Here is a 115343-nt window from a genome sequence, read left to right on the forward strand (position 1 = left end):
CTGCTCGCGATAGCGGAGTGTCAGTCTGAATGTCACTCCGCTATCGCGAGCAGGCTCGCTCCCACAGTTGATCTCTGTTGAATGGGGGGAAATTACTACTTTAGTACTGGTTTCCCTGTCTATCGTCGCATTCCCAATGCACCGAGACTGGCATGTAATGGGTGCATAACGATAAGGATTGAACCCCATGCCGCGTGCCCAACGTCGTCTGTTGCGCCCTTCTCTTGCTGCGCTGTCGCTGAGTCTGTTGCTGAGCGCCGCGCACGCCGACACACCGTTGTTTTCCGCCGACGGCTATCGCATCAGCCTCTACCGCAGTCCAACGCCGACCCAGCTTCAAGGCGCGGCCATCATCGACACCGCCGCCCTGCAAACCCTGCTCACCCAGACACCGCACCCGGTGCTGATTGACGTCTACCGCCGCCAATGGCTGCAAGGACAATTCATCGAAGATCAGCCCCACGAAAACCTGCCCGGCAGCCATTGGCTGGCCAATACCGGCGACGGCGACCTGACAGCTGAGTGGCAGGGCTATTTTGCGCGTAACCTGAACACATTGACCGCCGGAGACCTCGCGCAACCGCTGGTTTTCTACTGCCGCTCCGACTGCTGGTTGAGCTGGAATGCCGTCAAACGCGCCGCCGCCATGGGCTATAAGACACTGTATTGGTATCGCGACGGCCTGGACGCCTGGCAGGCAGCCAATCTGCCCGTGACGCCCGCCCAGCCCGAGCCCTTCCCCTGACCTTTACGCGTGCGTGTTGTTGCCACACCATAATCAAAATAATGAGGTGAAAGGCTATGTACAAAATTCTGATTGCCGACGATCACCCGCTGTTTCGCGAAGCCATCCACAACGTCATCAGCGACGGATTCCCGGGCAGCGAAGTGATGGAAACCGCCGACCTCGACAGCGCCCTGCTGCTGACTCAGGAACATGACGACCTGGACCTGATCCTGCTCGACCTGAACATGCCCGGCATGCACGGCCTCAATGGCCTGATCAACCTGCGCAACGAGGCGCCGACCATTCCGGTGGTGATCGTGTCGGCCGAGCAGGACAAACAGATCGTGCTGCAAGCCATCACCTATGGCGCGGTGGGTTTCATCACCAAATCCTCGCCACGGGTGCAGATGACCGAGGCCATCCAGCAAATTCTCAATGGCAATGTTTACTTGCCGCCAGACATCATCCGTACGCAAAAATGCGGCACCCATCGACGCATGAATGACAACCCGAGCTTCCCGCCGGAACTGCTCCAGGCCTTGACCCGCAAGCAGTTGCTGGTGCTCGAACGCATGACCAAGGGTGAATCGAACAAGCAGATCGCCTACACTCTGGAAATCGCCGAAACCACGGTCAAGGCGCATGTCTCGGCGATCCTGCGCAAACTCAACGTGCACAATCGGGTGCAGGCGATCTTGAGTGCCGGGGATATTGATTTCGGCTCTTACTTACGGCGTTGAGACCGCGTCGCCCCCATCGCGAGCAGGCTCGCTCCCACAGTGGACCTGCGTCGTACCCAAAATTTTTGCTCAATGCAGATCAATGTGGGAGCGAGCCTGCTCGCGATGGGGCCAGCACTGACGCCGGAGAAATCAAGGCCTGCCAAGCAAATGACTCATCGCTGTCTTCAGCTTCATCGGCCTTACCGGCTTGTGCATCAGGGTATGCCCCAGCTCACGAATCTGCTGCTTGAGCTCGTTGCTGTAGTTGGCGGTAATCATCATCGCCGGGATCGCTGAACCGCGCCGGGCGTTGATTCGGGCCACGGCATCGACGCCGTTCTGATCGTCATCCAGGTGATAGTCGGCGATCAGCAAGTCGGCTTCGGCATGATAGTTGTCCACCTGCCGCGCCAGGTCTTGTTCCGACAGCGCCGTGACCACCCGACACCCCCACCCTTCAAGCAGCGTACGCATGCCGGCGCAAATCGCCGCGTCGTTATCCAGCACCCACACCCGCGCGCCGCGCAGACGTTCCAGCATCGGCTCACTCATCAGCAGCGCCGGTTGGGCCTTGGGGGCGGTAGCGCTCAACGGCACTTCGACGGAAAACATCGAGCCCTTGCCCGGCCACGAACGCACGTGAATCCGGTGGCCGAGAATCCCGGCAATTTTCTCGACAATCGCCAGCCCCAGACCCAACCCGCGATCCTGATCCGGACGCTGCACATCGCCGCGCTTGAACTCCTGAAAAATCTCTTCCAGGCGATTTTCGGCAATGCCCATTCCGCTGTCCCAGACCTCGATCGTCAACCGCTGGTGATGACGCCGGCACCCGAGCACCACACGACCGCTGTAGGTATAGCGAATGGCGTTGCTCAACAGATTGCGCAGGATCCGCGCCAGCAACTGAATGTCGCTGCGCACCAGTGCCGAACACGGGATGAAATGCAGCTCAAGCCTTTCACTGAGGGCTACCTGGGTGTACTCGGCGGCGAGGTTTTCCAGCAGTTCGCTCAGGGCGAACGGCGCAATGTCGGCCTTGATCACCCCGGCATCCAGCTTGGAAATATCCACCAGCGTGCCCAGCAGGTTTTCCACGTCTTCCAGCGAATTGCTGACATTGCGTACCAGAATCGCATTGGCCACCGGCTCGCGGCGTTCCAGCAAAGCGCTGGTAAACAGTCGCGCGGCGTTGAGCGGTTGCAGCAGATCGTGACTCACAGCGGCAAGAAACTTGGTCTTCGACAGGTTGGCCTGCTCGGCCTCAAGCTTGGCCTCGCGCAAGCGCGATTCAACGCGCCGACGCTCGTCGATTTCCCGCAGCAATTGGTCATTGAGGGTGGTCAGTTCGGTGGTGCGTTCGCGCACCCGCAACTCGAGATTCTGATAAGCCTGGTGCAGCGCCTCGGCGGTGCGGCGGCGTTCGGTGATGTCGCGGATCAACACGAAAATCCCCACCACTTCGCCAGTGGCGAGGCGGTTGGGTACGTAGGAACGCAGCATGTAGCGTTCCTGGTTGTTGATGTTGGTTTCGGCGAACTCGAACGTCACGCTCTCACCGGCCAACGCGCGGGCCACATAGGCTTCGAGGCGTTGGTAATGCTGCTCGCTGTGGACTTCGCGCAGACTCTGCCCGAGCATCACGCCGCGCGGCCAGCAGTACCATTCTTCGTAGACCTTGTTGGTGAACTCGTAGACCAGATCGGCATTGAGGTAGGCGATCAGCGCCGGTACATGGTCGGTGATCAGGCGAATCCAGCGCTCGCTTTCGCTCAGTGCTTCGGCATGCTGATAACGTTCGGTGATGTCGGTGAAGGTGTTGACGAAGCCACCGGTAGGCAACGGATGGGTGCGAATTTCCAGCACCCGGCCATCGTAGAGGCGTTGCTCTAATTCCTGCACGTGCCGCCCGTTGGCATCGCGACTGGCCGGGGTGAGCAGGTTCAACTCGCTGTCAGCGATCACTTCGGCAAACGGCCGGTGGGCCGCCACCGGGGCCAGCCCGCTGAGTTCCAGGAAACGGCGGTTCCACAGTTCCAGGATGCCTTCGGCATTGACCATGGCCACGCCTTGGGACAGGTTGTCGACCGCCCGTTGCAGCAAGTGCGATTTCTGCGCCACCGCCTGCTCCCGGCGCACGGTTTCGCTGAGTTTGACGTCGGTAATGTCGGTGAACAGGATCACCCGCCCGCCTTCCTGGGTCGGCCGTTCGCTGACCTGCAACCAGCGGCCGTTCTGCAGGCGATAGATCAGGTTTTCGTCAGCATGCCCGCGCGGTTCTTCAGTGAACAAACCGGTGGAACTCATCAGGCGCTTGACCTCGGCCAGGCGCATGCCGGCGTTGATCCGCACCCGGCTGTTACCCCAGAACGCCTTGAAACGGCTGTTGAACAAGACGATGCGCTGGTCGGCATCGAACAGCACGAAGGCGTCGGAGATGCTCTCGATCGCATCGATCAAATGCTGGTGGGCGGTTTCCGCACGCAGGCGCGCTTCGCTGAGCAAGTGATTGCCCGATTTGAGTTCGGCCATGGCCTGGTTCAAGGCATCGGTACGTTCACGCACCTGTTCGGCCAGCACCACGGAATGCTGAAAGGCCGCGTACGGGTCGTTGCCGCGAGTAATGCCGGATTCGATCCGCTCGATCAGCGCGCCATTGATGCGCTGCAGTTTTTGATTGTCGTGGCGCAGGCTGGCGAGCTGCGCCTGGAGTTCAACGATGTCCAGGGGACCGGTCTCGGGCAATGGCAACCCCGGTGAAGGTCTGGTTGATGTGCATGCCATTGAACTGTTCTCCGTAGGTGTTGAAACCCATCACCCGCTGGTCGCGCAAAAACGTTCCGATCTGCTCCAGGCTGCCGCCGTCTTCCAGTTCCATACGCCTGAGAAAACAGTCGCAGCCGATGGTCAGCAGCAGGTCGCCAAGACGTTCCTGCAAACCTTCAAACAAGGTTTGCAGATTCGGCAACATCGGGCCGGGGGTCATGACGGTGAGGACGATGCCGTTCTCCACGGCGCAGTAAAAACTCAGGCTCAGGTCAGGATGCACCTGCTGGATTGCCCGCACGTAGTACTGATCGTTGATCCTCACCGCCAGCGGGTGCGCGGCGAAGACCCGGTGATCGAGTTCGGCCACCGGCACGCCGATGTGGCGGGCGTACTCCTCGGCAGCCGGCTCGGCATTCAGTTCAAAGACCCGCCGCGAGGTGCTGTCGGCCCCGGTGACCACCAGTTTCTCGGCCCTCGGCAAAATGTGATGGGTGGTGAACACCTCGAAATCCAGCCAGGTATTGACCAGCACCACCACTGCCGCGCCGCTGTGGAATTCGCCGCCGAAATAGACGTGGGTGTGGGTCAGGTAGTTGTCGTCGCCGGCCGAACCGCCGAAATGCGGGATGTCGCCTAACGCTGCGCTCAAGGCGGCGAGAACCATTTCTTCACGGCTGGACAAGCCATCGAGCAAGGTCAGGGCAAAGCTGTTGCCCTTGATCGGCGCCAGGGTGTTGCTGCGACAGCCACTGACCAGGCGTTCGACCATTTGCTGGGCATCGATCAGGCTGAAGCGCTCCATCTCGCAGATCAGTTCGGCGTCGATGGAGAAATGCCGATGGTCGAATCCCACCGCCGTCACGCAGTTGCGACCGTAGCCCAACGGGGTGATTTCCCCGGCGCTGGTGCAACCCACCAGGCGAATCCCGCCAAAGCTCTGCTGCAAGGCCTGGCCCAGCGCCTGCAAGTCGTACTCGGCGGAACAGAAGAACAGCACGAAGCCCAGGTGCGGATGCAATAACTGCCGCGCCAGCTCCTGAGCGACTTGTTGGGCATCGGTCGCCTGGGACATTGCACTGACGACACCTTCACTCTGGACCTGCTGCATGGTCGCCCCCCGCAGGTGCGCGTGTATGAGGCTCGAGTGTACGAAGCTTGCGGGCTGCGACGTATGCTACTTGGGTAGCGGGTAGCCGCTTCGATGGGATGAGAGTCGACGGTTCGGGCGCTTGATGGCTGACACTTTTGTGGCGAGGGAGCTTGCTCCCGCTGGACTGCGCAGCAGTCTCCCAACCGGCCGATGCGCGACCAGAATCGGGACCGCTACGCGCTCCAGCGGGAGCAAGCTCCCTCGCCACAGGGGTAGGGTTCACAGATTAACTTTGTTACCAGTTCAACACCGCCCCCACCGCAAAGGTGTCGGTGTCTTCGTTCTGCGCGCTGGTGTCGTGGCCGTTGATTTCGAACTGGTTGTACTCGGCCACGAGCTTGAGGTTGTCGTTGACGTCATGGAACAACGCAATCCCGCGCGTTTCATAATCCGCCCCGCTACCCACCACGCCGTTACCGTCATCGTTGGTCTTGCCATAGGACAAGGCCAGGCGATTCTTGCCCAGTTTGTACGAGCCCTGCAGCAAGTAGCCGTCGCTGTCGACGTTGCGCAGGGTCGGTTCGCCGGCGTTGTTGGTGAAGAACGGATTGATGCCCTTGGCCTGGAAACCGGAACCGGTCAGTGACAACCCGCCCATCTTCGCCTGCACACCGTAGCCGACGCCTTTGGAAGTGACGGATTGCACAGTGGAGTCGGTATTGTCCGAGGTCTGGTAGCTGCCGTTGACCCAGCTGTAAATCTTCGCGCCGGCGACGTCGAACTGATAGGTGACCTCACTCTCGGTACGCGGATTCTCCTGATACGCCTTGCCCAAGGGGCTGCTGTCGTTGGTATCGACCGGGTCGAGAATCCCCACCGCCACGCGCAACCCCTCCATCACCGGGGTGCGATAGGTGATCTGCGAGGTCGGGAACGGGTACGGATATCCCGTGCCGATATTGCCGAACGACACCCCGCCACCGTCCACCAACCCCAGGGTATCGCTGACCTGGCCGTAACCGGCGAGCATTTCATCGAGCAAGATGTTGGAGCGGGCGAACAGGCCGAAGTCCTTGCCGATCAGCACCTCGCCCCACTCCGGATTGGCCACGGTGCCGTAGAACTGCCGCACGTCGATGGCGGTGTCGGTGCCGTTAGTCTGGCTGTCGTTGATGGTCACCCAGAACGACGCCCGCGCACCGAGCTTCAGGTCATCGATCTGCTTGCCCATATTGAACCCCAGGTAATTGGGCAGATAGCCCATTTTCACCCGCGCCTGTTTCCGGTCGTACTGGTCGCCGGCACGGTCCACATCGCTGTTCACGTAGAAGGCGTTGATGTAGCCGTCGGTAGAGAACGTGGTCTGGTCCTTGTCGTACAGCACGATCTCGGCTTCGGCCATCGAGCTCAAACCGAGGGTCGACAGGCTGGCGATGAAGGCAGGCAAGTAACGATGCTTGAAGTTCTTATTGTTGGGCATGACGCGCTCCGCAGCGGGGGACTGGATGTCGGAGGCGATTATCGAAAGGTGACCGGCGGCGGCATACGCTGCCTTGGGGGCGGTTTTGAAGTGCTTTGGGTTAGCAGGTGACGCGCGGCGAATTCGGTGTAAGACCGGGCCGCGCCAAGACCCGGACTTAGGATGTACGCCTGTCTGGCAGACTGGCGGCCACAGGAACCGGTACTCCCTAGAAACCCGCTTTCAACAGCATGTAAGCGGCGACCACGACACAGATGCTGGCGAAGCCGATTTGCAGGGCACGGGCCGGAACTCGTGCGCACAGTTGTCGGCCAACGATCATGCCGACAATGCTGGCAACAATGAACGCCACGCCCAATGCGTCAATCCTGACCCCGGCATGAAACGCGCCGACCACCCCGATGGCCGAGATCAGGCTGATCACCATCAACGAAGTGGCGATGATGCCGCGCATCTGCACATCAGTCAGTTGCTTGAATGCAGGCACGATCAGGAAGCCACCGCCGACGCCGAGCAAGCCCGACACCACGCCGGTCACCGCACCCAGTGCCGCGAGGGTCGCGGTGCATTTGGCAGTCCAGGAAAAACGCCCGGTCTGCTGATCGAGCATGCAGTTTTTCTGGCCCCAGTTGGCGTGGCCATGGTCGCTCGGTCCTTCTTCCTGGCGCTCGCGACGCAGCATCCGCCAGGCCACCATGACCATCAGCAGGCTGAACAGGATCATCAGAATTTTTTCCGGCAACTGATGGGCAAAGTAGATGCCAACCGGCGAAAAAATCGCCCCCAGCAGCGCGATCAGCAACGCAGCGCGATAGCGCACCAGACCATGGCGCAAACCATCAATGGCCCCGACCGCCGCCGCACTGCCCACCGCAAACAACGCGACCGGCGCGGCCTGGGTCATGGTCAAACCCAGCCCCAACACCAGGGCCGGCACCGCAAGAATGCCGCCACCTGCCCCGGTCAATCCAAGGACCAGGCCCATCACCACACCAAAGAAACTTGCCAACAGCATAAAACGCTCATGATCCGCGAAAAAAAGCCGGGAACGCCCGGTATCGATGAGTGACAGGATAGAGCCCGTGCGGATTTTTTCCTTCATGAATTAACGCGGGGCTGGTCAGCGCAGGGAAAATGAAACTACCCTCATGGCTTGTCCTGAAAGAAAACGGCCACCATGCCTGCCTTGATTGAAGCTTTTCTAGACCCTGCCTCGTCGACCTACAGCTACGTGATCTACGAAGGAAATGGCGGTCAATGCGCCATCGTCGACCCGGTGCTCGACTACGACCCCGCCGCCGGGCGCACCGCCACCACGCAAGCCGACAAGATCATCGCCTTCGTTCGCGATCATCAACTGCAGGTGCAATGGCTGCTGGAAACCCACGCCCATGCCGATCACCTGTCTGCCGCTCCGTATCTGCGTCGGGAACTGGGTGGCAAAATCGCCATCGGCCAGTCGATCAGCAAGGTCCAGGATGTGTTCAAGACCCTGTTCAACCTTGAGCCGGAGTTTCGCAGCGACGGTTCGCAATTCGACCATCTGTTCGCGCCGGACGAGTCGTTCATGATCGGCAACCTCAAGGCCACGGCCCTGCATGTGCCCGGCCACACGCCGGCGGACATGGCTTATCTGATCGACGGCGATGTGCTTCTAGCGGGCGATACCTTGTTCATGCCGGACGTAGGCACCGCTCGTTGTGATTTCCCCGGTGGCAACGCTAACCAGATGTTCGCCTCGATCCACAAACTGCTGGCCTTCCCTGCCAGCGTTCGGCTTTATGTCTGCCACGACTACCCGCCCGAAGGCCGCGAATCCCGCTGCATGACCACGGTGGGCGAGCAGCGTAAAAGCAACATCCACATCCATGACGGCATCGATGAAGCGGCCTTCGTCGCCATGCGCACCCAGCGTGATGCCGGGTTGGGCATGCCAACGCTATTGCTGCCGGCGATCCAGGTGAATGTGCGGGCGGGGAATTTGCCGCCGGCCGAGGACAATGGTGTGACCTACCTGAAAATCCCCATTAACCAACTCTAAACCGACCCGCAACCCCTGTAGCAGCTGTCGTTGTGGCGAGGGGATTTATCCCCGTTGGGTGGCGAAGCCGCCCCTTGCAATCTGTCAGACAAACCCTGTTGTCCGGACTTGCGACTGCTTCGCAGCCGAACGGGGCGGTGCGACGTTTCGCTAAATCCCCTCGCCACAACGACAGCTGCTACAGGGGATTTGTGTTTAGTTGTTGAGGGTCAGGCCGTTGGCCGGCAATGGCAGTGCGGTTTTGTAGCGCACCTGTTTAAGCGCAAAGCTTGAGCGGATGTTGGCCACGCCGGGGACTTTGGTCAGGAAGTCCATCATGAAACGCTCCAGCGACTGAATGGTCGGCACCAGCACCCGGATCAGATAGTCCGGGTCGCCCGCCATCAAGTAGCACTCCATCACTTCCGGGCGATCCGAGATCGCTTCCTCGAAATGCTGCAACGCCTCTTCCACCTGTTTCTCCAGGCTGACGTGAATAAACACATTCACATGCAGCCCCAGCAAGTCAGCATCCAGCAGCGTCACTTGCTCGCGAATCAGACCCAATTCCTCCATCGCCTTGACCCGGTTAAAGCACGGCGTCGGCGACAGGTTGACCGAGCGTGCGAGGTCGGCGTTGGTGATGCGGGCGTTCTCCTGAAGGCTGTTCAAAATGCCGATATCGGTACGGTCCAGTTTGCGCATGAGACAAAACCACCTGTTTTTCATGTTTATGCAGATTTTTTATCTGCAAATGATCCTAAGCGCAACGAAACAGAGAGAAATATTCTTCCGGGCCCGGCCTATGATTGTTGTAGGACAAGATTTCTTCCACAGAGGAATGACGGTCAGCTCACTACAAGAATTTCACAAGATCGAGCATACAAGCCATGAACCAAGCGTACGAACCGCTGCAACTGCACGTTCCCGAACCTTCGGGCCGTCCTGGCTGCAAAACCGACTTCTCCTACCTGCGTCTGACCGACGCCGGCACGGTGCGCAAACCCCCAATCGACGTTGAACCGGCCGACACCGCTGATCTGGCCAAGGGCCTGATTCGCGTGCTCGACGACCAGGGCAATGCCCTCGGTCCATGGGCTGAAGACGTACCTTCCGAGATCCTGCGTAAAGGCATGCGCGCCATGCTCAAGACGCGGATTTACGACAACCGCATGGTGGTCGCCCAGCGTCAGAAGAAAATGTCGTTCTACATGCAGAGCCTTGGCGAAGAAGCCATCGGCAGCGGCCAGGCCCTGGCGCTGAATGTCGATGACATGTGCTTCCCGACGTACCGCCAGCAAAGCATTCTGATGGCGCGAGACGTGCCGCTGGTGGACCTGATCTGCCAGCTGCTGTCCAACGAGCGCGATCCGCTCAAGGGCCGTCAGCTGCCGATCATGTACTCGGTCAAAGACTTCGGCTTCTTCACTATTTCCGGCAACCTCGCCACCCAATTCGTACAGGGTGTGGGCTGGGGCATGGCCTCGGCGATCAAGGGCGACACCAAAATCGCCTCGGCCTGGATCGGCGATGGTGCCACCGCTGAATCCGACTTCCACACCGCCCTCACCTTCGCCCACGTTTATCGTGCGCCCGTGATCCTCAACGTGGTCAACAACCAGTGGGCGATCTCGACGTTCCAGGCCATTGCCGGTGGTGAAGCCACCACGTTCGCCGGTCGCGGCGTCGGTTGCGGCATTGCCTCCCTGCGGGTCGACGGCAACGATTTCGTCGCGGTCTACGCCGCCTCTGCCTGGGCCGCCGAACGCGCCCGCCGCAACCTTGGCCCGACCATGATCGAATGGGTCACCTACCGCGCCGGCCCGCACTCCACGTCTGATGATCCGTCCAAATACCGTCCGGCCGACGACTGGAGCTATTTCCCGTTGGGCGACCCGATTGCGCGCCTGAAGCAGCACCTGATCAAGATCGGTCAGTGGTCCGAAGAGGAACACGTCGCCGTCAGCGCCGAACTGGAAGCCGAAGTGATCGCCGCGCAAAAAGAAGCCGAGCAGTACGGCACCCTCGCCGGTGGCCAGATTCCGAGCGCCGCGACCATGTTCGAAGACGTCTATAAAGAGATGCCGGAGCACTTGAAGCGCCAGCGTCAAGAGTTGGGGATCTGACATGAACGATCACAACAACAATATTCAGCCGGAAACCGCCATGACCACGACCACCATGACCATGATCCAGGCCCTGCGCTCGGCCATGGATGTGATGCTTGAGCGTGATGACAACGTCGTGGTCTTCGGCCAGGACGTGGGCTACTTCGGCGGCGTGTTCCGCTGCACCGAAGGCCTGCAGAACAAGTACGGCACCTCCCGGGTGTTCGATGCGCCGATCTCCGAAAGCGGCATTGTCGGCGTTGCCGTGGGCATGGGTGCCTATGGTTTGCGCCCGGTGGCCGAGATCCAGTTCGCCGATTACGTTTACCCGGCGTCGGACCAGATCATTTCCGAAGCCGCGCGTCTGCGTTATCGCTCGGCCGGCGAGTTCACCGCACCGATGACCCTGCGCATGCCTTGCGGCGGCGGCATCTACGGCGGTCAGACCCACAGCCAAAGTATCGAAGCGATGTTCACCCAGGTTTGCGGCTTGCGCACGGTCATGCCGTCCAACCCTTACGACGCCAAAGGCTTGCTGATCGCCTCCATCGAAAACGATGACCCGGTGATCTTCCTGGAGCCAAAACGCCTGTACAACGGTCCGTTCGACGGCCATCACGACCGCCCGGTAACCCCGTGGTCGAAACACCCGGCCGCACAAGTCCCGGACGGTTACTACACCGTGCCGCTGGACGTTGCCGCCATCGCCCGTCCAGGCAAAGAAGTGACCATCCTGACCTACGGCACCACTGTTTACGTCTCGCAAGTCGCTGCGGAAGAAACCGGGATCGACGCTGAAGTCATCGACCTGCGCAGCCTGTGGCCGCTGGACCTGGACACCATCGTCAAGTCGGTGAAAAAAACCGGCCGCTGCGTGATCGTTCACGAAGCGACCCGTACTTGCGGCTTCGGCGCCGAACTGGTCGCCCTGGTACAAGAGCATTGCTTCCACCACCTGGAAGCGCCGATCGAACGCGTCACCGGTTGGGACACCCCCTACCCGCACGCGCAAGAGTGGGCGTATTTCCCTGGTCCGTCCCGAGTGGGCGCGGCTTTGAAACGGGTCATGGAGGTCTGAATGGGCACGCACGTTATTAAAATGCCGGACATTGGTGAAGGCATTGCAGAAGTTGAACTGTCGGTGTGGCACGTCAAGGTCGGCGACATGGTCGTCGAAGATCAGGTGCTGGCCGATGTCATGACCGACAAGGCGATGGTCGACATCCCTTCGCCGGTGCATGGCAAGGTGATTGCGCTGGGCGGACAGCCGGGCGAAGTCATGGCGGTTGGCAGCATCCTGATCAGCATTGAAGTCGAAGGCGCTGGCAACGTTAAAGAGTCGGCTCAGCCTGTACCTGTTAAAGAAGCACCGGTTGCGGCGCCGAAAGCTGAAGCCGTGGTGGCTAGCAAGCCGGTCGCTGCTGCAGCGCCAAAACCCGCCGTTTGCCAAGGCTCGATGGTCGCTCGCGAAGCCGACGAACGCCCGCTGGCCTCCCCGGCTGTGCGTAAGCATGCGCTGGACCTCGGTATCCAGTTGCGTCTGGTCCGTGGCACCGGCCCAGCCGGTCGCGTGCTGCACGAAGACCTCGACGCTTATCTGGCCCAGGGTCAGTCGAATGCATCGAGCGTCGGCAATGCTTACACCCAGCGTAACGACGAAGAACAGATCCCGGTGATCGGCATGCGCCGCAAGATCGCCCAGCGCATGCAGGACGCCACGCAACGTGCCGCTCACTTCAGTTATGTCGAAGAAATCGACGTCACAGCCGTCGAAGAACTGCGCGCGCACCTGAACGAAAAACACGGCGCGACCCGTGGCAAGCTGACCTTGCTGCCATTTTTGGTCCGCGCGCTGGTCGTCGCCCTGCGCGACTTCCCGCAGATCAACGCCCGTTACGACGACGAAGCCCAGGTCATCACCCGCCTCGGCGCCGTACACGTGGGCATCGCCACGCAAGCCGACATCGGTTTGATGGTGCCGGTGGTGCGTCACGCCGAAGCCCGCAGCCTGTGGGACAACGCTCAGGAAATCTCCCGTTTGGCCACTGCCGCGCGTAATGGCAAGGCCGCCCGCGATGAACTGTCCGGCTCGAGCATTACGCTGACCAGCCTCGGCGCGTTGGGCGGCATCGTCAGCACGCCAGTGTTGAACCTGCCGGAAGTGGCGATCGTCGGCGTCAACAAAATCGTCGAACGCCCGATGGTCGTCAAAGGCCAGATCGTGATTCGCAAGATGATGAACCTCTCCAGCTCCTTCGATCACCGCGTGGTCGATGGCATGGACGCGGCGCAATTCATCCAGGCCGTTCGTGGCCTGCTCGAACAACCCGCCACCCTGTTTGTGGAGTAAGAGATGCAAACTTTGAACACCACGCTGCTGATCATCGGCGGCGGCCCTGGCGGTTATGTGACGGCGATTCGTGCCGGCCAACTGGGCATCTCGACCATTCTGGTGGAAGGCGAATCACTGGGCGGTACCTGCCTGAACATTGGCTGCATTCCATCGAAGGCGTTGATTCACGTCGCTGAACAGTTTCACCAGACGCAGCATCACAGCCAGCACTCGGCCCTGGGCATCAGCGTGTCCGCACCAACCCTCGACATCAGCAAGAGCGTCGAGTGGAAGGACGGCATCGTTGACCGCCTGACCACCGGCGTCGCAGCCTTGCTGAAAAAGAACAAAGTCCAGGTCATTCAAGGCTGGGCCAAAATCATCGACGGCAAGACCGTTGACGTGGGCGACACGCGTATTCAGTGCGAGCACTTGGTGCTGGCGACCGGTTCGAAGAGCGTGAACCTGCCGATGCTGCCGATTGGCGGGCCGATCATCTCCTCCACCGAAGCCCTGGCGCCGACCTCCGTGCCGAAACGCCTGGTCGTGGTCGGTGGCGGCTACATCGGTCTGGAGCTGGGGATTGCCTATCGCAAGCTCGGCGCTGACGTGAGCGTGGTCGAGGCGCAGGAGCGCATTCTGCCGGCCTACGATGCCGAACTGACTCAGCCTGTTCACGACGAACTGAAAAAGCTCGGCGTGAAACTTTACTTGAAGCACAGCGTGCAAGCCTTTGATTCTGCTAGCAATACACTACAAGTCCTCGAGCCGGGTGGCGAAACCCTGAACCTGGAAACGGATCAGGTGCTGGTGGCCGTCGGTCGCAAACCGAACACCCAGGGCTGGAATCTTGAAGCGCTGAACCTGGACATGAACGGCTCGGCGATCAAGATCGACAACCGCTGCCAGACCAGCATGCGCAACGTGTACGCCATCGGCGACCTGAGCGGTGAACCGATGCTCGCGCACCGGGCCATGGCTCAGGGCGAGATGGTTGCCGAACTGATCAGCGGCAAGTCCCGCGAGTTCAACCCGACCGCCATCGCTGCCGTGTGCTTTACCGACCCGGAACTGGTGGTCGTCGGCCAGACCCCGGACGACGTCAAGGCGGCGGGCCTGGACTGCATCGTTTCCAGCTTCCCGTTCGCGGCCAATGGCCGGGCGATGACGCTGGAATCCAAAAGCGGCTTCGTGCGCGTCGTGGCACGGCGTGACAATCATGTGATTGTCGGCTGGCAAGCGGTGGGCGTGGGCGTTTCGGAGCTGTCGACAGCGTTCGGGCAGAGCCTGGAAATGGGCGCGCGCCTGGAAGACATCGCTGGCACCATCCATGCGCATCCGACGCTCGGCGAGGCAGTGCAAGAAGCGGCGTTGCGAGCACTCGGGCATGCGCTGCACCTGTGATTCAGAACAATGGATGGCGGCATAGATGGCCCCATCGCTAGCAGGCTAGCCCCCACATCTGGAATGCGTTCTCCTGTGGGAGCCAGCCTGCTGGCGATTTCTTGAGGTCAACTCGATTTATCTGTCTGTCATCCGATAGTCCGGGCTGCGAAACGGGCCCGGAATGAAGTATTGTTGTCCCCATCCAGAAAAACGTCAGAAGCCTTGAACCGTTTCGGCGGTTGTTAAGTGATAGAGGGTGTCATGGGTAACGAAAGCATCAATTGGGACAAGTTGGGTTTTGACTACATCAAGACAGACAAGCGCTATCTGTCGCACTGGCGTAATGGCGAGTGGGACGCAGGCACCCTGACCGAAGACAACGTGCTGCACATCAGCGAAGGCTCCACTGCCCTTCACTATGGCCAGCAATGCTTCGAGGGCCTTAAGGCCTATCGTTGCAAGGACGGTTCGATCAACCTGTTCCGTCCGGATCAGAACGCCGCACGCATGCAACGCAGCTGTGCCCGCCTGCTGATGCCGCAGGTGTCCACCGAGCAGTTCGTCGAAGCCTGCAAAGAAGTGGTTCGTGCCAACGAGCGTTTCATCCCGCCGTACGGCACTGGCGGCGCGTTGTACCTGCGTCCGTTCGTGATCGGCGTGGGTGACAACATTGGCGTGCGTACCGCACCCGAGTTCATTTTCTCGATCTTCTGCATCCCGGTCGGCGCTTACTTCAAGGGTGGCCTGACCCCGCACAACTTCCTGATCTCCAGCTACGACCGCGCTGCCCCACAAGGCACCGGTGCAGCCAAGGTCGGTGGCAACTACGCGGCCAGCCTGATGCCAGGTTCCCAGGCCAAGAAGGCGCATTTTGCCGACTGCATCTACCTGGACCCGATGACCCACACCAAAATCGAAGAAGTCGGCTCGGCCAACTTCTTCGGGATCACCCACGACAACAAGTTCGTCACGCCGAACTCGCCGTCGGTACTGCCGGGCATCACCCGCCTGTCGTTGATCGAGCTGGCCAAATCGCGCCTTGGCCTGGAAGTGGTTGAAGGTGACGTGTTCATCGACAAGCTGTCCGACTTCAAGGAAGCCGGTGCTTGCGGTACCGCTGCCGTGATCACCCCGATCGGCGGCATCAGCTACAACGACCACCTGCACGTGTTCCACAGCGAAACCGAAGTCGGCCCGGTCACCCAGAAGCTCTACAAAGAGCTGACCGGTGTACAGACGGGTGACGTCGAAGCGCCAGCAGGCTGGATCGTCAAGGTTTGATCTGACCCCTGCTGCATCCAGGCCCTCCATCGCATTGGCGATGGGGGGGCTTTTTTTATGAGTGCTGCCCGGCGTCTCCCAACGCAATCCGTTTGCCTCCCCTGCCCTTGATACCGCTCGCCTGGCCGTCCTGTTGCTTGCCCGTGCGCGCCTGGGTGATCAGACCCGGAATCAGCGCGCCTTCCGGCAGGTTCTTCCAAAATCGGGCCGGCAAGTGCCCCTGCATGACCTTCGGGTTCAGGCGCGCCGGATTGAAGATATGGCTGTAGTAGGTCAACCACATGTCGCTGTGCGGATCGTCGGCGTTTTGTGCCAGCTGCTGCCATTCAACCGGGCACCGGCGTTGGTGGATCAATTGTTCGCCGTCGTAGTAAACCCCGTCCCTTGGCGTCGCGATCAGCCAGCGATGCCGGCCCATGCGCCCGATAAAATGCTCACTGGCACTGTGCAGGATGTCGTGGGCCGGTTCGTGCCAGGCGACGTATTGCGGCCCCTCACCTTCCGGCATCGCCACAAACCGTACAAATGCATGTAAATGATGAGCTTCACGCTGTACCTGTTTGATTCTTCTATGAAATTCACTACCTAACTTGTCACCGGCCAGCATCGCAGTACGGTCGCCGTGACTGACCCGCCAAAGTACTTCGTACAACAGACTCCAGCGTTGATCACCCCGATAACGAGCGGCGCGCTCAAGGGTGTCCAACAGCGTTCGCGGTATTCGTGCGTGAAACGGGCCTTGGGTCTGGGGTGGCGCATCGTCACTGGCGAACAGATCGGAGACGCCTTCACTGGCCCAGCTCACCCGGCTCGGGTCCACCTCATGACTGAGCAGCCAGCGTGCCTGCTGACGCCAGGTGTCGAACAGGTCATCGCAATCCAGACTGATCATCCCCATAACCCCATTTGTTGCGGCTGCGGCCGGTCGCGCAATTGCTGGTACAGCAGATGGCTAGTCACTTCGGCCTGTTGCGGATGGTAATCGCTGGTGATGATGAACGGCTTGGCCTTTGCCAGGACACAGCGCATTCGGGCCAGATCTTCGTAGCGAATACGGCGTTGACGGCGCAACTCAACCAGTCGCTCTGTGGTGCGCAGGCCGATACCGGGGATGCGCGCGATCAACGAGGCCTCGGCGCGATTGAGGTCAAGCGGGAACACTTCGCGGTTCTCCAGCGCCCACGCCAGCTTCGGGTCGATGTCGAGCGCCAGATGTCCGGGCCCTTTGAACAGCTCGCCCGCGGTGAAGCCGTAGCTGCGCAACAGGAAGTCCGCCTGATACAAACGGTGCTCGCGCATCAGTGGCGGCGCGGCCAGCGGCACGCTTTTCGGGCTATTGGGGATCGGGCTGAACGCCGAGTAATAGACCCGCCGCAAACTGAAGTTGCCGTACAACGCCTGGGCGCTGTGGAGAATGGTGCTGTCATCGGTGTCATCGGCACCGACGATCATCTGCGTGCTCTGCCCGGCCGGGGCAAATTTCGGTGCGCGGGGTTCGTTGAGCACGGTTTGTACGCCGGTGTAGATGGTTTGCATCGCTTGCTTGATCGAGCCCAGCTGTTTCTCGGGGGCCAGGGTTTGCAGGCTGGCGTCGGTGGGCAGTTCAATGTTCACGCTCAAGCGATCGGCGTAGCGCCCCGCTTCTTCGATCAGCGCCGGATCGGCTTCGGGAATGGTCTTGAGGTGGATGTAACCGCGGAACTCGTGGTCTTCGCGCAACAATGTGGCTACACGGATCAGTTGCTCCATGGTGTAGTCCGCCGAGCGAATGATCCCGGAACTGAGAAACAGCCCGCTGACGCAGTTGCGCCGGTAGAAATCCATGGTCAGCGTCACCACTTCTTCCGGCGTGAAGCGTGCGCGTGGCACATCGCTGGAACGTCGATTGACGCAGTATTGGCAGTCGTAGAGACAGAAATTGGTCAGCAGCACCTTCAGCAACGACACGCAGCGACCGTCCGGCGTGTAGCTGTGGCAAATGCCCATGCCGTCGGTCGAGCCCAGGCCGCTTTTGCCCTCGGAACTACGCTTCGGCGCTCCACTGCTGGCGCAAGACGCGTCGTATTTGGCGGCGTCGGCGAGAATGCTGAGCTTGTCGATGAGTTCCATGGGGCACGCCTTTTACTGTGTGGATATACAGTATAGGGTCAACCTCCAAGGCACAAGCCATCAACGAACCCTTGCGTAAGCGTTCAGCAGAAAAAAAACGAATTCACCAAAAAATAAAATGCGAAGATTGAAACGAGGGAATCGGTGTCACAACAGGGCCCCTACTTGCACCGCCTGCACCGGAATTGACGGCACTTGATCTGCAACACGAACCGCAATGTTAGAGATAGCTGAGAGACGCGCGGCTGGCATTCAATGATCAGAGCTGACGAATTATTGATTAAAACGCGCAGTGTTTCTTTGCAAGCGTCCGGCATGTATCCGGTCGGGGACGCGAACCCGCCATGAGTTTTCACTACGTTTGGAATTCTTTTTATTAAGGATGAATCGACCAGCCGTCTCGAGATACGGTGAAAGCCCGCAAGGGGTGAAGGGGTGATATGACAGACCAAGCTTCAATGTTCAGGGCCAGCTCTTAGCCGGATTCTAGCTGCCACAACGAAGCGGTAAGGATCGTTCGCTACGTTCGCGACGGGCAGCAATCGGCTGTGGATTCAACCGGTCGATGCGGTTCTTTTTTCGCCCGATCCGTAGGGCATTTGAGCTTGCGCTATAGACGATTATCGCTACTGTTAGAGTCTGGCGCCTAATTGGGGCCATTCACTTTCGCGATATTTTTAAGCGAATAGTCGTGCGAACCCAATCCTCATTCTATCGCTTGCCAATAAGCGTGCCGCCAAATAGATGGCTTTTGGCCGGATGGCTGATTAATATCGGAATGCCTCGCCTGCTTGCTGGTGCAGCCGCCTCACAGCACTGAACCAAGTTTGACAGACGCCAGCCATATCTCTTCGGAGGTTGCTGTCCGGGTCGCGACCAAGATCGCCGTTAAGGCTTCGCGGTCTCCCGAAGGTAAAGGGCACCGCTCGACTGCTGCATCAATAACCGTAGCTCTGTCTGTACGTTGGGGTCACCAGACGGTTAGCAGCTTTATTTTCAGCGAGGTGTTCGATGTTCAGCCGCACGGCGTGCGCTTGACCGCGAAACCCAAAAAGGTACGATTTTCACCTTGGCGGGGCCTTCGGGGGACAATTTGCGATCGTGCAAAAACGTGCCAACCTGGCGCATGGCGCATGGCGCGAGCTTAACCGAGAGGCCTAAAAAGCTACGATTTATCGTGTTTTGACGGAATCTTTGGGGGTAATCATGCGTTTATGCAAAAACGTGCCAGCTTGGCGCTCGCCGCATCACGGAGTTTCGTGACTGCGATCAGCCTCGCCTGCTTGCTGGTCCAGCCGCCTCACAGCACTGAACCAAGTTTGACAGACGCCAGCCATCTCTCTTCGGAGGTTGCTGTCCGGGTCGCGACCAAGATCGCCGTTAAGGCTTCGCGGTCTCCCGAAGGTTGAAGGTCCCCTGTAGCAGTTGGGTGAGAGTTCACTGGTGTCTCCCAACAAACAAGGAGTTTTTGTGGCCTCGTCGCTTTACCGTAGGATCTATAGCGGGGATTCGTTGTATTCGGCCTGGAGGAAGGTCAAAGAAAGCGCCTTTTCTTCATCATCCGAAACTATCCGAAACGAAGCCAAGGATTTCGAGAGCCAACTCCCCCGGTCGCTTTCCGACATCCAACGCGCGCTATCCAAGAAGACCTTTACCTTTCAAAAGCAGACCGGCGTGGCAAAAACTAAAGCCAACGGAAATTCTCGCCCGATTGTGCTTTCACCTATACCCAACCGGATCGTCCAGCGGGCTCTACTCGACGCCTTATCCCGTATTAAGTTCGTGAAGGAAACGCTGTCTACCCCTACGAGCTACGGAGGCATAAAAAATAAACGGGTCTCGATGGCGATAGCCGACACCAAAGCAGCCATTGCCAAAGGATCTGCCTTCCATATCAGGTCAGATATCGCCGACTTCTTCACTAGAATTGACAAGGCCCGTGTGATGAGACTCGTGGCCCCTCATATCAAATGCCCTGACACAATCGCATTATTCCGAGCAGCGATCACCACAGACCTTGCGAACATTGACGTGCTTCGACGACAGGGTCTGGATGAGATTTTCCCCATCGGGGTGGAGGGTGTAGCTCAAGGATCTCCCCTATCCCCACTCATAGCCAATTTGTACTTGCATGACTTTGACAGGGTCATGAACGATGGTGAGATCACTTGTCTTCGGTACATTGATGACTTCCTGATCCTCGGGAAGGACATGGGCTGTGTGGATCGTGCTTTTAGCAAAGCACAGACTGAGCTCCAAAAGCTCTCACTTGAAGCATACCGGCCCTTAGCAACAAGTGACAAAGCTTCAAGGGGCCTTACAGCTAAAGGATTCGATTTCTTGGGCTGCTTCGTTTCGGCAGGATTGGTCCAGCCATCTAAAGCTACGAGGGAGCGATTCAAGAAACGGATCAAGTCCGATTTAGACGCATCGATACGCATGATGAAATTCAGTGTCGAAGCCGGAGATATATTCCCAAAGGGGTCCTACTCTGGCGCGTTACAGAATCTCGACCGAGTAATCCTTGGTTGGGGAAAAGCCTTTTCCTTTTGCAGCAATGGCCAGTGGATAAAGAGCTTGGATGACTACATCACGACTGCATTGGCGCAGTATGAAATAGAGAAAGCGAATCTCTTTCAAAAAACAAAAGGCACGGCCCAGCGTACGATGTTGGGGGTCAGGTTGCTTGCAGCGGTCCATTCAGAGCGCAGAGAAACGGAGTGATCGCTTCTGGACGTGAGCAGCCTTCTGCGGACGGCTGTTAGGGTCTTTATCTGCCCTCCAAGAAGGACTACCAAGGGCTTGCTCAACCCGTCGACTGCACCCCAGCGCATTGGTAGTAATATGCCAATAATTACGTTCCTTAGAGGTCTGCTTAAATTTCTGCCTATCGTGAGCGGCAAAAGAAATCCAGCTCACACACCCACTCAGTCCTCGATAAAGCAAGAAGTGAAGTCAACGGCTCCGACCTCCCCTCTCACACAAACAGCGTTTCAGCTCACCCTTATTTGTTATGGTTGCGCTGAAAGTTGATTTCGGCCACTCACCGATACAAATAGGTCACCATCAAAATTCCGCTCATCGACATCAGCGCAGCACACAAAAAAATAGCGGCATATCCGAATCCCGAAGCAATCAACCCCATGATTGGCCCTGCCATGCCCACGGCGATATCAAAAACCAATGAAAGCGCACTCAGTGCGGAATTACGATTCGCCGCCGGCGTGCTGGCCAAGGTCTCTACCCCAAGCCCCGGATAAACCCAAGACACCCCAATCCCGGTTAACACTCCGCCAGCAATCGCGATGACAGGCGACGGTACCAGCCATATCAGCACCATGCCCAGGGTTTGCACGAACAGGCAGCCACCCACCACCTTGTAGCCCCTGAGTCGCTGCAACAAGCCGGGAGAGGTCAATCGGGCAAAGATAAATTGACCTGACCGATACTGGCAGTGATTGCTGTAGTACTTTCGACGAAATCGCCCACCGAACCGCGAATAGCTTTAAATGTGGGAAATTGCACCCTACTTGACCACCCGTTTGCGTTGCATATGACCACCCATTTGCATTGGACCTGACCAGCTGCTTGCATGGGACTTGACCAGATGCTTTGAATGGATTCCTCAGAGCATGAGGATTTTGCTCTCGGCCATATTCAGATCACAGTTGGGTAATTGCACGAGGTTGCCCCCCATTTGCTTTCGACCTGACCAGTCATGTGCACCGTATTTGACCAGCAAGACTTGTGGAGACATGACCGGCAGAGAACGGCCAGAAGCGGACGTTCATCAGGCAAACGTGTACTGTCTCGTACGATCCGGGTCGTTGAGCCCTCAACGCAACTGCTCACGCAAGCAGCAAGGAGTCGTGTTGTAGGGCGATGCTGGAACTGGTGTTTGTCATGGGCGCTGTGCACTCTTAGCCTGCTCACTGCCAGCATCTGAGGTGGATGGGCTGAGGCGTTGCCGGTCGACGGTCAAGACCATGCGGAACTTGACGTCACCTGACTTCATCCGCTGATAAGCCTCATTAGCTTGCTCCAAAGGCATCACCTCAATCTTTGGGCGCACGCCAGCCAGCACACTGAACCCCAGCGTTCTCTCGTTCTCGTAAGGCGTACCAGTGATGGAGCCCAGTACGCTACGCTCTCCTACGACCAGATGGCCGCTGGATACGGGCAGCGGGTCTTTGCCGGCCCCGAGGAGAACAAGGCGGCCTTGCGGTGCCAGGCCTGGCATGAGCGCGGAGACGACCGCAGGGGCACCGATGGTCGTGACGATGGCATGCGCACCGCCCATGGCCTTCAGCCTCCCTGCTGCATCCTCTTCATTGGCGTCGATGTAGATATGGGCTCCCAGATCCATCGCGTCCTGCGCGATATCGCTGCCCCGGCCAACGCCGATCACGCGAAAGCCCATACGTCGTGCGTACTGCAGAGCCATGTGACCAAGACCACCAATACCGAGAATGGCAACGGTATCGCCGGCCTGTGCTCCGGATTTCTTCAGTGCGTTGAACGTGGCAATACCCGCACAGAGAATCGGCGCGGCTTCCTCTGCGTTCAACTCGTCCGGGATCGACACGAGCCCTGAGGCACGGGCAATCATCATTTCGGCATAGCCACCATCGCAGGAGGCACCGACGATGAGCTGGTTCTGGCAGAGCTGGAAAAGCCCTTGGCGGCATTGCGTGCACTCATTGCAGTGTCCGCCCAGACGCCCGATGCCCACCCGTTGGCCGACTCGCCAAATCGAGGGAAGGTGCTCACCTAGCGCAGCAATTCGACCAACCACCTCATGGCCGGGCACACGTGGAGGCTGCAGCGTTGGGTCTGCCCCGTCGATGTCACTGGCATCAGCGCCACAAATGCCGCAGGCCTCAACCTCGATCAGCACCTGCCCGATACCGGGCGTTGGAGTTGCACGCTCCACCAGCTCGAGGACGCCTGGGCGGCTGACTTGCATGGCGCGGTAGGTGCTTGTCATGGCCATCACTCTTTAAATGAAATCAGATCCTGCACGCCCAATCGGGCCGCCTCTACGGCGCCGGCGAGGTATCCAGGAAACTGTGACGCCCACTCACTGGCGATACCCGTCAGGCATCCATGCCAGGGCCCGGAAGAGGCGCTGGTGGAGGGCACGGCTGCATGCTGGGCAATCGCATTCACATCGGCGCTGGTGGCCGTGCAAGAGTCCTGCGCCCAGTCTTTTATGAATTCGGCCTTCGGCATCGCAGCTGCGGGACCGAACATCCGAACCAGTTGTTCTCGGCAAAGCTTGCGCAGCATCTCGTCAGGGATCTTGCCGCGTGTACTCGCTGGTACACCGATGAAGCCGAACAGTGCCGAGCTTCCGCCAGGCATGGAGGCATCATGGATTTCGCCCAGAGGCCCTCGCATACTGCGGCCCCCGCCAGACAGTCCCTGGTCTCGCCAGAACGGTGTCTCGTAGATTGCGATGTACTTGGCTTGAGGAGCCATCCACGTGGCAGTCGTTCGCCACAGCCTGGCAAGTTCCGCAGGCAGGGATGGCTCGAAGTCGACCGTGCTTTCGAGCAGACGTGGCGGTAGTGCCAAAAGCACATGCTCAGTACGCCAGGTCGTCACTGCGCCGTGAGCGTTTTTGCTTTCGACTTCGACATGGGTGTCATCCTTGCGAAGCAGACGCACGGTCTGCCCGCAGATTATTTTCTGTGGGTTCACCTTGCGAAGCAGAGCCTCGACCAGCGCACCCATGCCACCGACCAGACGCATGGATGGCGGTGAGCTGACGTAACCGCGCATGCGTACGGCAGGGCCTTCATACGCACGCTCCATAACCATGTCGCCCGCTTCAAATTGCTCGAATCGCTCAACCCCCAACGCGTCGACAAGCTCATCCAGTTCTTGCTGGTAGCCCGGCCAGAACCAGGTAGGCCCCAGATCGAAGCGATCAACGATACTGTTCTTTGAAGAGTGCTGGACTGCCTGTCCTTCGGCATTGATTGACGCAATGCGTCCGCCAAGCTCATCCCGAGCTTCCAGAACAACGAAATCACTGATTCCCCGATGCTGCAGCAGATAGGCCGCATACAGCCCACTCAATCCGGCACCAACAATGACAATACGGGTGGTTTGCGTGGTCATGCTTCTACCTCCGGATGAGCCGGGTGACCGGTTTTCAGGTAAACGGTGGCTCCCTGTTGGCCACCAACGACATCCAAGTGCTGCCCTGCTGGCATTCGTAACCAAGCGCCGCGCTCACAGGACTGTCTGTCCGCCATTACGCTGCCCTCCAGCACCAGTAACTCGAAGCCGTTCAGCAACTCGTCGTAGAGCAACTCGTTCGTTCCTAGCCGTTGCAGGCTCACCTGTTCCGAATCGTCAGCGAACAACGGGCACAACTCACGCGAGCCCTGGCGATGCCAGTTGGACGGGTATCGGGTATTGATGCGCACGTGGTGCTGCTCGCGGGCAGGCATCTGCTGCAACTTCACGAAGATGGTGGTGCCCTCGACGCTGTACGGCCGGTGGCTCGAGCCAGGCGGATTGCGTAGATACCAACCCACAGGATAGTCCGCTACCTCGTCAGAGAAAGTGCCCGACAGCACCAGGATCTCTTCCCCACCAGGGTGCAGATGACTTGGAAAGTAAGAGTTCGGGGCATAGCGCACAATGCTCGTGGCACGCGCTTTCTCTGCACCGACACGATCCAGCATCACGCGGTCGACACCTGTCTGGGGCGAAGCAACCCACTGGTATTCGTGTGGAGCCAAAACAGCGGGGCGAGTGAAGTCGGCGTTGATCAACATACGGATTATCCTAACGAGGATGCGAGGTCGCCGATCCCCCCTACAGAAGCGATCAGCCCTCGTCGATACGGCTTATTGCTTGGCAGGCAACTGCTGGTAAGCCTCGACGACACGCGCCGAGTAGGTCAGTGCTGCACCAGCATTCAGCGCGATGGCCACGCCCAGCGCCTCGGTTATTTCCTCGAGGGAAGCACCGTGCTCAACAGCCTTTTTGGTGTGGACGGAAATGCATCCATCGCAGCGAGTGGTGATAGCCACAGCCAATGCGATCAGCTCATGGACCTTCGGCTCCAGACGACCCGTTTTGACAGCCGCATTGTCGATGGTCGTCAGGCCTCGCATAACGTCGGGGCTTTGTTTGGCATAGTCGCCTACGCGCTCCAGCAGGGATTCGCGGTAGGCATTCCAGTCTTGCATCATGGTTCTTCTCCAAGTAATGGTTGAGGCCGGAAGTGAGGTCACGGCAGGTCGGGTGGCAACTGGGCGCAGGTCTTAGTTGCGACCAGCCATGACACCGCCGTCGACGTCCCAGATGGCACCGGTAACCCAGCTGGCTTGCTCGGAGAGGAGGAAGGCAACTACACCGGCTACGTCTTGCGGGGTGCCAACACGGCCAATTGGATGGAAGCTGTTGAAGCCTTGCAGAGCGCTGTGCACCTCGGCCTTCGGAATAAAGCCTTCGTAGATCGGGGTCTGCACAACTGCCGGCGAAACGGCATTCACGCGAATGTTCTTCGAAGCGAGTTCCATCGCGAGGTGCTGAGTCAAGGAGTGCAGGCCGGCTTTCGCCATGGAGTAGGCAGAGGACGGAGTGGCGGAAATTGCCTGCTTAGCCCACATCGAGCCGATGTTCACGATGGCGCCTGGACGGCTTTGCTCGACCAGGTTGGCGGCAACCTTTTGGGTAATGAAGAAGAACGCCTTGTTCAGCTTCATGTACTGGTCGTAGTCCGCATCCTGGTGTTCCAGGAAGGGTTTCGGGAAGAACACCCCCGCAGCGTTTACCAGCATGTCGATATCCGAGTGCTGCTCGCAGATGGACTTGATCAGTTTGGCCAGGCCTTCGTCGCTGGTCAGATCTGCAGTAAGGGCAGTCACGTTGCCCAGAGCGGAAAGGTCTTTACGAGCCTCTTCGGTTTTTTCCGGACGGTTACCGACTATCACTACGCTGCCGCCTTCGTTGAGAAACTGGCGTGCAGTTTCCAGACCCATGCCACTGGTGCCACCGACGACCAGCAGTTTCTTACCGTTGAATTGATTGCTCATTGGGAGACCTCTTTGCACCTGCCCACGGCAGGTGTCTGGCTAACGGGGATTGGGACGAGTCGCTTGCCAAAGACGCCGTCTCCGGCAGGCAGTTCGTCCTCTATGGGCCAGTGCAACGTTGGGTGTCTGGAAGCTGTAGATCAGGAAGAAAAACTTTCCAACACAGCTAAACTCCAAAGACTTTCCGTTGACTTCGGGTGGCTAAGCATCAGCACCCTTGGCCTTGGAACGAATCTTCCTCGCTTCCAAATCCGCCAACAAACGAGATAAAGTGTCTCACCACAAAAGAAATTCTTTTTTGATATGAAGGCTCCAGTTCATCTCAACGCGCTGCGTGCTTTTGAAGCCAGTGCCCGCCACCAGAGCTTTTCTTCGGCTGCAGCCGAGCTGCACGTCACGCCTGCAGCGGTTGGCCAGCTCGTACGTACACTGGAGGATTGGCTAGGAACGCCTCTGTTTGTCCGCAATACCAGCGGTAAAGCACGGCTAATTCCCACGGATGCTGCCGAACGTGCTCTACCGGACATTCGAGCAGGCTTCGACAGACTGACCCTGGGGATGGAGCGGCTTCAGGAAAGTTCGATCCGTGGAGTGCTTACCGTGGCCGTAAGCCCGGCCTTCGCCGCCAAGTGGCTACTGCCCCGAATCGACCGCTTCCAGGTCATCTGCCCTGATACGGACGTGCGACTGGACACCAACCTCAAGCCGGTGGATTTCGTTGCTCAGCAAATCGACATCGGTGTGCGCTACGGCACGGGCAGGTGGCCAGGGCTGGCTGCCGAGAAGCTGATGGACGAAGAGATTTATCCAGTGTGCTCGCCGCAATTGCTGCGAGAGCACTGGCGCCTGCACAAGCCCGATGACCTGGTGCGGGAGATGTTGATTCACGATCTCTCGATGGATAACCACTCAGGCTTCCCGACCTGGGAAACCTGGATGCGCAAGGCTGGCGTGACGGACACGACCACCCTTCGCGGCATGCAAATCAACAACTCAGCTGCCGTCCTGCAGGCTGCAGTCGAAGGGCATGGTGTCGCGCTAGCCCGCAGCGTAATGGCGCGTGATGACCTGGCGAGCGGCCGCCTGGTTCGACTGTTCCCAGACATTAGCGTTGCTTCAGAGCTGGCTTACTACGTTGTCTACCGACCAGAGTGTGCCAGCTTGCCAAGGCTGGCAACCTTCCGAGAGTGGTTGCTATCCGAGGTAGCGAATACCTGGTAATGAACTTCAGCTTAGGCCGTTTTCTGCCTGACGTAAGGGACGGAAACCGGCCACTTGCAATCGTTAGCGAACGGCCGCAACGAGTCGTTTTCTGCCCTTCCTGAAAGGCAGAAATCGGCCAGTAGCGGACTCTCGGCAATACGGGTCAGACTCCAGCTTGCGAAGAAGACACGTGATTTGGCGCTCTTCAACTTGACCATCGACAGCAAACTACGTGCCTGGGACTTAACCAAGCTGCGAGTCCGAGACTAGCCCATGGGGAACCTTTCGACGTGTCGTACTTTGAAGCGGTACTGCAAGTCGCGTTCAGATTTGGCTAACAAGTCATTATCAGTTACCCAGATGATCACTTCGCCAACATAGGCAGAGCACCACCAAAAACCCGCCTATCGACATCAGCGCCGCACAGAGAAAAATCGCGGCATAGCCAAATCCTGAAGCAATAAGCCCCATGACCGGCCCGGCCATCCCCACTGCAATATCAAAGAACAACGAGAGAGCACTGAGCGCCGAATTTCGGTTCGCGGGAGGAGTGCTCGCCAATGTCTCCACGCCTAGCCCCGGATAAATCCATGACACCCCTATTCCGGTCAGCACTCCACCGGCAATGGCCAGAGCAGGAGACGGCGCGAGCCATATCAGCAGCATGCCCAAAGTCTGTACAACTAGGCACCCCCCCACCACGCGGTACCCCCTGTATCGCTGCAGTATCCCCGGCGACAACAAGCGCGCAACGATAAAACCCGCCCCGAAACCACTCAGGCAGTAGGCCGCGTGATCCCAGCTCAGGCTGTCGAAATACAGCGCGACGAAAGCGGTCAGTCCGCCAAACCCTACCGAGCTACAGACCAGAACGAGGCCATTGGGCATGACGGCGAACAGCACTCGATGAAAGGCCAGACGGGCACCTGCCACCAACGGCGCCGGACGCTTGCCCAGTGCCAAAACCAGGAACACCAATCCGAACAATACCGTGCACAACCCAACACTGGCGAGGCCCAGTGAATGGCGAAGCAACACACCCAATGGCGCGCCGACCGCCGTACCGCCGTAGGCCGCGATCCCATTCCACGACATGACCTGTGCTGCCCGAGGGGCACCACATAACCCGATGGCCCAGGTGCAGCAAGGCGTGGAGATCATGGCCGTGGACGCACCCAGCACCAGCCTGCCCAGCAGTAACAGAGTCAGGGTCAACCAGAGGTGGGTGGGAAGCATGATGGCGAGTGTCGTCAGGCTGCCGCTCACCATCAGGCCACCGAACCCACACACCACCGCGTATTTGGCTCCCAGTCGATCTGCTACACCGCCGGCCAACGGACGAGCCAGGAGTGTTGCCAAGTACTGCGAGCTGATCATTACACCAGCGAAAACTGAGGTCAGGCCCAAGTCATTGAGGACGTAGCCCGGCAACACCGCAAGCGGCAAGCCACTGCAGACGTAGGAGATAAAGTTGAAGACGATAATGGAAAGGATCAACCGGTTGCTGCGGATTGTCTTACCGTTGCCATGACTTAAAACAACGAGCTCGCTCATCACTCATCCCGCTCTATACCCCGTACGACATCCGCCAGCAGCTGCGGGTGTGATACGAACGGCTCGTGCGCGGTATCTATCTCTATAACCACGCCAGCACCGGCACGTTGCGCAAAACGGCGCTGCCAGTCCACGGGCAAAATGTTGTCGCGCAGTGTGATGATGTAACTCGCCGGAATCATTCCCGAGTATCCCTCACGGCGGATGGATTCTGTCGCCACACAGAGTGGTGTTGTGTCCTGGCTAACTTCGCCTAACAACCAACCCAGGGTTTGCTCATCCAGGTCGTGACCGAACATGGCCACAGCCAGCGCTTGAGGAGTAGTTTGCGCTGGATCCAGCGGCCAACCGACATGTTCCGGGCTTTCGCCGTGTAACGTATTGCCAAGCAACTCCAGAATGGATTGGCCTTCACTGGGCAATGCGCAGGCCAGGTACACCAGCTGCGAATACAGCTGAGGAGCGGCCAGCACCATCATCGGCAGCACGGCCCCAGCGATGGAATGCCCAAGCAACATGGCCTGGTTCACACCCAATGCATGCAGGTCTTCATTGAGTTCGTTGACCACATCGTCCAGCCGCAGGGATGCAACATCCCGACCACGCTTCTTGCCGCACCCAGGCATATCCAGAGTGATTACTCGTTCGAAACATCCGGATTGCTGGTTTAACGCCTCCACAAAAGGCCCCCAACACCACGAGCCATGATTGCCGCCATGCAGCAACACTAAATCGGTCATGCGCACACTCCTTGCTGCGGGCGCCGGTGGTCCCTGTTCTGATCACTTGATTGCATAGCAGCCCACGGCGACGACGTACCCGTTCACACGCTGCAGAAAAGTCCTCTTGTATTCGTTCTGCCCGGTCATAGGGTTGCGCCATTGATAGGTGATCTCACCTGCTTCATGCGTATTCATTTGCTTGAGAATGTCCTCGCCAATCGGCTTGCCGTCGGTTGAGCGCAATGACTTGAAGTCGGTGCCGATCAGCCGGGGCGAAAAGCCGTGAGCGACGAACCGCTTGGTTTTCAGGTCCACCACAAAGGCGTAGAGATCATCCTGGGTAAGCTGCTTATCGTGCTGATTAATGAGCCCGACGGTGGTTTTCGCGTCGCTGGCAACTTGCGACGAAATCTGGCGCAGCAGCTGTTGTGCCTGTTCAGGGCTTGACCGTGGCATGTAATAACCCACGGAGATCACCCGGTCTTTCACACGTTGATAGAACACGCGCTTACGCTCGACCTTACCGTGTTGCCAGTTCCACCAGCGGTATTCGGCGCTACGCACAATGCCGTCGTCTGGCTGCGAAATGGCTTGCTGGAATGCAGCCTTGAGGTCGTCGTCCAGAACGCTTACCACCGGTTTTCCGACCAGTGAAACCGAAGGCCCTCCGCTGGCAAGCATTACACCGGAGGTATCGACCACGTAGATGTACAGTTCACCATCGACATAGGCTCCCTGGCGACTGAACTCGGCCAGGGCGGTGTCGCCCTTGGCTTTGTATTCGGCGACAGCTTTTAACAGCAAGGCGTTGGCACGCTGGGTGTCGGCACCATAGGCATCCGCTGGCGCTTGTTGAGCCATGCCGACAAGAGAGACAAGGCAAAGGCCAAGAACAGTGAACGCTCGATAGAGGCTCATGGGTGTTGTTCCTCTGGTGATTTTTTTGATGTCGCGATGACCCGTGAAGGTTGATTCGCGTCACCGAAGGTCCACCATCAAGTTATCGATAAGCCGCGTCTTACCGACGCGGGCCGCCACCAGAATGACTAGATGAACATCGCGACTCGTCACCGGATTCAAATTCTGCGCATTTCGGACTTCAAAATAATCCAACTCAATGCCGGCAGCTGTCATGCGTTGGCTACAGGCCAGTAACTGGCCCTCGTCTACCCGCTTCTCCCTCCGAATTGACGCAGCCATTTGCTTCAGACACGCGTAAAGAAGGGGAGCGGACGAGCGTTCGTCCGCATTCAGATAGCCGTTGCGGGACGATAATGCCAAGCCATCCGCCGCGCGGATCGTTGGTGCGCCGACGATGTCAGTGACCATATTGAGGTCCTTTACCAGCGAACGAATGACGGCCAGTTGCTGATAATCCTTTTCACCGAAAACCGCCACGTCTGGCTGAACGATGTTCAGCAGCTTGGCAACGACCGTCGCCATTCCGTCAAAGTGACCAGGGCGTGCCGCACCGCAAAGACCTTCAGACATGTTCGGCACACTGACGACGGTCTGGCTGAGCATGCCATCCGGATAGATCTGTTCGACAGTGGGGGCAAACAGCACATCACAGCCAGCGTTGACCAATTTCTCCCGATCGGCGTCGGGCGTCCGGGGATAGTTGGCCAGATCTTCATTCGCTCCAAACTGGAGTGGATTGACAAAGATGCTCGCGACGACAAAGTCAGCACGCTGCTTCGCGCAATGAATCAAGGCGATATGACCGTCATGCAAGTTGCCCATGGTAGGCACCAGGGCGACTCTCCTGTTTTCACCTCGTGCACGGGTCACGAGGGCACGAAGCGCGCTGACTGTTTCGACTGTCAGCACCGGTTCACACCCCTTGGGATAATTGAGCTTCGATTGCCGCAAGCAGCCGAGGATCATCAGCTGCGACATCCGGGGCGAAACGAGCAACGACAGTGCCCTGACGATCAATCAGGAACTTCTCGAAATTCCACAGCACGTCTGTCGTGTTTGCGGACTCAATGCCATACCCCTTCAGACGCTCCCGGAAAGGGCCCTCACCCGTAGTCTCAGGCTGCGCTTCAGTGAGCTTCGAATACAGAGGGTGCTGGTCGGAACCGACAACCGAAACTTTCGAGAACAGCGGGAAATGAACGTCGTAGTTCACAGAACAAAACTCGACGATTTCCGCGTCACTGCCGGGCTCTTGCTCCCTGAAATCGTTGGCTGGAAAACCCAGCACCTCCAAGCCCTGAGATTTTTTGCTTTGGTAGAGCTTCTCAAGGCCTTCGTATTGCGGGGTCAGCCCGCATTTTGAAGCGACGTTGACCACCAACAGGACTTTGCCCCGATAGTCGCCAAGGGTACGGATGCTTCCATCGATCTGCTTCAGCGAAATGTCGTAAAGGGAGTTACTCATCTGTTTGCCTCATGCAGTTGTGCTTCAAAGGGTACGGCCGATGATTTCTTTCATGATTTCCGAGGTGCCGCCATAGATACGCGCGACCCGGGCGTCGACCCAGGCGCGGCTGATCTTGTATTCGCTCATGAAACCGTAGCCGCCATGTAACTGCAGGAATTCGTCAAGCAGCTTGCCTTGCATTTCCGAGCCCAGCAGTTTGGCCATTGCCGCGATTTCCGGCGTCAGTTCACCGCGCATCACTTTGGCCAGGCAGTCGTCGACGAACACCCGCAACATGGTGGCCTGGGCCTTGGCTTCAGCGAGTTTGAAGCGGGTGTTCTGGAAGTCGAGCACCGGTTTCCCGAAGACCTTGCGCTCCCGGGTGTAGCCGATTGTTTCTTCCAGCAGCGTGTCGATGGATTGCGCAGCACGGATCGCGATGATCAGGCGTTCCCAAGCCAATTGATGAGTCAGGTATTTGAATCCCATCCCCTCCTCACCCAATCGATTGCCGACGGGCACCCGGACTTCATCAAAAAACAATTCGGCAGTGTCTTGCCCTTTCAGGCCAATCTTTTCCAGCAGACGCCCCTTGGCAAAGCCGGCTCGGTCTTCCTCAACGCAGATCAGGGTCAGTTCCTTCGCCGCTGGATCAATCTTGGTGGCGGTGACCACCAGGCCGGCATTGCCGCCGTTGGTGATAAAGGTCTTCTGGCCGTTGACGATGTAGTCATCACCGTCACGCCGCGCCGAAGTGCGCATGGCGCGCAGGTCGCTGCCAATGCCCGGTTCGCTCATGGCAATCACACCAATCAATTCACCGCTGACCATGCGCGGCAGCCATTGCTGCTTCTGCTCTTCGCTGCCATAGGCAACGATGTAAGGCGTGACGATTTCCGAGTGAGTGGTGAAACCTACGGCGGTGGCGTTGGCCCGCGCCAGCTCTTCGATCATCACTGCCGAGTGACCGAAGTCGCCTCCGGGGCCGCCATATTCTTCGGGCACCGTGGAGCACAACAATCCGTTCTCTCCGGCCTTGAGCCAGACGTCCTTGGGAACGATGCCGTTCTTTTCCCACTCATGCAGGTAGGGCACGATTTCGCGGTCGACGAAACGGCGGGCCTGATCACGGAACATGTTGTGGTCTTCTCGAAATACGCCACGCATTTTGCTTACTCCAGATCGATTCTTGTATTGGGCGATGGGTAATCAGCGGTCCTGGTAATTGGGATCGCGCTTGTCGACAAAAGCCGCCACCGCTTCATGATGGTCTTCGGTGTGATGCGCCAACGCCTGATACGCCGCCGACAATTCCAGCAGCGAATCGAGGCGCATATGCTGGCCTTCACGCAGCAGACGCTTGCACAGGCGTAACGCATGACCGGGATTACTGGCGATTCGGCGCGCAAGCGCCTGCGCTTCCGATTGCAGCGTTTCGTGGGTGCAGACTTGCTCGACCAGACCCCATTCCAGCGCCTTGGCTGCATCGATAGCGTCACCGGTAAAGGCCATAAGACTGGCTTTAGGGATACCAATGATGCGCGGCAACAGCCAGGCGCCGCCGTCACCCGGAACGATGCCCAGGCGCACGAAACTCTCGGCGAAGATCGCCTTGGGCGCCGCCAGCCGGATATCGCACATACAGGCAAGATCGAGGCCCGCACCGATCGCCGGACCGTTAACCGCGGCGATCACCGGGATATCCAGCTCATAAATCGCCAGGGGAATACGCTGAATGCCGTCCCGGTAGGTATTGCGCAGTTCATACGGCGAGCCGGCGAAAATGCCGCCGCGCTCGTGCATGTCCTTTACGTTACCACCGGCACAAAATGCGCTGCCATTGCCGGTGAGCACCATGACCCGTACCGACATGTCACGGCGCAGTTCAGCGCAGAGATCGACAAACTCCTGAATCTGCTCGCGCGTCGTCAGGGCATTGCGGGTATCGGGATGGTTCATGCGCACGGTGACGATGCCGCCCTCGCGCTCAATCTGTAGAAACGGGCTCATACCGGATTACTCGCGAGACGGGTTGAGGGTTGTTGGCCATGGCTGGTGAGCAACGGCCAGTATCCATCGCTGCCGCCTTGGCATATTTGAGTACCCAGGCGCTGACTCCAAAGGCTGGCCGAGCCGAATTCACTGCGCCACGCCCACAACCGACGGGTGAGCAGATGCAGCGGATATTCCTCGGTAAAACCAATGGCGCCATGCACCGAATGAGCGATACCGGCGCCGACGCTCGCGGCTTCTGCGGTGCTGATTTTTGCCGCGGCGATGGTCATCGCCGCGAGCCCCGCACTGGATTCCGTGAAGGCCGCCTCGGCCGCGATGCCGGCGGCGGCAGCCTGCTCAGCGAATACTGCGAGCTGTTGTTGAATGGCCTGGAAAGAACCGATCGGCTTGCCGAACTGCTTGCGTTCACTGGCGTAGTTGGCGGTCATGTCCAATAGCGCGTGCAATGCCCCGGCGGACTGTGCCGCGCGCAACATTGCGCCGCCCAATTCCAGGACATTGGCGTCGAGCCCGCCGGGCAGCGGCGCTTGCGCCAGTACCTGGGCGCTGGTGAAACCCAAATCATCGCGCGGTTCGCCCGCCACATTCAGACTCAACGTCAGCTCGCTCGCCGCGCTGCGCGGCAGCAGCACCACATGCGCAACGCCGGTTGGGCTATTGGCGATGGCGACGACCGCTTCAACGTTGCGCCCCCAAGGGACCGAACAGGCGGTGCCATAAACGCGCTCGCCTTCAACTACCAGATCGGAATTGGCGGCCACGCTGATTGCACCCGCCCTTCCCTCCAGGCCGGCCTTGCTCAGCAGCCAGTTACCGAGCAGGGCTTCACCCAAAGGTGCCGGAACTGAAAAGCGCCCAGCGGCACGGACCAACACATACATATCGGCCCAACTGGCTTCAGCGCCACCCAGCGCTTCGGATACACCCGCCTGGGTGAAGCCCGACTCGTCCAGGGCGGCCCATAACTCGGCCGGCCATTCGCCGCCTTCACAACCCATCACATAAGCCGGCGTCGCCAGATCGGCAAACAGGCGTTCAATCGTCGCTTCGAATATCTCGCGCATTATCGCAACCCCAGGCCGCGGGCAATGATGCCGCGCAGAATTTCACGAGTGCCCCCGCGCAGTGAGAATGAGGGCGCCATCTGTGTCAGGTAAGCCAGCACGCGTGCATGCTCGCTACCGCCGTCCTGCCGTGGCTCGGTTTCCAGCAACAGCTGGGCAACTTCGGGGATTTCCTGCTCGAAGGCATTGCCGAGGTCCTTTACGCAGGAGGCTGCCCAGGCTGGATGTTCACCCGCTGCCAGCTGTGCCGTGACCGACAACGACATATTGCGCAGCGTCAGCAGCTTGGCCGAAAGGCGGCCGATCTCCCGCGCCTGCAATGCATCAGGTGTCTTGCCCACCGCGTCGATCAGTGTTTTCAACAGCGCCATGCAACTGAGGAACCGTTCCGGGCCGCTGCGTTCGAAGGCCAGTTCGGCGGTCACTTGATCCCAACCCTTGCCCTCAGTGCCAATCAAGGCATCGGCGGGCAGCCGCACATTGTCGAAAAACACTTCGTTGAAGTGCTCGCCACCGGCCAGGTCGCGAATCGGGCGGATGGTGATGCCGGGCAGGCTCAGGTCGACGATAAATTGCGACATGCCCTCATGCCGGGCGGCTTGTTTCTCACCGGTACGCACCAGAGCAATCATGTACTGCGAATGGTGCGCGTTGGTGGTCCAGACCTTCTGGCCATTGACTAGCCAGCTATCGCCATCACGCACTGCAGTGCTTTTGATCGAAGCCAAGTCCGAACCGGAATTAGGTTCGCTCATGCCGATGCAGAAGTAGCTTTCACCCCGGCAAATGGCTGGCAGGTAGTGCCGTTTTTGTTGCTCGGTACCAAAGCGATTGATCAGCGGTCCGCTTTGCCGGTCGGCGATCCAGTGGGCCGATACCGGCGCACCGGCGGCCAACAATTCTTCAATGATCACGTAGCGCGCAAAAGGACCCGCCTCGCCACCACCGTAGGCTTTGGGCAAGGCCATACCGACCCAGCCTCGCGCGCCGAGTTGCTTGCTGAATTCAGCGTCGAAGCCCATCCAGGACTGCGCACTCAAGGTGGGTGGGTAATCGGCCAGTGTGTCGAGAATGAACGCCCGCACTTCGGTGCGAAGCGCTTCCGCCTCGGGAGGGATATTGCTGTAGGAAAATTGACTGATGGCCATATGCGCTCTCTAACGCTGAACACAGGCGCAATCGCTTCGAACGAAGCGACCACAGAACGGCAACTATTCCCCAGCCGCCGTTGGCCGACGACTGGAGGAACAGCGGCAACTTACAACGCGGTTTGCGCGTCAGCGTCGGCGAACATCGCATTGATGTCGCCGGAGGTGACCGGCTTGTTGTCATGGCGACCGTGATCGGCACCACCCAAGCCCAGGGCCGGCTCGATGCTGACGTGCGTGGCCTGAGCCCGCAGCGCGCCGACCGTGCAGTTTTCCCGACCATGGATGGAGAACGGATCAAAGGAAAACTCACGCATTGCGTTCAAGTGAGTGACCTTGTCGATCATCTCCTTGGGCAGGTGCTGCAACCCTTCCCACGCGGTCTCCGGTGAGTTTGGCCAGGTGCAGTCGGAGTGCGGATAATCGCTTTCCCACGTGACCATCTCGGCGTTCAAGTAATCGAGATTCTTCAGGCCGAAATTATCTTCGATGAAGCAGGTGATGAAGTGCTTGTTGAAGATGTCGCTGGGCATCTTCCCGTCGAAGTTGGAATTGGTCCACGCGTTGTGGTGACGGTGGGTGAAGTCAGCGCGCTCCAGCAGGTAAGGAATCCAGCCGATGCCACCTTCGGAAAGGGCCATGCGCAGGTCGGGAAATTTCTTCCACATCGGCGCCCAGATCCAGTCAGCGGCAGAGTTGGCGATGGAAATCGGCATGGAGGTGATCCAGGCGTCGATAGGCGACAAATCCGAAGCGTGCTGAGCTTTCACCCCGGTACCGATATGGCAGCAGATCACCACCTTGTTATCGCTGCAGGCTTTCCACAGTGGGTCCCAGTAATCGCTATGGATCGAAGGGTAGCCATGAATGGCCGGGTTGTCCGACAGCGAAAGTGCGTGCACGCCCTGTTTGGCCAGACGTTCGACTTCGGCAGCGGCGGCTTTCATGTCCCACCACGGCACGATCATCAGCGGAATGAAGCGGCCTGGCGCAGCGTTGCACCAATCGTGCAAATGCCAGTCGTTGTAGGCCTGGATGGCTGCCATCGACACATCGCGGTCAGCATGTACCTGGAAACGTTGGCCGGCAAAGCCCGGGAAGGTGGGGAAGCACAATGAACCGAGTACGCCGTTGGCGTTCATGTCGTCGACGCGGTCCTTGATGTTCCAGGTACCACGACGCATTTGGTCGTAGCCCAGTGGCTCCATGCCGTATTCCTCTTTTGGTCGACCGACCACGGAGTTAAGGCCCATGTAGCCAGTGGCCTGCTCCTCGAAGACCCACACATCACGATCGCCTTTTTTCACCACATGCGGCTCACGCCCCTTGAAACGGGCGGGCATATGGCGAGCAAAAGCATTGGGCGGCTCGATCGCGTGGTCATCGACGCTGACAAGAATCAGATCTTCAACTTTCATTGTTTTCCCCTTCGCATTCGGGCTTGTTGTTGTGCCTGAATCATAGTGCACATCATCGCTTAATTACACACATTTTTTGAATGTGTTCATATTAATTCAAACACCAGTCCATCAGTCCCATAGCACGTGCAGATAGTGCGGACCGCGCAGCTGTGCGCCGACGATCTGCGGCCCGGGTTTGTCGGGGTCGAGACGGATGTTGGGCATCAGGTCGAGGATCGCATTCAGTGCGCAGTTGATTTCGGTTTTAGCCACAAACTGACCGATGCACATGTGCGGGCCAAAGCCGAAGCCAAACGATGGTTTGGGTTTACGGTCGATGTCGAATTTATCGGCGTTTTCGAAGGCGTCTTCGTCGCGATTGGCCGAGGTCACGATGCACTGCACCATTGCCCCTTTGGGGATGGCTACACCGCGAATCTCCAGGTCCTTCGCGGCCTGACGCACCTTGAAAGTGGCCACGGGCTCGAAGCGCACTGCTTCGTCGATGGCTTTGTTGACCAGGCTGCGGTCATTGCGCACCCGCTCCAGCACCTCCGGGTGTTGCAGCAGCAACGACATCAAGGTACCGAAGGTGCGAGTCGTGGTTTCGCTGGCGGCCGGGAGCAATGAGCGTACAAAAGTGGCGATTTCATGATCGTCCAGCGACCGTCCTTGATACTCCGCGTTGATCAGCCGGCTGATCAAGTCATCGCCCGATGCGCCCTCAGCGCGACGCTCGGACACCACCACTTTCACTACGTCGTACAAAGCTTGTGCAGCTTGCATCGCGGCGCCGCGGGCGGCGGCGGCTTTTTCCGGATCGACTTGCGGGCCGGCCAGGATGGCCAGCGCCCAGGCTGCGTACTGCTCGATCTGCTCGGGACGGTCTTCGGGAAAGCCGATCAAGGAGTAGATCACCCGAATCGGGAAATACAGGGCGAAGTCCATCAGGTCGGCACCCTTGGCCGGCACCATCGGTTTGAGGTACTCCTCACGAATCACGCGGTCGATCTTGGTTTCTTTCCAGCGATTCACCGTCTCAGGCATGAATACCGGCTGCAGCAGGTTACGGATATTCTTGTGGGCATCCCCGTCCATTGCGGTAAGGATCAAGCCATCGAAAAACGCACCAAGCCCCTCGGCGATAAAACCACTGGTAAAGGTGCCGGCGTCACGCATGACCGCCATGACATCGTCGTATTTGAACAGTGTGAAGGTCGGCCGGCTGGCATCCAGGCCGGCAATCGATGGCACGCCCAGACTCGCCATGAAGTTGCCTTGCAGCACGGGCGAATTGGCGCGCATATCGCGGTAGGTCGCGTGCAGGTCGATATCGCTGGTACCGCGATAATTACTGGCTACATCGGTGAAAGCCTTCGTCAGGTCGTTCTGCGCCGGTGTGGACATGATCGTCTCCGCTATTTTTGTCATTATTTTTTGTCAGGCAGCTGCTAAAGGCCCTGCCTTCTGGCTGATAATAGGCCCGACTGGATCTGCATTGGACACTTATTAGTTATTTGATCAACTATTTGTACTGCGAGACGTGTCAGTAGGCCTGCTGCACCAGAGTCATGCGGCCACCCGCCAACATCAGGGCGCAGTACAGCCCTAGCTCAGCCACCTGGGCGTCAGAGAAAAACTCCCTGAGCCGCAAGAAATGCGTGTCGTCAATGTCCAGGTAATCGCTGGCAAACAACTCCGCATAACGCAACGCGGCACGTTCGGCTGGCGTGAAGGACTCGCTGTCTGTGGCCATGCACGCAATATCCTCTTCCGTCACTGCGTCGGACTTGCGCGCCAGTTGGCAGGCCTGGCAAGTGGTGATGCTGGCGATTTTCAGCCGCACCAACTCGCGCAAACGCTCATCAAGCAGGCTGTCGCTGTGCAGGCTCTCCATCAAACCCAGCCAGGCCAGGGCTACCTTGGGTCGGTGAGCCCAGACCTGCACCGGCGTCGTTGAACTGAGCATGCGACTGCGCCGGCCCCGCTCCACCGCGTCTTGCAACGCAGCCGGCATGGCATCCAGCGGGATCAGTGGTAGGCGCGCCATATCAATCGAGCCGTTCGATGATGGTCGCCGTGCCCATGCCGCCGGCGCAGCAAATGGCTTGCAGGCCAAAACGCCCGCCTCGGCGTTCAAGCTCGTTCAACAAGGTGGTCATCAATCGTGCACCACTGGCACCCAAAGGATGACCGAGTGCAATAGCACCACCGTTGACGTTCAACTTGTCGTGCGACACACCTGTCTCCTGCATCCAGGCGAGCGGCACCGAGGCAAACGCTTCATTGACCTCGAACAAGTCGATGTCGTTGATGTTCAGCCCAGCCTGGCTCAACACCTTTTGAGTGGCAGCAATGGGGCCGGTGAGCATTAATGTTGGATCGGAGCCGACGGTGGTGAACGCCACAATCCGCGCTCGAGCCCTGAGCCCGAGTTTTTTCGCGGTTTCGGCACTCATCAACAGCAATGCTGCTGCTCCGTCGGAGATCTGTGATGAGTTGCCAGCGGTGATTCGACCCGTGTCCGGACGAAAACTTGTTTTAAGCGTCGCCAGCTTTTCCCGCGAAGTATCACGGCGAATGGTTTCATCCTGGCGCAACACAACAGCGGGCTCCGTCAGCACCTGCTCACGTAGCTCCTCGACCTCAACCGGCACTATTTCATTATCGAAATAACCGGCATCGGACGCCGCGGCAGCGCGCTGATGGCTGGCGAAAGCGAAATCATCCAGCGCATCGCGACTAAGCGACCAGTTGTCGGCGATACGCTCGGCAGCCTCGCCCTGACTGGTCAGTTCATAGCGTTGCGCTGCCATCCAGCCAAACGCCTCACCGTGGATTTCGCGGTTACTGCCCATGGGCACGCGACTCATGTTCTCCGCGCCACCCGCCACTACGATATCAGCGGATCCCGCCGCGATAGCGCCAACGGCCAGATGCACGGCCACTTCGCCCGAACCACATTTGCGGTCGATGGTCAGTCCCGGCACGGTGACCGGCCAACCGGCACCGAGTAAAGCCGTGCGGGCAATATTTGCGGACTGTTCGCCAATTTGCGTGACATTGCCGAAGATCACGTCATCAATCAGCGTGGGCGACACATCGACCCGCTCCAGCAAGCGACTGATCACCAGCGACCCCAGGTGATCGGCGCGTACGCCAGCCAGGCTGCCGCGGAACTTGCCGATCGGCGTGCGGACCGCATCTACAATGACGATGTCTTTCATAGCGCACTCGCCTTGAGCCCTGAACCCGGAACCTGTTTACCCTCTTCATAGCGGTAAACCCCCTGCCCTGACTTGCGTCCCAGTCGCCCGGCAGCAACCATTTTGATGATCAAAGGGCACGGCCTGAATTTCTCACCCAGGGTCTGGTGCAGATAGCGCAGAACAGACAGCCGGGTATCCCAACCGGTCAGGTCACCCAGTTCCAACGGGCCCATCGGATGGTTGAAGCCCAGACGCAGTGCCGTGTCGATGTCTTCGGCGGTCGCGGTGCCTTCCTGCAGCATCCACATCGCCTCGTTACCCAAAAGGGCAGACATGCGACTGGTGGTCAGTCCTGGCGATTCGTTGACGATGATCGAGGTTTTGCCAATCTGCTCGCAGAAGGTGCGAGTGCGCGCCACCACCTCATCACTGGTCGCCAACCCCCGCACGAGCTCCACCAGTTTCATTTTGTGCACGGGGTTGAAGAAGTGCATGCCGATTACACGATCTGCACACTCCACTGACGCCGCAATTTCGGTCACGCTGAGGGCCGACGTATTGGTCGCGATAATCGCGTCCGGCGCCAGCAGTGGCGCCGCCTGCGCGAGCACCGCCTTCTTCACTGCCAACTGCTCGGAGACCGTCTCCACCAGCCAATTGGCACCACTCGCCGCTTCACTCAAGTCGCTGCAGGTCAGCAGATTGGCCAACGATTGCTGGGCTTTTTCTTCGCTGACTTTGCCCAGGCGCACGCCATCGGCGAGGATTTTTTCGATGCTCGCCCTGGCGCTTGTCAGGGAAGCGGCATTGGTGTCGACCAACACCGTGCTGAAGCCGGAGCTGGCGAACGCATGCGCAATTCCGGTGCCCATCAGACCCGCACCGACGACGACTACTTTTTCTTTATTGGCGTTCATGTTTGGCTCTCGATTAGGCGCGGTTCTTTTTACTGACCACATTGCGCAACGTGCCAATGCCTTCGACGCTGGCTTCGACCACATCGCCTTCCTTGAGGAACAGACCGGTGCCCATCCCCACTCCCGCCGGCGACCCTGTGAACAACACATCGCCACAGGCAAAACTCGAGCGCTGCTGGACAAAGCGGATCAGATGATCAACACCCCAGGTCATTTCGCCGGTGGAGCCGTCCTGGCGCGTTTCACCATTTACTTTCAAGGTCAGGCGCAGCGTCGGCGACCCTTGCGGAAATTCATCTTTCGTGACGATCCAGGGACCAAGTCCGGTGGTTTGATCCTGGCTTTTGGCTGCGAACAGATCCATGCCAATACCCGCCGGCCCGCTACGCTGCAGGTCTCGAGCGCTGACGTCATTGCCGACGGTGTAACCGAGCACGCAAGCAAGCGGGTTTTCCAGGTCAATATCGTCATTGCCGATGACCGCTACCAATTCAACTTCGTGATCGAGCTCTTCAGTCAACGGTGGAAAGCGGATCGGGTCATTGGCGCCAATCAGCGCGCCATAGGCCTTGAGAAAGGCGACTGGCTGGGACGGCGCACTTAATCCAAACTCCACCAAATGCTTGGCGTAATTGGCGCCTGCCACGACCACGCGGTTTACGGGTTCTATCGGTGGCAACAGGCGAACTTTGGAGAGTGGCAGCGCTGGGCCGGCGAAACGCAACGAACTGATGCCGCGTCCGGCAGCCACGCCGGGCGCCCAGTCTTTGAAATTGCCGCAAATCGGCGTCACCTGATCTTGGGCGACATCGACCACCGCCCAAAAAACGCCTGTTTCAAAATACTCACATCGCGCCAGTTTCATCAAGCACCTACCTTGCCCAACTTGGCAGGATCGATGTGCAGCAAGCGGCATGCGTTTTCATAGCGAATCTTGCGCAAGTCGGCGTCGGACAACTTCAGGCCATGGGTCAGGTCATGACGCACGGCATCACTGCCGCCGAAGTTGCTGCCGTACAGCACATGGTCTGCACCGATGATATCGACCAGGGCCTGGCGCATCGGTACTTCATGCAGCTCTACGTCGAAGTAGAAGTTTTTCATGTACTCGAGCAGCGGCTTTTTGTTGTATTTGACGTCGAGGTTCTCGTTGGTCTTGGCCAGACGACCGAGCTGGTACGGGACATAGCCGCCACCATGGGTGATGTACACCTTCAGGTCAGGGAAGCGATCCAGTACGCCACCGCAAATCAGGTTCCAGAAACAACGGCTTTCGTCGTACTGCATGCCAACGATAGCGGTGGTTTCGTAGCGGTCGTCGTTGGCGTTCTTGCCCCAGGTGACCGACTGGTTGTAGCCGTGAATAAACATCGGCAAGTCCAGGTCGCAGAGGGTTTTCCACACCACGTCGAGTTCCGGCGAATCGAATTCCAGGCCGCCGAAGTTGGCGCCGCCAGCGACCAGACCCTTGGCACCCAGTACGGTGCAGGCATAGCGCAATTCAGCCGCCGCCGCTTCTGGCGCATTCAAAGGCACGTGAGCCCAGAACATCAGTCGATCAGGGGCTGCAGAGCAGTATTCCGCCAGCGTCTCGTTGACGGTGCGGGCGAAAGGTACGGCGAATTCTGCTTCGGTCCAGTACATGTAGCAGTGGGACGGAACGGAAACCACCTGCAGGTTTTGTCCCGCTGCGTCCATGCCAGCCAAGCGCACTTTCGGATCAGCCCAGCGCGCAAAATACTCTTCAAGCTTGGGACCCTTGCCGGAGCGCACGGCAGCCTTACGCTCTGGCGAGCCAAGACCGAGAATCCAGTCACCTACACGCAGCTTGATATCGCCATCGGCGTGCTGCTCGAAGAACGGGCCCCAGTGAGGGTGCTGGTTGTAATAGCCAGGGTGCGGTGCGTGGGCGTGAAGATCGATAAGCATGTCTAGGTACCTCGAAGTTGGCACTTTTTGTTGGTTATTTGTGCGGTGCCTTCACGTGGCCTGGTTCACGTTGCCACGAAAAGGGGAAGCCGACGGCTCACTGCCAAGACCAGAGCTTAAGATTAAATTGAGCAGAAATCAAAATACTGTTCAAATTATTTTATCGACGCACGAAGAGGCCTGACCCAGAGCCTTCAACCCGAGTCGGAAAAATGCTTGCAGGGGTGCAAAACTTCGAGTCAGTCTCGAAAAAGAGTGGAATGCAGGCGGGGAAAAATTAGCGTACGGAAACGCAAAGCCCCCGATATACGGGGGCTTTGGATAGCGTGATGGGCAGTTCTTGAACGTCAGCGGCGTGTGCGCGAGGTAGACCCCATGATCAGCGCGCCCAGGAGTTTTTTCACCCGGACCGGGAACAATCGACGCCCCGCTGCTTCTGGTACGAGGATTTCGCTCAACACGTACCGAATGATCATTTCGCAGATCAGTTCACGGTCAAGGCGCACCCCGAGTCGCTCGTCCCAATCGTCGAAAACGATCCCCAGGCCATCCTGAAAGCGCACGATCGAATCGTGGAAAATCCGTCGGAAGAAACCCAGCGCGTAGTCGGGAGCAACCACCAGAAGACGCCGCGCCCGACTTTGTTCCAGGTAGTTGTCGAGATAGGCAAACAGCGCATTCAAGCGCGCTTCCGGATCACTGATGTGGCCGAGTTCCTGGGACAGCGAGCTGTGAAAACTTTCGCGCTTGTGGCGCGAAAAGGTGTCCAGCAAGTCTTCTTGCGAGGCGAAATAGCGATAAAAGGTGCCACGGGAAACGCCCGCGACCTGGCAAACATCCAGGATCGAAATACGATCCGCGCCAGACATCAGCACGACTTCTTCAGTGGCCTTGAGGATGTTGGCAATGGTTTCTTCCGAACGGCGATTCGGCTTGACCTTGGTGCCTGCCACAGAGTTGGCGGCAGCACGGCGTTCTACGGGTTTAACCGGGCTCGCCCCAGCATCAGGCGCCGCATTTTTTTTGGATCTGGGAGCCGGCGCAGGCGCGTCTGCTTTCTTGGATGCGGCTTTTGGCATGGAGTGACGGGCTCATGAAGAGTAAGAATTGTGCAACGTTAACACAGGATCTGTGCATAAATAACACTATATGTTCAACTTTTAGCTAAAGACATTTGCGTAGTTTGTATTTAGAATCGGATTCTCTCTTCAAAATAAAATCAGGTAACCCGACCGGTATGGGTGCCTAAAAGGAGAAAACTGATGGGCAGCAGTGGAAATCCAGACACCTGGGCAGTGGGAGAACGAGACACTGTCATTGATGCGTTAGATCGTGCGGTAGCAAGGCATCCAGACAAAATATTGCTGGATTTCAGTGGTGAGTTATACACATATGCTCAGGTTGACTCACTCTCGACCAAGATGGCCAACGCACTGGCCACCCTGGGCGTCAAAGCCGGTGAAACCGTGCTGACGATGCTGGACAACAACATCGATGCCGTCACCACCTGGCTGGCCATCAACAAGCTCTGCGCTGTAAGTGTGCCGATCAACACCGCGCTCAAGGGCGAGTTTCTCCGCCATCAGATCGCCGATACCGGCACCTCGGTGGTGATTTGCGAATCGACCTACCTGCCACGCATCACCCCGCTCGCCGCACAACTGCAGGACGTCCACCACATTCTTCACCGTGGCACGCTTGAGGCAGTACCTGATTGCCCGATTCGCATTGCGCCACTGGATGAATGGCGTGGCCATGACGCCACCCCACTTGCCAATAAACCGCAACCTTCAGACCTTGCCTGCCTGATTTACACCTCGGGTACCACGGGCCCTTCCAAGGGCTGCATGATCAGCTACAACTTCATGTGCAATCTGGCGCGCCTGCAACTTCGCGCCGGCCCGGCCAGTGCCGACGACGTGACCATCACGCCGTTGCCACTTTTCCACATGAATGCTCTGTGCGTATCGATCATTGCCAGCATTCTGGTGGGTGCGCGCGCCGCCATTCTTGCGCGATTCTCGGTCTCGAACTTCTGGCCGGAAGTGGAGCGCTCGGGCGCGACCATTGCCTCTATCCTGGGCGGCATGGGCGGCCTCCTCGCCCAGGCGCCAGACAACGAGGCAATGCTGCGCTGCGTCGAGCAGATCCATACCGCCCGCGGCAACCCTTACACCGAAGACACCAAGAAGATCTGGCGCGAGCGCTTCGGCACCAGGCTGGTAGGCGGCAACGGGTATGGACTGACCGAAGCCTGCGTTATCACTTCGCTGGCTGCCGGTGAATACGCCGCGCCCGGCTCGTCGGGTAAACGTATTGCGGATTTTGACGTCAGAATCGTCGACGACCTCGATCAAGAAGTGCCGCCCAACTCCGCTGGCGAAATCGTGGTGCGCCCACTTCGTCCTGACATCATGTTCCAGGGCTACTGGCGTCGCCCGGAAGACACCCAGAAACTGATGCGCAACATGTGGTTCCACACGGGCGACGTTGGCAAATTCGATGATGATGGCTTCTTCTACTTTGTCGACCGCAAGAAGGACTACATGCGTCGCCGGGGAGAGAACATTTCCAGCTTTGAAATGGAAGCCGCTTTTGCTTCACACCCGGCATTGGCTGAGGTCGCGGTGCATGCCGTGCCTTCTGATAAAGGCGAGGATGATGTGAAGGTGACTGCCGTGCTACATGAAGGCGTGACGCTTGAGCCGGAGCAACTGTTCCATTGGGCCACCGACTCGGTGCCCTACTATGCCTTGCCGCGCTATATCGAGTTTCGCAGCAGTTTGCCGAAAAATCCGCAGGGACGAGTGTTGAAGTATTTGCTGCGTGATGAAGGCAAGACCCAAACAACCTGGGATCTGGAAACTACTTCGATTGTGGTGTCCAAAAAGTAATTGTCCTGGCCGCATGTGTCGGCCGCCCAACGTCGAAGCCCGCCTTGCAGCGGGCTTTCGCGTCTCTAGGGCCTTGGTGTCGCCTTTGCAGGAGTGAGCTTGCTCCTGCATTAATCGGGTGAACTCAATACTCGCGTACGGGAATATCTTTGGGGCGGGAGTTATAACCGGGCAGATGAAGGCCACCATCGACGTGGATGGTTTCACCCGTGATAAACCGCGACATCTCGGACGCTAAAAACACCACCACCGGCCCAATATCCGCCTCAGGCTCGCCACAGCGTCCCAAAGGACGCATCGATGCGGACATTTCGGCAAACCCCGGGTTCTCCGCAGCAAGCTTGTGGAACGTGGCACCCATCGCGGTAGGCGCGATGGCATTGGTTCGAATGTTGAACCGCCCCCATTCAGAGGCCGCGCTGCGAGTCAGCCCCACGATCGCTGCCTTCGCCGTATTGTAGTCGCCATGCAACCAGGCACCGATCTCGATATCGATGGAGTAGAAGTTGATGATCTTGCCGCCACCCCGCGCTTTCATGTGGGGCAGCGCGGCCTTCATCGCCCACCAGGCCGCCCACACTGTAGAACCGAGGGTTTTCTCCAGCATTGCATCGGTCTTCTCTTCGAGAAGAACATTGGGCGTTGGCGCAAATGCGTTGTTGACCAGAATGTCCAGCCCACCAAACTGATCAACGGCCAATTGCACGGCGGCTTCGATATCGGCCTTGCTGCACACGTCAGTCTTGATGAACATCGCTTGGGCACCCAGCGCTTTGAGTTCGGCGACTACGGCCTCGCCACTGGTGACATCCAGCTCGGCGACCACCACGGCAGCGCCCTCTTTGGCAAAGTTCAGCGCGATGCCGCGGCCTATTCCGCCACCTGCACCGGTAATCAACGCGACCTGTTTGTTTAGCAGTGCCATAGCCACTCCATTTCTTGTTTTTTAGTGAACATTATTGGTTATAGTGTTCAAATATAGCTGATTTCGTCAGCCAGAACAGTACTGGAACAAGGATATTGAGGATGAGTGTATTTCGTCGGCGCGTGGACATCATTGCTCATCCTGGCAATGGCACGGGTGAAGTCCGCGCCACCCTGGAGGACGACTTCCATCACTTCCGTGTCTGGGTCTGCCACCATGAAGGTGAAGTCACCGCCATTGGCGGTGAAGCGCTGCGCTACCCTTATTCCTTGTGTCCGCAGGCTTGCGATCAATTACAGCAGCTGCTGGGTATGAAACTGGACCGGATAGCCCACTCCGTCACCCGACAGACCGATGCCAGTCATCAATGCACCCATCTGCTGGACCTGACGGGCCTTGCCGTCGCCGCTGCCGCACGAGGTACCCACCAGCGCCGATATGACGTCAACATCGGCCAGCGCATCGCCAACCGCACTCGCGCCACGTTGATACGGGACGGCAATGAAGACCTGACCTGGGAAGTCAACGGCACCCTGATCGAAGGACCTTCACCTTATTGCGGCATCAACCTTCGCGAAGGCATGGCACGCTGGGCACTGAATACCCTCAATGAAGAAGCCGCCGAAGCGGCACTTTTACTGCGCCGCTGCACCCTGATTTCCATGGGGCGCGCGTACAACCTCGACGAGCAGATTCACGCCGCCACCACCGCTCTTTGTTACAGCCAACAACCCGAACGCGCGGAGCAGGCATTGCGCATGAAGGGCTCGACCCTGGACTTCAGTCATGAACAGCTGAAATTGTGCGCCCAGGATCAGGAATGGCTGAGACAACGGCACTAGTCGATCCGCTCTTGCGTCAAGAGCAATGCGGCCAATGCTTTCAAAGCACGGCGATCCGGGTTCAACCCAGACCGCCGATACGAACTAGAGGAAGACCGCCAGATTGGGGGTTCCGAGCACCGCTTGGTCGATGATGACTTCGCGCCGCGCCAGCTTGAATCCCGCCTCACTCAGGCGCAGCACATCCCGCCGTTCGCCACTGATGATGTCGACATGGTGGTCTTTGAACCGGCTGCGGGTCAGTAGCAGATAACTGGTCACCACGAACTCATCGCTCTTGTCGGTTTCTTCGACAAACACGTTGGTCACCAGACGCCGGGTACGCGAGGGAGGGTCTTCCGCCCAGGCGCTTTTGCCAGACAGGCGCAGGATTCGGCCCATGATCGAGCGGTAGTCATCGTGGTAATGCTGAACGCTGCGCACGATGGTGGCTTTTAACTCGGCGGCCAAGCGCGTCTGACGCAGCGGCACGGTGTACACCAGGTCGGTATCCAGGCGTTCGGCCCACTCCTGCAGGCGAATCTGGTCAAGCAGCGTGGCCTCCTCGTAGAGGAAGGTCACCACATCGTTGTAAATCGGCGAACCCACCGGTACTCGCTTGGTACCGACTGGGGAACCCGGCTGGATATCCTCCACACCGCGTTGTTGAACCTGAGCCATGAGTCATTCCCTCACTTTTATTCTTGTGAATGCTGATACCAGCGACGGCGGCCCGCGAGGGCCGCGATCAAACCAGGCGTGACGGACGCTTACTGGTCGTCCGATGCAGTCATCAGCTCATGCCAGTACAACCACCAGTGCCACTGTGTATCGTCCTTGGTAAAGCCTTCGTTGACGATGCCCGGGCCAGGCCAGCCCTCCGGTGCGCCCGTTTCAAAGACCGCCTGGTATTTCATCGTGCTCTTGCGGCCCATCGCGCCTTTGGCGGCCAGGGTCATGTGCGGCCAGGTGTCGGAGTCATCCTGCTCAACCATGCCGGACGTGCCGAACAGCTGGATGGTTTGCTTGAGCATCTTGTCGCGCAGTTCCGGGGAAGCGTCTTTCTCAGCAAATACCCAGTTGACGAACTCGAGCTTGTCCGGACCTTGCGGCACGTAGGCGTGCAGGGTCATCGAGCCGACGACAGTGCCATCCGGTTGCGGAATGTAGACAAAACCGAAAAGAATGTTCGGGAACATCCCACCGACTTGCGGCGGCATGCTGGTGAGCACTTTCAACTGATCTTCGGTGAGATTGCGTGCCAGCTGTTCGACCATGTCGGCGGTCATGCCGGCAGGCGGCAATGCTTCGAGCTTTTGCTGCACACTCAACTCTGCCGGATCGAGGCCGGTCAGGCGCTTGATCTTGCGCGCCAGGTCGATGCAGCGCAGGGCATGGCCATGGGGCGAGCTGATCTCGACGCCGATCATTTCCGGGCTGAGGTCGGCTGTTTCGCCCTCTCCTTTCTTGGCGTAGTTACCCACTTCACCCAACCAACGATGCAAGGTCAGTGTGTGGAAACCGTCGGCCGCCGATTGCTCGCCAGCCGTTTTCCAGTTGGCGTTAACGATAAAGCGCTGCGGTGGACCGAGTACTTCCATGCCCTTGTCGGAACGGCAGAAGAGCATGTCGTAATACCACTTGGCATCGCCGAGGAATTCGTCAAACGACGGCCCGTCGATATTCCAGGTCGCGAAAACCAAACCGCCATACAGTGTGACCCGAGCCTTTTTCAGGCCCAATTCTTCTTTGGGCAGCATCTTGCCGTGCATGCATTCACGCTCGACAGGCGAGCCGACGAAGTCACCATTCGGGCGGAAGGCCCAGCCGTGATAGATGCATTTATGAATTTGCGTGTTGCCGCAATCGGCAGTGCTGATGCGCATGCCGCGGTGCGGGCACACGTTGAGGTTGACGTACACCTCGCCCTCTTTACCACGGGCAACAATGACCGAGTCGGAGCCCAGGTCGCGGACCATGAAGTCTCCGGAATTGGGAATCTCCGACTCGTGACCCAGGAGTACCCAGATCTTGCCGAAGATTTTTTCCATCTCCAGCTCGTAGATTTCGCGATCGGATAACACGCGCATTTGTACTTCACGGCTAGAAGGATAGATGAGGTCCGAGACCTTGGTTCCATCAGACAATACGGGGCTTGTTCTTGTTAGCATGATTGCCTCCTGATCAGAGCGTCACGACAGTAGTCGCAGCGAAATATAAGACACTTTCTCTATTTATGTACATAGAATTCACTTTGCACTTGTAAGTGAATTCTTCCGTCATTCACGTACGTGTCAATCCTTGCTCGACGCCTTGCCCACTTGAGTGCGCAGCACACCAATGCCGTCGATCTCCAGTTCAACCACATCACCAGGCTTCAAATAACGCAATTGCTCCAGGCCGCAGCCGTTTCCGACTGTGCCGGAACCAAGAAACTCACCGGGGTACAGGGTTTCCGAACGAGACACGTGGGCAATCACGTCTTCGAAACTCCAGCGCATATCGCGGGTATTGCCGCGCCCCCACTCCTCGCCATTGACCCGGGCGACCATGTTCAGGTCATAGGGATCACCCAGCTCATCGGCTGTCACCAGACAGGGGCCCATGATGTTGGCGGTATCGAAATCCTTGCTCTTGGCCGGGCCGAGCATGCCCGGCATTTCCAGGGCCTGGGCGTCGCGGGCACTCATGTCGTTGAAGATGGTGTAGCCGACGATATGCGCCCGGGCGGCTTCACGGCTGATGTCTTTGCCGCGCTTGCCGATGTAGCAACCGAACTCCAGTTCGAAATCCATCGCCCGACTGAAACTTGGCCATTGGAATTCATCGTCGATGCCAATCACCGCGAAACGGTTGCCCTTGTAGTAGATGGGCTGCTTGTTGAAGGTCTCGATGACCCGGTCGTCGGCGCGTGTGTTCATCGCTTTCAGGGTGGCTTCGGGGTCTTCGGTACGCAGCGCACGGGCGCGACGGGCCGCCGCGAAGCTCTGGCGCAGATGCAATTCGAAGCAGGAACAGTCGCGCATTTGTGGAGGTGGCTGGATCGGTGCGCGCAGCTTCACGCTGTCACGCTCCAGCACTGCCGCCGAGGGAGCCTTGGCAACCAACGAACGGGCTAACTCAAGCGCCGGCTCACCGACCTCAACCAGCGCCAGAATGCTGCTTAATGCCACACTGTCGCGACCTTCCAGCAAGCGGTAAGCGTCTTGCAGGTCGAGGACCTGCTGGTCCCGATTGAGCAATGCTCCCGCGCGATCAAAACCTTCGGCATCGGTATACGTCACCAGTCTCATACGCGGCCACTCACGGGCAGCAGCGCACCGGTTACCGCTGCGGCTTCATCGGATAACAGAAATGCCACGACCGCCGCCAACGCCTGCGGGGTGACCCAGCGGCTGCTGTCGGCATCAGGCATGTCGGCGCGGTTGGCGGGGGTGTCAATAATGCTCGGCAGCACAGCGTTAACCGTTACACCACGATCCTTCAGCTCCTCGGCCAACGCTTCGGTCAACCGGGCCACACCGGCCTTGGAGGCGGCGTAAGCCCCCATACCTGTTGCGGCTTTGACCGAGGCCAGCGCGCCAATGTTGACGATACGCCCTGCCCCGGAATCCAGCAGGTGCGTCAACGCCGATTGGGAACTGACCACGGCGGTACGCACGTTCATCTGGTAAAGCCGATCCCAGGTCAGCAGGCTTCCACCTTCGACGGTCTCCCAGGCAAAACCGCCCGCGACATTGACCAAACCGTCGATGCCACCCAAATGCGCCGCAATCTGCTCGAACGCCGCGCTGGCCGATTCGACCGAAGTCAGGTCGACATCGCCCACACACAGCAGATTTTCCGTGTCCAATAAAGCGGCTGGGGCCTCGCTACGATCCAGCAACGCCACCCGGGCTCCACGCGCCAGCAGAAATTTGCCAAGTGCGCTGCCGAGGGCACCAAACCCGCCGGTGACGACTACCCTCTTGTCCAATAGTGATTGGGACATCGCGAAATCCTCTTGTTGTTGTTTTACGGCGCGAACGGTCGATTCGCGCCTTTGTCCGGATGAATATATGACACTTTTAGAAAATATGTACAAATGATACCGTATGACTTCAAGTCAAACACTCACCTGCGGACCGCTGATGCCTAGAAAACTGCCTGCACTCAACGCCGACAACCGCGCCTTCTGGCAAGGCGGTCAACAGGGCGAACTGCTCGTTCATCGCTGCGCAGCCTGTAGCCGGTATTTCCACCCGCCCGCCCCGCTGTGCCCGCATTGCGCAAGCTTTGACGTCGCGCCGCAAGCGGTGTCCGGCAAGGGCAAAGTGCTCAGCTTCACCATCAACTATCAGGCTTGGACCCCCGACCTGGAGGTGCCCTATGTGGTGGCAATCATCGAGCTGGTTGAACAACCCGGCTTGCAGTTCGTGAGCAACGTGGTGGGCATACCGGTCACGGATGTGCATATCGACATGCCGGTACGGGTCAGCTTCCTCAATGTCGAGGATGTGTGGTTGCCTCTGTTCGAGAAGGATCAGTGATGTTCGATCATCGTTATGAGAAAGACGTAGCCATCACCGGCATCGGCCAATCGGAAGTCGGGCGACCCTCGAACAAGTCAGCGATGCGCCTGACCCTGGATGCCTGCCTCGAAGCCATTGCCGACGCCGGCCTGCAACGCAGCGACATCGACGGCGTAGCCTGCTGGCCGGGCGACAACAACAATGGCGACCCGTTTTCACCGGTCGGTCCCAGTGCGCTGAAGAGCGCCCTCGGGCTCAACGTCAACTGGTTCGGTGGTGGTTATGAAGGGCCCGGCCCGCTCACCGGTGTGATCAACGGGGCCATGGCGATTGCGGCGGGCCTGTGCAAGCACGTACTGGTGTTTCGCACCATCACCGAAGCGTCGGCGCGCATGGTCAACAAACAGGCCGGTGCACTGACCAACAAAACCCAGGGGCGCGACAGCAGCTACGCCTGGCAGTGGTTTACGCCGTTCAATGTGCAATCGGGCATCAATCTGATGGCGTTGTATGCTCAGCGCCACTTCCATGAGTACGGCACCCGACCGGAGCAGCTGGCGCAAATAGCCCTTACTTGTCGCCAGAACGCCATGCGCAATCCGAAAGCGCTGTACCGCACGCCGATGAGCATGGATGACTACATGGCCTCGCGGATGATTTCGACGCCTCTGCGCATGTTCGACTGCGACGTGCATTGCGATGCGTCCACCGCCATCATCCTGTCCCGTCGTGATATCGCCCAGGACCAGCCGAACAAACCGATCCGCATCGAGGCCATGGGCGCAGCGTTGAACCAGCCCTGGTCGTGGGATCAGATCTCCCTGACCAAAATGGCCGCCTTCGATGTCGGCGAGATGATGTGGGCGCGCACCGACTACACCCCGCAGGATGTCGAATCTGCGCAGTTGTATGACGGATTTTCGATCTTGACCCTGATCTGGCTGGAAGCCCTGGGCCTGTGCCCCACCGGACAAAGTGGTGCGTTCGTCGAGGGTGGCACGCGCATTGCGCTGCAGGGCAGCCTGCCCATCAATACCAATGGCGGGCAGCTGTCTGGCGGACGCACCCACGGCTTGGGTTACGTGCATGAAGCCTGTCTGCAACTGTGGGGTCGTGCCGAAGGCCGGCAAATCCGCGAACACCGCGTCAGCACGGTGGCAGCCGGAGGCGGCCCGTTGGGGGGCAGCCTGCTTCTGGTTCGCGAGTAACGGCGCGCCTCAGTAGAGTACGCCGGCTACTTCTCTACAGAACTCGATCAGCGCCTTGCCCAGTTCGGCAAGGCCCTCTTCATCCCGTTGGCCACGGAACATCACCGCTGACACGGTGAAATCGATGCTGTTGGTCGGTGAAAAGACCGGCGCTGCAATGGCTAGAATCCCTCCCGAGAAATGCCCATCGTCCATTGCCCAACCGCGCTCGGCAGCTTCCCGGACCTCTTCGCGATAGACCTCCAGCGACAGTGGCTGGGCCCAGCGAATCGTCTCGAAGCTGCTCTGTACTTCCGGGTCGTCGAGGTCGATCTGTGTGGCGAACAACCGGCCGCTGGCGCCCATCAGAATCGGCAGACGCTGACCTTCGGCCATGTCGATACGCACATCGGTCGGGCTCGCAGCAGAGCTGACAATGACGATTCGGTCAGGGCTCATTTTGCGCCACAGGGTGATGGTCACCCGCTGGCGCGCAGCCAGGTTCTGCAACAGCGGTTTGGCCATCTGTACGCGATGACCTTGGGTCACCAATTGTTCGACCAGACGCGCCAGGCCCAGGCCCACGGTGTAACGCTTGGAAAGCGCACTGAAATCGACCACCTCCTCTTGCACCAGGGTACGCAGGATGTTGAAGCAGGTGCTAGGGTTGATTTTCAGTTGCCGGGCGATGTCCACTGAGCGTTCCGGCGTACCCACCTGACTGAGATAGCGCAAGATGCGTATGGCGTTAGAAACCGGCTTGACGAGGGTTGCGCCGGCCGATTTGCTGCTGTCGTTGACGTCAGTGAGTTCCATGCCCGATCCAGTAACTTTAGAGTGGCGCCATTCTAGCCTGAGAATGATTGGCGCCGTAAAAGTTTTATCTGGGAATTACTCGATCACTTCAATCGGTTAGTTTCACTGGCGGCTGATAGATCAAACGGCGGGTTTGCAGATCTTCGCGACGAAAACGCTCGATGAGACGCTCTTGGGCATGGTCGGCCTGGGTCACCCGAACCTGTTGGCGCAAGTATTCCAGCCAGGACTCGACAATAAAGCGCTCGCTGTAGAGTTGCGGGTCCGCCATGTCGCGGTACAAACGCCAGTTTTGCGCGCCGTTGCGCCGTCGTGCCTTGCCTACCGTGTACACCGCGGCAAGAAAGTCATCGCGATCTGGCGCCGCCACCTGGTACACAATCTCCACCGATACCGGTCCATCGGAATGGGACACTGGACTGGCCAGTTGCAGTGTGTCGGTCAACTGAACCTCGGCAAAGTCTGCTTCCTGGCCCAGCTCCACATGGCCATTGCGGGTCAGCGCGATACCGACCAGCAACAACAGTGTCGAGAGCAGCAAGCTCTGGCTCAACCCCAGGTATTCGGCCAATGCCCCCCATATCGCACCTCCGGCTGCCATCGCGCCCATCAGGATCAACACATAGACCGATGCGACCCGCGCGCGCACCCAGTTGGCGGCATAGGTTTGCACCACCGTGGAAATGGTCGCGTTGACCGCCATCCAGCCAAACCCCGCCAGCAGCATCATCGCGCAGACCGCATAGCGGTTGTTGGATAGCGCGGCAGTGAGAGTGGCGAGGGCAAAGGAGATGGCGCCGCAAACCAGCAGATGACGCATGCCCAGTACGCGATACAGCCGCGGCAAGCCGAGTGCAGCCAACACGGCACCGGCACCAAGAAACGCCATGAGCAAGCCATAACCACCGGCATCCATGCCCAATTCCTGCTTGGCCACCAGTGGCATCAAGGCCCACAAAGCGCTGGCACTCATAGTGAACACCAGAACCTGCTTCATGGCGCTGAACAGGACCGCTGAATGCCGGATGTAGCGCAGGCCACTGCGCATGCCGCCGGTCATGGTTTCCGGTGGCAAGCCCACGGTGGGCGGGTTGGGCGCGATACGAAAGAGGAAGAGCAGCACCGCGAACATACACAGCGCGATTACCAGAAATACCGAGGTCGTGTTCCAGTACGCAATCAATGCACCCGCCAGCGCGGGGCCCAAAGCGCGGGTGGCATTGATGGAAATTCCGTTCAAGGACACTGCGGCCGGCACTTGGTCGCGGGGCAGTACACCGACCATGGTCACCATCCACGCCGACATGCCCAACGCACTGCCGGTACCGAGCACAAAGGTAAACGCCAGCAAGCCCCAGGTTTCCAGGTGCGCGCTGTACGCCAGCCCACACAACACCAGCGCGGCGAACAGCATCATGCACTGGGTAATGATCAGCCAACTGCGACGGTCCACCCGATCGGCAATCACCCCACCGGGAAAGGCAAACAGGAACACCGGCAGGGTCACGGCGGTTTGCACCAGAGAGACCATGGCTGCCGAGGTCGTCAATGTGGTCATGATCCACGCCGCGGCGACCGTCTGCATCCAGATAGCCATGTTGACCACTGCGGCTGCCAGCCATAAGCCGCGGAACGCTTTATTGCGAAACGGCGCCCACGCCGAGCCCTCGCTCATCTTCACTCCTCAGCGGCTACGCTAGTCAAAATCAGGAATTATTTGTCCAGCGGCTGACCCAGTCGCCCCATCGCCCGCGAAGGGCTGAGCTGACGCGGCTGAGCGATGGAATTGCGCAGTTGGCCGATGCCTTCGATTTCAGCGTCGACCCAATCACCCGGCTGCAGAAAACGCCCGCTTTCCAGCCCTACACCGTGGGTTGAGCCAGTGAACACCAGATCGCCAGGACGCAGACTGATGCGTGCATCCAGATAATTGAGCAACTCGTCCAGGGGAAAAATCATTTGCCGCGTATTGTCCTGCTGGCGCACTTCGTCGTTTACGCTCAGGCGCATATCCAGTGTCGGTTGCCCGGTAATGCCCAGATCGTCGGCGGTCACAATCCAGGGCCCCACTGGCGTGGTGCGGTCCATGGATTTCTGGGTCAACAGGTCAAGACGACCAATCTGCTTGCCGGCATCCCGCGCGCTGATGTCATTGCCTACGGTGTACCCCAGTAGGCAAGCGCTGGCATGGGGTTCATCCAGCAAAGGGCGACCCACCACGGCGACGAGTTCCACCTCGTAATCAAGCTGGGTGGTCAGCGGCGAATAATCGATCTCGTCATTTGCACCGACCAGCGCTGACTCAGGTTTCATGTAGGCCAGCGGGTGCGCCGGCGCCTCACTGCCCAGACGCTTGAGGTGGCTGAGGTAATTGAGGCCCACACCAAATACCCGGCTGCCCGGTTCCAGCGGCGCAAGCAGGCGCGAAGCCGACAACGGCAACCATTCGCCACTCAGGTCCAGGGCGTCTGGCGTAAGATCCGCCCCTAGCCCGGCCCAGTGGGTGAACGGCGCATGAATACGCCGCAGGCGGTCAGTTTGCGCATCCAGCAACGCCCAGAACGCTTGCCCGTCCACCTCGACCCGCGCCAGGCGCATATCAGCGCTTGGCCAGGTACGTCGGCAGGTACTCGGCGTCGAGTACTTCTTCCGGTGTCTTGACGCTGGCACCAAGAATTGGCCCGACCATTTCGTGGCCCCACAGACTGAGCTTTTCCGGATTCAGCTCGTAGGGATCGCCTTGCCATGGCTCGATTTCAGCAATGGTCTCAAAGGCAAACCCGGACGGATTGAAATGGTAGAACGACAGATGGGGGTCCTGGGCATGTTGGCCGAGGGTCATCATCATCGGCAGTTCACGCTGACGCACGATGTCGTAGGTCTCACCGACATCACGCACGTTGCGCACAAACAGCCCGACATGTTGCACGCCCATGCGACCCGGGCCGTGGCCATACGCGATGTCATGACTGGTGTGATGGTTGAGTTTGGAGCGGAAGAAACCGGTTCGTCCTTTGCCCGCACCGGCGCCATACCAGCTGAAACCCATGACGTTAAGCAGGAAGTCTTCCAGTTCCGGCGTGTAGTCCGGGGTGATCAGCACCACATGACCCGCACCCCGTTCGTCGGCAAGGAAACCACTGTGCGGACGGCCCGGCTGGAACGAGCGCGGCAGCCATTTTTGCCCGTAAAACAGTTCGTGCTGATACCCCACCGGATCACGAAAACGCACCAATTCACGCACGCCACGCTTTTCGCACAGTTCGGCATCACCGCGGGTGAAGTCGACATTGGCGGCCGCGAGCTTCTTGATACCGTCCTCGAACGCCATGCGTCCCACCGCTTCCCAGCCGATGTAGACAATTCGGTCTACCTTGCCTGGATGAAAAGCGAAGCGATGGCGGCGATCATCGATTTTGAAGTACAGCGAATCGGGATCACTCTCGGGGTTCTTGCCGATGCCAAAACCCATCACCTGCGGGCCATACTCACGCCACGCTTCGAGATTGGGGGTCTCAAAGCCCATGTAACCGATACCGATGATGTCCACGTTATTCACCTTGTTATTGTTCGAGATGAAAGGGTGCCGGTAGCCCCTGTCGGAGCGCCGCGCGTGCTAGATCGCGAGTAACCCGCCATCGATGACGAAGTCCGAACCGGTAATGAATGAAGCTTCATCCGAGGCGACAAAGACCGCCATCGCCACCACTTCCTCGGGTTCGCCGGGGCGATCCATCAATACGCCATCCAGCAACATGGCACGCATCTTTGGGTCTTCCAGAAACGGCCGGGTGCCAGGCGTCGCGACAAATCCCGGGCTCAAACTGACCGCACGGATACCGAACGGCGCCCCTTCTACCGCCAACTGGCGAGTGAAGGACACCACAGCGCCCTTGGCAGCTGAATGCGCGGAAATGCCGGCAACTTTCGAGCCACCCCAGGCGGCGGTGGACGATACGTTGATGATCACCCCGCGCTGTTCGGCCAAGTGGTGCCAGGCATATTTGGTCGTATAGAACAGCAGGTCGATTTCATTGCGCATGGTGTACTGCCAATCTTCGATCGACAGCTCGCTGACCAGCCCGAAACGTGCGGCGGAAGCGTTGTTGTAGAGAATGTCGATGCGCCCGTGTTCAGCCACGGCGGCATCGATCCAGGTCTTGGCCTGTTCGTGATCGCCCAGGTCCACGGGTGCCGAGCCGTACAGGGTAAACCCCTCGGCTCGCATCAATGCTGCCGTCTCCTCGTGACCTTCGGCGTTGAAATCGCAACCGACCACAATCGCCCCTTCGCGGGCAAAACGCAGCGCCGCAGCCCTGCCCTGGCCGCCGCCAGTACCGGTAATCAGCGCGACCTTGTTTGGTAATCGTCCCATTAGCACATCCTCACCTCAGTGGTTATCACGTTGCAGCTGACGCTCACGCCATCAAACAGCGTCGTCATCCGGGGTGATGGGCTCAAGCCAGATGGCCTCCGCGGGGCAGGCGGCCGCACCCTCACGCGCCTCCTCCTCCAACTCCGGCGGAACCCGGGCGTCGTCGAGGTACACCATGCCATCGGCATCAAGCTTGTACAGGCTGGGACAAATCGCAGCACACAAACCATAACCACAGCAGCGGCTTCGGTCGGCCACTGCTTTGAATTGCGCTTTTTCTGAACTCATTTTTTTCTCCTTTATCAGGTTCAGCCTTTGCAAATTATGAACACTTATTTATTTTATGTGCAATTAATTTTTAACGCGGATATGCTGAGACACATCCGCTGTCGCTAATCACTGCCTTGGCATCAAAAGGGGTGAATCGCAGCAGGATGTTGAACACGGCTGGCTTCAGAGTGATTCAACGGTGGGTGCAACGCATGAGATTCGTTTGTCCGTTAGTCAGATAGCTGCGCTGGACAAAGCCGAATTTCTGATTTTATTCTGATTAAAAAACCAGATTCTGTTCAAAGAATCTGCTGGCGGTGATCCACATCACCACTTGTAGCAGTGCTTGGCTCAACAAAACCTATAAGGAAGCCAACTTCATGCACCCGTCTAGAAACGAAGCGGCAATCGATCTACGCGAATTTCGCCAAAGCTGGAAAATCCTGATTTTGTCGGTCGCCGGAGTGGCCATCAGCATCAACGCCGCCCTGCTCTATGGCTTCGGCACACTGGTCGTGCCGCTCGGCGATGCCTTTGGCTGGAGCAAAAGTGAACTGCAAGCCTGCATCACCTTTCTGTTTGGCGGCGCGGTGGTGTCATTGCAGTTGGTGGGTTGGTTCAACCTGCGCTACGGCATGAAGCGCGTGACGGTTATTTCCCTGCTGCTGTTGTCACTCGGCTACCTGGCGACCACGCAACTGACCCAATCGATCTGGTCGATGTACATCGCCTTTGCGCTACTGCCCATCGTCGGCATGGGCGCGCTGGCGGTGACCTGGACCCAACTGATAAGCCTTTGGTTCGACAGCAATCGCGGCCTGGCGCTGGCCATTGGTCTGTCCGGGACCGGCGTCACCGCCGCCACCATTCCTCGCCTGATGGCGTGGGGTATCGAGCAATGGGACTGGCGCGCGGCCTTCGTGATTCTCGCGCTGCTCAACCTGTTGGTGCTGCTGCCGCTGATTCTGCTGTGGTTCAAGCTACCCACTGTTGCAGGTCAGCGTGACGACGGTCATGCGCTGGAGCAATTGCCCGGCATGTCTTTTCGTGAAGGTATGGGCTCGCTGAAATTCTGGACCTGCAACCTGGCGCTCAGCCTGGTGATTTCTTCGATTGTCGGCATGGTCACCAGCACCGTGCCCATGCTGCAAGCCCGAGGTCTGTCGGCCGGGGACGCGGCCACCATCTTCAGCTGCTTTGGTATTTCGCTGATCTTCGGCCGCATGCTTATCGGCTATCTGCTCGATCGTCTGTGGCCGCCGATTGTGTCTGCGATCAGCCTGGTGCTGCCCGCCGTCGGTTGTTTCATCTACCTGAGCCCGACCACCGAATTTGCTCCGCTGATGCTGGCGGCGGTGCTGGTGGGATTCGGCGCCGGGGCGGAGTTCGATATTGCCGCATTCCTGATTGCCCGCTACTTCGGCTTGCGCGAATACGGCCGCCTGTTCGGTGTGCATCAGGGCCTGAATACCGTGGCCTCGGCGCTGGCGCCGCTGCTCTTCGCGTACATGCTGGCGCGCACTGGTTCGTATAACGCGATGCTGGTTTACAGCGCCGCATGCTGCCTCATCGGTCCGCTGTTGCTACTGACCCTGGGGCGCGTACCGCACTTCAATGCGCAAACCATTCCCAGCCAATCCTGAGCCCCCCAACAAGAATCGGAGCAGAACATGCCCACATTGACGTTTATTGAACACAACGGCACCGCCCATCAGGTCAAAGGCGACATCGGCCAATCGGTGATGCAAGCCGCGACCTTCGCCTCGGTGCCGGGTATTTCTGCCGACTGCGGTGGTGCCTGCAGTTGCGCCACCTGCCACACCTATGTCGACGAGGCCTGGCTGGGCAAGGTGCAAGCGGCGGAAGGCATGGAGAACGACATGCTCGAGTACGCTTTCGAACGCCGTGACAGCAGCCGCTTGAGCTGTCAAATGATCATCAGCGAAGACATGGACGGCATGGTTCTGCACCTGCCGTCGTCGCAATTCTGAATGCGCTTGAAGGAGCTCCCATGACCCTCGCCTCAGTCGTTATCGTCGGTGCTGGCCAGGCCGGATTTCAGGTCGCTGCCTCCCTGCGTCAGGAAGGCTATGACGGGCGCATCACCCTGATCGGCGATGAGCCAGGCCTGCCCTACCAGCGCCCGCCATTGTCCAAGGCTTATCTGCTTGGCAAGATCCAGGCGACCAATCTGCTGTTTCGTCTTGCTGATTTCTACACCACCCAGCGCATTGAACTGCTGCATGACCAGGCGACCGCGATCGACCGCCTGAACCGACGCGTGGTGTTGGCCTCGGGTGCTGCCGTCAGTTACGACCACTTGGTGCTGGCGACCGGAGCCCACAACCGCCCCCTGCCGGTTCCCGGCGCAGAGCTGCCGCAAGTGTTCGGTATCAAAACCAAAGCCGATGCCGATGCCCTGGCGCCGCTGGCCAAAGAGGCGCGCAACGTGGTGGTGATTGGTGCCGGGTTTATCGGCCTTGAGTTCGCGGCGGTGGCCGCTGCCCTAGGGGCTAATGTGCACGTACTGGAGCTGGGCGAGCGCCCCATGGCCCGCGCCGTTTCGCGGGAGATGTCGCAGTTGTTTCGCCAGGCACATGAGGGCTGGGGTGTGCATTTTGACTTCCGCCAGGGCTTGAGCCGAATCGACGGCGACAACGGGAAGGTGTGCGCGGTGCAAACCGGTGACGGACGTGCGCTCCCTGCTGAACTGGTGGTGTTTGGTATCGGTGTGATCCCCAATGCGCAACTGGCGACTGAAGCCGGTCTGGACATCGAGAACGGCATCAAGGTGGACGCCAGTCTGCTGACCTCTGACTCACAAATTTCCGCAGTGGGGGATGTCGCCAGCTTCCCGTGCCTGCAAAACAATGAGTTACACACTCGCCTCGAGTCGGTGCAGAACGCCGTCGACCAGGCCCGCGCCGTGGCCGCACGATTGATGGGCAAACCGGCGCCCTATAGCGCCCTCCCCTGGTTCTGGACTGATCAAGGCAACTTGAAGCTGCAGATTGCCGGTCTCTCCCATGGCTATGACAGTACCGTCGTGCTCGGTTCAGTCGAAGAACATCAAGCGTCAGTGCTGTGCTTTCGCGATGACCGTCTGGTGGCCGTGGAATCCTGCAATCGCATGGGCGATCACATGGCGGCGCGCAAGATTCTCGCCCGCGCACCCAAGCTGACGGCGGCCGAGGCCGCCGCTGACGGATTCGACCTGAAAGCCTGGGAAGCGGCCAACCGCGACTGAACACCGCGCTGATCTTTCACGCACGCTGCCGCGCCCGCCTCAGAGCTGACGCGGCATTTTTTTGCACAACGACTGGAGCGATGCAATGAACAAAGTCTGGTTTATTACCGGTGCGGCCCGAGGTTTGGGTGCCGCTATTGCCAAGGCCGCATTGGCAGACGGTGACCGCGTGGTGGTCAGCGCCCGACGTATCGAAGCGCTGGAAACTGTCTTCGCCCAGTACGGCGAACGCGTGCTGGCCGTGGCCCTGGATGTGACCGACGAAGCCCAGGCATTGGCAGCCGTAGAGACCGCCATGGCGCATTTCGGCCAAATCGATGTGCTGGTCAACAACGCCGGTTATGGCCAACTGGCGCCGTTTGAAGACAATTTCGCCAGCGACGCCGACCAGCAATTCGCGACCAACGTATTTGGTGTGTTCAACGTCTGCCGCGCCGTGCTGCCCGTCATGCGTCAGCAACGCAGCGGCAGGGTGTTCAACGTGTCTTCAATGGGGGGCGTGGTCGGGATGGGCGGTGCGGCGCTGTACTGCGCGTCTAAATTTGCTGTGGAAGGTTTTTCCGAATCCCTGGCCCAGGAAGTAGCGCAGTTCGGCATCAAGGTCACGCTGGTGGAGCCCGGGGTTTTCCGTACAGACTTTCTCGACCCCAGCTCAGCGGTCTTCGGTAAACGCGGGCTGGAGGATTACGCCGCCTTCACCGCCAAGGTCAAAGGCGCTTCGGCCGCCTACAACCATCAGCAAACCGGCAACCCGGCGAAACTGGGCGATGCGCTGGTGCACCTGGCCAACAGCGAACATCCACCGTTGCGTTATCTGGCGGGCTCCGACGCTTATCAGCAGGTCAGTGATAAGCTCAACAGGATGCTCGCGGAAATCGAGCAATGGCAGCAGTTGTCCCATTCCACCGATGGTGTCTAGGCGCCGACGCGCACAGCCTTTCTGACGAGGCTGTGCGCAACGATTACTGGTTGATGAAGTAACGCACGGACAACTTTCCATCTTCGAACCGATACAACTCGATCGTTTCGATGCCACCTTCCTGCTCGCGAAAGGCGTTCAGGTGATGGCACGCCGCTTCATTGCCATTGAGAATGCACTGGCGTACCTCGACGCGAACCCTGGTTTGCTGCTGCGCCCACATGCCTTCCAGCACCTGCCATGCATCAGCCTGCGGCTTGCCGACGTATTCGATACTCAAGCCGTTGGCCGAGACGCTGCGGTAGTGAGCGAAAAAGCCCTCCTTATCGCCCCGGTTCCAACAGTCGATCTGCCCGTGTAGAAAGTGCTCGATTGCGTATTTGTCCATGCTCATATCATGTTCATCCTCGGGTGGGTTCAGGCGTGTTGCCGTTGCGCAGTTTTTGCTGACGGGCGAGAAATGCCGGCTCCATCCTCAACCACAGCAGAATGGTCGGGCCGATAATGGCGCAGCAGAAACAGCACACCAGCACGGCGGAATAGCTGCCGTACAGGTCATAAAGATGGCCGAACAGCATGGGCACCAGACCGGAAACTATGGTGATCAGGCACAGGTGCAGGCCAAATATCCGCGCGTAGTCTTTCAAGCCGAAATAGCGCGCCATCAGGAATGCTGCCAGATCGAACTCAGCCCCGGCACTGGCGCCGATGCACAGGGTCGCCAGCACCAGCAACGGTGTGTTCTGCGCGCCGCCAAAGAGAAAGATCGCGCAGCCCAATGCGGGTAGCGCCAGGCTCACGGCGGCCACCACCGAAGGTGAATAGCGGTCCAGCAGATAACCCACCAACAAGCGTCCGCCGATGATGGAAATACCAAAGGTGCTGAAGATCTGGCTGGCTTGCTGCGCACTCAGGCCCTTGCTTTGCAGCATCGGCACCATGTTGGTGACCATGCCGACGGTCAACGACACCGACAATATCAACGCGACGTTAAAGCCCCAGTACATCCCTGAGCGCACTGCTTGTTTAAAGGACATGCCGGACAGCTCCGGAAGTTCCTTTTGCGTCGTCGTGTCAGGACTCGCGAGCAGCGCCGGCATGCGCAACCACATCAATGCCAAGGGCAGCGTAAACAGCAACGGCATCGCGCCCAATGCAATAAATCCGGCTTGCCAACCGTAGGCGGCAATCAGCCGCGACAACAAGGGTGGCAGAATCATCGCCATCAGCCCGGTGCCACACAGAATCACAGCCAACGCCAGTCCACGGTTACGCTCGAACCAGAGGTTGACCAATTGTGTCCAGGTGATCGCAATGGTCCCGGCACAGATGATGGGCATGCTGAAAAACGCCAGGTACAACCAGCCGATTGAACCTTGAATCCGCGTGATCGCAAAGTAACCGACGATCTGCAGCACAATCGAAACAATCGCCACCCGGCGCAGACCGAAACGACGGTACAGCCAGCCGACCAGTTGCGTGGAAATCGCCACCCCGGCGAAGAGAAAGGTGATGGAGGCTTGCAAGTCGCCACGGCTCCAACCGAACGCCTGCTCCAGCGGAATCACCAGTGTGCCGAAGGCGTACAGCAACGCAGCGGTAATGCTGGTGCAGATGCCAAACAGGCCTAGGACAACCACGCGCCAGCCGCGCTTGAACTCGGAAAAATCATTGCCAGCGTGGGCTGTGGTGCTGCTACTGCGTGTATCCGATGTCATGACCTGACTCCCATCGCGCACGTGCGACTTGATTAATGGCCCTTGAGGATTTCTTCGACTTTGGGCAGCGCGATCATGGTGGCGCCGCCATCCACCAGCAGCGAGGTGCCGGTGATATAGGAAGCCTCGTTGGAGGTCAGAAACAGGACGGCGTTGGCAATGTCGGCGGATTCGCCCAAACGCCCTACCGGGAAATGTGCGGCGAGTTTATGCGGCAGTTCATTGCCAAGGGTTTCGAGCATGTGGTCAGTGCCGATCAGTCCAGGCTCGACGACGTTGACCAGAATGTTCATGGCGCCGAATTCCACCGCCAGGCCACGGGCGAAGGCATTCATGAAGGCTTTGCTGGAACCATAGGCAATCAGTCGAGGGGTGTATTTACGGTTGGCTTCGCCGGACGAGATGAAAATCAGCCGGCCTTTGTCGACCGCTTTGGACAGGTATGGTGCGCTGTCCTTGGCCAGCCAGAACAGCGACTGAATATTGCTGCGAACGATGTGATCAAAGGTGTCATCGGCCATTTCGGCGATCAGCCCGTGGCTGGTATCGGCGGCGCAATGCACCACGATATCCAGACCACCAAAAAGCTCTACACCACCTTGCACCATTGACTTGATCGCCTCGCGGTCGGCGATGTCGCCACCGACCAGACAGGCTTGCGCGCCCAGGGCCTTGATCTGGGCAACGGTTTCCTCGCCGTATCGAGCGGTGCGTGCTGACACGACCACCTTGGCGCCCTCTCGGGCATAGGCCAGGGCAATGGCGCGACCCATGCCTCGGCCGGCACCAGTGACCAGCACGACTTTGTCACGGAATTTCATCGTGATTCCTCATTGTTGTTATTAGAGAGGCTACTGATGCAGCGTATGCGCCGGATAATGATCGCAACCCGGCGCACCCGGCTGATTACAGGTCCTTGCCTGGAACGTTGCGGGCCGAGCCGTTACGCCGGTCCGATTCGCCCCAGCCCAGCCAGTGAGACGGCTCGCGGGTATCGCCCACCCGGCGCCAACGGCCTTCCTGCTGCGCCGTGATCGGGAAGCCGCCGACGAAGTCGATCATCTCGCCCTTCTCGTCCGGCAGGAACTCCCACGCTTCCTCGCCTTCAAGCACAATTTTCGCGGACTTGAGGAAGTAGCTGCCGTCCTTGTGCTCGGTGTGTCCTTCGATATCGGTGGTCACCCGCACTTCGCCTTTTTCATTGTTGAAAATGGCGTAACCCAAGTGGTCGTGACCGACCATGAAAGAACCGGTATCCCACGTGCCGTCTTTATAAACGGTGACGAAAGACCACCAGATCACATGCTTGTTGTTGTTCACCACCAGGTCTTTCTTGAAGTGGATGGCGCCGCCTTCAGCCATGTAAAACTGATCCAGTGCCATCGCGCCTTTGACTGGACGCCCTTCGCAGACGCCGGCGATGTCCCACAACTGCGAAACGTAGAAAGTGCCCCATTCCACGCCGGGTAAATACCACTGCAGTCCCGGACCGAGCAGACGTCCTTCGAGGTGAAACAGGCCTTCTTCTTTCCAGGTCAGGCGTTCGCTGCTGGCCGTTATTTCCCAAGCGTTACCGGCTTCACCCGGTTGGCTGGCCCAACGTGCGACATCGCCTTCCAGACTGTGCACCGGCAGCGGCGTCAGTGCCTGACGGGCCATTTTTTTGTGATCCATGCGCAGGTGAACGTTGTCGACATGGTTGTTCAGGTAGAAGAACTTGGTTGGATTCGGCGTGCCATTTGGCGCCATCAGCGAGCGGACGAAGGAATAGATATTGCCTTGCTCATCGCGCACCGATCCGAACGGCGAACTCTTGCTCAGGTGCAGGCCGAAGAAGCCGCGCTCGGATGACATCGACGCGCCCGTGACCTGGTGCGGCCCAACCAGTTGTTGAAAGCCGAAATCACCGCGTTCTGGAATGGTTTTAAACGTTCTCATAATGCCCTCTGTTGTTTTTGTTGAGGCAGGGAAACGGGAGTGCACCGTGGCTCAGTCCCAGATCACCGGGAGCGTGGATACGCCACGCAACTGCGCGCCGCCGATCTGCGGGACGGGTTGGCTCGGGTCGAGGCGCAAGTTAGGGAGGAGGTCGAGGATTGCGTTGACCGCGCAGCTGATCTCCACTTTGGCAACGAACTGACCGATGCACATGTGCGGGCCGAAGCCGAAACCGAAGGAGGGTTTGGGCTTGCGGTCAATGTCGAATTCATCGGGGTTTTCAAATGCGTCTTCGTCGCGGTTGGCGGACACCACCATGCACTGGACGAACGAACCCTTCGGGATTTTCACGCCATGAAATTCCACTTCTTTGGCAGTTTCGCGCACTTTGAAAGTGGCCACCGGTTCAAATCGCGTGGTTTCATCCATCAGCTTGCCGATCAGCGAGCGGTCGGCCTTGACCCGGTCCAGTAACCCGGGTGTGGTGAGCAGCAAGGTCATCACCGAGCCGAACATGCGCGTGGTGGTTTCGCCGGCGGCCGGCAACAGTGAGCGAGTGAAGGTGATCACCTCGTGGTCATCCAGCGTGCGCCCTTCGTATTCCGCGCGCAGCAAACGACCGACCACATCATCGCCCTGGCTGCCCTCGGCACGACGTTGCACCACGACCTCGGCAAGCGCGTCGTACAGACCTTTGACGGCGATCCCAGCCTGTCGCCGCGCTTCGACCATTTTGCTCGGGTCAATCTGGTTGCCGCCGACAATGGCCAAGGCCCAGGCCGCGTATTGCTTGTACTTGGAGGGTTCATCCGAGGGGAAGCCCATCAGGGCGTACATGACGCGAATCGGCAGCTCGAGACCGAACTTCATCAAGTCGGCGTTCTTCGCCGGCAACATCGGCAGGATGTACTCCTCACGGATGACCTGGTCGATCTGTGGGCGCCACTTGTTCACGGTCTCCGGCATGAACGCCGGTTGCAACAAGGCACGCACTTTGCGGTGCTCGTCACCGTCCATGGCCAGAATGATCAAACCATCGAAAAACGCTCCCAGTCCTTCGGCAATAAATCCACTGGTGTAAGTTGCACCATCGCGCAGAACCGTCATCACGTCCTGGTATTTGAACAAGGCGAAGGTCGGGCGAGTACCCTGCTGGGTGCCGGCATTGGTCGGGACGCCAAACTGGGTGATGAAGTCGCCTTCATAGATGGGCGATTTCAACCGTTGCTCGCGGCACACCGCGTGAATATCCAGGTCGGTGCCACGATACATTTCCGACACGGCGGAGTATGCGGTTGCCAGGTCCAGTGCTGCGCTTTCGTTGCTCATCAGGATCTCCAGTCTTGTTTTTGTTCTTCTTGCATACCAAGATTGCCCGGCTGCCACCCCATGGTATGCGGTTGTCTCTACACCGGTGACCCGCTTCGTTTGACTCGGGGTCAAACGAAGCGCTCAGGGAAAATGCTTCAAAGTATGAATAGCCAGACCCATTCAGGCATAAGGAGTACAAGGTGGCGGTAAAGGCAGGCGAAGGTGGCGAACAGGGCAAACGCAATACGATGAATCGCCTGCTCGCGGCAGCGCGCGTGGAGTTCGCCAGAAAAGGCCTGGCCGGGGCGCGCGTGGAAGAAATTGCCCGGGAAGCAGGCGTCACCAAGCAGCTGGTCTACCACTACTACAACTCCAAGGAAGGCCTGTTTGTAGCGGTACTGGATGAGTCTTCGGACAACATCATGTCCGAGCTGGTCAACCTCAATGTCGAAGAGCTTTCACCGCCAGTGGCGATGCGCGCCGTGCTCAACCATTTTTTTGACCAGTACCGTCTGGACCCCTTCCTCGGCAGCCTGGCGCTGGAAGGCATTCGCTACCATGACACCCACGAAACACCGCGTAACCACTTTCTGGAAATGGCACCGAAGCTGATTGCCAAGCTTGACGCGATTCTGTTGCGCGGGGCGGCCAGTGGTGATTTTCGCGCCGGCATCAATCCGCGTTTATTGTTGGCCAGCGCTTCGTTGGTGACTACGGGCTGGTTTACCAATCGGTATTCGATGTCGGCACTTGCAGGACTGGATACGGACTCGGAGCAAGGCATGGCCACGTGGCGGCAGTACTCGGCGGATTTTGTGCTGGCGAGTATTTCGCTGGGGGCAGAAAAGAACGTCGACGGCGTTTAAGCGCCGTTCACACACTCTCGCCCAATGAGCTTTCCCTGCTCGCGAAGGCGGTGGGTCAGCCCACATTCATGGGGACTGACACTCCCTCTTCGCGAGCAGGCTTGATCCCACAGTGGGTTCTCTGTGGGGCTTGGGATCAGCGACCCGCTTTAGTCAGCCTTTTTACGCAAATACTTGCTCACCCGCTTGGCTGCCAACCGCCCGGCCATGCCATTGACCCCGCCGCCCGGATGAATGCCGGCACTCCCTAAATACAGTCCCGCCACAGGCAAGGTATCGCCGCCCAAACCGTACGCCGGTCGCATGGTGCTCGAGCGCATCGAGGTGGTGTCGATATGCACCACGCAGCCATTCACTGTGTTCAAGCGCGCAGTAAAATCCGGAGCCGCCTCGATGTGTCGACCAATCACCTGCCCCTCGATCCCATCGATGTAGTCATACAGCTGTTCCTGCACCTGGTCGGCCACCCGCTCACGCAGCGCGTCCCAACCTTCATTGGGATTGACCGGCATTACCGGCGGATAGATGTACAACACATCCTGCCCGGCTGGCGCTTGTGAAGGGTCGGCCGCACTCGGCGCGGCCACGGTGATATAGGGCAACTTTGGCACTTCACCACGGGCGCAGGCGGCGAAGTTTTCCAGCACGGCTTCTTCGGTGCCGATCAGCATGACGGTTTTACGCAAATCAACGCCGTCGCCACGAATGGCAGCGAAACGTGGCACAGAAATCTGCCCACGCAAGGCAACATCTATCTTTAGCGGCCCCGAGCCTTTGCCGTTGGCCGGTGCCATGGCAATGCGTGTCAACAGGTGTTGGGGAATCTCGCCGGGGGTAACCATATCCAGCGCCGGCTTGGGGTGGCAGCCAGCAATGACTGCCCGTGCGGTGAACTGACGACCATCCGCCAGTTTCGCGCCTTTGATCTGACCGTCCCTGGCAACGATTTCACTGACGCTGGCCGACACCAGCACTTGCCCGCCCAGCTCTTCCAGTCGAGCCTGCATGGCATTGCTCAACTGCTGCATGCCACCCAATACCCGGCCCACGCCAAAACGATGGAGGAAACCGAGCAAGGCGTAATAGATGCCACCGCCATCGGCGCTGATGTCCCCCGCCAGTCCAGTGAGTGCGCACATTGCCGAAATGGTCACCGGGTGTTCGAAGCGCTCACGCGCCGCCTGCAATGCAGAGCCCGTCATCAGCGCCATCAATTCGGGTTTCAGCGCTTTGTGTTTGATTGCGGTGCCGAGCATTTTCAGCTTCACGCCGAGGTTTGTTTTGGCCGGGTCGACACGCATCATCGGCAACGCGATATCGAGGAACATGTCGATGACTTTCATGAACTGCAGAAACGCCTCGGCGTCCTTGCTGCTGAACCGGCGGATCTCGGCGGCGGTTTTCTCGCGATCACGCCAGAAGATCAGAGATTGCCCATCCGGGTGCAGGTACACATACCCCGGCGCAAGCTCTATCGATTTGAAACCGTGTCGATCAAGTCCCAACTCCGCTGGCACATGGGAATGCACGCGCATCGACATCATGTCCAGGGCACAGGGATGAACCAGATGCTGCGGCGCTTCAGGTATCAGGTAACCCGAGGAGGCCATCCCGCCGACCTTGTCCAATGCCTCCAGAACCAGCACCTTCTTGCCTTCCAGGCCCAGGTAGCAGCCAGCCGAAAGGCCATTGGTGCCACCGCCGACGATGATCACATCAAAATCCGTAGTGCTCGCATTTTGGTTCTGGTTCATCAATTAATTCCAAGTCGAAGTTCAACCACGGCGGCACACGGCGGCTATGGCGGCAAAGATCAGCCGCGGCGCACCGCACCGGGTGCGCCGGGCAAGGGTTACATGCCGGTGCGACCCATCTGCGCAAACAGCGCGCGCATCGCCACCAGGGAGGGGGTGTGGCTGCTGAAACCACCGTCGGCGACCAGCGTGGTGCCGGTGACGAAGGAGGATTCGTCACTGGCCAGGAACGCCACCACATCGGCAATCTGCCGAGGCGTGCCCAGCTCGGCGGTGCAGTGGTTGTCGCGCAGGATGTCGAGCAAGGGTTCAGGCATGGCGTGTTCCGAAGGCGCCAGGCCGATCTGCACGGCGTTGCCGCGAATGCCTTGTTTGCCGTATTGCGAGGCGACCATGCGCGGCAGCATCATCAGCCCCGCCTTCGAGGTGGCGTAGCCGGTCAGGGACATATCGCCCTGCATGCCCAGCCCCGAAGTGGCGAAGATAATCGAGCCCTTGCCGATCTCCAGCATGACCGGTATCACATGCTTGGTGCACAGCACCGCGCCACGAAGGTTGACGGCGATGGCGCGGTCCCAGGCCTGCATGTCGAGATTGACGAAATCGCGGTCCAGCTGACGTTGCTCGGCGTTCAGGATCGCCGCGTTGTTGTGCAGAATGTCGATACGGCCAAAATGCTGTTTGACCTGAGCAACCATCGCCCGCACGGCGTCTTCCGAGGACACGTCAGTGGCGATCGCCAAGGCTTGATGACCCTCGGCGAGGAGTGATTGGGCCACGGCTGTGGCCCCCTCGAAATTGATATCGACCACCGCAATACTTGCACCATGCGACGCCAGCACCCGTGCGCACTCAGCGCCCAGGCCGCCACCGGAGCCGGTAATAATGGCCACTCGTCCTGCCAGTTTTCCTGTGCTCATGTTCTGTTCCTTATTGTTTTGGGTGGCGCTTTACTCGCCGGTAAACCGCGGTTCGCGCCGCTCGCTGAACGCTTGGGCCGCCTCGCGGGCATCCTTGGTCGGGGCCAGCAAGGCGAACAGATCAAGCTCCAGATCCAGGCCACGTTTGAGGTCCATGTCCAGTGCCGCCCGAGCCGCTTGTTTGACAAAAGCCGACGCGGTGGGTGGTTTGCTGGCGATGCGCTGAGCAAAGGCACGGACTTCGTCCAGCAGGCTGGCATTGTCACTGGCCAAGCGACTGACCAGACCAATGCGCTGCGCTTGCTCGGCACCCACCCGGTCTCCGGTGAGCAACATGTCCAACGCCTGGCCCGGCGCGACCACTCGGGAAAGCCGTTGCGTACCACCGCCACCGGGAATCAGCCCCAGGCCGGTTTCCGGCAAGGCGAACACGGCATCGGGCGCGGCGAAGCGGATGTCACACGCCAGCACCAGTTCCAGCCCACCGCCCATGCAATAACCATGAATAGCAGCGATCACCGGTTTGCTGATGCCGTCCAGGGCTTCGATCCAGCGCACCTGTTCCATGCGCTGCCGAACTTGCAGGCTCGATTCCGGGCCGCGGCGCTCCTTGATATCGGCCCCCGCACAAAAGCCCCGCTCCCCTTCCCCACGAATCACGATCACGCGAATGTCCGGGTCTTGCTGCAGCAGCGCCAGTGCTTGCGGCACGCCCTGACGAATGTCGTCGTTGATGGCATTGATCTGCCGGGGCCGGGTCAGTACCACCCAGCCCACCATGGAATCACGCTCAAGGCGCACCGCGTCGTTGATCAGCACGGGAGGCTGCGGTTTTTGCGCTGTGCTCATACAGGGCACTCCTCGAACTCGAAGACCTGGCCATTGAGTTCTTGTGGATCGATCTTGATCAACGCACGGCCGCCGACGGCCTCCGAGGATTCGATCCACTGGAACCGCGTGCCGCGAGACCGCAGATCCTCAGCCTTGGCCGCCAGGTCGTTGACACCGATGCGGATGTAGTACGGACCCGGCCCCCAGTTATTGACGTAGTGGCCGGCGTCGGTGTTCCAGTGCGTCGCCTCGAGCACATCGAGGGTGGCACTGTTCGGCACGGTAAAACCCATTCGCGCACGGCGATAACCTTCGCTGCCGATGTTCTCGACAGGCCCGCTCGGTTCCCAGTCAAGGTTGGTCGAGACCTTGCGTAGGGTTTCGTCGAGATCGCGCACCAGGAAGCCACGAGCAGTGACGCGGACCATGTCGCCAGGCTTGAGATCGCGCGGCTGCATCGGCGGTAACTGATAGGTTTCCGGCGGCATCTGCAAAGGCTCGGTCGGCATGATTTCAATGCACAAACCGCCATCCACAGTGGGTTGGTAATACGGTTGCTCGGGAGTAGCACCCAGCCATAAGCGGTCGAAGGGCATTTCCGGGGTGCGCTGCGCCATGCGGAACGGCAAGCGACGACGCATCAGTTTGTCGACCAGCGCGTCGAACTTGTCCCCGTGCAGGGCCAGCACGATGGAGTGCGTGAGCATCGGCCGATGATGCCCCTGGAAATCCTTCAGGCTTTCCAGAAAGTCATGGAACAACGGATCACCGGGGTTCGGCCGGTCCAGGTGCCATTGCGGTTCGATGCGCGTGGGCGACACCGCCAGGGATTTGTGCACCCGCAGGAAATGCGCAATGTACGGGTGATTATCGAACGCCTGGCGCCAGCGTTCGTGTTTGTAGATGCCGAGCTTGTCGACCAACATTTCCGTCATGCCGTCCGGGTCCGGAACCATCATGTCGGCACTCATCAATAACTCGAACATTGTTCTCTCCTTGCAGTTGCCAGCCAGGTCTGTGCCCGGCTATTAGTCAGCGGACGCGCCGGGGTAAGGCGAGTTCAGTCAATTGGGATGCAGGTGCGCCGGCCGCGGGTTTGCGCGGTTCCTGCTGGGCGCGCGCGTCCTCCAGATCGAGGGTCACGCCGGCCTTGGAGTTGCCTTTAGGGTTGAGCAGGTAGTGCGAGAGGGCCGGTATCAGCACCAGCGCACCGAGCATGTTCCACAGGAACATGAAGGTCAGCAGAATGCCCATGTCCGCCTGAAACTTGATCGGCGACCAGGCCCAGGTAATCACCCCGGCGGCCATGGTCAGGCCAACGAGGGCAACGACACGACCGGTGAAGTCAAGCGAGCGGCGATACGCAACCGCCAGGCTGCCACCGCGTTCCTGCACGGCCAGTTGCACACTGAGCAGATACAACGCGTAGTCGACCCCGACACCGACACCCACGGCGATGACCGGCAACGTCGCCACTTTCAGGCCGATGCCCAACCAGACCATCAGCGCCTTGCAGATGATCGTGGTCATCAGCAAAGGAATCAGCGCCACCAACGTTGCGCGCCAACTGCGGAAGGTCAGCAGGCAGAGCAAGGCCGTAGCGCCATACACCGCCAGGTACATGGTGATGATGCCCTTCTCTACCTCGATGTTGGTGGCGGCTTCGATGCCGGCATTACCTGCGGCCAAGAGGAATTCCACGGGCTGTTCAGCGCCAGCGGGACTGTTATTTTCCTTGGCAAACTCTTCTGAGACCTTCAAAACTCGGCTCAGGGTGTCCGCTTTGTGATCGGCCAGGTAGGCGATCAATGGAGTGACCGAGCACTGCTGGTTGGTGATCCCCGGAGCAGAAATCATCGCCGCATCCACCGCCGAGTTGGTGATCGCCTGGTCACGGCTGATGCTCAGCCATTTAGGGCTGCCTTCAGCCATGCCAGAGCTGATCATCCGCACGGTTTCGGCCAGCGACTGGGTCGTCTGTACACCGGGCGTCTGGCGCAGGCGCCAGGCCAGTTTGTCCATGCTTTGCAGCGACTGGTACAGACGGCAGCTGTCTTCGTTGGTCTTCATGATGACCACAAACTGGTCACTGGAAAGTCCGTAGTGGCTGGTGATGTAGGCATTGTCGAGGTTGTAGCGCGAATCCGCGCGCAACTCGGGCGCGCCGGGGTCCAGATCGCCCACCTTGAGGTGCATCATCACCACACTGCAACCCAAGGTCACCAGCAGCGACAAGGCGATGACCGCCGTGGCCCACGGACGTTCGGTGAAGCGGTCGAGACTGTGCCAGAGGTGTCCGAGCAAGCCCCGATTTTCTGCGCCCGCCTGATCTTTGGCGATGGCGATACGCGCGGCTTTCTTACTGACGCCCAGGTACGACAGCGCCACCGGAATCAGCAGTAGTTTGGTGAAAATCAGCACGGCGACACCGATGCTGGTGGTCAGGGCCAGGTCGCGGATCACCGGGATATCAATGATCACCAGCACGGCAAAACCGACGATATTGGTCAGGAGCGCCGTCAGACCGGTGAGAAACAAACGGCGGAAGGTATAGCGCGCAGCGATGTATTTATGGGTGCCACGGCCAATGTCCTGAAGAATGCCGTTCATTTTTTGTGTGCCATGGGAAATCCCGATGGCAAAAATCAGGAACGGCACCAAGATCGAGTAAGGGTCCAGTTCGTAACCGAGGATTTGCATCAAACCCAGCAGCCACACCACCCCCGCCACCGCCACGCTCACCAGCAGCAACGTGCTGCGCAGGCAGCGGGTATAGAAATAGACGAACAACCCGGCGATCAGTACCGATGCGCCAAAGAACAGCATGACCGAATACAGGCCGTCGATCAGGTCGCCGACCAGCTTGCTGAAACCGACAATGTGGATGCCCACCTTGTCACTTTCCAGCGAGCGAATCTGCGCTTCCAGCTGCTTGGAAAAATCACCGTAATCCAGGGGTTGCCCGGTCTGCGGATTGGTATCGAGCAGCGGCGCGACGATCATGCTCGACTGACCGTCGTTGGCCACCAGGTTGCCAATGATCCCGGAGCGCATGATATTGCGGCGCAGGGCCTTGATCGACTTGTCGCTGCCATCGTAATCCGATGGCATGACCGCACCGCCATCAATGCCCTCCTCCGTCACTTCTTTCCAGCGAACGATGGGCATCCACAGCGATTTCATCCAGGAGCGGTCGATTCCCGGAATCAGGTACAGGGTGTCGTTGACCTTTTGCAGCGCCAGCAGATAGTCGGCGTCGTAGATATCACCGGATTTGTTTTCCACCACTACGCGAATGCTGTTACCCAGGCCCGGTAACTGGTTTTTATAGGCCAGGTAATTCTTGATGTACGGGCTGGAGCTGGGAATCATTTTCTCGAAGCTGGCATTCACCTGAAGCCGTGTAGCAAAGAAGCCCAACACCACCGTGGCGAGCAAGCAGGCAACGACGACCACCATGCGATGACGGAAAATGACCCGTTCAAACCAGCCACCGGAGTTTTTGTCAAAGTCCTCCAGGTTGGCAATCACTGGCATCCCGCTGTTGAATTTTTGCTCGACCATTTTTTCTTTCTCGTAGGGGAATCGTGCCGACGGCGTTAGTTGGCCTGGGCGATATCGATGACCTTGGCGCCGCTGAAGCGCGTGACAAGCAGGCTCCCAGCCTGTTTGGTGGCACTGGCTGCATACACCTCGCCTACCCGCGCGTCTGCCAGCGGCGTGACCTGCAAACTCTGCCGGTCAACACTGACCAGTTGCCCACCCTGGCTCACGACGATCAAGGCATCACCCTGCTCGACGATGCTGACGAGGCTGCTATTGAGATTGGTTGCCACCGGCTGCCACTGCTGGCCGTCATCACGGCTGGCAAACAGATTGCCGCGCAGTCCGTACGCCAGCAGCAGACGGTCGAAGGCGCGCACGCCGAAGTACGTGCCTGTGTAGGGCGTATCGATTTTCACGAAACGTTGTTGCTGACCATCCAGGCGCAGCAGCAGACCCTGCTCACCGCCGATGTAAAAAGTGCCGGCCTGTTCCGCCAGGCCATACAGGTGCATGCGCCGATCGTTGTCACTGCGCTCGGTCCACGGTTGCCAGTTCTGGCCGTCGTCCGTGCTGTGCAACAACAGGCCGAAGGCACCCACGGCAAACCCGCTGCCGTGCTCATCGAACATCACATCGAGAAAAGGTGCGGCCAACACGTCCGGCGTCGCCGAGGTACCGGCAGCCATCGCCACTTCCTTGAGCATCTGGGCGGCGACTTCATCGCCTTGTTCAGCGCGAGGGCCGTAGTAAGCGTTAAGCAAGGTCAACAGGCGGCGCCCGTCGAGTTGCACTTGCCAGCTGTCACCGCCATCGGTGGTGTGCATGACCACCGCATCGTGACCGACGATCCAGCCATCACGCTCGCCGCGAAACCGTACCTGCACCAGATCGCTGGACACCGGGCTAGCGACCTGTTGCCAGGTGCGGCCTTCATCGGTGGAGCGCTGGATCAACCCGTGCAGGCCGACGCCGATCATCGTGTTGCCCGCCGTGGCGACCGACAGCAAGGGTGCGGGCAGGTGTTCATCGACCCGCTGCGCTGGCACGTCGAGCGAGTCGGCCGACAACGCGACGGCGCTGTAGGCAGGCGTTGTCAGCAATGAGCTCGCGCCGACCGTCAACGCGACAGCCAGGAGCAGGCGCGAAGTGGAGAGAAGAAAAGAAGCAGGGCAAGGGCTAGTCATTATTTTTATTCCTTAACCATCCCGCGTGGCAAACCCACCTGTTCTGCCTGCTCGGCTTGATGCGCAAACCGGCAGGCAGGACAGGCGAAATCACATCAGCGCTGGGTGACCCGGGCCACAATGGCTTCAGGGTTCATGTCACGCTCGGAGAGTGGTTTGTCGATGAACTTGTAGCCGCCTTTCAAACCATCGTTGAGCAGTGCGTACATGCCTTTGTTGAAGTCATACACGACGTTTTTCACGTTGTAGGGAATGTTTTTGTCGTAGAGCTGAACGCCGCTGAGGAAGATCGAGCGATACAACGCGCCGCTTTTGTCCCAGGCGTCATACAGGCCGACGCCGAACGTATCTTCATCCAGGTAGTAGGTGCGTTTGCTGTAGACGTGGCGCATGCCCGGCTTCAACGTCGCTTCCACGACCCACACCCGATGCAGCTCCCAACGCTCGTTCGCCGGGTTGGCGTGGTGCGGCATGAACTGATCTTCCTGTTTGCCGACGCCAAAGTAGAACTTGTAAGCGTTGTACGGGATGTACATTTCCTTGCGACCAACCAGCTTGTAGTCAAAGCGGTCCTGGCTACCGGAGAACATTTGCAGTTCGTCGAACAGCGTCACGCCGCCCTGGCTGGCCACGGGTGTATCGAAGGCAAATTCCGGTGCCAGTTTTACCCGGCGCTGGCCTGGGGAATAACTGAACGAACGACGGGCCTTTGCCAACGGATCGAGGAAGTCAGTGAGCACCACCACTTCACCGGAGCGCCGGGCCGGATAGTCATTGCGCGAGAACACCCGGGCGTACATCAGTGGATCTCGATCCGCTTGAGTCACCTGGTAGTACGGGGTTTCTTCGAATGTCGCCTGTTCGGCGGTCTTGGTGATCGAGCCGTTGGCGTCGACTACCCAGCTGTTGGACGAAGACGTGGTCGAGTAGCCGGTGCCGATCTTGTAGCGCACCTGCTGGTTCCACATCACTTCGTTGCCGGTCTTCGGAATCGGGAACGGCAGGCCGCCACGGCAGGATGGATCAACGGCCAGGCCGTCTTTCTGGATCGTGCAGCTGCCGGCGTTACGCACGGTGGCATCGAGCACCGCTTTGGGATAGGCGGTGGTGCGATGGCTTGGGTAAATGTCGATGTAGTAAGTCGGGTATTTCTTGATCAGGGTTTTCTGCCCTTCGCTGAGCTTGTCCGCATACTTGTCGACATTTTTGGCGTCAATGCGAAACAGGGGTTTTTCATCCTTGAACGGATCAACCCAAAACCCGCTGTCGGGCTTGAAACCCGCTGGTGCGGTGGTCAGGCCGCCCTCGTAAGCGGGGATCGTGCCATCGGCGTTACCGGCCTGAATCGCTCCGAACTGCGTCAGGCTCTTACCCAGGTCCGAGGCGTCGCCAGCAGCGGCTGCTGTAAGGCTACAGGTCGCAAAACTCATCAGGACGGCAGTTAATGCAAGTGGACGTTTCATGAACACGTTCTCCGATTCTTGTTTGATTTATCAGAAGGAGGTCTTGAAGGTAAAAGCCAGCCAGCCGCGGTCTTCACCACCTACGTTGCCGTTACCGGCGACGGTGCCATTGGCCAGGTTCTTCGGTTGGGCCGCTGTATCGGCATAACGCAGGCCGAATTCATACAACTGGGCATAAGTGAGTTTGACGCCAACGGAGTAAGACAGCGCGCCTTCGCTGCCGCCACCGGCTGTTGGTGCGTTGCCATGCAGGCCGTAATTGACAGTGAGAGGTACATCCATGTCCCAGGAGGGGAAGATCGAGATGTATTGCGGAGTGTAGTTGACCGCGACCGCGTAATAATCTTTCGAGGAGCAGCCATCCGACTCACTGCCGGACCCGGCGATGCCTGGCGTTCTGGCGTTGGTGCAAGCGGCTTTTCCGACACCTTTATAGAGCTCTTCGTGTTCGGTCACGCGCTGCAAGTGGCTGTAGGCGAACTCGCCGACCAGTGTCGCGTTGTTCGAAATGAAGTTACGCGGGACGCCGTAAACAGCGTTGGCGATAAAGTGAATGGTGTCGCCGCGCGGGCCTTCGTCGTCCAGCGCGCTGACGCCGGTGGCATTCAAGGCACCGTTCATGCGGTAGGACAGTTCAGAGCCGACCGCGACCGTATTGAAAACCCGGGCAAAACTGACGCCCGCCAGCTTCACGCCACGCGGGTAAACAACCCGATACGAACCCAGCGCTGCCTTGACCTGTGGGGCCAGCCAAGGCTGGTAGTCGTCGAACTGGCGATAGTAGGCGCCGAACGTCGATTCGACTTCTTCAACGTTGAGTTTGGCCATCACGCCCCAGTTCTTGCCATCGCGACCGAAGCGTGAGTCCTGACGCTGCAACGTCGCTCCGTTAGCCGCCACTGGCAGTTGGTCCGGCCCTTCGAACAAGGGGTCGGCCGCACCGAAATAGGTACCACCATAAGGAATTCGAGTGGGCTCCCATTCATAAAAGTATTGACCAGCAACCGAGAGGTGATCAGTGACCTGGGCCTTGGCCGAGATCTGCCCGACCGGCAGGAACACTTCCTTGGTTTCGATACCCGGGCTGGTCGAGGCTTTCACGCCATCGCTGGGTGCCTGGGAGTAGGAAACGGCGTGTGCGCCGAACAGCAAGCTTTCGCCCCAATAGTTGGTATGCCGACCGACTTTCAGGTTGACCGGTGTCTCGCCAATATTGAAGTTGCGCCAGACGAAGGCATCGAGAATCTCTCCCGACGGGCCGTTCATGTAGCGTTTCACTTCATCGCTGTAGCGGTTGTTGTGATAGCTGGTGGCGTAGCCGGGAACATTACTTTTCACATCGTGATCGTTATAAGCCTGATCGAACCAGCCTGCACCACTGAGGCGTCCGCCCCACTCGTTGAGGTAGGAAAAGTCGAGTTCACTCAACACATCGAGACGATTTGTAACAATGTCGCCTTTATCGAACTTGCCGTCGGACTCGTCGAAGTTCGGCGTGTTCATGATGCGACTGTCCTGACTGTCAGTCCGCATGCCCAGGTTGTAGCGGACTGTGTTGTCCCAACGAAGGCGGTAATCGGGGTTCGGCAGATCGAATGAGAGCGCCATGACGCTTTGAGCGCCCCCAACCATCATCAGCGTAAGCGCACCTTGAGCCAGTACCAGCCGACTCTGCTTGGTCTTATGATTCATACACACTACCTTTTATTGTTATTTTCAGTCGCCATGTGCGTTCAAACGGTCCTTCCAGCGATTTGCGCAACCCCACAATATCGTTGAATGTCTCGCCTGGACAGTCCGCTCAAGAGGTCTGGCACGCATCCAGAACCACTTTCCTCCTCAGCTGAAAGTTACCGTAACGGATCGCAAAATAAAATTCCACATAAAGATTTCAATTCTCTATCTAGAATTTTATACCCGTCAAAGTGAAGAATCGTTCCAGCAAAGGTGCTCCCACTGGTAGATACTGCACACGAAACCAATAAACGTTCAAATAAACTTTGACGCTTTTCGGCTTTAGGCTTTCAATAGCCCTGCCATACCCACAGAACTCGTGGCGTTGCGCAGGAAAAACGGCAGTTGAACCGGCAGAAAAAAAACAAGAGGAGCCACCATGAATATTGATTTGAGGGCCAAGCGCGTGATCATCACAGGCGCTTCCCGGGGAATTGGTCTGGCCATCGCCCGGGCATTCGCCGCTGAGGGGGCACGGGTAGCGATTTGCGCACGCAGCGAGGCAGACGTCCGCGAAGTCGGCGCGCAACTCGCGGAACACGCCCAGGCGGTGATTGCCCGGGCTGTCGACGTGACGGACAGTGAGGGGGTCAAGGCGTTTGTTGCTGAAGTTGCACACGCGTGGGGCGGGGTCGATGTGTTGGTGAACAACGCCGGTCAAGGCCGTGGCGGCAACCTCGACACCCTCACCCCGGAAGTCATCCTCGAACATGCCAACATTCTGCAGATGGGGCATTTCCGCTTCGTCCAGGCGGTGGTGCCGTTCATGCGTGAACAGCGCTGGGGGCGGATCATCGAAATCAACGCCCTGGCCGGGGTGATTCCAACGCCCGACGGCATCCCTTCGGTGATTAACCGCGCATCGTGCATCGCCCTCTCCCGCTCGCTGGGCATGTCGCTGCCCAAGGACAATATCCTGGTCAACAGCCTTAACATGGGCTGGATCGATACCGGCCAGTGGGACCGTCATTACAAGGAAATGGGACCGGGCGTCAGTCGCGAGGAATTCGACGCCATGGTGATGAAGGTAGTACCGCTCGGCCGCTACGGTAAACCAGAAGACGTTGCCGGCATGGCACTGTTTCTCGCCAGCGAATATGCCAGTTTCATCAGCGCCGCCTCGATCGACATTGCCGGCGGCATGGGCGGACAGATTGCCTACTTCCCAACCCTTAAACGCGATTTTGCCGCGACGATCGCCGCACGTAACGCTGCCAGTGAATAACGCGATTACACATCGACAACCGCTCCGGTGCGCACTGCGCACCCTCAACGTTGGCGCACCCGTGATGAACTTGCTGTTCCCTGTTCTTGCCACACTGATCTGGGCCGCCAGTACCGTGGTCAATCGCCTGTCGGTTGGGGTGATTGACCCCGCCGCCATTTCCTTTTACCGCTGGCTGGTCGCGCTGCTGGTGTTGTCACCGGTGTTGTTGCCCAGGGTCTGGCGGTTGCGGCGGCAGATTCGGCCGCACCTGCCCAAGTTGTGGTTGCTGGGCTTTCTCGGCATGTCGCTGTACCAGTCGCTGGCGTATTTCGCTGCGCACACTGTCAGCGCCTCTTCCATGGGCCTGATCCTGGCGACCATGCCCCTGCTCACCGTGCTGCTCGCTTTTCCCCTGCTCAATACCCGACCGACCGCGACGTTATTGGTCGGCGCTCTGGTGTCGTTTGCCGGGCTGACGTGGTTGCTGGCCGCAGGCGACCTGCCCTCGCTCTGGGCACACGGGGTTGGCCGAGGAGAATTGATGATGTTGCTGGCCTCGCTGTCGTACGCGTTGTACTGCGTGCTGGTCAAGCGGTGGCAGATTCCCCTGCCGACCTGGGAAAGCCTTTACGTGCAAATAATCTGCGGCACCCTGCTGTTGGTGCCGCCTTTTTTGCTGGCCCCTTCGATAGCCCTGACAACCGCTAATGTCCCGCTGGTGTTGTTCGCGGGTCTGTTTGCCTCGGCGCTGGCACCCGGCTTATGGATGCGAGGCCTGCAAACCCTGGGGCCGGAAAAAACCGCCGTGCTGATGAACCTGGTCCCGTTATTTACCGCGGTGTTGGCGATTGTGTTGCTGGGGGAAACATTGCACCTGTACCACGCGGTCGGCGGCGGATTGATTTTGCTGGGGATTGGATTGGCGCAATGGAAACCCGCACGGGTCCTGACCGAAGCCGCTACCTGACTGACTTGCCCGTGGTTTTGCATTGTCGAGCGAGTCCACACTCTTGCTGGTTGGTCTCGCTCATTTTTCCAACAGGTGCTGATAGGCTAGCGTCAGTGGCCGCGCATCCTGCCCAAGTAAAGGCGTCCGCCGAGGCTTACGACCATGGGTCAGCAAGCGTACGGTATCGAAGTCTTCTGCGGCGGCGAAGAAACGTTCCACCATCGGCATTCCCGCCTGCCCCCATTCATCCATGTTCGACATCCAGGTCTGCATCCCCCAAACCGGCCAACGCCGCAATTGCTCCCAGGCCGCATCCTGGTCGAGCACACCCTCGGCACCGAGGCTGATCAATTTGTCGCGGTATATCGCCAGCAATCGCTGCGCATCGCCTCGGCGCTCCGCCACGGTCAACGCACCCAGCATGAAGTACGCGACATCGCGCCATGGCCGGCCATACCGGGCGAGTTGCCAATCCAACCAGATACGTTGACCGTCACTGCGTAAAAAACTGTTGCCCTGGTGCGAGTCGCCATGGATCAGACAACTGGGAGAAGTCTGCTCCCGTTCGAAGGCAGCCAATTCGTCGAAGGCATGGCTGAACAACTCCGGTGTCTCGTACATCCATTTCGGCAACAACCGTTGGTATTCCGGTTTGCGCAGATTGACCTTGATGTAGTTGTACATGCGCAGCAGACCGTCGCTGTCCACCGGGTTGTCCATCGACACCGGCAGCCAGCCCTGGCCCCGTAGCTGCGGACTGTTCCAGGTGGCAGCATGCAAGGTCGCCAGTGATTCCAGCCCCCGAGCCACACCGTCCACGCCCAGGTGATCGGTGCTATGGCCAAATTGCCCCGCGGCCAGGCCGAGGTCTTCCATCATCACCACGCCTCGGCCGCCTCCATCGGCGTCCCAGTCGGTGAGATAGGTGTCTGGCAGTGGCGCATCGGACCAGCCGCGCGCCAAATGATAAAAGCGCGCTTCCAGCTCACAGATATCGCCGCTCTCGAAACCCTCGGACCAATTCGACTTCAGGCACACGTGCGCAGGAATCCCCGCGCGCTGACCGACCTCATTCAACTCAAGCCTGACGCGGAATTTGGTGGTGTGACCGTTTCGAACTTCCACTCCCGTCAACGCCAGCACCTCGACGCCCGGATAACGCGGCTGCAATAGCTGAGTTAGCCAGGCTGCGGTGATTTCACTCAGGTGCCGTGGCAACCGTCCGCTGCGCTGCGGGTAGGGCCGCCCCAGCGAGCTATCCGTCACGGCGTCAGCACCCGACCAGCGTTGGCCGGCACCTTCAGCTTGAGCAGTTCGATCGCGTTACCGCTGCGAATCCGCTCGCGGTCTTCAGTGGACAAGCCGATGCCTTCGGTCAGATCGCCATGGTCATAGGCCCCGCCAAAGTTGGTGCCGTACAGCAGACGCTCCGCCCCCACCACCTCGGCAACACCGCGACGCAAGCCGGGCGCATGAACGTCGAGGTCGAAGTAAAAATTCTGCAGGTAATCCATCAACGGCCGCTGATTGCGCGAGTCCGGTGCCATGGCCCGATTCAGTTCGCTCAGGCGCCCCAACTGGAACACCGCCATGCCACCGGCGTGAGTGATGTAGGTTTTCAACGTCGGGAAAACATCCAGCGCGCCGCCGCAGATCAGGTACCAGAAGAACAGCGTTTCATCGACGCAGTCACCAACGATGGACGTGGTTTCGAACTTGTCGTCCGTGTGTTTTTCACCCCAGTAAATCGACTGGTTGAAGCCGTGCACCATGATCGGTACATCCAGCTGGGTGAGTTTTTCCCAGACGGGGAACAGGCGTTCGTCGTGAGCCTCCAGACCATTGAAGTTGGCCCCGCCGACGCACACACCCTTGGCGCCCAACTGAGTCACCGCGCGTTCGATTTCCTTGGCCGCATTCAGCGGATCCGCGAGGTTGGCGTGGCACCAGAAATCGAAGTGGTCGGGATCAGCCCGGCAAAATGCCGACAACTCGTCGTTGCAAATGCGTGCGTATTCATTAGCGAAATCACCCGCCCAATACATAAAGCAGTGAGACGGCGTCGACATCACCAGTTTGTCGACACCCCGCTCGGCCATCAGCTTGCGACGGCTGGCGTGGCTCATGCGCGCGAGGATATTGGCCTGCGCTTCGGCATCCGTCGCGGCTTTGGCCGGTTGCTTGGTGCCGAGGGAAAAATGCCCCACGGTCAGCCCCTGCACTTTCATGAATGGCCCCCAAAACTCGTGGCGGTTCAGCATGCCCTCAGTCAGCAAGTGGGCGTGGACATCAATCAGCATGGCGTTCTCCTTGTTGTAATTAGCCAGCAGACCGAACGACCCGCTCGCAGGGCATTCGGATCAATTTAAGGGATAACTGCACCTCTGATAATATAAACACATTTCTAATATGTGTTCATTTAAATATGAGTCGCAGGGTTGCCTTTTTATAAAATCCGCACAAAAAAAAAGCGGCCCTCTCAGGCCGCAAATGCGTGTCCACTCGATGAAATCAGCGTTGTGTCTCCTGGGAAACAATCGACTCAGGTTTCATATCGCGCTCCGATAATGGCGCATCGTGTACTCGATACCCGCCCTTGAGCCCATCGTTGAGCAATGACCACATGCCTTTGTTGAAGTCATAGCTGACGTTTTTCACCGTGTACGGCAGGTTTTTGTCGTACAGCTGCACGCCGCTCTGGAACAGTGCGCGATACAGCACCCCGCCCTGGTCCCAGGCGTCATACAGGCCGGCACCAAAGGTGTCTTCGTCGAGGTAGTAAGTGCGCTTGCTGTAGACGTGGCGTTTACCCGGTTTCAGGGTCGCTTCCACCACCCACACCCGGTGCAGTTCCCAGCGCTCGCAAGCCGGGTTGGCATGATGCGGCTTGAACTGTTCTTCCTGGCCGCAACTGAAGTAGAACTTGTAGGCGTTGTACGGAATGTACATCTCCTTGCGGCCCACCAGTTTGTAGTCGAAGCGGTCCTGGCTGCCGGAGAACATCTGCAATTCGTCGAACAGGTTCACACCGCCCTGGTTGGGCACTGGCGTGTCGTAGGCGAACTCCGGCGCCAACTTGATGCGGCGCATCCCTGGAGTGTAACTCCAGGCACGCCGTGGCTGGCTTTGCGGGTCGAGGTAGTCGGCGAGGATGATCAGTTGCCCGGCGCTGCGGGCCGGGTAACTGTCCAACGCCCAGGCGCGGTAATACAACTGCGGATCGCGATCGGCCTGCTGAGTCTGGTAGTACGGCGCCTCTTCCATGGTCGCGGACTCGGCGGTCTTGGTCACCGAACCCTGGGAATCGACTACCCAACTGTTGGACGATGCCGTGGTGGTGTACCCCGTGCCCTTGTAGCGCAGTTGCTGATTCCAGATGACCTCGTTGCCGTTTTGCGGCAGCGGGAACGGCAGCCCCCCTCGGCACGCCGGATCGACCGCGAGGTTGTCCTTGGTCGTGCGGCAGTTGCTGGCGTTGCGCAGCGAGGCATCGAGCAACGCTTGCGGGTACGCCGCGGTGCGGTGGGTGGGGTAAATATCCAGATAGTAGTCGGGGAATTTACTCAGCAGCATTTTTTGCCCGCCGCTCAAGCGGTCGGCGTACTGCTCCATGTTTTTCGAGTTGATCCGCAGCAGCGGTTTTTCATCCTTGAAGGGGTCGGCCCAGAATCCGCTGTCCGGCTTGAAGCCTGGCGGGCTCTGCGTCAGGCCACCCGTGTACGGGGGAATGCTGCCATCGGCATTCCCCGCGATGATCGCGCCGAACGGCGTCACAGTTTTACCGATTTGTGCCACCTGGTCGGCCGGTGCCGCCCCCTGGCTGCAAGTAGCGATGCTCAACAGCGCCAATGCCCATGCAAATTGTCCTTTCATAAACAGGTACTCCGCTTCTTGGCTCTTTTAGATGGAGGTTTTGAAGGTAAAGGCCAGCCAGCCACGGTCGGTTCCGCCCACGGCGCCGTTCCCCCCGACGGTGTCCCCGGGGATGTTCTTCGATTGGGCGTCCGTGTCGGAGTAACGCAAGCCAAATTCGTAACGTTGGGCATAGGTCAGTTGCACGCCGGCAGACCAGGTCAGCGCGCCTTCGTTACCACCGCCGGCGCTGGCGGCGTTGCCCGACAGACCATAATTGACGGTCAGCGGAACGGTCATGTCCCAGGACGGGAATACCGACAGGTATTGAGGTGTGTAATTGACCGCGATGGCCGCGTAATCCCGGGTCGAACAGCCGTCGCGTTTGCCACCTGAGCCGGGCGTGCCCACTCGTGGATCAACGCAGTTACTGCTGTTCTCACCCAGATAAAGCTCTTCGTGCTCGGTCACTTTGCGCAGATGGCTGTAGGCGAACTCGCCCACCAGGGTGGCGTTGTTGGCGATAAAGTTACGCGGCACGCCGTACACGGCGTTGGCGACGAAGTGGAACGTATCGCCACGCGGCCCTTCGTTGTCGGAGGGGTCGACGCCGACCGCGTTCAAGGCACCGCCCTTGCGATACGAGATCTCGCTACCGATCGACACCGTGTCGAGCACAGTCGAAAGACTCAGGCCGACCAGTTTGACGCTGCGTGGGTACACCAGGCGGTAGCTGCCGGTGGCAGCCGAAATTTCTGGCGCCAGCCAGGGCTGGTAATCATCGAACTGGCGGTAGTACGCACCCAACGTCGATTGAATCGCTTCAACGTCGTACTTGGCCATCAGACCCCAATTGGCGGAGTCGCGACCGTATTTCGATTTCTCCCGATTGAAGGAAAAACCCGGGGCTACCGGCAAGCGGTCCGGGCCTTCGAAAAACGGGTCCGCCGCGCCAAAGTAGGTGCCGCCGTACGGGATGCGCGTGTAGTCCCACTCGTAGAAATACTGCGCGGCCAGGGTCAGGTTATCGGTGGCCTGAGCCTTGACGGATATCTGTCCGATGGGCAAGAACACTTCCTTGGTTTCAATGCCAGGACTGGTCACCGCCTTGGCGCCATCGAGCGGCGCTTGCGAGTAGGAAATCGCATGGGCGCCGAACAGTAATCCTTCGCCCCAGAAGTTGGTATGGCGGCCAATCTTGACGTTCACCGATGCATCGCCCAGGCGAAAGTTCTTCCAGACGAAGGCGTCGAGTATTTCCCCCGAGGGGCCTTCGACGTAGCGCTTCACTTCCGAACTGTAATGATCGTTGTCATAGCTGGTCTGGAATCCGGCAACATGACTGCGCACATCGTTATCGTGGTACGCCTGGTCATACCAGCCGGCAGCGCTGAGCCGCGCTCCCCAGTCCTTGCGGTAGGCAAAATCGAGTTCGGTGAGCAAGTCGATACGGTTGGTGACGATGTCGCCCTTGTCGAACTTGCCGTCGGATTCATCGTAGTTGGGGTTGTTCATGATGCGCCGGTCCTGGTCCTCCATGCGCATCCCCAGGTTGTAGCGCAGGGTGTTGTCCCAACGCAGGTGAAAGTCCGGGTTGGACAGTTCGATCGGTGCCGCCAACACCGCACCACCGAAACCCAACGCCATTTCCCCGACCGCCAGCAGTACCATCGCCCGCTGGGCTCGCATGCGCCCCTGTTTACTGATCTTTTTCATGCAAACCACCTTTTGTTTTTATTGTCAGTCGTTTTGTCTGCACCCCGGTCGCAGGGCGGCATGGCTAGCGCCCGATGGGGTAAATGATGGATTTTTCCTGGGTGAACTCTTTGAGCCAGTTCGGCCCGAATTCGCGGCCCAGGCCTGAACGTTTGAAGCCGCCAATCGGCGCGTAAGGCAGGCTGCCGCTGCCGCCATTGAGGTACACGCTGCCCGCACGGATGCGTCTGGCCAGGGCGTAGGCGGTGGCGGCATCGGCCGAGGCCACGGCAGCGTTGAGGCCAAAGCGCGAATCATTGGCGATGGCCACGGCTTCGTCATCGCTGTCGAAACCGATCACCACCCCCACCGGCCCGAAGATTTCCTCTTGGGCAATCAGCATGTCGTTGCGCACGTCATCGAACAGGGTGATGTCGCTGAAAAAGCCCTGGCGCAGGTGCGCAGGCCGCCCACCACCACACACCAGCGCGGCCCCGGCATCGCGGCCGCTGGCGATGAAATGCTCGACCTTGGCGCGCTGCGACTCGCGGATCAGCGGGCCCATCATCACGCTGGGATCCGCCGGGTCACCGACCTTCCACTGCCCGGCAATGGCTTTGGCGCACTGCACGAATTGCTCGCGTACCGAGTGATGCACCACGAAGCGCGTCAGCAGCGCACAGCCCTGCCCCGCGTTGACCGCCAGCCCGGCAACGGCCCCCAAGGCGGTGGCCTGAATGTCGGCATCGCCGCGCACGATCAATGCCGATTTGCCGCCCAGTTCCAGATGCACGCGCTTCAGGGTCGGCGCCGCTTGACTCATGATGCTCATGCCCACCGTTTCCGAACCGGTGAACGAGACCATGTCCACCCCCGGGTCGCTGCTTAACAGGCTGCCCACTTCGATACCGCCGGTGACAATGTTGAGCACGCCCTTGGGCAAGCCGATTTCTTCAGCGATCTGACCGAACAACAACGCCGAGTACGGGGTAAATGGCGAAGGCTTGAGCACCAGGGTGTTGCCAGCCAGCAAGGCGGGAAACACCTTGGCCAGGTTGAGCAGAAACGGAAAGTTGTAGCCAGTGATGCCAGCCACCACCCCGATGGCCTCACGTTCCACCGTGCCGCTGCCGAGAATCATCGGCCCGGTCGGGTTGAACGGGTTGGGATTGGCCTGCACCGGAATCTGCAGGCTGTCGCTGTGCAGAGAATGCTCGATCGCGGTCAGCACATGGCCCAGCGGCATATCCACCTGCATGGCGTAAGTCACGCCTTGCGAGCAGCCGACTTCAGCGATGATCAGCGCGGCAATCTGCTCCCTTTTGGCCACCAAAGCGGCGTGCATCCGCCGCATGTACCCGGCCCGTTCGGTCATGCTCAGCCACGGCCAGGGGCCGTTATCAAAGGCGTTGCGAGCGGCGGCAATGGCCGCGTCGGCGCTGTGCAGATCACCGCTCGGTGCATGACCGATGACCGCTTCGGTGGCGGGGTTGAGCACCGCTTCGCGCGGACCGTCGACACCCACCCATGCGCCATCGATGTACAGCTTGTCCAGCTGGGTAAAGGGAACACTCATGGTGTTGGATCTCCTGAGACTTTGCCGGTAATGATTTCTGCAGCGCGCATGGCAATGGCCATGGCCGGGGCGTTGGTGTTGCCAGAAACCAGGCACGGCATCACCGAGGTGTCGACCACACGCAGGCCCTCGACGCCACGCACTCGCAGTTCAGGGTCGAGCACCGAGGCGCTGTCGGCACCCATGCGACAGGTTCCGGAAACGTGATAGGCGGTCTGGCCGAAGCGGCGGAACGCGGCAAGAATTTGCGCGTCGCTTTCAACCTTCGGCCCCGGTGTCAGCTCGCCGACAATGAATGGCTTGAGCACCGGCTGCGCAGCCAGACGGCGGAACCAGCGAAACAAGGCAATTGCGGAGGTGCGATCGATCTCGGCGCTCAAATAATTGGCGTTAATCCGGGGTGGAACCGTGGCGTCTGCCGATTGAATGCGCACCTCACCCTGGCTCTGTGGACGCAGGAAATAGCCGCCGATGGTCAGGCCGGGCTGCTTGTCGATTTCGACCTTGTTGCCGTCACCGTCCATGGAATAGAGGCTGACGCCGATTTGCGCGTCCGGTCGCTCCAGTTCGGGGCGGGTCTTGATAAAGCCGCCGGCCTCGTGGGCGGCATGGGTCATCGGTCCTTTCTTGCGCAAAAAGTACTGGGCCACTGCACCGAGTAACCCAATCCCATGGAAGCAATGATTGAAGCTGCCACGGGTGACCCGGTACTGCATGGCCATGTACACGTGCTCACGCAGGTTGCGCCCGACCTCGGGGGCGTCGTGCAGGACACTGATACCCAGCGAGCTCAACAATGCGGCCGGGCCGATGCCAGACAATTGCAACAGCTTCGGCGATTCAATGGCACCGGCGCACAACAACACCTCGCGGCGCACTTCGAAGCGTCCCTTGCCGGCGCTGTTGTTGACCTGCACGGCACAGGCACGGTGCTTGCTGAACTCGATGCGTTGCACATCCGTGCCGGTCATTACCGTCAAATTCGGACGTGCGCGCACCGGGTCGAGAAAGGCCTTGGCGGCGCTGAATCGCTTGCCTTTCCAGGTGGTTTGCGGCTGATAGCCGAAGCCACCCTGAGTGACCGAGTCGATATGATTGGTGTCTTCAGTGCGCGCCACACCCAGCTCACCGGCCGCGCTGATGACGGCATCGCACAGGGCGTGGCCCGACGGGTGCACGGTGACTTTGAGCGGACCACCGACTCCGCGCCATTGGCTCTTGCCCAACTGGTGGTCTTCGAGGGCGACAAACTGCCGGCCCATGTCTTTCCAGCCCCAACCGGCGCAGCCTTGCGCTTCCCAATGGTCATAATCGGCGGGTGCTCCCCGTACGTAGACCATGCCGTTGACCGAACTGGAGCCACCAATCGTTTTGCCCTTGAGCCATTGCTCGTCGCTCATGCCCTCACCGCGTGCCGCCTTGTAGCTCCACACATGCGGATTGCCGGAGCTGAGCAGTTTGCCAATGCCACGGGGCATGGCAATCAACGGGCTGGTGTGATCCGGGCCGCTCTCGATCAGCAGCACCGAAACGGTCGAGTCGGCGGACAAGCGATTGGCCAAAACGCAGCCAGATGACCCCGCACCGATGATGATGTAGTCGTAGGTTTTGCTCATTGTTGTTCTTCTTTTGCGGGTTGCTGAAAGTCTTCCATCAACAGGGCGGCACTCACCGGGGTTCGTCTGATGTCTCGCGAACCTCGATCACCCGTTCCGGGCAGGCCCGGGCGCCCCGTTTCGCCAGCCCCTCTTCCCCAATCGGTACACTGAAGCCGCTGCTGGCGATGTAGCCGTTGTCATCGAGTGGATAGAGCGTGGGCGCGACGTTGTTGCAGCGGGCATGACCCACACAGCCGGATTGATTGATCAACACTTTCATGCGTTGGCCGCCTGTTTGTTCGAGGCGGTTGCCGTGGTGCCCGGCTGGTCCCATTGCAGGTGCAAGTCTTCCATACCGAATACGCCGAAGGCGTTGAATTTGGGCGTGGTGTCGTCAGCGATGCGCAGGGGCGGCAGCCGTTGCAACCACAACTCCAGGGCAATCCGAAGTTCACGGCGCGCCAGGTGCGAGCCGACGCAACGGTGCACACCATAGGAAAACGCCATGTGCGGCGATGCACCGGCACTGCGCTGGAAGTCGACTCTGTCAGCCTCATCGAATACTTCCGGGTCGAGGTTGGCCAACTCAGTGCTGATCAGCACCATGTCGCCTTTCTTCATCATGACTTCGCCGATCTGCACGTCGCAGGTCACCGTGCGGCGCATATTGACGATCGAGTAAGAGCGCAGCAGCTCTTCCACCGCGTCGCCAATCAGTTCGGGGTTGGCCCGCAGTTGGGCTTGCTGCTCGGGATTGCGCGCCAGATGCCGGAAAAACAAACCCAGGCAAGAGGTCACCGTATCCAGGCCTGCAATGAAAATCAGGAAGTTGATGCCGAGCATTTCATCGTCGGTCAGCGGCCGGCCATCAATCTCGCTGGTCAGCAGATAGCTGGTGAAGTCATCACCGGGATTGGCACGCCGCTCGGTGATGTGGTTGCGGATCCAGTCGGTGATCGCCCGTGCGTTGTCGGTCACCGTTTGCAGGTCGACGCTTTTGATCAGTGTCTGCGTCCAGTGCTGGAACAATGGCCGGTCTTCCAGCGGCCAGCCCATGAGGGTCAAGAAGATCAACGTGGGAAACGGTTTGGCGAACGCTTTGTTGAAATCGCAACGACCGTCGGCTTGCACCTCATCTATCAATTGGTTGGCCAACTGGCGGATGTTCTGCTCCAGGGCCTCAACCTTTTTCGGCGTGAACAGCGGATTAAGCAATGCGCGGTATTTGGCGTGTTCAGGCGGATCGATTTCCAGTGGCGCCAGGCGCCAGCTTTCACCGAGCAACATCGCGTAGGGTGTAAGGCCGACGCTGCTGAAGGTTTGCGGGTCTTGCAGAATACGCCGCAGGTCCTCGGCACGCCGAGGTACCCAGGTGCCGGGTAAGAAGCTTAAACGTGGAATCCAGAAAATCGGCGGGGTTGTCCGGTGCAGTTCGGCGGCCCAGGCATAGGCGTTTTCGCCTTGGGCGGTGAGCTCCGCCCACAGATCGAAATCGCGGACAAGGTGCATGGGGATGTGCGCAGGAACAGGTGCAGGCGTTTCAGGAGCGTTACTCATTATTGTTCTCCAGGTCTCTATCGGACTGGAGAAACGGTAAGGCCGCAGGCGCAAAGCCACAACGAACAGAAGCGCAAATCTGTACGGCATAAACGGAATTCATTAACACTTTCGTTGAAAATGTTCTAAAACTAATTCTGCTGGTGCCAAACATCCTCTGTCATTGTGTGCCTATCACCGCCGGGAAGCCCCTGTGCCCGACGTCATGAAACCAATAAAAAGCGCTGCCGAGGTTCAGAATGTCTCACTTAGCTTCCGTGCAAACAGCCGATAAAAACCACTCCAGCCAACGCCACGCCTTGCGTTCCCAACGCACCCGGGAACTGCTGCTGGACCACATGTATCGCCTGGCGCTGGAAAAGGGCTACGAGGGGATCACCGTCCAGCAATTACTGGACAGTACGGGGGTGGCGCGCTCCACCTTCTACGCGCACTTTCGCGACAAGGAGGATCTGATCGTTGCCGGGTACGAAGCCATTGGCATCCCCTCGACCAAGGTCACCGAAGTCGATGGCGACCGCCGTGTCCTGCTGGATGTTTCGGCCTGGCTGTTCAGCGCCACCGAACGCCATGCGGCACTGACGACGGCGTTTTTCAGCGGCCCGGGACAAAACGTGATTCTCGCGCACCTGGAAAATATCCTTATCATCCAGGTCCGGGAGCATTATCGGAAACAGGGGCTGTACCAAGTCGATCAACTACGCGGCGAAGCCGCCGTGCGCTGTTTCGTCGGTGCCCTGGTGGGGCTGTGGCTGTGGTGGGTGCGCCACGATTATCCGAACCCGGCAAGGGAAATGACCGAAACCTTCGACAGCCTGATGAACAACGGCACCTGGCCGCCTGAGAACAGCGTGCGCCAGTAGCGACGCTAGGAGGCACAGGCCATGATCAGAAACTGCCGGAATGCCTGCGCCGGCGCCGACAAACCGTTCTCCGGCAGCCAGATCAGCCCCAGTTCCATGGGTGGAATCACGTCCACCAACGGGCGGATTTCAATCTTTTTGCCTTCCAGGGACCAGGCCCGGTACAGCATGTCCGAGAGAATGGTCACGCCGAATCCATGCCCCACCAGCCCGCGCAATGCCTCCATGGATGAGGTGCGAAAAGCCACCTTGGGTGCCAGTCCGCGGGATTCCCAATAGCGCAAGGTCGAGGTCTCCCCCTCATCGACCGTAGCAAGGATATAGGCATGCTCGGCGACGTCTTCAAGATTGATCGAAGTGGCGGACATCAAAGGGTGCTGACTAGCTAACCAGAGCTGGCGGCGCGAACGAATCAGCACATGGTGAGCAAAACCGTGCAGGTTCTGCGTATTGGAGACAATCGCCAGCCCGAGATCGAGATCGCCATTGCTCAGGGCTTCTTCGATGCTCTGGCGGTCCATGTCGATCAGGTCGATCTCGACCTGAGGGTAGCTGCGTTTGAAGCGTGCCAACAGCGCGGGCAGAAAATAGCCCAGCACAGTGTAGGAGGCGCCTACCCGCACGGTGCCCTGCATCGCATGGCCGAGGAACAGCGGTTCACTGAGCGCATCCTGCAGGGTGTCTAGAATGTGGCGGGCATGCTGGGAAAACTTGTTGCCTTCAGCGGTCAGTGTCACGCCATGGGGCAGGCGGTCGAACAGGCTGACGCCCATGGACTGTTCCAGATGCAACACCGCCGCCGTAATCGCCGACTGCGATACATGCGCCTTCAGCGCCGCCTGGGAAAACTGGCCTGCGTCGGCGGCGGCAACGAAATAGCGCAGTTGACGCATCGAAATATCTTTGCCTTTTGTCATCTGATTTTCTGATACCTGGCGCCTGAATATATGAAACAGCTTGGTCCTCACGCTGGTTACACTCGAGACCGGGTAGCTGCCCTGACGTATCGTTATCCTTCGAATTTCAGCGCCAATAATAAAAATGGCTGAAGGTTGAAAAATGAACGCGATCCACTACAGCGAGTACGACTGTGAAGCGTCGGGCAATTTCCTGACTGAAGCTTCATTGGCCAGACAAGGCTTTGACATCCGGGTTGAACATGCGCAATGGTCCAACACCGGCACAGCCTTGATCGAAACCGGCGACAGTTGCCTGTTACGCCTGATGCTGCCTGCCAGTTCGCAGATCAAGCCTAACTGCGGCGGTTTTTCCAGCCACGGCGCGCCTCAATTCCAGCCTCTGGGCAAGCTGTTGTTCATTCCCCATGGCACCGAATTCCACCTGCGCCACGATGCCGGTGAGCAAAAGGCCCTGGTGTGTCTGTTCGATCCCTCATCACTCGGCGTCCTTGGCAGCTATCGCTGGAACTGGCAGGACAACGTCAGCGCAGCCATGCTCAATCTGCAAAGCGGTTACCTGCACGCCTCGTTGCAACGGCTGGCCGAAGAAGTCGCCAACCCCGGCTTTGCCAGCGAACTGCACACCGAGTGCCTGCTCACCAGTATTGCCCTGGACCTGCGCCGCGAATTTATCGATGCGCCCGACGAGGCAATCAGTGCCTCACACAACGCAGAAAAACTCAGCCCTCGTCAACTCAACATCCTGCGTGAACTGCTCGACAGCGCCAGTGATGAAAGCCGCTCTCTCGGCCACCTGGCGCGGGCCTGCGAGCTGCCGTTGCGGACACTGTCCAGTCGCTGCAAAAACACCACCGGCATGACCTTGCGCCAGTACGCCGCGCATACCCGATTGCAAAAAGCCGTGGCGCTGTTGGCTGACCCACGGTTGCTGATCAAACAGGTGGCCTATCAGGCCGGCTTCAACAACGCCGCCGCTTTCAGTGCGGCCTTCCGTAAAGAACTCGGCGTCACACCCGAGGAATTTCGCCATCAGCGCCAACGCTGACACTGAACCTGTGGCGAGGGAGCTTGCTCCCTCGCCACGGACCGATCTTCTAATACAGGCCTTAACGACGAATCGTGGCGGTGATTTTGGCGTGTGGCCCATTGACCTGCGCGGCCCAGGCTTCAGCCGCCTGATCGAGGGTGAAATCCAGGTAATCCACCTGTATCTGGTGCTCTTTGGCGATTTTCAGCAGACGCAGCCAGATCTGTTCACGGTCTGCAGGCGGGCGCTGGCCAGTGCCAATGCACGACAAGTTGCGAAACAACAGATCGGCAATATCCAGATTGAGCTGACGACCGGCGCCCGTGCCAATGGTCATGATCCGTGCTCCCCAATTGGTGGCTTTCAGGGACGTCAACATTGGTTGACCGCACACGAGGTCGAGCACCACATCAAATCCGCCATCAGCTGCATCCTTGAGGGCAGCGACATCATCGCTGCCACCCAAAGTCACCACTTCATCGGCAAGGCCTCGCGATTTCAACCGGCCCAGTGCTTCAGCGGACCGTGCAGCACCGACCACCTTGCCCGCACCCAGACCGCGCGCCAGTTGCAGGGCGATCTGGCCGAGAGTGCCGGTGGCGCCCAAGATCAGCACCTTCTCACCCTTCTGAATCGCGGCTTTTTCCAGGGGCACGATGGCGCCGGTCGCAGCGATGCCCATGCTGATCGCGGTTTTATCGTCCACGTCGTCCGGCACATTCCATACTTCGGCTTGCGGCACCAGGGTGCGCTCTGCCCAGGCACCAAACGGCAACACCGAGCGCTCGCCGAAGTACACCCGACGGCCATCCGGCGCACGGCCGACGCCTTCGCCGCGAATGACACAGGGATATTCAACACCCAGGCGGTAGGCGCCGAGTACATCCCAGCCCCCAAGGCCAGCAGTATCGACATCGATCAGCACCGAGCCGTCTTGCGGCTGCGGATCACGAAACTCGCCCACTACCGGCGGCGCATTGCGCTCGGAAATGATTGCTGCACGCATGGCATTCTCCTTGTCTGTTTTATTGTCAGGCTGCACTTGAAGCAATAATTGAACATTAATCTATTATTTGTCCATATTTACTTCGACAGCCTACTCAATTGGCCGCCAACGGCTCGGACCTATATCGCGGATACCCACCCAACGTCAGCAACAGCAAAGGGCCGACGACAAAGCAGATAAAACTGAACAACAGCATGGCCGAGTAGCCACCGGTGAGCTTGAACAAACCGGCGAACAGTAAAGGCGAGATCGCCGCTCCTGCGGTAATCAAACCCAGGTGCGCGCCGAACAACCGGCCGTAGTCGCGCATACCGAAGTAACGGGCAATCAGGAAGGCCGCGATATCGAACTCGGCACCGGCACCCACGCCGACCAGCAACGTGGCGAGGGTGTACATCGCAATACTGGAATCCCCATAGGCAAAAATGCCGCAGGCAAATGCCGGCATCAGCAGCGCCACAGAGGCAACACCGGGCGCCCACAACCGGTCAATCAGGTAGCCCACCAATAGTCGGCCAAGGATCAGCGACACGCCGAAGCTGGCGAAAATCTGACTGGCCTGCAGGGCGCTCAGGCCACGGTCCTGCAGCAACGGCACAATGTTGGTGACCATGCCCACCACGCACGACACCACCAACGTCATCGACAGGTTGCACACCCAGAACCGCCATGAGCGCAGCGCCTCGCGCAGCAGTAGCCCGCCGGTTTGTTCACTGGTGGCGTGGAGTTGCGTCGAGTTTTGGCTGACATCGGTGGTAGGCAACAACCATCGTAAAGCCAAGGGCAACGCCAGCAGTACCGGCAATACGCCCAGCGCGAGGAAACCCGCCTGCCAATTCCAGCGGCTGATCGCCCAGGCGGTGATCAACGGCAGCATGATGGCAGCCAGTCCGGAGCCACTGAGAATGATCGCCAAGGCCAGGCCACGGTTCTCCTCGAACCACAAGTTCACCAGGTGCGACCAAGTCACCTGCAACGTCCCCAACCCGGCCAACGGCACCAGGAAAAATCCGAGGTAAAGCGTCCATATCGAGCCATTGATACAGGTCAGGGTGAAAACGCTCAGGGACAACGCCAGCAGTGACAGCAACGTGACCCGGCGTAAGCCGTAGCGTGAGTTGAGCCAGCCGGCCAATTGCGACGCGACGATGGTGCCCAGCGACAATGCGGTGATCGCCGCCTGCAACTCCGCCCTGCCCCAGCCCATGGCCTGCTCCAGCGGAATCACCATAGAACTGAAGCTGTACAGCAGCAACGAACTGGAACTGGTGGCAACGCCGACCAACGCCAGAATCAGCACTCGCCAGCCGCGTTTGAATTCTGCGTTATCAAAGCCTTTCATGGTGGGTGACCTCAGTCATTGCCGATAAATACAGCCGCTTCCGCGCTCTTGCTCAGCACCTGGGCACGGCGTACCGGGCCAGGTGCGTTCACGACCTCGACAAGGGTGTCTTCGGGGTGAATCAGCGTCGGACCATTACCCAGTTGTTCAAGCGCCATAAGCGCGAGGTCTTCAGCTTTGGGCAAGGTCATGGTCAGGGCGTCGGCAACGTTCAGTTTGACCATGGCAGCGCGCATGGTGGGTGTGTCGACAGTGCCGATGAGCAGGTTGAGCACATCGACGCCACGGTCTTTCCACTCGGCCCATAGCGATTCACCGAGGTTCAGGGCAAAGCCCTTGGTCGCGGTGTACATCGCCAGTTTGCGAATTCCCCCCAAGGCTGCCTGTGAACCCACCAACAGCAAGCCGCCCTGCCCGCGCTCCAGCATTGCAGTGCCAAAGGCGTGGCTGCATTGCATCACCGTCAAGCAATTGAGGCGCAGTAAGGCGCCCCAGCCCTCGACCGAGGTATCGAGAAAGCGCGTGATGTAAGGGTCGCCGCCCGCGTTGTAGATAAACAGACCGATTTGGCGTTCTCCGACAGCTGCGAGCAAGCGCTCACAGGCATCGGACTGAGAAAGATCCTGGATCACCACCAGCACCTCGATGGCGTAACGTTGCTCCAATTCGCTTTTCAGTTGCGCCAGGGCGTCGCCACGGCGCGCCACCAGCACGCAGCTGAGGCCACGCTCGGCGAGGGCGTGGGCAAACGCCGCGCCCACGCCATGGGAGGCTCCGGCAATCACCGCCCACGGGCCATACCGATGCTGGAACGCATTATCAGGAACAGACATAAACACTCCGAAAACGAAGGCCCGGTGACCAGCCACCGGGCGAGAAAGGTTTCACCCTGTCAGGCGACGGGTGGCAGGTCGATGTGGCTGGCGGAGGCGCCAATGGCGGTGCTGCCGTAAACCAGCACGCGCCGCTCGATGTGCGCCATGAACAGGCGCAGCAAGGGTTCGTCGTATTCGGGCCCCGCGCTTTTGACGAAGGCTTCCAGCGCTGCATCAATCTCGCTGTAATCATTGAAGGTGCGGTCCAGCAGGACTTGCGCCTCCTGCTGCTCCAACTCGCGCAAGTGCAATTCCATGGCATCGCCACGGCCCAGGTACTCCACCAGTTTGCTCACGGCGCGCAGCTTGGTTTTCTGGAAGTCACTGCCGACCTCCACCTGCGCCAAGGCATCGGCGAGCATGGTCAGCAACTGTGCATTCGGGCCGCTGCTGACTATCTCCAGTGTTGGCGTTTGCAGCGGCACCCCCATGGCTTCGGCCAGCGCGTGCACCACCACCCGGCGCAGGGCGATGTCGAACTCGGTGTAGGTGTCGTGGGGGTCGCCCGGTTGTGGCGTGGCCACCGATGCCGAGAACTGCATGGTGCTGACGGTGGCAAACAGCGCGGTGTGGTAACGCACGACATCGGGGTCCGCCGGCTCGCCGGTCACTTGCTGATAGTAGCGATACAGGTCCGCGAAACTGTCTCCGAGCGGCTCGTAATTGTCGCGCATCCGCGCCGACGCCAGGTCAGCCAACGGATCACCAATCATGGCGAATTCGAAATCGTAGAGGCCCTTCACCTGTCCGTTCTCGAACAGGTATTGCCCAGAATCGTACTGCACGAAAGCAGGCCGGGTACGGTGCTGCGGCACATTGCGGCGCAACCAGCCGAGGGCGAATTCGGCCAGAGGCTGAGGCCTGGTTTTATTGCGCGCATACAGCGGGTAATAAGCTTCCAGACCTGCAAGGGTAATGCCCTCGGCACTGGTCGGCAGATGAATGCCCTGTTCAATGAAGGGTTGCAACGGCAGTTGGTGCATGCGCGCCATGGCATCGACCCACTGACGTGCGACGGCATGGCGCTCGGTATCAGTGTTCGCCGTGCTGACATCACGACTCCCCGGCACCAACTCCATCAAGATGGCTTGCGGGTCTTCGCAGAAGCCGTAGATACGCGGCACCGGTACGCCCTGCTGACCAAGCAAGGTGAGAATATCCGCCTCCCGACGCAGCTCCGGGAATGGGCTGACATCACCACCTCGCTCGCCACGAATATGCAATTGAAGGGTTTCGCCATCGCGTTGCAGTTCAAGGTTCCACGCCGGACGCCAGCGCAGCAGACGTTGCATCGCCGTGATGTTCCCACCCAGCAGCCCTTCGACAAAGTTGCGCAGCTTTTCTTCGACCGGATCAACAGTCGCATTTATTGTTGTTGGCATACGGGGTCTTCCTCAGGCGCTGATGTCCAGCGCCGCTCTTAATGGGTGCTGGTGCTACCAGCGTTCGGCCCGCCTACCTGCTCCAGCGGCACGCCCTTTTTCTTCGCCAGATCGGCAGTGTCCAGGTACTCGCGCCACGCACAGATCAGGCCGTGTTCGTCCAGCTCATACACCGCCACCATTGAGTGCGGCATGGGTACGCCATTGCTGACGCAGTAATCGTCGCGTTCGGTCATCACCACGCGCTCCGAAGAGACGATGTGACGCGTGGTACAGCGGTTGTGTGTGACATAACTCATCTGCCGCTCGATTTCGCGGCGCAACGCATCTCGCCCACGGATCACCGGGCCACCGGGCACCCACAGTTGCCAGACGGCGTCGTCTGCGAAGGTGGCCATGATGCGTTCGAGGTCCGGCCGGCTGCCATCGCTGCCGTCGCCCCAGGCGGCGAGCATGTCGAGGATGAAGCGTTCCTGTTCGAGTGCCATAAAACGGGCTCCAGTGCAGTGAATGGATCGGGATCAGACCGAGGCCTGGGGCAACAGGAAATTGCGCACCACCGGCACCATCGGCGTGCCGCAACTCATGCCGCCGTCCACGCGCATCAGCGTGCCGTTGACGTAGGCGGCGTCATCGCTGGCGAGGAAAGCGGCCATGGCCGCGATGTCCTCCGGCTCGCCCAGTTGCGGCACGTTTTGCAGGTCGAGAAAGGCCGCCTTCATCGCCTCGTTAGCCCAGCTTTCCATGGCCGGCGTGCGAATCACCCCCGGCAAAATCCCGTTGCAACGAATGCCGCGTTTACCAAAGGTGGCGGCAATGCTTTGCACGTACCAGTTGAGTGCGGCCTTGGAGGCGCCGTAGCTGAACTGAGAAATTTCCCCGGCAATCGAGCTGGTGGACGAGGTGAACAGAATCGAACCGCTGCCCTGGGCCAGCATGTGCGGCAAGGCGTATTTGCACGCCAACACACCGCCCAGCACATTGACCCGCATGCAGTTGTGGAACAGCTCGGTGTTGAAGTTGATGAAGTCGATATCGCGGGTGGTGGCCGGGTTTCTGTACACGGCGTTATTGAACAACACATCGATACGCCCGAAGGTCTCGACGGTCTGCTCGACCATCTGCCGCAAAGCGTCTTCATCGCCGACATCCACTTGCATGGCCAGTGCCCTGGTGCCGATTTCAGTCGCCACGGCCTGCGCCGATTCGGCGAAAAGGTCGGTGACCACCACCGTGGCGCCCTCCCGGGCAAAACGCAGGGCCGAGGCGCGGCCGATGCCACTGCCGGCGCCGGTGATCACGCAGACCTTGCCGTCTAAACGTTGCAGTATCTCGCTCATAAAAGGGTCTCGGGACGGAAAAAAAACGGCGCCCGTGGCGAGCGCCGAAAAGGAGCTGCGGTCAGCGGGTCTGGCCACCGGCGATGGTCTGCGGATTGGCTTCACGCTCAGCGACCGGTTCCTGCCGGTAGCGCGTCGGGCCGTTGCCGAACATGCCGTATTGGTCACGGGTGAAGTCGTACAACGAGTAGGAATCCTGTTGCGGATTATTGGGAATGCCGTACGCCTCGATGTTGTATTGCGAGCCGGTACGGAACAGCGCGCCGCTGTCGTCCCAGGCGTCGTAGACCGCAGCGCCGAAGGTGTCTTCGTCGATGTAGTAGCGACGTTTTTTCTGCGCATGACGTACGCCGTCCTTGCGCGTCGCTTCCACCACCCAGACACGGTGCAGCTCCCAGCGCTCACACGCGGGGTTGATGTGTTTTGGCATGAGTTTCTTGTCCATGTCGCAACCCCATTTCAGCGTGTAGTTGCTGTAGGGGATGAACATTTCCTTCTTGCCCACCAGCTTCCAGTCGAAGCGGTCCATCTTTCCGGAAAACAGGAAGATTTCGTCGTAGAACGCCACCCCGCCGAACGCAGAGTTGGGGGTGTCGTAGTTGAATTCCGGGGCCTTGCGGACGCGGCGCTGACCGGTGCTGTAGCTCCAGGCGTAGCGGGAGTCGGCGACCGGGTCGAGATAATCCCAATACCCGGATGCCTGCCCGGCCGTACGGGCCGGCGCGACGATGCGCGACCAGATGCGCTGGGCGATTTTCGGATCACGCCCAGGAACATCCATCTGGTAGAAAGGTTTTTCGCCGGTGGACCGGTTGGTGTTGGTCAGCGTCGCGTGGCCCTCGTTGACCACATAGGCACTGTGGTTCCAGTCCCAGCCATTCACGCCCTGATAGTTGAGGATGTAGTTCCACATCAACTCCCGGCCATCTCGCGGCAGCGGGAATGGCAGACCGCCCCGGCAGCCTTCGCTGATCGACAGGCCGTCGTTCTCGGTTTTGCAGTCCTTGCGGCTGGCATTGCGCTGGGTGGCTGCTAGGAAATTCGCCGGAAAGGTCGCCGTCCTGTGGGTGGGGTACACCTCAAGATAATAAGTGTCGGGGTTCTGCTTGAGCAGTTGCAGCTGCCCGGCCGCCAATTGGTCGGCGTACTGGTCGGCGTTGGCCGCCGTAATGCGCAAGCGGGGTTTTTCATTGGCAAACGGGTTGGGCCAGTTGCCGTCGCCGGGCACCAGCCCTGCGGGCACTTTCAGGCCACCGTCGTAGGCCGGAATAGTGCCTGCCGCGTTGCCCGCAACAATCGCACCAAAGGTCGTCAGCTTGCCGCCCAGGTCGGCGGTGGTAGCGCCCTCATCGGCCACGGCCGACCCCGCCAAAGCAATGGCCACAAGGCCCATCGCATATGCATTAACCGTCATAACGTTCTCCATTCAGATGGGTGATCGCCGAGTCCGGTGATCACTGCATTGCAGTTCAGGCGCGGTTCAGAACGCTGTGCTGAGGGTGAGCGACACCCAATTGCGGTCGGTCAGGCCGACGTCGCCGGTGCCCCCGACCACGGTTTTTCCGACGCCGGCGACGTCTGCATATTTACGTTCGCTGCCGTAGCCGATGTACGACAGGGTCACGTCGACGCGCTCGTCGTAGGTGCCTTTGACGCCGGCCTTCCAGGTGTATTTCCCTTCGTTGCCACCGCCCGTGGCGGCATTGCCGTTGACGCCATAATCCACACTCATGGGCGTGGAAATATTCCAGCCGGGGAACACCCCAAGCCATTGCGGCGCAAAGCTCACGGCCAGGCCGACATAGTTCTTGGTGGCGCAGCCGTAATGCTTGTCCTGCCCCGCCGGGCAGCCGCCATAGCCTTCACCTTTGAACAGTTCTTCGTGCTTGGTCACCCGTTGCACATGACTGAACGCCATTTCGGTGATCAGGCTGCCGGTGTCGAAGTAATCGGTGCGCGGCAGCAACCACAGGCCATTGACCACCATGTGCCAGGTGTCACCGCGAGCGCCCTGATTATCGGTGGTGCTGATGTTGCTGGAGACCAGCGAGGTGTTCTGGCGATACGACAGATCGACGCCGAGGGAGCCGCCGCCCAGTACCGGGCCCGCGGAGTAACCCAGGCCATAGAGCTTGACGTTCTCGGCGTACACGTAACGGGCAAAGCTCGGCGCCACTTGCAGGCCCCACGGGTTGTAGTCATCGAACTCGCGATAGAACGCGCTGACCTCCGAATGCAGGAAGTCGAAGCTGTAGGTGCCCATCACGCCCCAGTTGCCCCTGTCCTTGGGTTTGACCGGGTCAATCAAAGGCCGCGAAACACCGCTGAACAACGGCAAACGGTCCGGTCCTTCCAGGGCGACGTCGGCGGAGGCCAGATACGTGCCGCCTTCAGGGGCGCGCGTGGTGTCCCATTCGAAGAAATATTGCGCCGCCAGCGATAACTTGTCGGTGACCTGAGCCTGGGTTGAAATCTGCGTCAGCGGCAGGAAGATTTCGCGGGTTTCGGTACCGGGGTTGCTCACCGCCTTGCGCCCATCCAGCGGTGCTTGCGAGTAGGACACCGCATGCCCGGCAATCAGCAGGCCGTTGCCCCAGTACACAGTGTGGCGGCCGGCACGTACGCTAACCGGAATCTCGCCGAGATCGAAACGGGTAAACGCAAAGGCGTCCAGTAACTCGCCGCTCGGGCCACGGTGATAGCGTTTGGTGAAGCTGGAGTATTTACCATTGGTGTAGCTCGGCGTGCTGGTACCGGGAAACGCACCGGGGTAGTAAACATTCCCCGGGCTGGTTTCGACGTCGGTGTTTTCGTAAGCCTGGTCGTACCAGCCCGCGCCGCTGATGCGAAAGCCGTTGTACTGCTTGTACGCGACCTCCATTTCGCTCATCACATCGACCCGATTGGTCACCACATCGCCGCGATCAAACTTGGCATCGGACTCGTCGTAGCTGGCGTTGTTGGCCAATGCGCTGTCGCGCCCTTCGGCCCTGATCCCGAGGTTGTAACGCACGGTGTTGTCCCAGCGCGCGGTCCAGTCCGGATTACCGGTATCAAACTCGGCGGCCTGCACAGCGCCAACGGTTAAGGCACACCCGGTCACGCTGAACCAGACAGCCAGGCTTAACGGCTTTAGCTTTGCGTCGATCATCGACACTCCCATTACTTTTTTATTGTTGTTGGCAGCCGAAGCTTTGGGCCGTCTGGACCGCGCCTATGAGCGCTGATCCGTGGGCTTTCGGTATGGACTGAAGTAGACGGGACGGGGAGGTTTGAGACAACGATTGGGAGTATTGCTGAAATGCATTTCGGTATTGGTCAAATACTCCCGACCTATACTCAAAGGTCCTGGATCGTACTTTTTGAGTACAGGAGGTGACCATGAAATCGGGAACCCAGACAGCGGCATTCGTAGCCGCTGCGATGATAGTCGGCTGTACGACTTCATCAAGCCAGACAGTGACCGTTCCGTTGAACGCTACACCGCGCAACGGCGGTCAGATCGCCAATACAACGCTGGCCGTTCAGGGCAATGAGACAGCGCTTTCCTTCGTCGTCAGTGGAGTTCCAAGCGGCACCCTTCGGCCCTTGAATCTCTACACGTTTATCAACAAAGGCAGCTGCGTGCGGCCCGGGCCTGTCGCCTATGCAATGAATGACCGGATCAACACCAATCGCATTTCTGCAACGCGCGGCTGGACCTATTCACGAAGTGCGCCAGTGGCGCTGTCAGAGCTGCTTTCCGGTGGATACTACTTAGTGGTAAGGACCACACCAGCCGATGGCAACGTGGATATTTTCTGTGGCGATATCAAGCCCGAAACAAGGTGAAAGTGACACCAGACCGCTAACAGGCTTTATCCACAACGGCGTAAAGAACATTGTGCATCCAGGTATTTGAATAACCGATACCGATGCCCTGTTTTTGTGATTTTACGATGGCAAAACCGCTCCCTAGACTCCAGCCAATAACTAGGCAACGCCGCTCTCCTGGCGCCGCCGTGACAATAAAGCCTGGAGGATGAACATGAGTGCGCCCCCGTCTCTGGATGACAAATACGTCAAGCACAGCGGCAACGTTTTGCTCACCGGCATTCAGGCGCTGGTGCGTCTGCCGCTGATGCAGCGCCAACGCGATCTGGCCAATGGTCTGAACACCGCCGGGTTTATTTCCGGGTACCGTGGCTCGCCGCTGGGTGGTTTCGACCAGGCATTGTGGAAGGCGCGCGACTACCTCAAGGAACACCACACGGTGTTCCATCCAGGCATGAACGAAGACCTCGCCGCCACCTCGATCTGGGGCACGCAACAGGTCAATCTCTTCGAAGGCGCCACTTACGACGGCGTGTTCGGCATGTGGTACGGCAAGGGGCCGGGCGTCGATCGCTGCGGCGATGTGTTCCGTCACGCCAATGCCGCCGGCACCTCGAAATTTGGTGGTGTGCTGGCCATTGCCGGCGATGACCATGGCGCACGCTCCTCTTCTCTGCCACACCAGACCGAGCACATTTTCAAAGCGGTGATGATGCCGGTGCTGGCGCCATCTGGTGTGCAGGAATACCTCGACTACGGCATGCACGGTTGGGCCATGTCGCGCTATTCCGGCTGCTGGGTCGCCCTCAAAGCGGTGGCTGATACTGTCGAGAGCGCGGCCGTCGTCGACATCGACATTCATCGCGTACAACCGATCATTCCCGATATTGCGCTGCCCGAAGGCGGCTTGAATATTCGCTGGCCAGACCCGCCCCTGGCGCAGGAACAGCGGCTGCTGGAACACAAATTGTATGCCGCCCTCGCCTACGCCCGTGCCAATCGCCTTGACCGCATCGTGATGGATTCGCCGAAAGCGCGCATCGGCATCATCACGTCCGGCAAATCGTACCTCGACGTTTGTCAGGCACTGAAAATCCTCGGCATCGACGAAACACTCGCCCAGCAAATCGGCCTGCGCGTGTACAAGGTCGGCATGGTTTGGCCGCTGGAAGCGGAAGGCGTGCGGCATTTTGCCGAGGGTCTGGAAGAAATCGTGGTGGTGGAAGAAAAACGCCACATGATCGAATACCAGCTCAAGGAAGAACTCTACAACTGGCGCGAGGACGTACGCCCGCGCATCGTCGGCAAGTTTGACGACAAGGGTGAGTGGAGCCTGCCGCACACGGGTTGGTTGCTGCCAGCCATCAACGACCTGACCCCGGCGATGATCGCCCGGGCGCTGGCCAAACGCATTTTGCGCCTGCATCAAAACGGACCGCTGCAAGTGCGTCTGGCGGTGCTGGATGCGCAGTTGGCCAGTAAAGACCAGTTCAGCAACCTGATGGAACGCGTGCCCCACTATTGTTCCGGTTGCCCGCACAACACCTCGACCAAAGTCCCGCAAGGCAGTCGCGCACTGGCCGGAATAGGCTGCCATTACATGGCCGCCTGGATCTACCCGCAGACCCAGACGTTCAGTCAGATGGGCGGCGAAGGCGTGGCGTGGATCGGCCAGGCACCGTTCACCACCACTCAACATGTCTTCGCCAACCTCGGTGACGGAACCTATTTCCACTCTGGCATTCTCGCGATTCGGGCCGCCATCGCTGCCAAGGTGCAGATCACTTACAAGATTCTCTACAACGACGCCGTGGCCATGACTGGCGGACAACCGGTGGACGGCACGCTCAGCGTCTCGCAAATCAGCCGTCAATTGGCTGCCGAAGGCGTGCAACGTGTCGTGGTGGTCAGCGACGATGTCGAGAAATACCAACACATCCATGACCTGGCCGACGGCGTGCCGGTGCTGCGTCGCGACAAGATGGACGAAGTGCAGGAACAGCTGCGCCAGTTCCAGGGTGTCTCCGCAATCATTTACGACCAGACCTGCGCTGCGGAAAAACGTCGGCGCCGTAAACGCGGCAAGTTCCCGGATCCGGCACGCCGGGTCGTGATCAACGAAGCGGTGTGTGAAGGCTGCGGCGATTGCAGCAGCAAGTCCAACTGCATGTCGGTGGTGGCGGTGGAAACCGAGTACGGCCGCAAGCGGGAAATCGACCAGTCCTCCTGCAACAAGGACTTCACCTGCCTCAACGGCTTTTGCCCGAGTTTTGTCACGGTCGAAGGCGGCTCCTTGCGCAAACCCAAAGCGCTTGCAGCCAAAGCCGATGAAGTGTGGGAACTGCCGACGCCGCCAACCGTTGCACTGGATGAGCCTTACAGCATTCTGGTGACCGGTGTGGGTGGCACCGGCGTGGTGACCATCGGCGCTTTGCTGGGAATGGCAGCATTTATCGAAGGTAAAGGCACGCTCAACCTGGACATGGCCGGCATGGCGCAAAAAGGTGGCGCGGTGTGGTCGCACATTCGCATTGCCGCGCGCCAGGATCAGTTGTTCGCACCCCGTATTGCCGAAGGTGAAGCGGCCCTGCTGTTAGGTTGCGACCTGGTGGTCAGTGCCAACACCGAAACCTTGTCCAAGCTGCGCCAAGGCGTTACCCATGCCCTGATCAACAGCGAAGAAACCATCACCAGCGCCTTCGTGCGGACCTTCGCCCAACAGGCGGAAAGCGGAGATTTGCTGAAGCACCCGGACCCGAAATTCCATACCCAAACCATGTCGGCACAAATCGCCGATGCGGTTGGCCATGCCCAGGCTGACTTTGTCGACGCGAGCAAAATCGCCACGGCCCTGATGGGCGATTCGATTGCCACCAACACCTTCATGCTCGGTTACGCGTATCAGAAAGGCTGGCTGCCAGTAGGCGAAGCGGCACTGCTGCAAGCCATCGAACTGAATGGCACCGCGGTACCGTTCAACCTTGCCGCGTTTGCCTGGGGTCGGCGCAGCGCCGAAGACTTGCCACGGGTCTTGCGCAAACTGGAAGCAGGCAACGTGCAGAACGCAGACCGCCTGTTGTCGCAAAGCCTTGAAGAAACCCTGGAACGACGCGTGGAGTTTCTCACGGCGTACCAGAACAAAGCCTATGCCCAACGTTACCGACAACGGGTCGAGCAATTCATGAAGGCGGAAACGGCGCTGCTCGGGCAACCGGGCAAGCTGTCGGCAAGCGTCGCCCGTTATTACTTCAAAGTGCTGGCGATCAAGGATGAGTACGAAGTCGCACGCCTGTTCACCGATGGCCAGTTCCTGGAAAAAATCCAGGCGGGCTTCGAGGGCGACTACCGCCTGCGCTTCCACTTGGCGCCACCGCTGCTGAACGATAACGGCCTCGGCCGCGAACCGAAAAAGCGCAGCTTCGGCCCGTGGATGCTGCAAGGCTTCAAGCTGTTGGCGAGGCTCAAGTTCTTGCGCAACACCTGGCTCGATCCGTTCGGCCGTACCCACGAGCGCAAGGTGGAACGCAACTGGCTGGCCAGTTACGAAAGCGTCCTCGACGAAGTGCTGGCAGGCTTGACTGCCGACAAGCTGAGCCTTGCTCAGGAGTTGGCGGAGTTGCCAGACAGCGTTCGCGGTTATGGTCCGGTTAAAGAGCGTTTCCTCGGCCACGCCGAACAGCGCCAGGCGCAATTGCTTGGGCAGTGGCGTACTGGTACGAGTGCCATGTTTCACGATGCCAGCCAGGTCACCGGCAAAATTGCCGTGACTCAACTGTAAGCAGCAACCCGGGCGGCATGCAGTGAGCCCGGGAAGTTGGCTAAACAATAAGGTCGACCAATGAACGAAGAACTGGCGAAAAACTACCGGGGAATTCTCCAGGCCGTGGGCGAAGATCCGCAGCGAGAAGGCTTGCTGGATACGCCAAAACGCGCGGCCAAGGCCATGCACTACCTCTGCCACGGCTACCGGCAAACACTGGAAGAAATCGTCAACGGTGCACTGTTCGAGTCCGATAATGATGAGATGATCATCGTCCGGGACATCGAGTTGTACTCACTGTGCGAACACCATCTGTTGCCGTTTATCGGCAAAGCCCACGTTGCTTACATGCCCACCGGAAAAGTGCTTGGCCTGTCGAAGGTGGCCCGTATCGTCGACATGTTTGCCCGCCGCTTGCAGATTCAGGAAAACCTCACCCGACAAATTGCCGAAGCCATTGCCCAAGTCACCCGTGCTGCTGGCGTGGCCGTGGTTATCGAGGCGAAACACATGTGCATGATGATGCGCGGCGTGGAGAAGCAGAACTCAACCATGACCACCTCGGTAATGCTCGGCACCTTCCGCGAGTCGTACAACACCCGTCAGGAATTTTTGCAGTTGATCCGTAGCCGCTAAGCGCTGTGCCTGGTTCATCCCGAGCACGCGGCCAGCCACTCAACTGAGCATTAACATACCGCCGTCAATCATCAGCGTCTGCCCGGTGACAAATCGCGAACCGTCTCCGGCAAGAAATACCAGCACAGGCGCCAGATCCCGGGCCGGTTCACCCAGTTGTCCACCGATGGGCACTTGCCCTGCCATGAATGCATCGTGCTGCCGCAATTGTTCAGCGCTCATGCTCGCGCGGGTGGCTTCGTACATCGGCGTCCACATGGCCGGGGCGATGGCGTTGACGGTAATGCCCAAGGGGCCCCACTCCCGCGCCACCGTACGTGTCCACGCAAGCACGGCGCCTTTGCTTGCGGCGTAATGGGCTTTGCCGGGCTGTCCGATGACGCCTGCCGCAGAGGCGAAGTTGATGATCCGCCCACCGCTGCCTTTAAGCAGTTCATAGGCTGCGCGATTGGTCAGGAATGTGCCCCGGGTATTCACCGCAAACACTTTTTCCCACTCGTCCAGCGTGATGCTATCGGCACTGGCATTCGGTGCGATGCCCGCGGCATGTACCAGCACATCCAGCCCGTTGAGCTGTTCGTTGGCCAAGGCGAAAGCGGCATCCACGGATTGGCTGTCAGCAATATCGCAGACTCGTGTATGCGCCCACCCGCCACCGTCACCCGTCATCGAGGCACCTTCGCCCAGGTCCAGGCTGATGACATGGGCCCCCTCCTCCACAAACGCCTTGACCACTGCCGCGCCGATCCCCCTGGCGCCTCCCGTGACGATGATGCGTTTACCGGCCAGTTGCATGGCTTGCTCCTCTGATTATCAGGCGGTTTGATCGATGCGCTGCAACGCCGTAGAGAACAGCCGCAGAGCCGAGGCATGGTGTTTTTCACCCGTGATCATGGAAGCCTTGCCGGCACACGCACGGGCGTAACTGACTTCGAGAAAGATGCCGAGCTTGAAGCCGGCCAATACCAGGTACCAGTTGAAGTCTGCCAAGGAGCGCAAGCTGCCGGCGCGGTAATGGGCGACCAGTTCGTCGCTGCTGCAAAAGCCTTCCCAGGGGTGAACTTCGATGGTGCCGGCACCATGACCCTCGGCATCGGGCCAGGTGACCACCAGCCAGGCGAGGTCGAGCAAAGGATCGCCGATGGTCGCCAGTTCCCAATCGACAACTGCGGCCAGTTCCGCGCTGTCTTGGCGGAACATGACGTTGGACAGGTGAAAGTCGCCATGCTGGATGCCGGCCTGGAACTGCGTCGGGCAATGCTCGCTCAACCAGTTGGCCAACTGTGCAAGTCCCGGTAGACCGCTCGCGCCCGGCCAGCCGGCGTAGCCTTTGACGCTGTCCAGTTGCGCCAACCAACGTGAGACCTGACGCTGATGAAAACCCTCTGGCCGGCCAAAATCCTCGAGACCCACCGCCCGGTAGTCGATTTCGCCCAGACGCAATAACGCATCCACCATGGCCAGCCCCATACGTCCACGCATTGCCGGCTGCTGCGCGTGCGGCGCTGGCAAACCTGCCGCGCCATTGGGATTAAAACCCTGCACTGGTTCCATCAAATAGAAACTGGCGCCCAGAACGTCCTGGTCGACACAATCGGCTATCAGGCTGGCATGGGGCACCGCTGATCCGGCCAACGCTTTTAGCAACCGAGCTTCACGGGCAATGGTTTTACTGCCGACTTCACACAGTTCTCTGGAAGGCCGCCGTAATACGAATTCGCTCGTACCACGGCGAAAGCGCAGCAACAGATTCTGCGTGCCTCCGGTCAATCGCAGCGGTGCCTCAATGGGGCCGCTTTCCAGTCCTCTGGTGTCCATCCATAGGGCCAGGCGCTCGAGGTCGACCAAATCCTGCCAGTCGTTCATGAGTCGCGCTCGCCAAGGCTGGCCAGGGCATCGGCGTATTTTTCCCGGGCACGGGCCGCCGCGGTGGGCCGGTGGTAATCGGGGAACAGTTCGTCGCAGGGTTGGTAGTCACGCAGCAGCTGTTTGGCCACCGTAATTTTGTGCACTTCGGTGGGCCCGTCGGCCAGTCCCATCTGGAAGGAGCGGACGATGTAGCCGGTAAACGGCATTTCTTCGCTGACCCCCAGCGAGCCATGCACATGCAGGGCGCGCGCGGCGATGTCATGTAGCACCTTGGGCATGATGGCTTTCACTGCGGCGATGTCTTTGCGCACCCGTTTGTAGTCCTGATACTGGTCGATGCGCCACGCCGTGCGCATCACCAGCAAACGAAATTGCTCCAGCTCGATCCACGAATCGGCAATTTTCTCCTGGACCATCTGCTTGTCCGCCAGACGGCTGCCTTGGGTACTGCGCGACAACGACCGTTCACACAGCGCATCAAGGCCTTTTTGCGCCTGACCGATGACGCGCATGGCGTGGTGCACACGGCCCCCACCCAAACGTACCTGGGCGACGACAAATGCCTGGCCGGGCGCGCCGAGCATATCGGCCGCGGGCACTCGCACTTTGTCGAATGACAGGTAAGCATGGGTGGCAGCCGGGTCATCGGCGATACCGACGTTGCGGATAATGCTTACCCCCGGAGCATCGGCGGCAACAATAAACATCGACATGCCTTCATACACCGACACGCTTTTGTCGGTCACCGCCATCACGATATAGAACGCGGCGTAGCGCGCATTGGAGGCGAACCATTTTTCGCCGCTCAACAGCCAGTCATCACCCTCACGCACCGCCTCGGTGGTGAACACCGCAGGGTCGGCGCCGCCTTGCGGTTCGGTCATGGCGAAGCAGGAGACGATATCGCCATCGAGCAACGGTTGCAGGTAGCGCTGTTTCTGCGTTGGGGTGCCGTAATGAGCAAGGATTTCACCGTTGCCAGAGTCCGGTGCCTGACAGCCAAACACAATCGGGCCGAACAGCGAACGCCCGAGAATTTCATTGATCAACGCGAGCCGCACCTGGCCATAACCTGCCCCGCCCAGTTCCGGCCCCAGGTGACACGCCCACAACTTGCGCGCCTTCACCCGTGCTTGCAGCGGTTTGACCAATTTTATGAACAACGGGTCATGGATATTCCACGGGCTGCCCAGCACGTGGTCGAGGGGCTCGACTTCCTCACGCACGAACTGATCGATCCAATCCAGTTCCACTTGAATCTCGGGGTCGGTCTGAAAGTCCCAGGCCATGGTGTTTCTCCTAGCAAATAGCGATCAGGCCAGCAGCATGCCGCCGTCGACCAACAGGGTTTGACCGAGCACATAGCTGGCCAGCGGCGAGGCCAGAAACAGGGCCACATTGGCCATGTCCTGAGGCGTGCCCAGGCGTCCTTGAGGAATGGCGCGCAACGCGCCTTCCAGGCGTTTCGGGTTGCTGGTGGTTACCCGTGTCAGCTTGGTTTCCACCAACCCCGGGGCAATGCCATTGACCCGGATTCCGTCGCGAGCCCAGGCTTCGGCCAAAGTGCGCGTCAGGCCGAAAGCACCGGTTTTTGAGGCGTTGTAGGCCGGGTTGCCGCGGGTAGAGTGGAACGCGGCTGCCGAGCTGACGGTGATCATCGACCCCTTTGCCTGCATGAGCAGCGGATGAAATTTCTGCGCACAGACCATCAGGCTGGTGAGGTTGACGTCGAGCACGTGCTTGAAGCCTTCAGTGAGAAATTCCTGCCGGTCGTAGAGCACCGTGCCTTGCGCCTGGACCAACACGTCCAGACGGGTGAATGGCACGCTGACGGCCTCGATCAATGCCGCATCCGCGACGTCAACCTGGGCGTAGTGCAAGCCTTCAAGATTAGAATCCGCCGAATCTTGATACGCCGCCGCCGAGGCACGGGTGCCCCAGACATGAACCTCGGCGCCGCGCTGGCGAAAGTTCTGCGCAATGCCATTGCCGATGCCACTGGAACCGCCGATGACCAGCACGGTTTTGTCGATGAAATCCAACTCGTCCATGGGTAATCCTTGTGCTTGTCGATGAATGCTACCGGGCACCAGGCCCACGATTACAGTGCCACCAGGCCAACCGACGCCAAGCGTTCGAGCTCGCTGCCTGTAAAGCCGAGACCTTCCAGAACTTGCCGGGTATGTTGGCCGAGGGCGGGGGGCGGCCGCTGCAGCGATAACGGCAAGTTGCCGAAATCCCAGAACGCGCCGATCTGTTGCAGGTCGCCGTAAACAGCATGCGAGTAATGCGCGTGCAGACCCGCTGCGGCGTGTTCGGGGCTGTCGAGAAAGGCATCCATCTGCGCTTCCAGCACTGCCTGCGCCGGCACCTGGGCTGCGGCCAATGAGGCGAGCGCCGCTTGCCGGGTGTGATTGGCAAACCAGGTTTCGGGCTGATCACCCACCAGCGATTCGAAACGTTGCACCTCATCCGGTTGCAGCGCTGCCACCACCAGCCAGGCATCGCTACACCGATACAAACGATGGGCATCACTCAGACCGGTCTGTTGCGCGTCCATGTGGTCGATTGGCGTAAGACTGCCGTCCTCCAGCACCACCGCCTCGCTCATCGACAGCATCGTGGCGCCCAGCAATGACGAACTGACCATTTGCCCGACGCCACTGCGATTGCGCTCATACAACCCCAGGAGCAAGGCATAGAGCGAGGACAGACCGGCAAAAAAATCACCCACGCCGAAGCGTAGCCACATTGGCGCCTGGCCCTCACCGCCCTGCTCGACTTCCCAGCCGCAAGAGGCCTGCATCAGTTGGTCAAAGCCCGGCCAATCCGCGCGCGGGCCGGTCGGTCCGTAGGCACTGACATGGCAATACACCAACCGAGGGTTCAGCGCTTTCAGGCTTTCGTAATCAACCTTGAGTTTGCGTGCCGCCGGCAGACGCATGTTGTGATGCACCACATCGGCCCAACGGGCCAACGCTTCTACGGCCGGTTCGGTTTGCTGATCGCCCAGTTGCAGTGCCACGCCCAACTTGCCACGCTGGGTACCGCTGAAAATCCGCTCCAGGCGGCGCATGGCATCGCCTTTGGGCGCTTCGATTTTGATCACGTCCGCACCCAGGTCCGCCAGCAACATGCAGGCAAACGGTCCGGCAAGATAGGCGCCCAGATCCAGCACTTTCAAACCGTGCAGCGGCGGCAAGGGCGCCGGGCTCGATCCCGGCACTTGCGAAGA

At 59.2% G+C, this 115343-nt stretch carries 101 protein-coding genes and 2 pseudogenes (1 of these 103 running past the window's edge); 27 read left to right on the forward strand and 76 right to left on the reverse strand.

Annotated elements, in window-relative coordinates; translation table 11 throughout:
* Nucleotides 1-187 precede the first annotated feature (187 nt).
* Nucleotides 188-745, forward strand: coding sequence for a PQQ-dependent catabolism-associated CXXCW motif protein (locus ACRC4F_RS06905; RefSeq protein WP_438658650.1), 558 nt, complete (start codon nucleotides 188-190; stop codon nucleotides 743-745).
* A 56-nt stretch (nucleotides 746-801) separates the two neighbouring features.
* Entirely contained in the window at nucleotides 802-1467 is a 666-nt protein-coding gene (locus ACRC4F_RS06910) for a response regulator transcription factor (protein WP_094471953.1), read from the forward strand.
* A 132-nt stretch (nucleotides 1468-1599) separates the two neighbouring features.
* On the opposite strand, the gene nahK is transcribed toward ACRC4F_RS06910, so the two are convergent.
* From nahK to ACRC4F_RS06930, 4 genes are all read right to left on the reverse strand, one after another.
* The gene (nahK, locus tag ACRC4F_RS06915) at nucleotides 1600-4194 is read right to left on the reverse strand and encodes a hybrid sensor histidine kinase/response regulator NahK/ErcS' (RefSeq protein WP_438658766.1); all 2595 of its coding nucleotides are present in this window, start codon (nucleotides 4192-4194) and stop codon (nucleotides 1600-1602) included.
* Nucleotides 4163-5326 carry a nitric oxide-sensing protein NosP gene (nosP, locus tag ACRC4F_RS06920; protein WP_438658651.1) on the reverse strand — a complete coding sequence of 388 codons (1164 nt, stop codon included), beginning with the start codon at nucleotides 5324-5326 and terminating at the stop codon, nucleotides 4163-4165. The genes nahK and nosP overlap by 32 nt, the downstream gene beginning before the upstream one ends.
* Nucleotides 5327-5603: 277 nt before the next feature.
* The gene (locus ACRC4F_RS06925; RefSeq protein WP_438658652.1) at nucleotides 5604-6788 is read right to left on the reverse strand and encodes a porin; all 1185 of its coding nucleotides are present in this window, start codon (nucleotides 6786-6788) and stop codon (nucleotides 5604-5606) included.
* Between the two features lie 208 nt (nucleotides 6789-6996).
* Complete coding sequence (locus tag ACRC4F_RS06930; protein ID WP_438658653.1) at nucleotides 6997-7803, reverse strand: sulfite exporter TauE/SafE family protein; 807 nt, start codon at nucleotides 7801-7803, stop codon at nucleotides 6997-6999.
* 162 nt (nucleotides 7804-7965) lie between these two features.
* On the opposite strand from ACRC4F_RS06930, the gene ACRC4F_RS06935 reads away from it, so the two are divergent.
* Nucleotides 7966-8829: an MBL fold metallo-hydrolase gene (locus ACRC4F_RS06935; protein WP_438658654.1), complete on the forward strand. Its 864-nt coding sequence runs from the start codon at nucleotides 7966-7968 to the stop codon at nucleotides 8827-8829.
* Between the two features lie 195 nt (nucleotides 8830-9024).
* On the opposite strand, the gene bkdR is transcribed toward ACRC4F_RS06935, so the two are convergent.
* Nucleotides 9025-9513: a Bkd operon transcriptional regulator BkdR gene (gene bkdR, locus ACRC4F_RS06940; RefSeq protein WP_008005367.1), complete on the reverse strand. Its 489-nt coding sequence runs from the start codon at nucleotides 9511-9513 to the stop codon at nucleotides 9025-9027.
* A 185-nt stretch (nucleotides 9514-9698) separates the two neighbouring features.
* Between bkdR and ACRC4F_RS06945 the strand changes: the two genes are divergently transcribed.
* The 5 genes from ACRC4F_RS06945 (at nucleotide 9699) to ACRC4F_RS06965 (ending at nucleotide 15915) form a co-directional block, all read left to right on the forward strand.
* Nucleotides 9699-10934 (forward strand): 3-methyl-2-oxobutanoate dehydrogenase (2-methylpropanoyl-transferring) subunit alpha, encoded by a 1236-nt coding sequence (locus ACRC4F_RS06945; RefSeq protein WP_438658655.1) that lies wholly within the window; start codon nucleotides 9699-9701, stop codon nucleotides 10932-10934.
* A gap of 1 nt (nucleotide 10935) precedes the next feature.
* The gene (locus ACRC4F_RS06950; RefSeq protein WP_438658656.1) at nucleotides 10936-11994 is read left to right on the forward strand and encodes an alpha-ketoacid dehydrogenase subunit beta; all 1059 of its coding nucleotides are present in this window, start codon (nucleotides 10936-10938) and stop codon (nucleotides 11992-11994) included.
* Nucleotides 11995-13266, forward strand: coding sequence for a dihydrolipoamide acetyltransferase family protein (locus tag ACRC4F_RS06955; RefSeq protein ID WP_438658657.1), 1272 nt, complete (start codon nucleotides 11995-11997; stop codon nucleotides 13264-13266).
* A gap of 3 nt (nucleotides 13267-13269) precedes the next feature.
* The gene (gene lpdA / locus ACRC4F_RS06960) at nucleotides 13270-14652 is read left to right on the forward strand and encodes a dihydrolipoyl dehydrogenase (RefSeq protein ID WP_438658658.1); all 1383 of its coding nucleotides are present in this window, start codon (nucleotides 13270-13272) and stop codon (nucleotides 14650-14652) included.
* Nucleotides 14653-14895: 243 nt separating this feature from the next.
* Entirely contained in the window at nucleotides 14896-15915 is a 1020-nt protein-coding gene (locus ACRC4F_RS06965; RefSeq protein WP_219094829.1) for a branched-chain amino acid aminotransferase, read from the forward strand.
* A gap of 55 nt (nucleotides 15916-15970) precedes the next feature.
* On the opposite strand, the gene ACRC4F_RS06970 is transcribed toward ACRC4F_RS06965, so the two are convergent.
* Together ACRC4F_RS06970 and ACRC4F_RS06975 are read right to left on the reverse strand one after the other, a co-directional pair.
* Nucleotides 15971-16807 carry a TIGR03915 family putative DNA repair protein gene (locus tag ACRC4F_RS06970; protein ID WP_438658659.1) on the reverse strand — a complete coding sequence of 279 codons (837 nt, stop codon included), beginning with the start codon at nucleotides 16805-16807 and terminating at the stop codon, nucleotides 15971-15973.
* A complete protein-coding gene (locus ACRC4F_RS06975; RefSeq protein WP_438658660.1) occupies nucleotides 16804-18024 on the reverse strand; it encodes a putative DNA modification/repair radical SAM protein in 1221 nt (406 codons plus the stop codon). Before ACRC4F_RS06975 ends, ACRC4F_RS06970 begins: the two co-directional genes overlap by 4 nt.
* A 1470-nt stretch (nucleotides 18025-19494) precedes the next feature.
* Here ACRC4F_RS06975 and ACRC4F_RS06980 point away from each other — a divergent pair.
* Complete coding sequence (locus ACRC4F_RS06980) at nucleotides 19495-20748, forward strand: reverse transcriptase domain-containing protein (RefSeq protein WP_438658661.1); 1254 nt, start codon at nucleotides 19495-19497, stop codon at nucleotides 20746-20748.
* A 319-nt stretch (nucleotides 20749-21067) separates the two neighbouring features.
* Here the strand turns inward: ACRC4F_RS06980 and ACRC4F_RS06985 are convergent.
* From ACRC4F_RS06985 to ACRC4F_RS07010, 6 genes and pseudogenes are all read right to left on the reverse strand, one after another.
* Nucleotides 21068-21457: pseudogene (locus ACRC4F_RS06985) on the reverse strand (MFS transporter); the annotation flags it as partial.
* 468 nt (nucleotides 21458-21925) lie between these two features.
* Nucleotides 21926-23011: an alcohol dehydrogenase gene (locus ACRC4F_RS06990; protein WP_438658662.1), complete on the reverse strand. Its 1086-nt coding sequence runs from the start codon at nucleotides 23009-23011 to the stop codon at nucleotides 21926-21928.
* A 5-nt stretch (nucleotides 23012-23016) separates the two neighbouring features.
* Nucleotides 23017-24150 carry a flavin monoamine oxidase family protein gene (locus tag ACRC4F_RS06995; RefSeq protein ID WP_438658663.1) on the reverse strand — a complete coding sequence of 378 codons (1134 nt, stop codon included), beginning with the start codon at nucleotides 24148-24150 and terminating at the stop codon, nucleotides 23017-23019.
* Nucleotides 24147-24815 carry a cupin domain-containing protein gene (locus tag ACRC4F_RS07000; RefSeq protein WP_438658664.1) on the reverse strand — a complete coding sequence of 223 codons (669 nt, stop codon included), beginning with the start codon at nucleotides 24813-24815 and terminating at the stop codon, nucleotides 24147-24149. The genes ACRC4F_RS06995 and ACRC4F_RS07000 overlap by 4 nt, the downstream gene beginning before the upstream one ends.
* 72 nt (nucleotides 24816-24887) lie before the next feature.
* Nucleotides 24888-25232, reverse strand: coding sequence for a carboxymuconolactone decarboxylase family protein (locus tag ACRC4F_RS07005; RefSeq protein ID WP_438658767.1), 345 nt, complete (start codon nucleotides 25230-25232; stop codon nucleotides 24888-24890).
* 75 nt (nucleotides 25233-25307) lie between these two features.
* Complete coding sequence (locus ACRC4F_RS07010) at nucleotides 25308-26081, reverse strand: SDR family NAD(P)-dependent oxidoreductase (RefSeq protein ID WP_438658665.1); 774 nt, start codon at nucleotides 26079-26081, stop codon at nucleotides 25308-25310.
* Between the two features lie 303 nt (nucleotides 26082-26384).
* Here ACRC4F_RS07010 and gcvA point away from each other — a divergent pair, with 303 nt between their 5' ends.
* Both gcvA and ACRC4F_RS07020 read left to right on the forward strand, forming a co-directional pair.
* Nucleotides 26385-27302: a transcriptional regulator GcvA gene (gene gcvA / locus ACRC4F_RS07015; RefSeq protein ID WP_438658666.1), complete on the forward strand. Its 918-nt coding sequence runs from the start codon at nucleotides 26385-26387 to the stop codon at nucleotides 27300-27302.
* Between the two features lie 138 nt (nucleotides 27303-27440).
* Nucleotides 27441-27551: pseudogene (locus tag ACRC4F_RS07020) on the forward strand (integrase); the annotation flags it as partial.
* Nucleotides 27552-27632: 81 nt separating this feature from the next.
* On the opposite strand, the gene ACRC4F_RS07025 reads toward ACRC4F_RS07020, so the two are convergent.
* From ACRC4F_RS07025 to ACRC4F_RS07105, 17 genes are all read right to left on the reverse strand, one after another.
* Entirely contained in the window at nucleotides 27633-28838 is a 1206-nt protein-coding gene (locus ACRC4F_RS07025; RefSeq protein WP_438658667.1) for an MFS transporter, read from the reverse strand.
* Entirely contained in the window at nucleotides 28838-29578 is a 741-nt protein-coding gene (locus ACRC4F_RS07030) for an alpha/beta fold hydrolase (RefSeq protein WP_438658668.1), read from the reverse strand. The genes ACRC4F_RS07025 and ACRC4F_RS07030 overlap by 1 nt, the downstream gene beginning before the upstream one ends.
* A gap of 42 nt (nucleotides 29579-29620) precedes the next feature.
* A complete protein-coding gene (locus ACRC4F_RS07035; protein WP_438658669.1) occupies nucleotides 29621-30478 on the reverse strand; it encodes a cache domain-containing protein in 858 nt (285 codons plus the stop codon).
* A gap of 60 nt (nucleotides 30479-30538) precedes the next feature.
* Nucleotides 30539-31390, reverse strand: a complete 852-nt coding sequence (gene panC, locus ACRC4F_RS07040; protein ID WP_223434531.1) for a pantoate--beta-alanine ligase — start codon at nucleotides 31388-31390, stop codon at nucleotides 30539-30541.
* A gap of 4 nt (nucleotides 31391-31394) precedes the next feature.
* The gene (locus ACRC4F_RS07045; protein ID WP_438658670.1) at nucleotides 31395-31946 is read right to left on the reverse strand and encodes a glutathione peroxidase; all 552 of its coding nucleotides are present in this window, start codon (nucleotides 31944-31946) and stop codon (nucleotides 31395-31397) included.
* A 24-nt stretch (nucleotides 31947-31970) separates the two neighbouring features.
* Complete coding sequence (locus ACRC4F_RS07050) at nucleotides 31971-33095, reverse strand: acyl-CoA dehydrogenase family protein (protein WP_273921653.1); 1125 nt, start codon at nucleotides 33093-33095, stop codon at nucleotides 31971-31973.
* A 42-nt stretch (nucleotides 33096-33137) separates the two neighbouring features.
* A complete protein-coding gene (locus ACRC4F_RS07055) occupies nucleotides 33138-33938 on the reverse strand; it encodes a crotonase/enoyl-CoA hydratase family protein (protein WP_057005059.1) in 801 nt (266 codons plus the stop codon).
* Nucleotides 33935-35008, reverse strand: coding sequence for an acyl-CoA dehydrogenase family protein (locus tag ACRC4F_RS07060; RefSeq protein ID WP_438658671.1), 1074 nt, complete (start codon nucleotides 35006-35008; stop codon nucleotides 33935-33937). The genes ACRC4F_RS07055 and ACRC4F_RS07060 overlap by 4 nt, the downstream gene beginning before the upstream one ends.
* Entirely contained in the window at nucleotides 35008-36156 is a 1149-nt protein-coding gene (locus ACRC4F_RS07065; RefSeq protein WP_438658672.1) for an acyl-CoA dehydrogenase family protein, read from the reverse strand. The genes ACRC4F_RS07060 and ACRC4F_RS07065 overlap by 1 nt, the downstream gene beginning before the upstream one ends.
* 110 nt (nucleotides 36157-36266) lie before the next feature.
* Complete coding sequence (locus ACRC4F_RS07070; RefSeq protein WP_083376144.1) at nucleotides 36267-37574, reverse strand: amidohydrolase family protein; 1308 nt, start codon at nucleotides 37572-37574, stop codon at nucleotides 36267-36269.
* A gap of 111 nt (nucleotides 37575-37685) precedes the next feature.
* Nucleotides 37686-38963 carry a cytochrome P450 gene (locus ACRC4F_RS07075; protein WP_438658673.1) on the reverse strand — a complete coding sequence of 426 codons (1278 nt, stop codon included), beginning with the start codon at nucleotides 38961-38963 and terminating at the stop codon, nucleotides 37686-37688.
* A 139-nt stretch (nucleotides 38964-39102) separates the two neighbouring features.
* A complete protein-coding gene (locus tag ACRC4F_RS07080) occupies nucleotides 39103-39606 on the reverse strand; it encodes a carboxymuconolactone decarboxylase family protein (protein WP_438658674.1) in 504 nt (167 codons plus the stop codon).
* A gap of 1 nt (nucleotide 39607) precedes the next feature.
* Nucleotides 39608-40783, reverse strand: a complete 1176-nt coding sequence (locus ACRC4F_RS07085; protein WP_438658675.1) for a thiolase family protein — start codon at nucleotides 40781-40783, stop codon at nucleotides 39608-39610.
* The gene (locus ACRC4F_RS07090) at nucleotides 40780-41682 is read right to left on the reverse strand and encodes a 3-hydroxyacyl-CoA dehydrogenase (protein ID WP_438658676.1); all 903 of its coding nucleotides are present in this window, start codon (nucleotides 41680-41682) and stop codon (nucleotides 40780-40782) included. The genes ACRC4F_RS07085 and ACRC4F_RS07090 overlap by 4 nt, the downstream gene beginning before the upstream one ends.
* A 13-nt stretch (nucleotides 41683-41695) precedes the next feature.
* Complete coding sequence (locus tag ACRC4F_RS07095; protein WP_438658677.1) at nucleotides 41696-42547, reverse strand: fumarylacetoacetate hydrolase family protein; 852 nt, start codon at nucleotides 42545-42547, stop codon at nucleotides 41696-41698.
* A complete protein-coding gene (locus tag ACRC4F_RS07100; RefSeq protein ID WP_020300781.1) occupies nucleotides 42547-43611 on the reverse strand; it encodes an amidohydrolase family protein in 1065 nt (354 codons plus the stop codon). Before ACRC4F_RS07100 ends, ACRC4F_RS07095 begins: the two co-directional genes overlap by 1 nt.
* 347 nt (nucleotides 43612-43958) lie before the next feature.
* Nucleotides 43959-44690, reverse strand: a complete 732-nt coding sequence (locus ACRC4F_RS07105; RefSeq protein WP_263286174.1) for a TetR/AcrR family transcriptional regulator — start codon at nucleotides 44688-44690, stop codon at nucleotides 43959-43961.
* A 183-nt stretch (nucleotides 44691-44873) separates the two neighbouring features.
* Between ACRC4F_RS07105 and ACRC4F_RS07110 the strand changes: the two genes are divergently transcribed.
* The gene (locus ACRC4F_RS07110) at nucleotides 44874-46505 is read left to right on the forward strand and encodes an ATP-dependent acyl-CoA ligase (protein ID WP_438658678.1); all 1632 of its coding nucleotides are present in this window, start codon (nucleotides 44874-44876) and stop codon (nucleotides 46503-46505) included.
* Between the two features lie 124 nt (nucleotides 46506-46629).
* On the opposite strand, the gene ACRC4F_RS07115 is transcribed toward ACRC4F_RS07110, so the two are convergent.
* The gene (locus tag ACRC4F_RS07115; RefSeq protein WP_438658679.1) at nucleotides 46630-47430 is read right to left on the reverse strand and encodes an SDR family NAD(P)-dependent oxidoreductase; all 801 of its coding nucleotides are present in this window, start codon (nucleotides 47428-47430) and stop codon (nucleotides 46630-46632) included.
* A gap of 101 nt (nucleotides 47431-47531) precedes the next feature.
* Between ACRC4F_RS07115 and ACRC4F_RS07120 the strand changes: the two genes are divergently transcribed.
* The gene (locus ACRC4F_RS07120) at nucleotides 47532-48272 is read left to right on the forward strand and encodes a DUF2889 domain-containing protein (RefSeq protein ID WP_083376136.1); all 741 of its coding nucleotides are present in this window, start codon (nucleotides 47532-47534) and stop codon (nucleotides 48270-48272) included.
* A gap of 84 nt (nucleotides 48273-48356) precedes the next feature.
* On the opposite strand, the gene ACRC4F_RS07125 is transcribed toward ACRC4F_RS07120, so the two are convergent.
* From ACRC4F_RS07125 to ACRC4F_RS07140, 4 genes are all read right to left on the reverse strand, one after another.
* Nucleotides 48357-48932 (reverse strand): aromatic-ring-hydroxylating dioxygenase subunit beta, encoded by a 576-nt coding sequence (locus ACRC4F_RS07125; RefSeq protein WP_438658680.1) that lies wholly within the window; start codon nucleotides 48930-48932, stop codon nucleotides 48357-48359.
* An 89-nt stretch (nucleotides 48933-49021) separates the two neighbouring features.
* Nucleotides 49022-50422 carry a Rieske 2Fe-2S domain-containing protein gene (locus ACRC4F_RS07130; RefSeq protein WP_083376135.1) on the reverse strand — a complete coding sequence of 467 codons (1401 nt, stop codon included), beginning with the start codon at nucleotides 50420-50422 and terminating at the stop codon, nucleotides 49022-49024.
* 123 nt (nucleotides 50423-50545) lie between these two features.
* Nucleotides 50546-51544 carry a fumarylacetoacetate hydrolase family protein gene (locus tag ACRC4F_RS07135; RefSeq protein ID WP_438658681.1) on the reverse strand — a complete coding sequence of 333 codons (999 nt, stop codon included), beginning with the start codon at nucleotides 51542-51544 and terminating at the stop codon, nucleotides 50546-50548.
* Complete coding sequence (locus ACRC4F_RS07140; RefSeq protein ID WP_223434400.1) at nucleotides 51541-52242, reverse strand: SDR family NAD(P)-dependent oxidoreductase; 702 nt, start codon at nucleotides 52240-52242, stop codon at nucleotides 51541-51543. The genes ACRC4F_RS07135 and ACRC4F_RS07140 overlap by 4 nt, the downstream gene beginning before the upstream one ends.
* A gap of 139 nt (nucleotides 52243-52381) precedes the next feature.
* On the opposite strand from ACRC4F_RS07140, the gene ACRC4F_RS07145 reads away from it, so the two are divergent.
* Nucleotides 52382-52780 carry a Zn-ribbon domain-containing OB-fold protein gene (locus tag ACRC4F_RS07145; RefSeq protein ID WP_083377286.1) on the forward strand — a complete coding sequence of 133 codons (399 nt, stop codon included), beginning with the start codon at nucleotides 52382-52384 and terminating at the stop codon, nucleotides 52778-52780.
* Nucleotides 52780-53970 carry a thiolase family protein gene (locus ACRC4F_RS07150; protein WP_083376132.1) on the forward strand — a complete coding sequence of 397 codons (1191 nt, stop codon included), beginning with the start codon at nucleotides 52780-52782 and terminating at the stop codon, nucleotides 53968-53970. Before ACRC4F_RS07145 ends, ACRC4F_RS07150 begins: the two co-directional genes overlap by 1 nt.
* A gap of 9 nt (nucleotides 53971-53979) precedes the next feature.
* On the opposite strand, the gene ACRC4F_RS07155 is transcribed toward ACRC4F_RS07150, so the two are convergent.
* The 6 genes from ACRC4F_RS07155 to ACRC4F_RS07180 form a co-directional block, all read right to left on the reverse strand.
* Entirely contained in the window at nucleotides 53980-54765 is a 786-nt protein-coding gene (locus ACRC4F_RS07155; protein WP_438658682.1) for an IclR family transcriptional regulator, read from the reverse strand.
* Nucleotides 54766-54853: 88 nt separating this feature from the next.
* A complete protein-coding gene (locus ACRC4F_RS07160) occupies nucleotides 54854-56440 on the reverse strand; it encodes an MFS transporter (RefSeq protein ID WP_438658683.1) in 1587 nt (528 codons plus the stop codon).
* A 38-nt stretch (nucleotides 56441-56478) separates the two neighbouring features.
* The gene (locus ACRC4F_RS07165; protein ID WP_438658684.1) at nucleotides 56479-57363 is read right to left on the reverse strand and encodes a fumarylacetoacetate hydrolase family protein; all 885 of its coding nucleotides are present in this window, start codon (nucleotides 57361-57363) and stop codon (nucleotides 56479-56481) included.
* A gap of 1 nt (nucleotide 57364) precedes the next feature.
* On the reverse strand, nucleotides 57365-58315 hold the full coding sequence (locus ACRC4F_RS07170) for a VOC family protein (RefSeq protein WP_223434405.1): 951 nt from the start codon (nucleotides 58313-58315) through the stop codon (nucleotides 57365-57367).
* A gap of 66 nt (nucleotides 58316-58381) precedes the next feature.
* Entirely contained in the window at nucleotides 58382-59140 is a 759-nt protein-coding gene (locus ACRC4F_RS07175) for an SDR family NAD(P)-dependent oxidoreductase (RefSeq protein ID WP_438658685.1), read from the reverse strand.
* 51 nt (nucleotides 59141-59191) lie between these two features.
* A complete protein-coding gene (locus tag ACRC4F_RS07180; RefSeq protein ID WP_273921636.1) occupies nucleotides 59192-59428 on the reverse strand; it encodes a ferredoxin in 237 nt (78 codons plus the stop codon).
* Between the two features lie 362 nt (nucleotides 59429-59790).
* On the opposite strand from ACRC4F_RS07180, the gene ACRC4F_RS07185 reads away from it, so the two are divergent.
* The 4 genes from ACRC4F_RS07185 to ACRC4F_RS07200 all read left to right on the forward strand — a co-directional run bounded on the left by ACRC4F_RS07185 (nucleotide 59791) and on the right by ACRC4F_RS07200 (nucleotide 63576).
* Nucleotides 59791-61053: an MFS transporter gene (locus ACRC4F_RS07185; RefSeq protein WP_083376126.1), complete on the forward strand. Its 1263-nt coding sequence runs from the start codon at nucleotides 59791-59793 to the stop codon at nucleotides 61051-61053.
* A 27-nt stretch (nucleotides 61054-61080) separates the two neighbouring features.
* Nucleotides 61081-61401, forward strand: a complete 321-nt coding sequence (locus ACRC4F_RS07190; RefSeq protein ID WP_020300799.1) for a 2Fe-2S iron-sulfur cluster-binding protein — start codon at nucleotides 61081-61083, stop codon at nucleotides 61399-61401.
* A 20-nt stretch (nucleotides 61402-61421) separates the two neighbouring features.
* Complete coding sequence (locus ACRC4F_RS07195) at nucleotides 61422-62657, forward strand: NAD(P)/FAD-dependent oxidoreductase (protein ID WP_438658686.1); 1236 nt, start codon at nucleotides 61422-61424, stop codon at nucleotides 62655-62657.
* 85 nt (nucleotides 62658-62742) lie between these two features.
* Nucleotides 62743-63576, forward strand: a complete 834-nt coding sequence (locus tag ACRC4F_RS07200; protein WP_438658687.1) for an oxidoreductase — start codon at nucleotides 62743-62745, stop codon at nucleotides 63574-63576.
* 43 nt (nucleotides 63577-63619) lie between these two features.
* Here ACRC4F_RS07200 and ACRC4F_RS07205 read toward each other — a convergent pair whose 3' ends face one another.
* The 5 genes from ACRC4F_RS07205 to ACRC4F_RS07225 form a co-directional block, all read right to left on the reverse strand.
* On the reverse strand, nucleotides 63620-63970 hold the full coding sequence (locus tag ACRC4F_RS07205) for a nuclear transport factor 2 family protein (RefSeq protein ID WP_438658688.1): 351 nt from the start codon (nucleotides 63968-63970) through the stop codon (nucleotides 63620-63622).
* A gap of 7 nt (nucleotides 63971-63977) precedes the next feature.
* A complete protein-coding gene (locus tag ACRC4F_RS07210; RefSeq protein ID WP_438658689.1) occupies nucleotides 63978-65294 on the reverse strand; it encodes an MFS transporter in 1317 nt (438 codons plus the stop codon).
* A 32-nt stretch (nucleotides 65295-65326) separates the two neighbouring features.
* On the reverse strand, nucleotides 65327-66115 hold the full coding sequence (locus ACRC4F_RS07215) for an SDR family NAD(P)-dependent oxidoreductase (protein WP_438658690.1): 789 nt from the start codon (nucleotides 66113-66115) through the stop codon (nucleotides 65327-65329).
* Between the two features lie 85 nt (nucleotides 66116-66200).
* Nucleotides 66201-67232, reverse strand: coding sequence for a hypothetical protein (locus tag ACRC4F_RS07220; protein WP_438658691.1), 1032 nt, complete (start codon nucleotides 67230-67232; stop codon nucleotides 66201-66203).
* Between the two features lie 51 nt (nucleotides 67233-67283).
* Nucleotides 67284-68561: a cytochrome P450 gene (locus ACRC4F_RS07225; protein ID WP_438658692.1), complete on the reverse strand. Its 1278-nt coding sequence runs from the start codon at nucleotides 68559-68561 to the stop codon at nucleotides 67284-67286.
* Between the two features lie 182 nt (nucleotides 68562-68743).
* Here ACRC4F_RS07225 and ACRC4F_RS07230 point away from each other — a divergent pair, with 182 nt between their 5' ends.
* A complete protein-coding gene (locus tag ACRC4F_RS07230; RefSeq protein ID WP_223434415.1) occupies nucleotides 68744-69409 on the forward strand; it encodes a TetR/AcrR family transcriptional regulator in 666 nt (221 codons plus the stop codon).
* Between the two features lie 149 nt (nucleotides 69410-69558).
* Here ACRC4F_RS07230 and ACRC4F_RS07235 read toward each other — a convergent pair whose 3' ends face one another.
* The 8 genes from ACRC4F_RS07235 to ACRC4F_RS07270 form a co-directional block, all read right to left on the reverse strand.
* A complete protein-coding gene (locus ACRC4F_RS07235; protein WP_438658693.1) occupies nucleotides 69559-71163 on the reverse strand; it encodes a phytoene desaturase family protein in 1605 nt (534 codons plus the stop codon).
* A 98-nt stretch (nucleotides 71164-71261) separates the two neighbouring features.
* The gene (locus ACRC4F_RS07240; RefSeq protein ID WP_438658694.1) at nucleotides 71262-72083 is read right to left on the reverse strand and encodes an SDR family NAD(P)-dependent oxidoreductase; all 822 of its coding nucleotides are present in this window, start codon (nucleotides 72081-72083) and stop codon (nucleotides 71262-71264) included.
* 30 nt (nucleotides 72084-72113) lie between these two features.
* Nucleotides 72114-72932, reverse strand: a complete 819-nt coding sequence (locus ACRC4F_RS07245) for an enoyl-CoA hydratase/isomerase family protein (RefSeq protein ID WP_223434420.1) — start codon at nucleotides 72930-72932, stop codon at nucleotides 72114-72116.
* Entirely contained in the window at nucleotides 72929-73900 is a 972-nt protein-coding gene (locus ACRC4F_RS07250; RefSeq protein ID WP_438658695.1) for a lactoylglutathione lyase, read from the reverse strand. The genes ACRC4F_RS07245 and ACRC4F_RS07250 overlap by 4 nt, the downstream gene beginning before the upstream one ends.
* A gap of 46 nt (nucleotides 73901-73946) precedes the next feature.
* A complete protein-coding gene (locus ACRC4F_RS07255; RefSeq protein ID WP_438658696.1) occupies nucleotides 73947-76478 on the reverse strand; it encodes an efflux RND transporter permease subunit in 2532 nt (843 codons plus the stop codon).
* Nucleotides 76479-76513: 35 nt separating this feature from the next.
* Nucleotides 76514-77644 carry a WD40/YVTN/BNR-like repeat-containing protein gene (locus ACRC4F_RS07260; protein ID WP_438658697.1) on the reverse strand — a complete coding sequence of 377 codons (1131 nt, stop codon included), beginning with the start codon at nucleotides 77642-77644 and terminating at the stop codon, nucleotides 76514-76516.
* A gap of 95 nt (nucleotides 77645-77739) precedes the next feature.
* Complete coding sequence (locus tag ACRC4F_RS07265; protein WP_083376112.1) at nucleotides 77740-79107, reverse strand: DUF1329 domain-containing protein; 1368 nt, start codon at nucleotides 79105-79107, stop codon at nucleotides 77740-77742.
* 30 nt (nucleotides 79108-79137) lie between these two features.
* Complete coding sequence (locus ACRC4F_RS07270) at nucleotides 79138-80799, reverse strand: DUF1302 domain-containing protein (RefSeq protein ID WP_438658698.1); 1662 nt, start codon at nucleotides 80797-80799, stop codon at nucleotides 79138-79140.
* Nucleotides 80800-81220: 421 nt separating this feature from the next.
* On the opposite strand from ACRC4F_RS07270, the gene ACRC4F_RS07275 reads away from it, so the two are divergent.
* Both ACRC4F_RS07275 and ACRC4F_RS07280 read left to right on the forward strand, forming a co-directional pair.
* Nucleotides 81221-82066 (forward strand): SDR family oxidoreductase, encoded by an 846-nt coding sequence (locus ACRC4F_RS07275; protein ID WP_083376110.1) that lies wholly within the window; start codon nucleotides 81221-81223, stop codon nucleotides 82064-82066.
* Nucleotides 82067-82130: 64 nt separating this feature from the next.
* Nucleotides 82131-83015: a DMT family transporter gene (locus tag ACRC4F_RS07280; protein WP_438658699.1), complete on the forward strand. Its 885-nt coding sequence runs from the start codon at nucleotides 82131-82133 to the stop codon at nucleotides 83013-83015.
* 60 nt (nucleotides 83016-83075) lie between these two features.
* Here ACRC4F_RS07280 and ACRC4F_RS07285 read toward each other — a convergent pair whose 3' ends face one another.
* From ACRC4F_RS07285 to ACRC4F_RS07320, 8 genes are all read right to left on the reverse strand, one after another.
* Nucleotides 83076-84263, reverse strand: coding sequence for a phosphotransferase (locus ACRC4F_RS07285; RefSeq protein ID WP_438658700.1), 1188 nt, complete (start codon nucleotides 84261-84263; stop codon nucleotides 83076-83078).
* On the reverse strand, nucleotides 84260-85297 hold the full coding sequence (locus ACRC4F_RS07290; protein ID WP_438658701.1) for an amidohydrolase family protein: 1038 nt from the start codon (nucleotides 85295-85297) through the stop codon (nucleotides 84260-84262). Before ACRC4F_RS07290 ends, ACRC4F_RS07285 begins: the two co-directional genes overlap by 4 nt.
* Before the next feature lie 211 nt (nucleotides 85298-85508).
* The gene (locus ACRC4F_RS07295; protein WP_438658702.1) at nucleotides 85509-86870 is read right to left on the reverse strand and encodes a DUF1329 domain-containing protein; all 1362 of its coding nucleotides are present in this window, start codon (nucleotides 86868-86870) and stop codon (nucleotides 85509-85511) included.
* Nucleotides 86871-86897: 27 nt separating this feature from the next.
* A complete protein-coding gene (locus tag ACRC4F_RS07300) occupies nucleotides 86898-88565 on the reverse strand; it encodes a DUF1302 domain-containing protein (RefSeq protein WP_083376106.1) in 1668 nt (555 codons plus the stop codon).
* 64 nt (nucleotides 88566-88629) lie between these two features.
* Nucleotides 88630-90120 (reverse strand): aldehyde dehydrogenase family protein, encoded by a 1491-nt coding sequence (locus tag ACRC4F_RS07305; protein ID WP_438658703.1) that lies wholly within the window; start codon nucleotides 90118-90120, stop codon nucleotides 88630-88632.
* Nucleotides 90117-91736: a GMC family oxidoreductase gene (locus ACRC4F_RS07310; protein WP_438658704.1), complete on the reverse strand. Its 1620-nt coding sequence runs from the start codon at nucleotides 91734-91736 to the stop codon at nucleotides 90117-90119. Before ACRC4F_RS07310 ends, ACRC4F_RS07305 begins: the two co-directional genes overlap by 4 nt.
* Nucleotides 91737-91788: 52 nt before the next feature.
* A complete protein-coding gene (locus ACRC4F_RS07315; RefSeq protein ID WP_223434433.1) occupies nucleotides 91789-91998 on the reverse strand; it encodes a ferredoxin in 210 nt (69 codons plus the stop codon).
* Nucleotides 91995-93275, reverse strand: coding sequence for a cytochrome P450 (locus ACRC4F_RS07320; protein ID WP_438658705.1), 1281 nt, complete (start codon nucleotides 93273-93275; stop codon nucleotides 91995-91997). Before ACRC4F_RS07320 ends, ACRC4F_RS07315 begins: the two co-directional genes overlap by 4 nt.
* A 239-nt stretch (nucleotides 93276-93514) precedes the next feature.
* Here ACRC4F_RS07320 and ACRC4F_RS07325 point away from each other — a divergent pair, with 239 nt between their 5' ends.
* The gene (locus tag ACRC4F_RS07325; RefSeq protein ID WP_223434439.1) at nucleotides 93515-94138 is read left to right on the forward strand and encodes a TetR/AcrR family transcriptional regulator; all 624 of its coding nucleotides are present in this window, start codon (nucleotides 93515-93517) and stop codon (nucleotides 94136-94138) included.
* 5 nt (nucleotides 94139-94143) lie between these two features.
* Here the strand turns inward: ACRC4F_RS07325 and ACRC4F_RS07330 are convergent, their stop codons facing one another.
* Nucleotides 94144-95055 carry a LysR family transcriptional regulator gene (locus ACRC4F_RS07330; protein WP_438658706.1) on the reverse strand — a complete coding sequence of 304 codons (912 nt, stop codon included), beginning with the start codon at nucleotides 95053-95055 and terminating at the stop codon, nucleotides 94144-94146.
* 142 nt (nucleotides 95056-95197) lie between these two features.
* On the opposite strand from ACRC4F_RS07330, the gene ACRC4F_RS07335 reads away from it, so the two are divergent.
* Nucleotides 95198-96103, forward strand: a complete 906-nt coding sequence (locus ACRC4F_RS07335; protein WP_438658707.1) for a helix-turn-helix domain-containing protein — start codon at nucleotides 95198-95200, stop codon at nucleotides 96101-96103.
* A gap of 61 nt (nucleotides 96104-96164) precedes the next feature.
* Here the strand turns inward: ACRC4F_RS07335 and ACRC4F_RS07340 are convergent, their stop codons facing one another.
* From ACRC4F_RS07340 to ACRC4F_RS07375, 8 genes are all read right to left on the reverse strand, one after another.
* Nucleotides 96165-97091 (reverse strand): quinone oxidoreductase family protein, encoded by a 927-nt coding sequence (locus ACRC4F_RS07340; protein ID WP_438658708.1) that lies wholly within the window; start codon nucleotides 97089-97091, stop codon nucleotides 96165-96167.
* A gap of 94 nt (nucleotides 97092-97185) precedes the next feature.
* Nucleotides 97186-98433: an MFS transporter gene (locus ACRC4F_RS07345; RefSeq protein ID WP_438658709.1), complete on the reverse strand. Its 1248-nt coding sequence runs from the start codon at nucleotides 98431-98433 to the stop codon at nucleotides 97186-97188.
* 11 nt (nucleotides 98434-98444) lie between these two features.
* The gene (locus ACRC4F_RS07350) at nucleotides 98445-99266 is read right to left on the reverse strand and encodes an SDR family NAD(P)-dependent oxidoreductase (protein WP_438658710.1); all 822 of its coding nucleotides are present in this window, start codon (nucleotides 99264-99266) and stop codon (nucleotides 98445-98447) included.
* Nucleotides 99267-99325: 59 nt separating this feature from the next.
* The gene (locus tag ACRC4F_RS07355; protein ID WP_083376095.1) at nucleotides 99326-100690 is read right to left on the reverse strand and encodes a phosphotransferase family protein; all 1365 of its coding nucleotides are present in this window, start codon (nucleotides 100688-100690) and stop codon (nucleotides 99326-99328) included.
* A 38-nt stretch (nucleotides 100691-100728) separates the two neighbouring features.
* Entirely contained in the window at nucleotides 100729-101178 is a 450-nt protein-coding gene (locus ACRC4F_RS07360; protein ID WP_438658711.1) for a nuclear transport factor 2 family protein, read from the reverse strand.
* A gap of 33 nt (nucleotides 101179-101211) precedes the next feature.
* Nucleotides 101212-102030 carry an SDR family NAD(P)-dependent oxidoreductase gene (locus ACRC4F_RS07365; RefSeq protein ID WP_083376093.1) on the reverse strand — a complete coding sequence of 273 codons (819 nt, stop codon included), beginning with the start codon at nucleotides 102028-102030 and terminating at the stop codon, nucleotides 101212-101214.
* A 61-nt stretch (nucleotides 102031-102091) separates the two neighbouring features.
* Nucleotides 102092-103444: a DUF1329 domain-containing protein gene (locus ACRC4F_RS07370; protein WP_223434451.1), complete on the reverse strand. Its 1353-nt coding sequence runs from the start codon at nucleotides 103442-103444 to the stop codon at nucleotides 102092-102094.
* A gap of 66 nt (nucleotides 103445-103510) precedes the next feature.
* Nucleotides 103511-105181, reverse strand: a complete 1671-nt coding sequence (locus tag ACRC4F_RS07375) for a DUF1302 domain-containing protein (protein ID WP_438658712.1) — start codon at nucleotides 105179-105181, stop codon at nucleotides 103511-103513.
* A gap of 230 nt (nucleotides 105182-105411) precedes the next feature.
* On the opposite strand from ACRC4F_RS07375, the gene ACRC4F_RS07380 reads away from it, so the two are divergent.
* The 3 genes from ACRC4F_RS07380 to folE all read left to right on the forward strand — a co-directional run bounded on the left by ACRC4F_RS07380 (nucleotide 105412) and on the right by folE (nucleotide 110239).
* Nucleotides 105412-105861: a hypothetical protein gene (locus ACRC4F_RS07380; RefSeq protein WP_438658713.1), complete on the forward strand. Its 450-nt coding sequence runs from the start codon at nucleotides 105412-105414 to the stop codon at nucleotides 105859-105861.
* 196 nt (nucleotides 105862-106057) lie between these two features.
* Nucleotides 106058-109621 carry an indolepyruvate ferredoxin oxidoreductase family protein gene (locus ACRC4F_RS07385; RefSeq protein ID WP_438658714.1) on the forward strand — a complete coding sequence of 1188 codons (3564 nt, stop codon included), beginning with the start codon at nucleotides 106058-106060 and terminating at the stop codon, nucleotides 109619-109621.
* A 60-nt stretch (nucleotides 109622-109681) separates the two neighbouring features.
* Entirely contained in the window at nucleotides 109682-110239 is a 558-nt protein-coding gene (folE, locus tag ACRC4F_RS07390; RefSeq protein ID WP_223434459.1) for a GTP cyclohydrolase I FolE, read from the forward strand.
* A 39-nt stretch (nucleotides 110240-110278) separates the two neighbouring features.
* Here folE and ACRC4F_RS07395 read toward each other — a convergent pair whose 3' ends face one another.
* The 5 genes in view from ACRC4F_RS07395 to ACRC4F_RS07415 are tightly spaced (at most 50 nt apart) and all read right to left on the reverse strand, a layout consistent with a single transcriptional unit that may run on beyond the window.
* A complete protein-coding gene (locus tag ACRC4F_RS07395; protein WP_438658715.1) occupies nucleotides 110279-111034 on the reverse strand; it encodes an SDR family NAD(P)-dependent oxidoreductase in 756 nt (251 codons plus the stop codon).
* A gap of 18 nt (nucleotides 111035-111052) precedes the next feature.
* Entirely contained in the window at nucleotides 111053-112105 is a 1053-nt protein-coding gene (locus ACRC4F_RS07400) for a phosphotransferase family protein (RefSeq protein WP_438658716.1), read from the reverse strand.
* On the reverse strand, nucleotides 112102-113397 hold the full coding sequence (locus ACRC4F_RS07405; RefSeq protein WP_438658717.1) for an acyl-CoA dehydrogenase family protein: 1296 nt from the start codon (nucleotides 113395-113397) through the stop codon (nucleotides 112102-112104). Before ACRC4F_RS07405 ends, ACRC4F_RS07400 begins: the two co-directional genes overlap by 4 nt.
* Before the next feature lie 24 nt (nucleotides 113398-113421).
* The gene (locus ACRC4F_RS07410) at nucleotides 113422-114159 is read right to left on the reverse strand and encodes an SDR family NAD(P)-dependent oxidoreductase (RefSeq protein ID WP_438658718.1); all 738 of its coding nucleotides are present in this window, start codon (nucleotides 114157-114159) and stop codon (nucleotides 113422-113424) included.
* A 50-nt stretch (nucleotides 114160-114209) separates the two neighbouring features.
* A protein-coding gene (locus ACRC4F_RS07415; protein WP_438658719.1) for a CoA transferase crosses the window boundary here: on the reverse strand, nucleotides 114210-115343 show its 3' portion. 1104 nt of this gene lie beyond the right edge of the window; only the last 1134 of its 2238 coding nucleotides appear in the window; the start codon falls outside the window, past its right edge; it ends in the stop codon at nucleotides 114210-114212.

Origin of the sequence: Pseudomonas sp. (assembly GCF_051660785.1) — a bacterium.
In the GTDB taxonomy this organism is placed as follows: domain Bacteria; phylum Pseudomonadota; class Gammaproteobacteria; order Pseudomonadales; family Pseudomonadaceae; genus Aquipseudomonas.

Bases quoted from the DNA above. Each gene is read 5' to 3' on its own strand.
- ACRC4F_RS07215 (WP_438658690.1), bottom strand. From the start codon at position 66,115: ATGAAATTCCGTGACAAAGTCGTGCTGGTCACTGGTGCCGGCCGAGGC.
- ACRC4F_RS07200 (WP_438658687.1), top strand. From the start codon at position 62,743: ATGAACAAAGTCTGGTTTATTACCGGTGCGGCCCGAGGTTTGGGTGCC.
- ACRC4F_RS07325 (WP_223434439.1), top strand. From the start codon at position 93,515: ATGTCTCACTTAGCTTCCGTGCAAACAGCCGATAAAAACCACTCCAGC.
- bkdR (WP_008005367.1), bottom strand. From the start codon at position 9,513: ATGCGCAAACTGGACCGTACCGATATCGGCATTTTGAACAGCCTTCAG.
- ACRC4F_RS07410 (WP_438658718.1), bottom strand. From the start codon at position 114,159: ATGGACGAGTTGGATTTCATCGACAAAACCGTGCTGGTCATCGGCGGT.
- ACRC4F_RS07100 (WP_020300781.1), bottom strand. From the start codon at position 43,611: ATGCTTATCGATCTTCACGCCCACGCACCGCACCCTGGCTATTACAAC.
- ACRC4F_RS07145 (WP_083377286.1), top strand. From the start codon at position 52,382: ATGCCTAGAAAACTGCCTGCACTCAACGCCGACAACCGCGCCTTCTGG.
- ACRC4F_RS07380 (WP_438658713.1), top strand. From the start codon at position 105,412: ATGAAATCGGGAACCCAGACAGCGGCATTCGTAGCCGCTGCGATGATA.
- nosP (WP_438658651.1), bottom strand. From the start codon at position 5,326: ATGCAGCAGGTCCAGAGTGAAGGTGTCGTCAGTGCAATGTCCCAGGCG.
- ACRC4F_RS07175 (WP_438658685.1), bottom strand. From the start codon at position 59,140: ATGGGACGATTACCAAACAAGGTCGCGCTGATTACCGGTACTGGCGGC.
- ACRC4F_RS07365 (WP_083376093.1), bottom strand. From the start codon at position 102,030: ATGAGCGAGATACTGCAACGTTTAGACGGCAAGGTCTGCGTGATCACC.
- ACRC4F_RS07290 (WP_438658701.1), bottom strand. From the start codon at position 85,297: ATGCTGATTGATGTCCACGCCCACTTGCTGACTGAGGGCATGCTGAAC.
- ACRC4F_RS07190 (WP_020300799.1), top strand. From the start codon at position 61,081: ATGCCCACATTGACGTTTATTGAACACAACGGCACCGCCCATCAGGTC.
- ACRC4F_RS07245 (WP_223434420.1), bottom strand. From the start codon at position 72,932: ATGAGCACAGCGCAAAAACCGCAGCCTCCCGTGCTGATCAACGACGCG.
- ACRC4F_RS07125 (WP_438658680.1), bottom strand. From the start codon at position 48,932: ATGGCTCAGGTTCAACAACGCGGTGTGGAGGATATCCAGCCGGGTTCC.
- ACRC4F_RS06955 (WP_438658657.1), top strand. From the start codon at position 11,995: ATGGGCACGCACGTTATTAAAATGCCGGACATTGGTGAAGGCATTGCA.
- ACRC4F_RS06965 (WP_219094829.1), top strand. From the start codon at position 14,896: ATGGGTAACGAAAGCATCAATTGGGACAAGTTGGGTTTTGACTACATC.
- ACRC4F_RS07180 (WP_273921636.1), bottom strand. From the start codon at position 59,428: ATGAGTTCAGAAAAAGCGCAATTCAAAGCAGTGGCCGACCGAAGCCGC.
- ACRC4F_RS07370 (WP_223434451.1), bottom strand. From the start codon at position 103,444: ATGACGGTTAATGCATATGCGATGGGCCTTGTGGCCATTGCTTTGGCG.
- ACRC4F_RS07060 (WP_438658671.1), bottom strand. From the start codon at position 35,008: ATGCGCGAGATATTCGAAGCGACGATTGAACGCCTGTTTGCCGATCTG.
- ACRC4F_RS07405 (WP_438658717.1), bottom strand. From the start codon at position 113,397: ATGGCCTGGGACTTTCAGACCGACCCCGAGATTCAAGTGGAACTGGAT.
- ACRC4F_RS06905 (WP_438658650.1), top strand. From the start codon at position 188: ATGCCGCGTGCCCAACGTCGTCTGTTGCGCCCTTCTCTTGCTGCGCTG.
- ACRC4F_RS07140 (WP_223434400.1), bottom strand. From the start codon at position 52,242: ATGTCCCAATCACTATTGGACAAGAGGGTAGTCGTCACCGGCGGGTTT.
- ACRC4F_RS07335 (WP_438658707.1), top strand. From the start codon at position 95,198: ATGAACGCGATCCACTACAGCGAGTACGACTGTGAAGCGTCGGGCAAT.
- ACRC4F_RS06950 (WP_438658656.1), top strand. From the start codon at position 10,936: ATGAACGATCACAACAACAATATTCAGCCGGAAACCGCCATGACCACG.
- ACRC4F_RS07035 (WP_438658669.1), bottom strand. From the start codon at position 30,478: ATGAGCCTCTATCGAGCGTTCACTGTTCTTGGCCTTTGCCTTGTCTCT.
- ACRC4F_RS06975 (WP_438658660.1), bottom strand. From the start codon at position 18,024: ATGGAACTCATCGACAAGCTCAGCATTCTCGCCGACGCCGCCAAATAC.
- ACRC4F_RS07135 (WP_438658681.1), bottom strand. From the start codon at position 51,544: ATGAGACTGGTGACGTATACCGATGCCGAAGGTTTTGATCGCGCGGGA.
- gcvA (WP_438658666.1), top strand. From the start codon at position 26,385: ATGAAGGCTCCAGTTCATCTCAACGCGCTGCGTGCTTTTGAAGCCAGT.
- ACRC4F_RS07225 (WP_438658692.1), bottom strand. From the start codon at position 68,561: ATGAGCAACGAAAGCGCAGCACTGGACCTGGCAACCGCATACTCCGCC.
- ACRC4F_RS07120 (WP_083376136.1), top strand. From the start codon at position 47,532: ATGAGTGTATTTCGTCGGCGCGTGGACATCATTGCTCATCCTGGCAAT.
- ACRC4F_RS07130 (WP_083376135.1), bottom strand. From the start codon at position 50,422: ATGCTAACAAGAACAAGCCCCGTATTGTCTGATGGAACCAAGGTCTCG.
- ACRC4F_RS06990 (WP_438658662.1), bottom strand. From the start codon at position 23,011: ATGACAAGCACCTACCGCGCCATGCAAGTCAGCCGCCCAGGCGTCCTC.
- ACRC4F_RS07165 (WP_438658684.1), bottom strand. From the start codon at position 57,363: ATGCGCCTGGCGCGGGTCGAGGTGGACGGGCAAGCGTTCTGGGCGTTG.
- ACRC4F_RS07375 (WP_438658712.1), bottom strand. From the start codon at position 105,181: ATGATCGACGCAAAGCTAAAGCCGTTAAGCCTGGCTGTCTGGTTCAGC.
- ACRC4F_RS07270 (WP_438658698.1), bottom strand. From the start codon at position 80,799: ATGAATCATAAGACCAAGCAGAGTCGGCTGGTACTGGCTCAAGGTGCG.
- ACRC4F_RS07385 (WP_438658714.1), top strand. From the start codon at position 106,058: ATGAGTGCGCCCCCGTCTCTGGATGACAAATACGTCAAGCACAGCGGC.
- ACRC4F_RS07400 (WP_438658716.1), bottom strand. From the start codon at position 112,105: ATGAACGACTGGCAGGATTTGGTCGACCTCGAGCGCCTGGCCCTATGG.
- ACRC4F_RS07150 (WP_083376132.1), top strand. From the start codon at position 52,780: ATGTTCGATCATCGTTATGAGAAAGACGTAGCCATCACCGGCATCGGC.
- ACRC4F_RS07300 (WP_083376106.1), bottom strand. From the start codon at position 88,565: ATGAAAAAGATCAGTAAACAGGGGCGCATGCGAGCCCAGCGGGCGATG.
- ACRC4F_RS07360 (WP_438658711.1), bottom strand. From the start codon at position 101,178: ATGGCACTCGAACAGGAACGCTTCATCCTCGACATGCTCGCCGCCTGG.
- ACRC4F_RS06925 (WP_438658652.1), bottom strand. From the start codon at position 6,788: ATGCCCAACAATAAGAACTTCAAGCATCGTTACTTGCCTGCCTTCATC.
- ACRC4F_RS07075 (WP_438658673.1), bottom strand. From the start codon at position 38,963: ATGTCCACACCGGCGCAGAACGACCTGACGAAGGCTTTCACCGATGTA.
- ACRC4F_RS07090 (WP_438658676.1), bottom strand. From the start codon at position 41,682: ATGAACGCCAATAAAGAAAAAGTAGTCGTCGTCGGTGCGGGTCTGATG.
- ACRC4F_RS07310 (WP_438658704.1), bottom strand. From the start codon at position 91,736: ATGAGCAAAACCTACGACTACATCATCATCGGTGCGGGGTCATCTGGC.
- ACRC4F_RS06995 (WP_438658663.1), bottom strand. From the start codon at position 24,150: ATGACCACGCAAACCACCCGTATTGTCATTGTTGGTGCCGGATTGAGT.
- ACRC4F_RS06930 (WP_438658653.1), bottom strand. From the start codon at position 7,803: ATGCTGTTGGCAAGTTTCTTTGGTGTGGTGATGGGCCTGGTCCTTGGA.
- ACRC4F_RS07250 (WP_438658695.1), bottom strand. From the start codon at position 73,900: ATGTTCGAGTTATTGATGAGTGCCGACATGATGGTTCCGGACCCGGAC.
- ACRC4F_RS06910 (WP_094471953.1), top strand. From the start codon at position 802: ATGTACAAAATTCTGATTGCCGACGATCACCCGCTGTTTCGCGAAGCC.
- ACRC4F_RS07220 (WP_438658691.1), bottom strand. From the start codon at position 67,232: ATGAGAACGTTTAAAACCATTCCAGAACGCGGTGATTTCGGCTTTCAA.
- ACRC4F_RS07160 (WP_438658683.1), bottom strand. From the start codon at position 56,440: ATGAGCGAGGGCTCGGCGTGGGCGCCGTTTCGCAATAAAGCGTTCCGC.
- ACRC4F_RS07185 (WP_083376126.1), top strand. From the start codon at position 59,791: ATGCACCCGTCTAGAAACGAAGCGGCAATCGATCTACGCGAATTTCGC.
- ACRC4F_RS07155 (WP_438658682.1), bottom strand. From the start codon at position 54,765: ATGGAACTCACTGACGTCAACGACAGCAGCAAATCGGCCGGCGCAACC.
- ACRC4F_RS07260 (WP_438658697.1), bottom strand. From the start codon at position 77,644: ATGACTAGCCCTTGCCCTGCTTCTTTTCTTCTCTCCACTTCGCGCCTG.
- ACRC4F_RS07340 (WP_438658708.1), bottom strand. From the start codon at position 97,091: ATGCGTGCAGCAATCATTTCCGAGCGCAATGCGCCGCCGGTAGTGGGC.
- ACRC4F_RS07080 (WP_438658674.1), bottom strand. From the start codon at position 39,606: ATGGCGCGCCTACCACTGATCCCGCTGGATGCCATGCCGGCTGCGTTG.
- ACRC4F_RS07105 (WP_263286174.1), bottom strand. From the start codon at position 44,690: ATGCCAAAAGCCGCATCCAAGAAAGCAGACGCGCCTGCGCCGGCTCCC.
- ACRC4F_RS07345 (WP_438658709.1), bottom strand. From the start codon at position 98,433: ATGAAAGGCTTTGATAACGCAGAATTCAAACGCGGCTGGCGAGTGCTG.
- ACRC4F_RS07110 (WP_438658678.1), top strand. From the start codon at position 44,874: ATGGGCAGCAGTGGAAATCCAGACACCTGGGCAGTGGGAGAACGAGAC.
- ACRC4F_RS06945 (WP_438658655.1), top strand. From the start codon at position 9,699: ATGAACCAAGCGTACGAACCGCTGCAACTGCACGTTCCCGAACCTTCG.
- ACRC4F_RS07050 (WP_273921653.1), bottom strand. From the start codon at position 33,095: ATGCGTGGCGTATTTCGAGAAGACCACAACATGTTCCGTGATCAGGCC.
- ACRC4F_RS07255 (WP_438658696.1), bottom strand. From the start codon at position 76,478: ATGGTCGAGCAAAAATTCAACAGCGGGATGCCAGTGATTGCCAACCTG.
- ACRC4F_RS07275 (WP_083376110.1), top strand. From the start codon at position 81,221: ATGAATATTGATTTGAGGGCCAAGCGCGTGATCATCACAGGCGCTTCC.
- ACRC4F_RS07355 (WP_083376095.1), bottom strand. From the start codon at position 100,690: ATGCCAACAACAATAAATGCGACTGTTGATCCGGTCGAAGAAAAGCTG.
- ACRC4F_RS07010 (WP_438658665.1), bottom strand. From the start codon at position 26,081: ATGAGCAATCAATTCAACGGTAAGAAACTGCTGGTCGTCGGTGGCACC.
- ACRC4F_RS07210 (WP_438658689.1), bottom strand. From the start codon at position 65,294: ATGACATCGGATACACGCAGTAGCAGCACCACAGCCCACGCTGGCAAT.
- ACRC4F_RS07000 (WP_438658664.1), bottom strand. From the start codon at position 24,815: ATGTTGATCAACGCCGACTTCACTCGCCCCGCTGTTTTGGCTCCACAC.
- ACRC4F_RS07025 (WP_438658667.1), bottom strand. From the start codon at position 28,838: ATGAGCGAGCTCGTTGTTTTAAGTCATGGCAACGGTAAGACAATCCGC.
- ACRC4F_RS07205 (WP_438658688.1), bottom strand. From the start codon at position 63,970: ATGAGCATGGACAAATACGCAATCGAGCACTTTCTACACGGGCAGATC.
- folE (WP_223434459.1), top strand. From the start codon at position 109,682: ATGAACGAAGAACTGGCGAAAAACTACCGGGGAATTCTCCAGGCCGTG.
- ACRC4F_RS07395 (WP_438658715.1), bottom strand. From the start codon at position 111,034: ATGCAACTGGCCGGTAAACGCATCATCGTCACGGGAGGCGCCAGGGGG.
- ACRC4F_RS07005 (WP_438658767.1), bottom strand. From the start codon at position 25,232: ATGCAAGACTGGAATGCCTACCGCGAATCCCTGCTGGAGCGCGTAGGC.
- ACRC4F_RS07350 (WP_438658710.1), bottom strand. From the start codon at position 99,266: ATGTCTGTTCCTGATAATGCGTTCCAGCATCGGTATGGCCCGTGGGCG.
- ACRC4F_RS06935 (WP_438658654.1), top strand. From the start codon at position 7,966: ATGCCTGCCTTGATTGAAGCTTTTCTAGACCCTGCCTCGTCGACCTAC.
- ACRC4F_RS07280 (WP_438658699.1), top strand. From the start codon at position 82,131: ATGAACTTGCTGTTCCCTGTTCTTGCCACACTGATCTGGGCCGCCAGT.
- ACRC4F_RS06970 (WP_438658659.1), bottom strand. From the start codon at position 16,807: ATGATCAGTCTGGATTGCGATGACCTGTTCGACACCTGGCGTCAGCAG.
- ACRC4F_RS07085 (WP_438658675.1), bottom strand. From the start codon at position 40,783: ATGAAAGACATCGTCATTGTAGATGCGGTCCGCACGCCGATCGGCAAG.
- ACRC4F_RS07240 (WP_438658694.1), bottom strand. From the start codon at position 72,083: ATGAGCACAGGAAAACTGGCAGGACGAGTGGCCATTATTACCGGCTCC.
- ACRC4F_RS07265 (WP_083376112.1), bottom strand. From the start codon at position 79,107: ATGAAACGTCCACTTGCATTAACTGCCGTCCTGATGAGTTTTGCGACC.
- ACRC4F_RS07070 (WP_083376144.1), bottom strand. From the start codon at position 37,574: ATGAAAGTTGAAGATCTGATTCTTGTCAGCGTCGATGACCACGCGATC.
- ACRC4F_RS07030 (WP_438658668.1), bottom strand. From the start codon at position 29,578: ATGACCGATTTAGTGTTGCTGCATGGCGGCAATCATGGCTCGTGGTGT.
- ACRC4F_RS07045 (WP_438658670.1), bottom strand. From the start codon at position 31,946: ATGAGTAACTCCCTTTACGACATTTCGCTGAAGCAGATCGATGGAAGC.
- ACRC4F_RS07295 (WP_438658702.1), bottom strand. From the start codon at position 86,870: ATGAAAGGACAATTTGCATGGGCATTGGCGCTGTTGAGCATCGCTACT.
- ACRC4F_RS07320 (WP_438658705.1), bottom strand. From the start codon at position 93,275: ATGAGTAACGCTCCTGAAACGCCTGCACCTGTTCCTGCGCACATCCCC.
- ACRC4F_RS07305 (WP_438658703.1), bottom strand. From the start codon at position 90,120: ATGAGTGTTCCCTTTACCCAGCTGGACAAGCTGTACATCGATGGCGCA.
- ACRC4F_RS07115 (WP_438658679.1), bottom strand. From the start codon at position 47,430: ATGGCACTGCTAAACAAACAGGTCGCGTTGATTACCGGTGCAGGTGGC.
- ACRC4F_RS07315 (WP_223434433.1), bottom strand. From the start codon at position 91,998: ATGAAAGTGTTGATCAATCAATCCGGCTGTGTGGGTCATGCCCGCTGC.
- ACRC4F_RS07055 (WP_057005059.1), bottom strand. From the start codon at position 33,938: ATGAGCCCGTTTCTACAGATTGAGCGCGAGGGCGGCATCGTCACCGTG.
- ACRC4F_RS07195 (WP_438658686.1), top strand. From the start codon at position 61,422: ATGACCCTCGCCTCAGTCGTTATCGTCGGTGCTGGCCAGGCCGGATTT.
- ACRC4F_RS07235 (WP_438658693.1), bottom strand. From the start codon at position 71,163: ATGAACCAGAACCAAAATGCGAGCACTACGGATTTTGATGTGATCATC.
- ACRC4F_RS07065 (WP_438658672.1), bottom strand. From the start codon at position 36,156: ATGGCCATCAGTCAATTTTCCTACAGCAATATCCCTCCCGAGGCGGAA.
- ACRC4F_RS07330 (WP_438658706.1), bottom strand. From the start codon at position 95,055: ATGACAAAAGGCAAAGATATTTCGATGCGTCAACTGCGCTATTTCGTT.
- ACRC4F_RS07095 (WP_438658677.1), bottom strand. From the start codon at position 42,547: ATGAAACTGGCGCGATGTGAGTATTTTGAAACAGGCGTTTTTTGGGCG.
- lpdA (WP_438658658.1), top strand. From the start codon at position 13,270: ATGCAAACTTTGAACACCACGCTGCTGATCATCGGCGGCGGCCCTGGC.